Consider the following 85774-nt stretch of genomic DNA (forward strand, 5'->3'; position numbering starts at 1 on the left):
GACGGGCAGCAGGCCGAGGACCGTCTCCACGAGGTCGGCATCACGGTCAACCGCAACGCCGTCCCCAACGACCCGCGCCCCCCGATGGTGACCTCGGGCCTGCGGATCGGCACCCCGGCCCTGGCCACCCGCGGCTTCACCGCCGAGGACTTCACCGAGGTCGCCGACGTCATCGCCTCCGCGCTGAAGCCGTCGTACGACGTCGAGGACCTGAAGGCCCGGGTCAAGGCACTGGCCGACAAGCACCCGCTCTACCCCGGCCTGTAACCGGCAACCTCCCGCAGCGGCGCCCCCTTCGAACCATGGAGTACAGCGTGGCAATCAGCGTCTTCGACCTGTTCTCCATAGGCATCGGCCCGTCCAGCTCGCACACCGTCGGGCCGATGCGCGCCGCCGCGATGTTCGCCGCCCGGCTGAAGACGGACGGTCTGCTCGCCCCGACCGTCGCGGTACGGGCGGAGCTGTTCGGCTCTCTCGGTGCCACCGGTCACGGTCACGGCACCCCCAAAGCGGTGCTGCTGGGTCTGGAGGGCAACCAACCGCACACGGTCGACGCCGTCCAGGCCGAACTCGACGTCGAGCGGATCCGCGGCGGTGGGCGCATCCGTCTGCTCGGAGCCGAGATCGGCCCGGCCCACGAGATCGACTTCGACGCCTCGACCCAGCTGGTCCTGCACCGTCGTCGCTCGCTGCCGTACCACGCCAACGGCATGACCCTGTTCGCGTACGACGCCGCCGGAGTCCCGCTGCTGGAGAAGACGTACTACTCGGTGGGCGGCGGCTTCGTGGTCGACGAGGACGCGGTCGGGGCGGACCGGATCAAGGCCGACGACACCGCGCAGGCCCACCCGTTCCGCACGGGTGACGAACTGCTGCGGCTGACCAAGGAGACGGGGCTGTCGATCTCCGCGCTGATGCTGGAGAACGAGAAGGCCTGGCGCACCGAGGAGGAGATCCGCGCGGGTCTGCTGGAGATCTGGCGGGTGATGCAGGCGTGCGTCTCGCGCGGGCTGTCCAGCGAAGGCATCCTCCCCGGCGGCCTGAAGGTGCGTCGCCGGGCCGCCGCGGCTGCGCGTCAACTGCGCAGCGAGGGCGACCCGTTGGCGCGCGCGATGGAGTGGGTGACGCTCTACGCGATGGCGGTGAACGAGGAGAACGCGGCGGGCGGACGGGTCGTCACCGCGCCGACGAACGGGGCGGCGGGCATCATCCCCGCCGTTCTGCACTACTACCTCAACTTCGTGCCGGGCTCAGACGAGGACGGCATCGTCCGCTTCATGCTCGCCGCCGGGGCGATCGGCATGCTCTTCAAGGAGAACGCCTCCATCTCCGGCGCCGAGGTCGGCTGCCAGGGCGAGGTCGGCTCCGCCTGCTCGATGGCCGCCGGCGGTCTCGCCGAGGTGCTGGGCGGCTCCCCGGAACAGGTCGAGAACGCCGCCGAGATCGGCATGGAGCACAATCTCGGCCTGACCTGCGACCCCGTCGGCGGCCTCGTCCAGATCCCCTGCATCGAACGCAACGGCATGGCCGCGGTCAAGGCCGTGACCGCCGCGCGGATGGCCCTGCGCGGTGACGGCCGCCACCACGTCTCCCTCGACAAGGTCATCAAGACCATGAAGGAGACCGGCGCCGACATGAAGATCAAGTACAAGGAGACCGCCCGCGGTGGTCTCGCCGTCAACGTCATCGAGTGCTGAGACCGGGCCACGGGGCGGTTCGCCTCTCGGCTCCGGGCCGCGTCACAGCCGTAGGACGATGAGCGCGGTGTCGTCCGTGTTGCCGGTGTGGGGGAGCAGATCGGTCAGGAGGGCGTCGGCCAGGGCCTCGGGGGCGGCGTGCTGGTGGTGGGCGAGGGAGTCGGCGAGGCGGGCGAGCCCGGTGTCGATGTCGTCGGTGCGGCGTTCGACGAGACCGTCGGTGTAGAGGACCAGGGTGGCGCCCTCGGTGAAGGGGGTCTGGGCCTGGGGGCGCGGGGCGAAGCGGGGGCGGGCGGCGAGGGGCGGGTCGGTGGCCTGGTCGAGGAAGGTCACGGTGCCATCGGGGTGGAGCAGCGCGGGCGGCGGGTGGCCGGCGCAGCTGTAGGTGATGGTGTGGTCGTCCCAGTCGATGAAGGTCGTCGCCGCGGTGGTCGACTCGGCGCCGTCGACGGAGCGGGCGTACATGTCGAGGGCCTCCAGCGCCTGTGCCGGGCCGTCGGCGACGCGGGTGGCCGCGCTCAGGGCGCTGCGCAGTTGTCCCATGGCACAGGCGGCCGCCAGACCGTGGCCGACGACGTCGCCCACCGCCACCGCGAGGCTCTCGCCGGGCAGCTCGACCAGGTCGTACCAGTCGCCGCACACGTTCAGGGCGCCGATGGCGGGCTGGTAGCGGACGGCCGCCTTGTGGTGTTCGAGGGGTCTGGGGTCGGGCAGCATCGCCGCCTGGAGGGCCAGGGCGACCTCGCGCTCGCGGTCGTGCGCCTGGCGCAGACGTTCGTTGACCTGCTGGAGTTCCCGCGCCCGGGTGTACAGCTCGGCCTCCAGCACCCGGGAGCGCCGGTCGCCGCCCGGCCCGCCGAAGGCGCGGATGAGCTCGGTGACCTCCTCCACCCGGTGCACGATCAGCGCGACCTGTCCGTCGGGGCCGTGGACGGGGGCGTTGACCGGGCTCCAGTAGTGCTCCTCCCAGCGACCGGGGTGCGCCGGGTCCTCGATGTCGTAGCGGAGCAGGGCCATGGTGTCGCGCTCGCCGGTGGCGGCGGTGCGCAGCATCGACTCCCGGGTCTCGCGCATACCGGCCGCGGCCGCGTCGTTCGGGTTCTCGGGGAAGACGTCGAAGATGTAGCGGCCCAGCAGCTGCTCACGGGTGCGTCCGGCCAGCCGCAGGAAGTCCTCGTTGGCGTCCGCGTACACCAGGTCGGGGGTGAGCAGCGCCACCATGCCGGGCAGAGCCCTGAACACCGCCGCATAGTCGATCTGCGGTTCCTCCGCCATTTGCTGCCTGCCTGCCTCGGCGCCGAGCGTCACTGTGCCGTTCCACGATAGGAGCGAACGGGCCAGGGGGCTCGGGGAATGCCCTAGCCGGACCGCATCGGCGATCAGATCGAGGTGCCGTCGCCCGGCGAAGGCACGGTGTGCGGGCGAAGGACCATCAGGGAGTCCTCCGGGGCCGCGACCATGGCGAAGGGGAAGCGGTCGAGCTCCAGGCAGAGCGCGACGTCATCAGGATGGACACCCTTGCGCACACCCTCCGTGAGCTCGGCCGCCGCGCGTGACGCGGCGGCGCGGCGGAGGAAGTCGGCGGCATCCGTCCCGGCCTCGGTGGCCCTCCGCGCGATGTACTGGGCGCACGCCAGATCCTCGTCGGCCTGGCCACCCTCGCCGGTGACCACGAACGTGACGCTGTCACTCTTTCGTGTCCGCAGGAGTCGAGCCGTTGACTCCGCCACCACGAAACTGGCGCACAGCACCAGCGACGCGTCCTTGACCGCGAGGGCGCCGACCGTCCCCGCCGTGGTCTTCTGCACGACGGTCCGCCCATTGAGGTCCATGGACCGCAGCATGCCCGGCGAGTTGACGGTGTCGAATCCGGCCGCGGGCGGGCCGTCCTTGAGCGCCACCCAGTCCGGGTGGCGAGCCTTGAGGGCCAGGGCCTCGTCCAGCGACTCGGCCAGAACGATCTTCTCCGCCCCTCGGCCGAAGGCCCAGGCGGCCACCGTGAAGGCCCGCATGACGTCGACCACGACCGCCACGGACGGTGTCTCGACCAGCTCGGTGATGCCAAGAAAGTGGGCGTCCATTCGGATCATGATCGAGCACGCCCGACGCCTGACACCCGGAGAGTGACCCACATCACACAGCTCAGATCCAGCTGTCGAGCCACATCCTGGCGTGCCAGTCCGCGTACGGGATCGTCTGCCCGGTGTAGGCGGGGAAGAAGTAGATGAAGTTCCAGGCGATGAGCAGGACCAGCACCCCTGCGGCCACCGCCCCCGTCACGCGCCGCTCCCGGGTCGCTCCCGGCGGACCCAGCAGGGCTCCCAGCGTCATCGCGACGGCCAGGCACACGTACGGCGCGAAGACGACCGCGTAGAAGGAGAAGATCGTGCGGTCCTGGTACAGGAACCAGGGCAGATAACCGGCACCCACGGCGCACAGGACGGCGCCGGAGCGCCAGTCGCGCCGCAGCGCCCACCGGTACAGCAGATACGCCAGGGCGCAGCACGCCGACCACCACAGGAGGGGTGTTCCCAGGGCGAGGATGGTCTGGGAGCAGTCGGTGGCCGTGTGGCAGCCTTCCGTCCCGGGTTTCGGCGACTCGTACTGGAAGAGCACCGGGCGGCCGAGGACCAGCCAACTCCAGGGGTTCGACTCGTACTTGTGGGGCGTGTGCAGCCCCACGTTGAACTGGTACACCCCGTACTCGTAGTGCCACAGACTGCGCAGCGGGGCCGGTATCCACGACCATGTGCCGCCGCGGCCGTCCGCCCAGTGGCGTCCGTAGCCGTTGTCGGACAGGAACCAGCCGGTCCATGTCATCAGATACGTCACGACGGCGACCGGAACGAGGGACAGCACCGACCAGCCGAGGTCCTTGCACAGCACCGCGCGGTAGGGGCGGCGTGCCCCCGCCACCCGTCGGGCGCCGACGTCCCACAGCAGGGTCAGGATCACGAAGAAGGCGAGGTAGTACAGGCCGTTCCATTTGGTCGAGGCCGCCAGTCCCAGGAAGACCCCGGCCGCGAGCCGCCAGGGACGCACTCCCGTTCCGGCACGCTCACCGGTGGGCCCGTCCGGGCGCACACGGCCGTCCTCCTGAACGGGCAGGGCCGCCGCGAGCCGGGCCCGGGCCTGGTCCCGGTCGATGAGCAGGCAGCCGAACGCCGCCAGCACGAAGAACATGACGACCAGGTCGAGCAGAGCGGTGCGGCTCATGACGTAGTGCAGACCGTCCACCGCCAGCAGCGCCCCGGCCAGACAGCCCAGCGCGGTGGAACGGAACAGCCGCCGCCCGATGCGGCACAGCATCAGCGCCGACAGCGTGCCGAGGACCGCCGTCATGAAGCGCCAGCCGAACGGGGTGAGACCGAACATCCACTCGCCGAGGGCGATCACCCACTTGCCCGCCGGCGGGTGCGCGACGAAGGAACCGGGGTCGGAGAGCGAGATCACCTGGGGATGGGCCAGGATCTGCGGGTCGGCGATCTTACGGTCCGGCCAGGTGCCCTCGTAGCCGAGGCGGAGCAGGGACCAGGCGTCCTTGGCGTAGTACGTCTCGTCGAACACGACAGCCCGAGGGCTGCCCAGGCGCCAGAAGCGAGGCAGCCCGGCAAGGAGCGCCACCAGCAGGGGCCCGCCCCATCCCGACCAGCGGGCCAGGCGGCCCGCCGCGGCGGAAGACAGCCCGAGTCCGCGCCACAGCCGTGACCCGGGTTCGGGAAACGGCACGACCAGGCGGTCGCGCACGGACAGCTGCGGCCGTCCGGCGTATCCGAAGCCGCGCAGCCGCTGCTCCCAGGAGGCCGGCCGGTGACCGGCCTGATCGATTCGGGGCACGTCGACAGACGTGGGCGCGTTCTCGTGGAACACCTGGTGAGCCTTCTGTTCGGGGAAAGCGGGACGAGCGGGGGCGGCCGGTCGTGGTCACACAGGCTCGGCCCTCAGCGAGCGGGACCGCTCGAACCTGCCCCCACCTGGGCAGTGGAGGCGGGGAGGACCGTCGAGGGCGTCGGCACCGACTCGGCGGAGGTGACCGGGCGTGGCTGCCTCGTGGTGGGGCCGCCCTGGGCGAACGAGCTCGCCAGGAACAGCAGTCCGATGCCGAGTCCGGCGATGGTCAGCACGGACGCGGTGGCCATCCAGGCGGCCCGGGCCCGTTGCCGGGCGCGGACACCGGCTCGCAGCCGGGATCGATGCCGGTCCTCGTAGGGCCTGTCCTTGTGGCTGTCACGCATCATGCGTGTCAGCTCCTGCTCGAAGCGATCCACTCGTCCTCCTTCACTCGACCGGCTCGACTGCCTCGGCCAGAAGCTGCCGCAGGCGGGCGACCCCGCGCGCCGTGAGGGAACGGGCGGTACCCACCGGACACCCCAGTACCTCCGCGACATCCCGCTCAGGCAGGTCCTGGTAGTAGCGCAGCACCACCGCGGCCCGCTGACGTGCCGGCAGCAACGCCAACATGGCCTCCAGCCGGGTCCGTTCGTCCACGGCGGCGGTCTCGTCTCCCGCCCCGGGCGGGTCGGGCAGCTGGTCGACGGGGTGCTCGCCCCACCATCGACGCCGTGCCGAGCGAGCGGCGGCACGCGCCAGGACCTTGCGCACATAGGCCTCGGGCGCCTGGTCGGCCACCTTCGGCCACGCGAACCACAGCTTGACCAGGGCTTCCTGGAGCAGGTCCTCGGCCCGGTGCCGGTCTCCGCCGGTGAGCAGCCGCGCCAGGTGCAGCAGCGCCGACCACCGGGCAGCCACGAACCGGTCGAACTCGATGGCCCGCGGCTGCCCCGTCAACGTCGCCCCCTGCCCCTGCCGATCACGCCGGCTCCCGCCCCTGTCACCTTTAACAAGGCACTGGCCCCCGCCCCGCTATGCACCTCCGCAGTGTGGCGTGGGTCACGTGCACCCTGTGGCCCGGCGGGGCGGCCCGGTGGTCATGCGGCAGCCGGTGGCTGCCACGTCGCCTCGACCAGAGCCCGCTCGGTGCCGGACAGGTAGACGGCCGCGGCGAGCCACACCCGTGCGTATCCGCCCGGATCGGCCTGCCGGGTCCGGCCGAACACATCGCGGCCCCGGCGATCGGCCTCCGCGGCGAGCGCGTCCGCCAGATCCGCGGCGGCCCGGAAGCCGCTGCGCCGGAGCGCCGCGGTTCCTGACGCCCGGTCGCCGTCCCGCGCGGGCTCGGCCGCGGCCCGCCGGCCCCCGGACACGGCGACCTCGACCAGCCGGCGCAGCCGCCACAGGGGCGCTTCGACCACCGGATCCGGTGGGAACGCGGACAGGGTCTGCACCGACAGCAGTTCGTCGGCCGGCGGGAAGTGCGCGCCTTCGAGACGGTCGTAGCCCAGATCGGCGTGCCCCATCCACTCGGCGGGCAGCCGCAGGGTCGCCGTGCCGTCCGGCAGCGGGCCGACCGCCAGCGGCCGAAGCGTCGCTGCGCGCGCCGGGTCGAGACGCCCTACGACGCGCAACCGCAACCCGGGCCGGGCGGCCAGCTTGCGGAAGTTGGCCGTATGGGCCAGGTCGGGGTGGCCGTTGGACGGCACCAGCCGGATCAGCAGACCCTCCCCGTCCGCGCCCTCCGCCGGCAACTCCCGGGCGAACAAGTGGTCTTCGGCCGCTCCCACGACGACCACGTCACAGCCGATCAGTTCGTCGGCACTCTGTCCGGCCTGTTCAGGATCGGTCGTCCCGGCGCCGGTGAACCGTGCCGCCGCTGCCTGGGCCAGCGGGCGGGAGAACAGCCGGGCGAGCGGACCCGAGGTCCAGGACAGGCCCGTGACCGGGGTGGCCCGCACCCCCTTCCCGGCGCCGAGGCGGCCGTCCGGCGAGAGCGTCGCCCCGGAGATCAGCAGTCCGCCCCGGGAGAGCTGCGCGTGGTCGAGGGTGCCGGAGCCGAGCGCCACGGTGGCCGTGGCGGCACCCCGCGCCCGAGCCGGGCCACCGGGCTTGACGTCGGCCACGGAGAACCAGCGCCCCTCCTCGGACAGGACATGTGTGACGACTCCGCCGTAGCCGGTGGCGGAGATGACCGGTTCCCGGCACACCCCGTGGACACGCAGGCTGCCTCCCGGCCGGTAGCCGCGCCGGGCGGTGCCGACCAGGGCCGGGTCGGGGTCGGACGCGGCCAGCAGGCCGCTGGTGAGGAGCAGTTCGCGCAGGGCGGCAACCAAGTCGGCGAGCCGGTGGCCGTCGTGGCGGGCGCGGGCCGCGCGCAGCGCGCGCACCACTCGCAGGGCGGCCGCCTCGGGCCGGTGCAGCCCGGCGAGCCGGGCCGTGTGCGCGGCCCGCAGCAACTCGGCCTGCGGTACGGCGCCCGCACCGGGCACCCCGGCGGCCAGCACCGCGGCGGCGGCGTCCCACAGGCCCGTCGCCGCTGACACCTGGGCATCGGCCGGCCCCGCCGGCGGCACATCCGCCCCACGCGTGCCCGGCGTCTCGGCCGTCTCGACGCCGGCCTCTTCGGGCGAGGGAGCCGGCGTCTCGGCAGCCGTGTCCGCGTCGGCGACCGGAGCGGCGCCGAGCACGGCCGCGCGATGCAGACACCGGGGCGCGAGCAGACAGCTGCACTGCGCCTGACCGTCCTCCACGACCGCACCGGACGGCCCGGGCGTCAGGGTGACCTCGGCGTCCTCACCGCACCGAACGCGCCGCACGGTGCCCTCGGCGCTCACGGGCAGCGTCGCGTAGGTCTCGATCGCGGCGTCCAGCTTCTTGCGCAGCCGCGACGTCAGGTGCTCCACGGCGGCGGCGACCACCTCGGGTGCCACGGGGGGCAGTTCGGTGTTCATCGGGTCTCTCCGCGGAGCCGGTCGCCCACCCAGCGGGCGAGGGCGAGGGGACTGAGGGCGGCGACCGGCATCCCGGCCGCGACGAGCTGCCGCGCCACGGGGACCGAGTAGCGCGGGGTGCCGGTGTCGTCCAGGGCGGCACACCCCATCAGATGGACACCGGAGCTCGCGAGGTTCCGTACCTCGCCGAGGAGCCCGCCGAGCGGATATCCCTCCTCGAAGTCGCTGACCACCACCACGAGGGTCCGGCTGGGGACGGTCACCAGGGAACGGGCCTGGGCGAGACCCGCCGCGATGTGCGTGCCGCCGCCGACCCGCACCTCCAGGAGCAGCGACAGCGGGTCGTCGACACGCTCCGTCAGGTCGATCACCTCCGTGGAGAAGGCGAGGAAGTGCGTGCTCAGCGTGGGGACTCCGCCCAGCACGGCCGCGGTCAGCGCCGACCAGACGACGGACGCCTCCATCGACCCGGACACGTCGACGACCAGGATCAGCCGCCAGTCCGCCTCCCTGCGCGAGCGGGTGCTGAACACCGGCCGCTCCGGGACGACCAGGGTGCGGCCGTCGTCCGTCCTGCGGGTGTGGGCGAGATTGGCCCGCAAGGTACGCGGCAGGTCGATCCGGCCTCCCGGCCGATGGGTCGGACGTGGTGTGGCCAGCCCGGTCAGCGCCGGACGCAGTCTGGTGGCCAGCTCCTTGGCCAGTTCGTCGACCAGACGGCGCACCAGCGGCCGCAGCCGGGCCAGTTGCTGCTCCGGCATGCCTCCGGCCAGGGACAGTACGGACGTCAGCAGGTCGACGGATGGGCGGACCGCCTTCGGGTCGAGCTCGGCCAGGACATCGCTGCGGCCCTGGTCGGCTGCCTGGGCCAGGACTTCCTCGCGGACGTCGGCGCCGAACAGCGCGTCGAGCTCCTCGGCCCACTCGCGGGCGGTCGGGAAGGAAGCCTCCTGACCACCGCCGGAACCGCCCTCCCGGCCGAGGTCCGCGGAGCCCTCGCCCCGGCCGGCGCCGTACAGCTCGTCGAGCGCGTGCGCGTAACGGCGGGCGCCCTGCGGCAACTTGTCGCTCTCCCGGCCCAGCAGCAGGCGCCAGCGGTCGGTCGGCGTGAGGTGGAGGGCATCGGACTTCCGTACCTCAGGCCGGGACGCGGGCACGGCGGGGTTCTGATTGGTGTCCGCGGCCTTCGGTGGCGCGGTGTGCTCGTCAGCCGGAGCCAGGGCCGTCCCCAGGGGCGGGCGGAGCGCGTCGACCGCCGCCCGGCCCGCCGCGTCGGCCGCCGTCCACAGCGCGAGCAGCTGCGGCGAGGCCCCGAGCGACAGATCGAGCCGGTCGCCGAGGCGCTCGGTCACCGTGTCCAGGAGTCGGCCGCGGCCGGCCGGGCTGAGCGTGTCGAAGCCGCCGCGCAGGGCGGGCAGCCTTGCGAGGAACCCCTGGTCGGTGAGGGCGTCGATGCGGTCGAGCAGCGGGTCCAGCGCGGTCGGCGCCGACTGGAGCAGGGGAGCGGCGCCGCTGAGCAGGCCGGTGAGGCGACGGCTCATCGCGTGCCGTTCGTCGGGGCCGGTCGCGGTGTCGATCCAGCCCGCGGCACGGGTGCCGAGGGTGTCGGCGTCGTCGAGGTCGAGCATGACCCGGGCGGCGAGCGCGGCGCCCTGGACGAGCGGGGAACCGGTGCGCGCGAGGTCCTCCAGCGCGCCGTCCATCCGCAGCCCGAGGCGGTGTTCGCCCGCTCGGGAGGCCAGCGCCACGACAGCGTCCGCGTCCTGCGGGTCGTCGCTGCCCGCCAGTCCCGGCAGGGACCGTACCGCCGACTCCAGGAGTTCGGCGGCGAGTTCGGCCGCCGACTGTCGGCTCTCGGGTGTGGTGCCGGGCAGATGGCCGCGCCGCAGAGCCTCCAACAGGTCGAGGGCGCCGAGGAGTTCGGGGAGAGTGGCGCAGGCGGGGAGTACTTCGGCGGCGTCGGCCAGCCGCTCGGCGACCAGATCCGGCAGGTCACAGCGGGCGGCGCCGCTCAGTGCCGCGAGGACGAGGGCGCTGGTGGGGCCGCCGTCCGCGGACTCCCTGCGGAAGGTCTCCCGCAGGGTGCCCTCGGCGGCCAGGGCCGCCGTGACGCCCCGGACGCCGGCCAGATCCAGCCGGACGGGCACGGCCGGGGTCCACGACAGGCGCCACCGCGTGGTGAGCGCGGCCGCGTCCCCCGTACCCGTCACCTGGACCGGCTCGCCGTACCCCACTCCGCACACGGCCAGCCGCTGGAGCAGGATCTCGCGGCGGCCGTCGAGCGCCGAGCGCAGCGGGTCGAGCCGCAGTTCGCGCCCGGCGGGATCGTCGGGTCCCGGCAGCCGCAGCGCGGCGAGCTCCGCCTCGACGGACGGGCCGAGCCCGGAGCGGGGCGTACCCGGGGCGATACGGCCGCGGTCGGTGCCGACCAGGACGACCTCCAACGCCCGTGCCAGGGCCCGGCCGCGGCCGAGCGGCTCGCCCTGGCCCATCACGCTCGTCAGCGCCTCCAGCACCTCGCCGCGGCCGGGAGCCCACAGACCGCGCAGCCGGGCCAGATCGCACGCCACGCGCAGCGTCTCGCGGGCCTCGCCGGTGCCGGCGACATGTCCGGCCGCGCGCAGCTCCCGGCAGACGTCGGTGATCGCCCGTGCGGCGGCCTCGTGCAGCCGCTCGGGATCGCCGCCGGCCGTGAACACGGCCTGCTGCCAGCGCGGGTCGCGGATACCGGCCGGATAGCCGGAACGGGAGTCCAGCAGGTCGAAGGCGTACGGCACGAGCGAGGTGACGACCGCCGGCCGCTCCTCGGCGGACACCGGTTCCGCGGCGGGCGCCTGCGCCCCTGCGGCCAACGCCGGTGCGTGGAAGGCTCCGACGACCGCCGCGACGCGGCGTCCGCCGGCCGCGGCGCGGGCGATCGCCTCACGCATGTGCGCCTCGCGTGCCAGATCCACCGCGGGGACCCCGCCCGTCGACTCGGCGTCGCGGCGCAGCGCCCATCCGACCCCGAGGGCGGCCCGGCGGACGGCCTCGGGGGCGCAGCCCGGGGCGAGGACCTCGACACTGCGGTCCCACATGTCGTCGCCGTCGCGACCTGTGCCGGCCGCGGTGAGCGCGGCCGCGAACGCCGTGGGCGCCTCGGCCGCCGACAGGCGTGTGTCCCCGGCTTCGGCGGTCCAGCGCGGGTCGGACATCGGCAGGTCGCAGCAGACGACCTCGGCGCCACGCTCGCGTGCCCAGCGGATCGCGGCGAGCTCGGGCGAGAAGTCGGCGAAGGGGTAGAAGCCGAGCCGGCCGCCCTCACCGGCCCCGGCCAGGGCGACCGGGGCGAGAGTGCCCGGCGCGCCGAGATGGGTCAGCCACGGCTGGAAGTCGGTGGGCAGCTCCACGCACACGACCTCGGCGCCGGAGGCGTCCAGCAGGGCGGGTACGGCGGCGGCGAGCGCCGGGCTGTGGTGCCGTACGCCCAGCAGATACGGCACCACGGAGTCGGCGAGGGCGGCGAGGGCCGCCCTCGGTTCCTGAACGAGGGTCACCGAAGGTTCTCCCGCAGGTCCCACAGCCGGCGCCAGGTGGCCGAACCGTCCTCGGCGCGCCGGCGCACCGGGCCGTCCCAGTAGCCGAGCAGCCGCGCGTGGTCGGCCGGGTCGTCCTTGCGGACCACGCCCAGCAGATGGCCGGGAACCAGGTCCAGCGAGTCGCCGCCGGGGAGGTAGGCGGCCGCGACCCCCAGGGAGACGGCGACCTGCACCGCCTCGGCGGTGGACATCACCGTCCCCGGGCGCTCCACGTCCCAGCCCTCGGCCGAGCGTCCGGCCCGCAGGTCGCGAAAGACGGTGAGCAGGACGTCCAGGACCGCGTCGTCGACGCCGAAGGCCGCGCCCGCCCGCTCGACGGCCGCCGTCGCCTGCCGCTTGACGAGGGCGGTCTCGGCCTCGACGTCGGCGATCGGATGCACGGTCTCGAAGTTGAAGCGGCGCTTGAGAGCGGCGGACATCTCCGACACCCCGCGGTCGCGGAGGTTGGCGGTGGCGATGACCGTGAAGCCCGGCGCGGCGGCGACCTGCGCGTCGTCGGTGCCCGACAGCTCGGGCACGCTCATCCGCCGGTCGGACAGGATCGACACCAGGGCGTCCTGCACCTCGGGCAGACAGCGGGTGATCTCCTCGATACGGGCCACGCTCCCGGCGCGCATCGCGGCGAGGACCGGCGAGTCCACCAGGGCCTGCGGGGTGGGGCCCTGGGCGAGGAGGAGGGCGTAGTTCCAGCCGTAGCGCAGGGCGTCCTCGGTGGTGCCCGCGGTGCCCTGCACGGTGAGCGCGCTGGTGCCGCAGACGGCCGCCGACAGCAGCTCGGACAGCATCGACTTGGCGGTGCCCGGTTCGCCGACGAGCAGCAGTCCGCGCTCTCCGGCGAGGGTGACCACGCACCGCTCCACCAGGGCGCGTTCGCCGACGAACTTGGGGGCGATGACCAGTTCGTCCGGCAGCGCCTCGGGTGCCTCGGGCAGCTTGAGCGCCTCGCCGCCGCTGCCGCAGACGAAGGTGATCACGGCGCGGGGTGTCAGCAGCCAGCCGGGCGGCCGGGGACCGTCGTCGTGGGCGGCGAGAAAGGCGAGTTCGGTGGCGAAGCGCTCTTCGGCGGGCAGGGTCTGCCGGGCCGGGAGGGCCGACACCGTATCGGTCAGGGGCATGGATGTCCTTGCTCGGTGGATCGGTCTGTGTCGGGATGTGGGGGAGTCAGAGGTGGGGGGCCGGGGCGCCGCGGCTGAGCGACGCCCCGGGCTGCGTCACGTCAGCGGCGGCGTCCCCGCCGCACCTTCAGCTCCTCGAACCGGGGAGCGTCGCCGTCCAGCACGCGCTGCCACGCCCTGCGGTACAGGTCCGCGGCCGGCTCGAACGGCACGATCACACCGAACGGCGTGTGCTCGTCGGTCACATCGGCGAACAGCGGCAGCTTCCAGCGCTCCAGCGGAACGCGCGGCGACGACTGCGGGACCCAGCCGCCCGGCAGGAAGAGTGACCGTCCTGCGCGTGTCCGGCTGGCCTCGACCACCAGGTCGGTGGCGGCCAGTTCGGCGCGCGCCGCCTTGAGGCGGGCCGGCTTCCAGCCCGTCCACCGGGCCGTCATACGGTCGGTCGGGTCGGGCATGGCGAGCAGCATCAGATAGAGCGTGGCGGCGTCCTCGCCGAGGCCGTACTCCTTGGCCGCCTCGGTCACCAACTCGGGTACCGAACGGCTCGGGTCCTGCGGCCACCAGGTGCCGTCCTTGCCCCGGTCGCCCGCGAGCGGCTCCCCGGGGTCCGCGAGGAGGGCCGCGAACCGCTGGTCGCGGACCAGACGCAGGGCCACTTCGATGGTGTAGGGCCGCTGGTTGTCGACGCGCACCGCGGGCAGGTACGGGTCCTGGCCCGCCTCGTCGAGAAGCGCGACCCGCAGGCCCGGAGCGGGCTGGTCGTCGTGGGTGGCCAGGACGACGGCGCCGTACCGTTCGAAGCCGGGGCCGGTCTCGGTGGGGGCGCCGGCGGTCTTCCGGAAGTCGGGGAGGCTGATGTACCGCCCCAGGTCGAGCATCAGCCCGGGGTGCGCGAGGCGTTCCCGCACGGCGGTGAGCGCCGGTGGCAGCGCGGCCCGCACCGCATCGCCGGCGGGCAGCCGGTGGGCCAGCCAGGCCGTGAGACCGACCGCGCCGACCAGCGTCTCCGCCGTGAACCCGTCCGTGTCGTCCCCGACGGGCCGGACCCGGTCGCCGGTGACCGCCCACTCCAGATCCCGGCTGAGCCGGGGAGAGCCTGCCGGGTCCAGCAGTTCGGGCAGCGCCTGCCGGACCGCCCAGGACGCGTGCCGGAACGTGCGGCCCGCATCGCCGAGCAGGTCCTCGGGCACGGCCACCCGCTTGCCGACCCTGGCGTTCCACACCGCGGCGGCCGCGGCCACGTCCGGGCCCTCGGTCCACAGCCGGGCGGGTTCGGCCGGCGTGAGCGCGCCCACGACCGCGGCACGCACCAGGCTGTCGACGGCGCTCAGCTCGTCCTTGGCGACCGCCGCCGGAGCGACCTTCACCCCGATGAGCGTGCGCGCCTCCGTGCTCAGGAAGCTCCGCTCGTAGCCGTCGATCCCCGGCAGACCGGCCACGACCAGCCGGGCCATCGTCTCGGTCACCCCGGTGAGACGGGCGAACTCCTCGGCGGCCTCCGGGAACCAGGGGGCCGGTCCGCGCTCGGCCAGCTCGGCGAGGAACCTGCCGAACCGTCCCGTGTCCGAGTCCTCGCCGAGCGGCTCCGATGCCAGCACCTTGTAGGGCTGCGGTGCCTCGAACCGCCCGGCCGGGTCATGGAAGTAGCCGGTGAACGTACCGCCGTCGTCGTCGAGCAGGCGGCGTCCGGTGATCGCGATGAACGCGCCGTCGGCCAGCGGGAGCAACCCGTTCCACGATCCCTCGCGCCATTGGCCCGCCGGAGTGCGCAGCGGGGCCGGCGGCACGTGCAGGCTCACCTTGCGCCAGTGGGCGGACGCGGCCGGGCCCAGCCCGAGACGGTCGAACTCGGCGAGCAGCGTGCACAGCACCTCGCGGTGCTCCTCGGTGGTGGTGCCGGAGGCCGCCCGGTAGGCCAGCGCGGCCGCGCGATCGAGCAGCGACTCCAGGTCCGGCTGTCCGACGGGCAACGGGTGACCGTCGAGGTGGAGTCGGATGTCCGGCCGGTCGGGCAGGGCCGTCTCGGCGAGCCCGGCGGCCCGGGCGAGGACACGCAGGGAGCGGAAGACGGTGTCGGCCTCGTCGTCGCCGTTCCACCAGTAACCCCTGTGCGTGCCGAGTCCGTTCGCCGCCGCCAGGAGCAGGCTGTCCGCCGGTCCGGCGGGTCCCTCGTCCTCCAGGTCGCCTTCGAGGGCACGGGTGAGCCGGGCGGCCGCCGCGTCGAGGACGGCCTGCTGGGCGGCGGCGTAGCGGGCGACGCCGGCGATGCCCGTCACGAGAGCTTCATGGGTGACCGGAAGGAGGGCGCGGATCGCGTCGGACAGCGCCTCCTTGTCGTCGCTCGCCGCGGCGGCCAGCAGCGCCGCGGCCGTGTCCCGGTCGATGGTCCGCAGCGCCGTGGACCCCTCCACGTCACGCGGTGTCAGGCACTCCCAGTACTGCACGGGAGGCAGCAGCAGGGTGCCCTCGCCGAAGGCGCCCGGGGTGCGGTCGGTCTTGGCCCAGGCCGTGACCGTGCCGTCCGCGTCGACCAGTTCGAGCTGCCAGTTGTTGCGGACGACGGCACTGGCCTGTTCGGCGCCCGGGAAGACGACGAGCGCGGTCGGTTTGCCGGCCTGCGCGGGCAGGGTGACGGTGTGTCCGGCGAGGTTCTCGGCGCGCCGTGAGCCGTCGGGCAGTTCCACCACGCGCAGACCGACGAGGCCGTCGACGGGAGCGCAGGTCGCGGTGGCTCCGGTGGTGGGGGAGGGGCGCAGCCGGCCGCCCGCGAAGCTGCTGCCCTCGGGGGCGTCGCGCAGGGCGTCGGCCAGGAAGGCGGGGCGGCTCATGCGGCCGCGAACGTCGGTGGCCGGGTCGTACTCGTACCAGCCGTGGGTCTCGCGGTCCTCGGAGTCGGCGTGCCACACCCAGTAGGAGGAGCCGTCGAAGAGCAGCGGACGCTCCTCGGGCAGGGTGGTGTCCCCGGCGTGCAGGACGCCGCGTCCGGTGGTGCGGCCGCCGTCCGGCAGCGGCAGGGTGATCGGGAAGTCGGCCCGGTACCAGTCCATCTCGGTGCCCCGGGTGCCGTGCGGTCCCGTGAGGGACTCGACCCGGTCGGCACGGGAGTGCCAGTAGCCGCGCAGGCCGTCCTTGCGGGAGTTCCAGTAGACGAGCAGTTCGCCGTCCACATGGTGGAAACCCGGGTCGCCCGACACGTCGTTCGCGGGCAGGCGGAGGTCATGGGTGAGCAGGGTGCCGTCGGCGCCGATCACCCGCGCCTGGGCGTTTCCGGCCACGACGAGGTGGGGCCAGGCGTCGGCGACGACGATGTCCTCGACCCGGTCCTTGGGAACGAGGGCGGCGGTCGCCTCCTCCCAGGCCGGCCAGCCCAGTTCGTCGAAGAGCCCGGCACGCAGGGTGCGCGCCAGCACCGGCGCGAGATCGGTGCCGACCGCGGCGCGGACGTCGTCCTCGGCCAGCGCCAGCGCCTCGGCGGGGAGCCACCCGAGCCGCGTCAGCGCGTTCGGCAGTCCGGGCAGACCGACCACGGTGAAGCGTCGCACGACCGAGCTCACCCACTCCGCCAGCCAGGGGCGGCCGCCCGGCGAGGCCGACAGCAGACGGATGGCCCGCAGCCCCTGGTCGGTGTTGTGGAACTGGTCGGCGCCCCGCAGGAAGCCCTCCCGGAACCGGGAGTCGGCACCCAACAGCACCAGGTCCCGCTGTCCCTCGCCCACGGCCCACGCCGTCAGCGGCAGCGACTCGTCCTTGGTCGGGGCGGCCACCGGCACGTCCAGGGACAGCAGCAGATCGATCAGGTCGATGTCGTGCAGTACCTTCAACGCGCCGCCGGACGCGGCGAGTTCGGCACGCAGTCGGCCCGCCGCCCGCTCCACCAGCGGGTACAGCTCCGGCATCCGGGTGGAGGCGCGCCAGGACCGGGCCCGCTCCCGGAACGTCAGGAAACGCTCCAGCCAGCCCGCCGTGCCGCCACCGGGGCGCTCCTCCTCGGGTACGGAGTCGTCCCACAACCCCGCGGTCGCGCCGGACGCCTCCAGAACCTCCAGCCATAGCGCGGGCATCGCGCTGTCGGCGACGGCGGGGAGCATGTCCAGCAGAGTGCCGCGCACCCGCCGGTCCCGCTCGGCCAGCGCCACCAGGGCGGCACGGTGGCCCTTCCACCAGCCGGCCGCGGCACGCAGCGTCGCCGGCAGGCCGAGCAGCTCGGCCAGATAGTCCTGCTCGGCGCGGTCGGCGTCCTGGCCCGCGGCGCGGGCGAGCTTGCGCAGGTCGTTGGCCGTCTGCGCGGACGGCGGCAGACCGCCCGCGGTGCGCCGCAGGCACAGCCGCGTGAAGCGCCGCAGGGCCTCCTCGGCCGGCACCCGGGCGGCCAGCTCCTTGCCGTACGCGGACAGCACCTTGACCGGGAGGGCGCCGGCCAGCGCGAACTCCAGGAACACCGCGTCCAGACGCTCCTCCTCCACCGTCAGTCCGTGCTCCGCCTCGGCCTTGCGGGCGCGGGTGAACAACTGGGCGGCGTAGGTGGCGTTCTCCTCGGCCAGGAACACCCGTCCGGCCTGCTCGTAGAACGTCGGCAGGAAGTGCGGCACCGAGGCGGCCAGCCGCTGACCGAGTTCCAGATAGGCGTCCAGGGCCGCCTTCGGACGGGACTTCGCCTGCCGGGCAGCCCGCTCCAGGTCCGGTACGACCCCCAGCGCGTGATGGCCGTCCTCGGGGTGGTGCACCAGCACCCATTCGGGAAAGCCCAACGACTGCCGCAGCCCCAGCCCCACGACAGCCGGCTCACCGTCCGGCTCCATACCCAGGAACCCGGCGGCGAGGTCCTCGGCCGCCCCGAGTTCACCGGCGACCAGCCGCACCACCACCCGGTCGTCGAGGCCCGGGTGTCGGTAGGCGCGCGCCGTCAGCGGCACCGCGCGCTCGCCACCCCCCTCGGTGCCGGGCGGCAGCACCGCACCCGCCGTCAGCAGTTCCTCGTACGACACCCGCGTCCCCCCGCTCATGCGTTCTTGCCTTCCTCGATCACACGCCCGGCATAGAGCGCCGCGGCCATCCGCATCCCCTCCGACCAGGCCACCGGGCCCACCTCCCGCAGCGGCAGGGCACGCCCGTCCTGGTCCTGCCAGGTGAGGCCGCCGGTCTCCACCGTGTCCTCCCAGTACGGCTCACCGATCCACACGCAGGCCTCCACGGTGCGCCCGCCGTCGCGGACCCGAGCCGTGGAGTAGCCCCCGGAGACGCGGTAGCCCAGCGAGCTCGCCCGCGCGGCCAGCGCGAAGCGGGAACGGAAGGAGCCGCCGGTGAACTCCCGTATCTCGGTGGCCTTGGGGTCGAGGTCGTCGGGCCGCTGCCAGGTCGCCCGGTGGATCTGCTCGACCCGCTGGACGATGGCCAGCTCCGCCGCGAACTCCCGGATGTCGTCGAGGTCCGGCAGCAGCACCGGGTGCGGCAGGGTCACCGTGCGCGGGGACAGCCGTACCGTCTCGCCGTCCAGGTTCACCACCCGCAGCTCGCCGTCCTCGGTGGCACCCCGCACGAATCCGACCTCGTCCGGGTCGTCGCCCACCACGGCCATGTCCCGCAGCGCGGACTGCCAGGCCTCGTCCGGCCACACCCGGGCCAGCAGACCGGTGGGCACGGGCAGCGACGACACCATCCACGAGTCGACCTGGGCGACGCATGCCGTGGCGTGCCGATCCAGCCATTCGGCGAAGCGGCGCAGCCGGTCCACCTCCGGGTGGTCCCGCAGCGCACGCGGCAGTGATTTCAACTGCCGCCCCGCCGACCGGCCCGAGGTGGCACGCGCCGCCACCCGCCCTTCCACCAGGGCGACTTCATACCCGTCACCCGCCGAGAGCCAACCCACGAGTCCCCGCCTTCCGCAACAAGACAGCAAGAAGAAAGCACAGTTCAGCCGGGGACTTCCCGGCGCCAGTGCGACGATGTGAGGAACGTTAGCGGCGATCACTGACAATCGGTCCCGTGGGCCGGTATCAGGGCCGCGGCACGCGCGCGGGGAAGGGGTGGCGGTCGCGTGCGCCAGGCGTCTGCGCGGTCGGCGCTGAGCTGCGGAGTCGCGGACCGGAGCGTGCGGTTTCAGCCAGGTCGCGCGTCCGCGGAGGTGCGTCTGAAGTGCTGTGCGTGCGGGGTGGGGGGGGGGGGGGGGGGGGGGGGGGGGGGGGCGGCCCCCCCCCCCCCCCCCCCACCGAGGGGTGGCGTCACATGTAACGGCGCCTGGTGCGGCGCAGGAGGACGAACCCGGAGATCAGCAGGACCGCTCCGGCAGCGGCCGGCCACAACTGGCCGCCGGTCTCAGCGAGGCTGCCGCCCTGCGGTGCGGGCTGGGCAGCGGCCGGGGGCTGCGCCACGATGCCGGTCGAGCCGCTCTCGGACGCGCTCGGCGTGCTGTCGTTGCGGGGGTACGAGGTGGCCTCGGGGGACTGCACGTCGGGCTTCTGGGTGGCCGAGGGCGAGGTGTACGTCTTCGGCTCGTCGTCCGCGGGTGCGGTGCTCGCGTCGTCGCTCGGTACGTCGGCGGTCGGCGTCGGCTCCTGCTGCGGCTCGTCGTCGGATCCGCCGGGGTTCTCGGAGCCGTTGTCGGAACCAGGCCCCGGTTCCTGGCTCGACCCGTTGTCCGAGCCATTGTCAGACCCGTTGTCGGAGCCGTCGTCTGAACCGTTGCCGTTGCCGTTGCCGTCGTCGTCGCCGGGCTCCTCGTCCGCGCCGTCTCCGCACTGGCGACCGTCGTTGATGCAGCCGACCATCTCGTTCATCAGGCCCTCGTCGAAGACGTTGATGAAGTCACCGTGGTCGGTGACGGGCTTGTGCAGCTGCTCGGGGAAGGCGTCCACGGCGAAGAGCGGAGAAGTGCGGCCGCCGTCCTGGAGGCTCGGCGCGTCGACGTCGTAGACGATGCGCTGGACCAGCTGCGGGATGGCCTGGAAGCCGGCCGGGCAGGCACCGTCGGCCTGCGCGAACGCCACGTGCGTGCGGTGGTTGGCGCTGTCGATGTTGCGACCGTCCCAGCAGCTCTGGAACTTGAAGGTGCGGACCACGTCACTGCCCTGGGGACAGACCGGGTACTTGTCCTTCAACTGGCGGTCCTCGAAGCCGGTGCAGCTCCACGACGCGTTGGCGTTGGCGGTGCCGTTGACGAACGCCTTGGCGTCACCGGTGATGATGCGCAGCAGCCGCGGCATCGCCGTGACCTTGCTGTTCGGGCTGCCGACAAAGGTGAGGGTGACGTCCTTGGGTGTGACGATCTCACCCGCGTTGCCCTCGATGCCGCCGCCGGGCGCGCCCGCGTCCTGCTCCTGGGTGCCGTTCTGCAGACGCAGGACGGGCCAGTAGTAGGAGGACTTGTCGCCCTGGTCGACACAACTGGTGCCGCCGTTGGCCAGCTCGTTGTCGTCGGCGAAGGCGTTGTTGGCCTGGTTGCCGATGTAGTCGTGGAAGTGGTGGGCACCGTTGGACACGCCGGGGGCCACGATCACGTTGTCCGAGTTGAACAGGCCGTTCGCGTTCACGCCGCAGCTGGTGGCGAAGGTGCCGCGGGAGGCGTCGGCTCCGGGGTTCGGGGCCTGTGCGGCGGGCGGTGCGGTGGTGATGTCGGCGAAGTCGGCGGCGACGGGGCCGTTGCCGGACTGTCCGCCGTTGCCCTGCTGCTGGCCGCCCTGATCCTGGCCGCCTTCTTGACCCTGATCGCCCTGGCCGTCCTGCCCGTCGGCCTGGTCGTCGGACTGGCGCAGTGTGCACGCCGCCAGCTGGTCGAGGCCCTCAGGGCGCTCACCGGCGCGTTCGAGCGCGGCGGCGATGCGCTCGATCGTCGCGGTTCGGTTCTCCGCCAGCGGATTCATGATCCCGTTCGCCGCGGCCTCTTCACCTTGCACCGCCGGGTCCTGCAACTTCTGGTACGCCTCGGCTATCTGCTGATCCAGCAGGGCGAGCTCTTTGTCGACCTCCTCCCTGGCGTCGTCCGGCACGTTCGTCAAGCTGTCGCCCACGTCGGGGCAGTCGATCGTGCCCGCCTGCCAACCGCCGTCGGTCGTCTGGCTCGTGTCGGGGCCGCCCTCGGTCGCGGAGGCGTACACATTCGCCGCGACCAGGCCACCACCGCCCAACATGAGCGCCACGGCTGCAAAGGTCGCACGTCGTGCACCTGTTGGGCGTCTGCGATTACTGCGTCCCACGGAAGTACTCCTGCGCCTGTCGTCCGTCCCGGGCATGGAAATCCCCCCGGCCCCATACGGATGGGGACTCACGTCCGTTCAACCGCATCGGAAATTCACAGCACCCTCATAGACGGCGGGGGTGTCGTGGGACGCCGCCGGGTGCCGGAGTCGGCTGGTCAGTCCCAGTCAGAGGGCGGTTGATCGACGCGGCCGCCCTTGTGGGGCGTGCGGATGTAGTCCTCGGCGCCATCGGGCAGGCCGGCCACGCACGCGGACGAGCAGGCGTTGACCAGGAGAGGCAGCACGTCCGTGGCCACCCGGAGCGAGATCCACACCTGATGGAGGCCGCTCTGCCCGACCGGCCGTTCGCAGACACTGCACTGGTGCACGGAGGTGGCTCCCCAGCGCTGGGGATCGAGGTGAGCCGTATCGAGCTCGGTGACGGAGTCCTGGGAGGACTCCAGGTGGGGGAAGGGCGGCCGCAGCTTGTAGTTGCCGAACAGCGCGCGCGTGCTGACCGTACTGCTGACGAGCTTGCGGCACCGGGTGATCTCGTACGGGAACCAGTGGAGCCGGTAGGAGGTGTACGGCGTGAACTCCTCCAGGCTGCTCATGGCCCCGATCTCGGGCGGGATCCGCACCAGATTGCTGCCGTAGAGCATGAGGTGCTTGACCGCGGTGAGCTTGGCGATGCTCGGCGGCAGGGTGACGACCTGTCGTCGCTCCTCGGAGCTGAGCTCGACCAGAGGGCGGAACTCCTCACGCCCGTCGGCGGCGGCCTCGTCGACCAGCTCCAGCAGGCGCTGCCAGCCTGGGGCTGAGGTGTCCTGCCGTTCGGAGTGGAACCCGACCCCGGCGCCCGGGCGTGGCCTGGAGCCGGCGAAGCACGAGCAGACGTCGGTGGCGGGCTCCGGCTCCGGCTCCGGCCCGCCCCGGCTCGGCGCCGAGGCGTCGCCCCAGCGGTTCACATAGAGCTTCGGCTCTCCCTCGTCCGTCATGGCGCCAAGATACGAGGAACGCCACAGGCCCCCCAATGATTATCGGCCCGGTACGGTCACCCGGTGCCCTGTTGCGGTCGCTCGGCCGACTCACGTCGGCGGGGTCTCGCCCGGCTCAATGCCGCCACCGGGGGGCGGTTCCCAGCTTGACCGCCGTGGGCGATTGTCGGGTCAGGCATGCAGGGTGGGCCGGTAGATGAGCTCTTGGATACGGCCGTCGAGGGTGCGGTGCTCGATCAGTTCGAGGTCGAAGTCGGGCGCGCCCCGGAAGATCGGGTCCAGTCCGGTCTGGCCGGTGATCACGGGGAAGAGGGTGACCTGGACGCGGTCGACCAGCCCTGCGGCCATCAGCGCCCGGTTCATCGACAGGCTGCCGTGCGAGCGCAACGGCACCTCGGACTCCTCCTTGAGCCGGGCGACGACGTCCACGGCGTCGCCGTTCGCGACGCTCGCCTCCGGCCAGGCGAGGGGGCCTTCGAGCGTGGTCGACACCACGGTGGACGGCAGGCTCCTCATCCGGGTGACCCATGGGTCACGCACGTCGGACCCCTCGGTGCTCGTGGCCAGCATCTGCGCGAACGCGCGATAGGTGTTCGCCCCGAAGACCATCCGCTGCTCCTCGCTGTACAGGGCGAGGCGGCGGTCGAGGAGCTCGGGACCCTGCTTGCCCCAGTAGCCGGTCCAGTCGCCGCCGGCGGCGCCGTAGCCGTCGAGGCTGGAAAAGACGTCGAAGGTGTACGTAGCGGTCACGATGCTCTCCTTGAGTGCAGAGTGCGACTGATCGTGTGTCGGGGATGGAGACCGGCGACCACGGCGAGACTCATCGCTCCTGGACGGTCCCAGTCTCCCTGCCCTGCGCTCCGCCTTCGGACTGATCGGGGCCAAACGGGCGCCCCTCACCCATATCCGCGCTCCGAAGCAGCCCGCCCTGACGAAGTCAGCCCTGCCCCGCACGCGGCAGAACCTGGACCGTGTCGCCGACCGCTCGCTCACCGGTCGCGTCCGACGGCACGTTGACCAGAGCCCCGCCGACGGCCATCGCGCTGGAGCCGCCACCGTCGAGGTTGAGGGCGTGAACGGCGCCCAGGGACCGCATGAACCGCGCGGCCTCGCCGAGCGTGAAACCTTCGCTGACGCCGGGCTGGCGGCCGTCGACGGTCGCCAGCAGCAGTCTGCCGTGCCGGTCGATGCCGGCCAGGGTGCGGGGCTGGCGGACGTTGGACCAGGCGAAGCCGAAGGAGAGGTCGAGCGGGTCCAGGGTGCCCTCGGTGGCGGCGTCGATGTGGATGCGGCCGTTCTGGACGAGGGTGGGTGCCGCGCTGACGATGTCGTCGTGGCGACCGAGGTGCAGCCGCCGTCCCGCGGCGTCCCGCACGGTCTCGCGCAGGTGCAGCCGCCCGCCCACCTCGGCGTGCTCGGTCAGCCAGGTGGCCGCTGCCCCGGTGCCCTGGAGGACGGAGCCCCCGGCGGGCACGGAGCCGCCCCGGTCGCCACGGGAGACGACGACGTCGTGCTCGTCCAGCACCACCTGGACACCGGAGCCTGTCGGCAGTGGTGCTCCGAACGAAGCCGTGAACTTCACCAGATCGTCCGCCAGGGCACATGTGACGTCCTGACGGGGCAGTTCGGTGGGGACGGCACCGGGACGACCGCAGTTGCGCACCTTGCCCGGCACCCGGTTGATGCCCTCCACCGCGTGGACGGCGGATCCGGCGCGCACGGTCACGCTGCTGGACAGATCCGCCACACGCGCGTGCCGTCCCCCGTCCTCGAGGACCAGCGCGGCGCGAGAGCCGACCGCCATCGACTGCAACTCGCCGTCCACCACCGACAGGCCGGCGATCGTGCCCTGTACGCCATCCGCGTCGGACGTGACGAAGAATCCACCGTTGACGCCCACCAGGGACCCCAGGCGAGCGGCCACCACCGAGGTCTTCTCCCGGTCGGCCGCGTTACCGCCGTCGCTGACCTCGACCGTGCCCCGCAGCCGGCCCGGATCGATGACGGCCACGTGGACGCGCTCCGCGTCGGCACGCTGCCGCCCGTCGTAGCCGGTCCACTCGACGGACGTACGGAAACCCGCCCCCGACACGGCCGAGTTGAGCGTACGGGCCTCGGCCTGGCTGCCGTACTGTCCGACCCTGACCTGCCACCCCATCGTGCCGCGCGGTGTGTCCGTGTACGCGTCCCAGGTCACCCGCTCCAAGCGCGGCGCGAACCCGGCCGCCCGCAGCTTCTCGGCGGTGGCGTCGGCCCAGGACCGGTCACCGAGCGGCGCCCATGTGGCCGCCCCGGTCAGGCGGTTGACCGCGGGTGCCTGAACCGTGACCGTCCAGACACCGGCGGCCTCCGGGTCGCTCAACACCCCGGTACGGACCTCGACCCCGGGAGCCACGTACTGCGTGGTCCAGGAGATCCCACCGCCGCCGACCGAACCGTCCCGCTCGCTCGCGGCCGCCGAGGGAGCGAACGCGATCAGGGCGAGTGCGGTCCCCGCAGCGAAGCCGCGTGCGGTCCTGCGCTGTCCACGGTGTGCTGTGCGTCCGGGTGTCTCGGCAATCACAGACATACCTCTCCTGTCCTCTGGCCTGTGCGGTGGGCGACGGCACATGAGCACCGCACCCGTCATCACAGTTCCGCGCGAAGACCGTTGCGTGAAGACACGGGCATGGGCAGGGAAAGCCTCGCTGATATCCGGGGGGCCGAGAGTGACCGGCGTTTCCGTGTCGTTTTAAACAATTCAGAACCGCGGAATCCGCCGGAATGAAGTCATTGATGGAGCTTTCCAACCGACATGGTGGGGTTCACCGTTGTTGCTCTCTGGTGATCGTCCTTTCCGCGGTGTAGCGTCACTTCCAGCTGTCGTGGTTCGCAGTACCTGCCCGCGCTTAGGCGCGGGCGCTTTGCTGTGCAGTGCCGGACCAGGGCGAGCACCTTCAGGACCGCGCGGTGCGGTTCTGACGTCTACTGAGAGGTACCAGCATGGCCAGCGGAACCGTCAAGTGGTTCAACGCGGAGAAGGGCTTCGGCTTCATCGCCCAGGACGGCGGCGGACCGGACGTCTTCGCCCACTACTCCAACATCAACGCCTCCGGCTTCCGTGAGCTCCAGGAAGGCCAGGCGGTGACCTTCGACATCACCCAGGGCCAGAAGGGCCCGCAGGCGGAGAACATCACCCCCGCCTAGTTCTGAAGGCAGACGTTTCGGGCCCGCGAGCTTGGCTCGCGGGCCCGAAACGTCTGTGGCCGCGAGGGACCGGGCTCAGCGCACCGGGAAGCCGCAGGAGTAGCCCTGTGACTTGAGCCAGGGCAGGACCCGGCGCAGGGCCTCGACGGTCTGGGAACGGTCGCCGCCCGCGTCATGGAAGAGGAGCGTCGGTCCGTTGGACAGCTCCTGCTGGACCGTGGCGACGATGGCGTCGGCGCCCGGTCGCTCGAAGTCCTTGGTGTCCACGTTCCAGCCCAGCGGACGCATGCCCCGGGAGGCGGCGAGCTGGCGGCTGTAGGGCGTGAACGCGCCGCCGGGGGCCCGGTAGTACATCGGCCGGACGCCTCCGGACGCCTCGGTGATCATGCGTTCGGCGTCGAGGATCTGCTGCGACTGGTACGCCTGTGCCTTGGAGTCCATGGTGGTGTCGTGCGCCACCGAGTGGTCGCACAGCCGGTGCCCGGCCGCGACCACCTGCTTCACGAGGTCCGGATGGGCCTGCGCCTGCGTTCCGACCATGCAGAACGTGGCCTTGACCCCGTTCTCCCGCAGCACGTCGAGCATCTGAGGGGTCCATACGGGGTCGGGGCCGTCGTCGATGGTGATGTTGACACCGCGCGCGCCCTTGTCCGAGGCGTGCGCGATGGTCACCGACACGGGCTTGACACCAGCACCCGGCGTGGCGGAACTCTCCGCCCGCGGGGCCGAGCCGTCCACGGCACCGGCCTGCGCGGACCACGCCGAGGCACCGGCGGCCAGCACCGTCACACCGAGAGCAGCTCCGACGACCTTGCCGTACCAGCCCCGCCCGCCGCCGTGCTGTGCCATGTCCGCCCCACTTTCCAACTGTTCCACGCCGATCCCGCGCCGCCTCGCGACACCAGGCAGGACGATGGACGGCGGCCCCGGGATCCGCCTGTTACCGATCAAGGACAATTCCGGGGGAGTTCACGGACAACTCAGTTCGCGGCACCTCTGACGGCATGGATCAGCGAGCCGCCCAGGGGCAGACCATGGCGCGCCGTCACCTCGAAGCCCGCTTCCGCCAGCAGCCGTTCGTAGTGTTCCTCGGTCCGCTCCCGCCCGCCCACGTTGCACAACATATGGACGTCCCAGGCCACCGCAGGTGACGGCACCCCGTCGCCATCGGGCAACAGCCGCTCCACGACGAGCAGTTCGGTTCCCGCCCGCATCGCCTGAGCGCACCGCCGGAGAATGGTCAGGCACCGCTCGTCGTCCCAGTCGTGCAGCACCCGGGACAGCAGGTAGACATCGCCTCCCTCCGGCACCGCCTCCGTGAAGTCCCCGACGACGAAGGAACACCGCGGGTCGAGCCCTGCGGCGGCCAGTTCCTTCCGTGCCGCCTCCAGCGCCTCGGGCCGTTCCAGGAGTACGCCCTCCAGATGCCCGTGTGTCCGCAGCACGCGCGTGAGCAGGGCGCCGTTTCCGCCGCCGACGTCGACGACGCGCCGCGCACCGGAGAAGTCCACCAAGGCCGGAACCGGCGTGAACATCTCCGCGCTCGCGGCCATCGCCCGGTTGAACAGCGTGCCGAGTTCGGGCCGTTCGGCGAAGTAGGTGAAGTGGTGCTGCCCGTAGCGGTGGGCGAAGGCCTCGCGTCCGGTGCGTACGGAGTACGTCAGCCCGGCGAAGGAGTCGTAGAACGGGCCGCCGTAGAGCTGGGCCAGCGGCCGCAGGGAGAACTCGGTGTCGGTGCGCAGAGGTTGACCGAGGGCGGTCAGGTGATACGTATCTGCGGCGGACGTCAGCAGGCCCAGCGCGGCGAGGTAGCGCAGCAGTCTGCGCAGCGCGTCCGGATCGGTGCCGGTGAGGTCCGCGAGGGCGTCGGCGTCGAGCCCCGGCCGGTCGGCGAGGTGGTCGGCGATCCCCAGCTCCGCCATGGCGGCGACGGCCTGGGTGGCCCAGGCGCCGGTCATGACGCCGAGCAACGAGACCGAGGGGTCCGGCAGCGGCTCGTGGCGGCCGGGCAGCCGCAGTTCGAAGCGGCGGTGCTGCCTGGTACGGAAGTACAGGACGGTCACGTTCTCATGGCCGTTGTACCCACCACCGTCCGGCACCGCGCCGCCCCGCTCCTGGAGCAGCGTCCGCAGCCCGGCCGGTACCACCGCCCCCGGTGCTGTGACCGCGAACGCGTGGTGCACCTCGTGCTCGGCGGCGCGCTCGTCGGCGGCGACGGCCTGCCGCGGCGAGTGCGGCGGTACGGGCAGCGCGAAGATCTCCACGCTGCGCCCGTCCACGGGAACGTGCACGATCCCGACCGGCGTGTCGCCGACGAGCGCGCCGTAGCGGCGGACCAGCCGCTCGCGGACCACCACGCTCGGTGTGACCGGGCCCGGCTCGAACCCGTTGCGGCGCAGGTCGTCACCGAGCCCGTCGAGGGAAGCGGGGAAGACGAGTACGGCGGTGTGGTCGAACACGAGGTGGCGGCAGATGTCGGCCCGCTCCTCGGCCGTGAGGCCGGGCAGGAGTTCGGCGAGGACCTGCTCGGTGTCGTAGTCGCGGACATGGGCGGCCGCGCGCCCGATGCGCTCCAGGTCGGAAGCGGACAGGCAGGCCTGAGCGACAGGGAGGTTCATGAAGGGGTTTCCGATGATCGTGCGGACGGAACCGGGACAGAGGTGCCCCGGGGATCAGATGCCGGTGTAGTTCTCGGCGAAGAAGTCCTGATGTGCGCGGGAGGTGCGCAGGCTGTCCAGCCGGGCGTACTGGAGCGCCCGCCCGTAGCGGGCCTCGGCCCCCTCGTCGGCCGGGCCGTGCAGGAGCGTGCTCATCCAGTGCGAGAACTCGTGCGCCCGCCAGACACGCGGCAGACAGTCCGCGGCATACCGGGCGAGGCCGTTCTCGTCCCTTCGCGCCAACGCCGCGTGCAGCGCCTGGGCGAGCAACTCGGCCTGGAGGACGGCGAGGTTGGCGCCCTTGGCCGCCGAGGGGCTGATGAGCCCGGCGGCGTCGCCGGCCAGCCACAGCCGCCCGGCGCCGGGGGTCTCCAGCACGTCGGACCGCAGGTCGACGACAGCCTTCTCCAGGACGGCGCCCTCGTGCAGGGGACCGAACTCCGCTGTCCGCATCCGCGTCGCGAGCTCGGCCCAGATCCGTTCCTCGCTCCAGTCCGCGGAATCGGTTCCGCGCGGGCACTGGAGGTAGTACCGGGTGACGGACTCCGTACGGGCCATGTGCCCCGCGAACCCCCGCTCGTGCAGGGCGTATCCCACGGCCGCCAGGCTGGGCGGGGCCTGGACCAGCACCGCCAGCCAGGAGACTCCGTGATCCCACCGGTCCGTCCGCACACCCCGGGCGGCCAGCGCTCGGCGCCCGACACCCCGGTGCCCGTCGCAGCCGGCGACATACCGACCCGTCAGCTCCGCGCCGCCGCGCACCCGCACCCGGCCCTGCGAGATCTCCTCGGCCTCGACCTCGAACCGCAGGTCACCACCGCGCCGTAGAAACTCGGCCACCAGGTCCCGCACCAGCTCCTGCTGCGGATAGACGGTGTGCGTCTCGCCCTGCCCCAACTTCCCGTAGTCCAGGGTGAACTCCCCACGGTCGCTGCGGAACAGACACGTCCCGTGCGTCCGCCCCCGGGCCAGCACCCCGGCACCCAGCCCGTTCTCCACCAGCACCCGCACGGAGTTCGCCGCGAGAAACCCCGCCCTGGCCCGACCCTCCACGGCCGGCCGGCTGCGCCGTTCCAGGATGACGCAGTCGACCCCCCGGTCCAGCAGCAGATTGCCCAGAACCAGCCCCGCCGGGCCGGCCCCGAGAATCACCACACCGACCTGCGTTCCCCTGTGGAACCGTTTCCCCATGCCCGCCTCTGAAGTGGAGCGTTCGACAAGGGGTTTCATATCACCCGGATCTCGGGCGCAGGTACTCGAAAGTGATCAATTGCTCTGTAAGGGTGAGCGGGCGTCGAGGGTCAGGTGCCAGGTAGGTGCCGTCACTCGTTGGAGAGGGTTCGCAGCGGACATTCAGGCGGCTTGCTCGCGGGCGAGGCTTTCGGTGGACTCGGCTGAGCCGGACACCGGGAACTGATCGACTCCCGCCCGCGTCCTGGCGGTTGTGGCACAAGGGGGGAGCAGCATGGGTGAGGAGCCGACCTGGGCGGAGCTCCTACTGACCTTCGCTCTGATCGCGGCCGTCCCCATGGTCATCGGAGGGGCGTTGATCCTGTCCCTCGTCGGGCTGACGGTGTGGGCGACAGCGCCGCTGCGGCGACGCAGGCGGGCACGGGCCGCCGACCGCTAGGCAGTTGCGTGTCGGCCCGCGCCCGCGCCGCTCCACACTTCCGTACGACGCCCAGCTCGCGAGCGACCCCGCCGGCGTCAGCGGCCCCTGCGTACCCGGGCCGCCGCGCGGGCTTCCGCGGCCTTGCGGGCCTCGGCGGCTTTGCGGGACTCCTTCGCGGGGCGGCCCGTACGGTCGCCGAGGCCGCGGAAGGGGAGGTTGCCGGTGGTGGACTTCGTCCCCGTCGGCGGGCGCTTCGCACCGGTGATGGCGGTCAGCTGCGCCTCGCCGGAGCGTACTTGTGTGACCGTCGGCCGGATTCCGGCGTCGGACATCATCCGGTTCACATCGCGTCGTTGGCTGGGCGTGACCAGGGTGACCACGGTCCCGGACTCCCCGGCGCGTGCCGTTCGCCCGCCGCGGTGCAGGTAGTCCTTGGCGTCGGCCGGCGGATCGACGTTGACGACGAGGTCGAGCGTGTCGATGTGAATGCCTCGCGCGGCGACATTGGTGGCCACCAGCACGGTGATCGCGCCGTCCTTGAACTGGCCGAGGGTGTGGGTGCGCTGAGGTTGCGACTTTCCGCTGTGCAGGGCTCCGGCCCGTACGCCGCTGGCGCGGAGGTGACGGGTGAACTGGTCCACGGCGGCCTTGGTGTCCAGGAACATCAGGACCCTGCCGTCCCGCGCGGCGATCTCGGTCGCGGTCGCGTACTTGTCGGCGGGGTGGATGGTGAGCACGTGGTGTTCCATCGTGGTGACCGAGCCCGCCGCCGGGTCGACGGATGCGAGCACCGGGTCGTGGAGGTAGTCACGGACCAACTGGTCGACGTTGCGGTCGAGCGTGGCGGAGAACAGCAGCCGCTGCCCGTCGGGATGCACCTGGTCCAGGATTTCCGTGACCTGCGGCAGGAATCCCAGGTCGCACATCTGGTCCGCCTCGTCCAGCACCGTGATCCGCACCTGATTCAGGTGGCAGTCCCGGCGCGACACCAGGTCGGCGAGTCGCCCCGGCGTCGCGATGACCACTTCGGCTCCGGTCCGCAACGCGGCCTGCTGCCGGTTGATCGACAGCCCGCCGACCACCGTCGTCAGTCGCACCTTCAGGGTCTGCGCGTACGGCGTCAGCGCGTCGCTCACCTGCTGCGCGAGCTCCCGGGTCGGCACCAGGACCAGGGCGAGCGGGCGCTTGGACTCCGCTCGCAGGCCCGCGGTCCGGACGAGGAGCGCCAGCCCGAAGGCCAGCGTCTTGCCGGAGCCGGTCCGGGCCCGGCCGAGGACATCGCGGCCGGCCAGCGCGTTGGGCAGGGTGGCCGCCTGGATCGGGAAGGGTTCCGTCACCCCGAGGCCGGTCATCGCCTTCCTCAGCTCCGACGGCAGCTCGAGCGCGTCGAAGGACGCGGCCGGGGGCAGGCCGGGCGCCACCGTCTCCGGCGCCGAAAGGTCGCCCTGCGGCGCTGTCGCCCGCTGCGGTGTACCGGCGCGGGAGCGTCCAGAGGCCGACGGCTTCGCGGTCATGAGGGGAACCTTCCTGAAGTGGCGCCCCGGAACGATCCGGGGCCCGTACCCCTTGGCACGGGCCCCGGCGATGTCGAAGCGTGCCCCCATTTTACCAGCGGACGCTCAGCGGCCCGCTGGTCCTGGCGCCCGCCCTCATGGGAGGCCCCACTCCCCGAGCTGGGAACACATGTTCGAGACCGTGTTGGCGGCATTGATCGAGTCGAGGTCGAAACACGCGGTCTGGACCTGCTCAGCGCTCGCCCGAGTGCGCTCGCACGGGACGTGGCATCGGCTGGCGCCAGTCACCCAGCGTCGTGAGGAGAAACCGGCGGGCGAGAGGGCGTATCTCGTCCCACGCCGGATCTGTGGCCAGCGCCTGGGCCCAGAGGCCGGTGCGGGAGACGGTGTCGATCTCGCCGAGGCGACGGCCGACGGCCCGAAGATCGCGCAGATCCTTGGGCCGGAAGACCCCGCGCTCCACAAGTCCTTCGGAGACGCGGCAGAGGAGCTCCACCTCCTCGACGACGGACTCCGTCTCCAGCTCGCGCTCGCCCAGCCAGGCAAGCTGATCCTGGGTGTCGGCGGCGAGCAGAGTCATCAACCGCAGCGTCCAGGTGCGGAGGTGCGCGTCACCGAGATCATTCATATGTGCAGGATCGCACCCGGCTTCCGCCGCTCCTGCCCTCGCAGGCCGCATGACCTGGCGCGTCACTGATCATCGAGGGATGCCTGCCGGGCGAGGAACTCCTCGAACGCCGCCTTCTGCTTCGGATCCATGAAGCCCTGACGGACGTTACGTGCCTTCTCCTGGAGCCAGTGCGCCTCGGTGGGGTCCAGGAGCTCGGCGACGACAACGCCCTTACGGGCGACCGCCGTGCGCCCTCCTGCTCGCCGACGAAAGAGAGTGAACGCTCCGAACCTCGCCGGATGGGCCAGTTCCGGCTCCTCCGCCACAGCCTGGCCGCCCTCCCCGGCGCCACTCTTCGAGTAGGTGGTGGGTGCCCAATGCTCCCAGAGCGCCAGCGTGGCCGCGGGCACCAGCACCGCACGTTCCCCTTCTTCGCGCCCTTCCCACAGGAACGTGACAGTGACGGGCTCGTCGACCGCCTCGGCCAACCCGAGCACCCGCTCCATCTCGTCGCCGTCCGGGTAACCCACCACCACATCGATCTCAATCCCCATGGACCGGAGGCTACGTGCCACCTCTGACAACCCGGACCCGGCGCATACCCGTACGCACTCAGCACGACGAACCCGTCGTCGGCACCAGAACCACCTGCCACCGCGAGTGCGACCGCACCTGGTACGGGCCCGGCCCCGTCGCAGGTCCCCTTGCCGCTCACCAGGCGCGCCCCGGACGTGAGTTCCTCGGTGAGCGCCTCGACGGCGAAGAGTCCGCGCCGCGATGGCTGAAGAGGATCTGCCCGGGTCCGCCCTCGTAGCGGAAGACGTCGCCGTGATCCGGAGGACTCCATGCGCACGCGGATGTGCAGGGCGCCGTCAGCCGGGACGGGCGTCGCCACCCGCTCCTCGCTCCGCTCGATCAACGCCCGCCGACCTGCCGCAGGGGCGGCGGCGCGGCTGGAGATGGAGGCCGGCCGCGGCGCCAGGTGTCGGTCAGTCGAGGAAGTCGGCGATGAGCGTGGCGAATTCGTCCGGGGTGGCCAGACGGATGCCGAGGTCTTCGGCTTTGGCTCGCTTGGAGCCGGCGCCGTCTCCGGCGACGACCAGAGTGGTCTTCTTGGAGACGCTGGAGGAGGAGCGGCCTCCGGCACGTTCGATGAGTTCGTTCATCTCGTTGCGGGAGAGCTTCTCCAGCGCGCCGGTCATGGAACCGGTGACCACGACGGCCATCCCTGCCAGCGGCAACTCCGCTCCTGGAACGTCTCCGTCGGAGTCCGCGGTGTCCGTGCTGTCGCCGTCTGCCGGGGCCGGCGGGGTGGCGCCCGGTTCGGTCATGTTCACCCCGGCCGCGGCGAGTTTGTCGATGAGCGGGGAGAGTTCGGAGAGTTCGGCGACGATGGAGGGTGCCTTCTCGGTACCGATGCCGTCGACCCGCTGCATCGCCTCGGCGTCGGCGGCCCGGATGTTGTCCATGGTGGCGAAGTAGCGGGCGATACGGCGGGACATGGACCGGCCGGTGCCGCGTACCCCGAGCGCGCACAGCACCCGCGACAGCGGCTGATTCTTGGCTGCGGCCAGCGCGGCGAGGAGGTTGTCGGTGCTGGTGTCGCCCATCCGTTCCAGGGCGAGGAGTTGGTCGCGGGTGAGGGTGAACAGGTCGGCGAGGTCGGCGACCAGGCCGGCGTCGACGAGCTGGACGACTCGGGTGTGGCCGAGGCCTTCGATGTCGAGCTGGTCGCGGCCTGCGGCGTAGGACAGGGAGGCGACCAGATGGCAGTTGCGGCCGTTCTCGCAGCGCCAGCGCTGTTCGCTGGTGTCGATGGCGGAGCCGCAGCGCGGGCAGACCTCGGGGAAGACGATCGGTTGTTCGTCGCCGGTGCGCAGGTGGGCGACGGGGGCTTCGATGCGGGGGATGACGTCGCCGGCTCGGTGGACCATGACGTGGTCGCCCAGGCGCAGGTCGCGGCGGGTGATGTCGGCTGGGTTGTGCAGGGTGGCGTAGGTGATGGTGGAGCCGTCGATCTCCACCGGTTCCAGGGCGGCGCGGGGCGCGATGATGCCGGTGCGGCCCACGTTCCACTCGACTTCGAGGAGCCGGGTGACCTTCTCGACGGCGGGGAGCTTGTAGGCGATCGCCCAGCGCGGGGCGCGTGTCCCTGATCCGGCGGTCTGCTGGTCGACGGCGAGGTCGGCCTTGATGACGACCCCGTCGATCCCGAAGGGCAGCTCGGCGCGCAGGGCCGCGATCTCCTGGACCCGCGTCAGGACCTGCTCGACGGTGTCGGCGGTGCTGCCGGGCACGGCGGTCGTCGCGGGGGTGTTCACGCCCAGCCCGGCGGCCTGCGCCATCAGTTCGCTGTGCGCGCTGTCGCCGAGCTGCTCCGCCAGCGCCGGTCGGGTGTCGGGCAGGGGGAGCAGGCCGTAGCCGAAGAAGGTCATCGGCACGGTGTAGGCACGCTCCTTGGCGCGCAGAGTGCCCGCCGCGGCGTTGCGCGGATTGGCGAACGGCTGCCCGCCGTGTGCGGTACGCACCTCGTTGGCGTGCTCGAACTGGGCCGTGGTCATCAGCACCTCACCGCGCACTTCCACGGTGACCCGCTCGGACAGCTCCTCCGGGAGCCCCTCGATGGTGCCGATCGCGTGCGAGACGTCCTCGCCGGCGGTCCCGTCGCCGCGGGTGATCAGCTGTCTCAGACGGCCGTGGGTGTAGCGGGCGGCGATCGCCAGGCCGTCGAGCTTCGGCTCGACACTGAAGCGGGTGACGTCGTGGCCGATACGCCGGGCCAGCGAGGCGGTCCAGGTGGTGAACTCCTCCGGCGAGAACACGTTGTCCAGACTGAGCATCGCCACCGTGTGCGGAACATCCCCTTCCACGGCCCCGCCGGCGACCTTCCCCGACGGAGAGCCGGGCAGCACCTCATCGGGATGCTCGGCCTCCCACGCCGCGATGCCACGCACCAGCCGGTCGTAGGCGTCGTCGTCCAGGTGTGAGGTGCCGCCCTCGTAGTAGGCGGCCGCGGCCTTCACCGCATCCTCGACCGCCTGTGCGTAGGCGGCGGCATCCACGATCTGTGCAGCTGGTGTCGTCATGGTCGTCATCCTGCCTGCCACCACTGACAATGCCCTCGTGGCCGCCCGTGTCCGGGGTGCCCGCAAGTCCGGCAGCCGCGCATCCGGAGGGGGGCGACGCTGTCGATGACGGGACTTGCCGGATCGATAACCGGTGTCGGTGCCGACTGACCTGCTGCGAGACTTCCCGCCATGACCTCACCCGAGCTGAGCGAGCTGGACCATCTCCGGGAGATCGAGCGCCTCGCCCACCGCGTCAGAGTGGAGGCATCCGACGAAGGATGGCTCTCGTTCCAGGCAGACCCCGAAGAGTCGACACCGCTCCAGCGCAGCGTGAACGCGCTCGCTCGGACACTGCGCAGCTACCACTTCGAAGGCGACGGCTGTACGGAGGAGGATCGGCCCCTGGTCCGCCTCGTCGGCGCCTCGGTGCTGAAGCCCGGGGTCATGCCGGCAGGGGTGGAGGAGGGGTACGAGGAGGTGTGCGCTCGGATCGGTGTGGAGCCGAGGGCTGAGGGCTGGGCCCTGTGGAACACCTGGAGCGACGGCGGGGAACTGAAGGTGACCATGGTGGTGTCCGCCGTCGGGACGACGGAGGGGTTGCTGGAGAACTGGTCTCGGGGGAGGGCCATCGATCCGGTGTCCCCGCTGCCGTCCCAGATCGCTCTCGTCCGCCATGGCTGGATAGGGCCCATGACGTTCTCGCCTCGGGGCGTCCGTCGGACGGGCCTTGGCGGGCAGCCACTGTCTTGACCGACGATCCGCATGACGCTGTGCGCAGACTCGTGCCCGGTTGGCCAACTGGCCGTCTGCACAGTCGCCCGAGGCGTCCTGGGGCCTGATCACACACTGTTCCGGCGCCCGTACTCGCCGGACCGCCTGTTCGACTCCTTGCACCAGGCCGCGACCGCGCAGCAGGCCCATGCCACACTCAGGTGCCCTGTTCCGGAGGGCGTACCTGACTCAGGAGTGCGCATGGCTCCTCGCCTCAAGCGAATCGCCAATGCCCTGATGACCTGCATAGCCGCGACCTGGATCGGCTACCAGGCCCTTCACGGCGAGGGCGGGCTACGTATCACGTCCATCGCCTTGTTGATCGTGGGTGCGGTGACCGCCGTGGGTGTGATCCTCGACCACGTTCCCCCTCGACCGAAGCGGCGCCGGTCACGTGAGGAGCGAGAGGTCGGCTGACCGTCAAATGAGGCCAAATCGCGACCTACTGTGATCCGGTCAAGTTCGCTCACACTCGAACACATGGGGGCGATAGGGGAACGCGAACGGAACTTATGCCATGGATGCGGGGAGACGAGCCCCACCGTGTGTGATCGCGGGCGGATCGATCTCATGAACAGACTCTGCGAGGCGTGTTGGAACGTCCTCGCGAACGAGATGGCCGTGTCCGACGGAGCCACAGCCCCGCCGCAGCCCGACCCCGACCCCGAGGACGTGTCCTGGATCGAACCGCCGACTTGCCCCAAGTGCGGTGCGTCCATCCGGGTGTACCCGACCAGCTACGACCGATGGGTGAGCCTCGCCACGGTGGAGATGCCCGCCAAAGACGTCCCCGAGCCCTTCCGCTGGCGTCTGATGAGGCTCCCGGACCGGTCGTCCCGCACCCCCACCGCCGTCGTGGCTGTACGGGTCCGCGGAGTCGATCCACTACCGGGTGAACCCGTCGCACCGGCGCACCGCATGATGTGTGTGCCCGACGAGCTCTAGATGACGAACCCCAGCTCCGGGAAGCACTCTCTGACCACTGGAGCCGGCCGCACGGGCCGGCTCCCTTGTCGTGGTGCCCGCGATGCCCGCGTACGCGATGTTCGGCCGGGGCGCCGGAGACATGCCGGCCCCGAGGAAGTAGTCGACGTGGTGGGACTGCATGTAGCCCTTGAACGTCATGGCGTTGCGGTAGGCGGGGTTGTGGGCCGGCGTGTAGAGCCGGGTGCCGGTCGGCTGGTTGGTGGTGAAGATGATCAGCTCGTTGTAGGAGGCGTTGGTGTAGACGGCCTCCTCGCGCCAGTCGCCGAGGATGTCACCGACGAGGGTGGGGCCGCCCTGGGCGGCTGTGACGGCGCCGTAGTTCCAGGTGCTGACCAGGCGGGGGAGGCTGCCGGTCGTCGTCGGGTCGAGGGGGTTCCATTTCTCGATCTTGCCGTCGTTGAGGAGTTCCGTGGTGAGGTCGCCGTCCCACCACAGGCCCAGTTGGGGCCACGGCCGCAGTGAGGTGTTCGGTTCGGTGAGCTGGTTGGTGGGCGCGTTGTACAGGCCTGAGAAGGACCAGACCTCCATGCCGGGGAAGCGTGCGTCGACGTCGCCGGCCATGCCGCGTCCGACGTCGGAGGGACCGCCGTTGTGCTTCCAGATGACCGAGCCGGTCGCGGCGTCGTAGTAGTACTCCAGGAGGCCACTGGGATTGTCCTGCTGGACGCCGTAGCCCTCGAGGCCCGGTCGGCCGGGGTCCATGTCCGCGATGTGGAAGCGGTCGCCGTGGATGATGCCCTGGGGGCCCATCGAGTAGCGCAGGGAGCCGTCGCCGTTGAGGACGAACCCGATCTCGGCGACCTCGTCCGTGCCGTCGCCGTTGACGTCGATGGCGCGGGTGTTGTGTCCGTCGGGCGCGTTCTGGGTGCCGCGCAGCCACGTCCATTCGGGCCGCAGCGCACTGCCGGTGAATCTCCAGGCGGCCATCATCAGGTTGAACGCCCCGTCGTCGCGCCGGTTCTTCATGTAGGCGACCAGACTCGGCGTGGTGCCGTTGAGGTACGCCACCCCCAGACGCGCGCCCATCGGGCCGTCGCTCAGGTAAGTGGTGGGTACGGCGGCCCAGTTGCGCAGTGCTCCGGTCCGGCCGTCGAGGACGGCCATGAACTGTCGTGAGTCGTCCGCGTGCGTCCAGGTCGCTCCGTCGCCGAACCTGACGCCGTCGGCGATCTTGAGGGCGACCTCGGCTCGGCCGTCGCTGTCGAAGTCGTAGACCGTGACGCCGTCCCAGTGGCCCACGTCGATCGCGGACGACCCCGGTTCGATGTTGTCCTGGTTCTGGCTGTTCGGCCCCAGGTCGACGTCCCAGAGGAAGTCGCCGTCACCGCTGTACGCCTCGATCTTCTGGGGCGAGGTCTGCCGGTCGACCACGTAGTCGAACTCGCCGTCGCCGTCGAGGTCGCCGACCCAGACGAACTTCACCGGACCGCCGGAGCGCAGTGGCACACGGACCACGGGTTCCGTCGCATGATTGGCCGTCAGCGTGAAGGCCCCGCTGGGCGCCTGTTCCTGGCCGCCCACGACCGCGGCCACGCGGTAGCTGTTGGACCGCGTCAAGTCGGCCGTGGAGTCGGTGTAGTTGGTGCCGCCCGTGAGGACGGCGGTGTTGAGCTTGGTGTATGCGCCGCCGCCGGTGGACCGGTACACGTTGAAGCCGATGCTCGCCGGGTCCAGGCCCAACAGCCGCCAGGAGACCAGTACTTGGCTGCTGCCGGAGCGCACCGCCACGACCCCGCGCCCGAGGTTCTCCATCATGCGCGTGGCCTGGATCGTCACATCGCCTGCCGCGTCCGCGCCGGGTGAGGCGACGCTTCCCGGGGCGGCGGCCAGTGTGGCGCAGACGGCCAGGACCGCTGAGACGGTGACGGGTGCCCGGCGGGCGGCTCGCCATCGATGTGTCAAGTGCACGACGGTCTCCTTGGTTGCTCTCGATTGAGTCGGCGCGGACCTCGTTCGGTCGCGTTCGTGACCGCCTCGCCGGCGTGACCTTCGCGTCGTCGATCGTCGACGAGCTGTCCGGAGTTGAAGCGTTTACACGGTGGCGATGGAAGCAGCGTGATGCGTACGCGTCAAGACAATGGGCGGGTCCGAGTTCTTTGAGTTCAGTCCGGTCGTTGTGTCGTGATCGCCTGTACAGCTCTCTGGTGAAAACGTTTACAGACGGCTGTGATGGCTGAATGCCGCCTGTTCTCCGGCGGGTGAACGCCAATACCGTGTGCGACCTTCGGGTACTGGGGGGTCCTTGTGAACGGTCTCCGCACAGTCATCGTCTGCCTGGTGCTCGCGTGCGCCACGGTCGTGTCACCTGCCACGGCCGCGACGCCCGCCGCCGCTGCGAAACCGAGTTGGTCGGCCCTGCCGGTCCCGGCGGCCGCCCCACCGGTGACCGTGTCCGATCTCGCCGCCCGCGGGACGGGCGAGGCGTGGGCGACCGGGTACGAGCACGCCTCCGACGGACTGCGGCCGATGCTGTACCGGTGGGACGGCACGGCATGGAACCGGGACACCACCTTCCCCGGCGCGGACGAGCTGGGCTGGCTCGGCAAGGTGCGGTTCGTCGGCGAGGAGGTGTGGATCTTCCACAACCGCGCGGGCGTGGGCGAGATCCTGCGCCGGTCGGCGGGAGGATGGAGCGGAATACCGCTGCCCCAGACCCTGTGGACCTACCAGGACTTCACCGCCGTACCGGGTGCCGCATGGGTTGTCGGTGAGGACGACACCGGACTGAAGGTGTTGCACCACGACGGCTCGGGCTGGACCACACAGTCCACCCCGGACGGTGTGCTCTACCTGATGGGCATCACCGCGCGTACCGCCACCGACGCCTGGGCCTGGGCGGACACCAACACCGGGACCACCGTCCTGCGTTGGGACGGCACGGTGTGGCGGGACGCGAAGGTGCCGCTGCCGTCGAACAGCAACGTGCACACGATCCTGCTCGAACCGTCCGGCCGGGCCACGATCGGCGGCAGCCAGTACACCGACGGAGTGTCCCGCACCTACCTGATGACCTTCAACGGGCATACCTGGCGCACCACTTACCCCTCACTCGGCGACACCTACACCGAGGGCATGACACGCGGCCCGGACGGCGCCCTGTGGCTCCCGGTGCGCAGCGACCGTGCGTTCCAGTCGAAGTACGCACGGGTGGACGGCACCCGCACCACCTTCTCCTACGGCCCCGAGCGCACGAACGCCATCGACGTCAAACCGAGAGCACTGACGAGGGCCGGGTCCGCACTGCTGTCCTTCGGGACCGTTGAGATCTACGGCTCCAAACCGAACCTGATGAGCGAACGGCTGGGAGGCTGAGCATGGCACGCAGACTTCTCGTCACGGCCCTCGCCGTCGCCCTGACCCTCATCACCTTCATGACCACGGCCACGGCGGAAACCCGGTCCTGGCAACACGTTCCGGTCCCGGCCCAGATACGCCCACAGGCCGGACTCAACGAGGCCGTGGCGCTCGGACCGGAGCGGGCCTGGGTGGTCGGTACCGACGCCGTCGGCCGCGAGGCGCCGGGCTTCCCGCTGGTGCTGCGCTGGGACGGAACCGCCTGGCAGCGCCAGAGCCTGCCCGGGATCGGCTGGCAGGGAGAACTGCTGTCCGTCGCCGCCACCTCACCGGCCACCGTCTGGGCCGTCGGCCGCGACTCGGCGGGCGGCGCACGTCTGCTGCGCTACGACGGCACCGCCTGGCGCGAGAGTCGGCCGCCGCGTGGTGTCCTGCTGACCCGAGTCGTCTCCGGTGGCGGCGAGACCTGGCTGATCGGCTCACGGGACGGCGCCCAGGCACTGCTGCGCTGGGACGGCCGCGCCTGGCGGGACGTGCCGGTGCCATCGGGGGCCGTGTACGGCCTGCACATCTTGGCGGCCGACGACGTCTGGGCCGCCGGGGAGACCAACTCGGGTGCGGCGGTCTCGCACTGGGACGGGCAGGCGTGGCAACAGACGATCGTGGACGGCTTCCCGCGCTCGGCCGTGGGCAGCGTGCTCGCGGTCTCGCCGACGGAGGTGTGGGCGGGGGGTACGGCAGGGTTCGTCGGAGGGCCGGTGGGCCGGCCGATCCCGCCGCTGCTGGTCCGCTTCGACGGACAGGAGTGGAGCCACGTGACCGTGCCCACCGACTTCGGCGGCATCACGTCCCTGGCACCCACCACGTCCGGCGAACTGGGCTGGGTCTCGGTGGCCCGCTCGCAGAAGTGGGGCCCGCCGGGCAGCACTCCACCGTGGGTCCCCGGGCCGGACTTCCTCGCCTGGAACGGGCAGTCGTTCACCGAGTACAGCGAACCGGCGGTGGCCGGGGAGGGAGACTCCAGGACGCTGCGGCTGGCGCCGGTACCGGGCACGTCGACGGTGTGGTCGACAGGCCGCGCCGACGGCCCCGAGGGCACCTTCGCCCCGCGCATCCTGCGGTTCGACTGAGCCGACCAACGGGGTCCGCACGGACGGCCGTTGGGCCCGCCGGCGGCCTGTCGGGGGGATCCGGGCCCGCTCATCGGTCTGACGGGCGGGCCGTCCGATCCGCCACGCCGCCCGGTCCTGACCGCGAAGCGGCAGAAGTAACGCCCCGAATCGGACGCTCGGGGGCCGTCGAACGATGTCGGTGGGGCCAACTAAGCTCCCGCCCATGAGTGAGGCAGACGGAGGCCCCGGCAGACGAGTCGTCGACGGGCGCTTCGAGTTGGAGGCCCGCCTCGGCGGCGGCGGGATGGGCATGGTCTGGCGGGCCCGGGACCTGGTCCTGCACAGGCTGGTGGCGATCAAGGAGGTCCGCCCGCCGGACCGCGATCTCGCCGAATACGACCCCGAGGCCGCGCGGATGCTGCGCGAGCGTGTGCTGCGCGAGGCCAGGGCCCTGGCCCGGATCGACCATCCCAACGTCGTCACCATCCACCACATCGTCGACGGCGGCGAGGGCACCTACCCGTGGATCGTGATGGAACTGGTCGGAGGCGGCTCGCTCGCCGACCGGCTGGCCCAGGGGCCGATGCCCCCGGCCGAGGCGGCACGGATCGGCCGCGGCGTACTGGCCGCGCTGACCGCAGCGCACGACGCCGGAATCCAGCACCGGGACGTCAAGCCCGCCAATGTCCTGCTACGGCCGGACGGGCGCCCCGTCCTCACCGACTTCGGCATCGCCGCGATCCGCGAGACCAGCAGCCTCACCGCCACCGGCTCCATCATCGGCACACCCGACTTCATGGCACCGGAACGCATATCGGGCCATGAGGGCGGACCCGCGTCCGACCTGTGGTCGCTGGCGATGATGCTCTACAACGCGGTTGAGGGTCACCACCCGCTGCGCCGGGGCAGCACCCTGGCCACCCTCGCAGCCGTCCTCCACGAGGACGTGCCACCGCCGGTGCGGGCAGGCCTCCTCGGCGACGTCCTGATGAGCGTGCTCGTACGCGACCCGGCAGCGCGGGCCTCCGCCGCAGTCCTGGACCGAAGACTGGCCGTGATCGAGGCCGAGCCGACGACCGGCCCGACGGCCCCGCGCGACGAACCCACCTCGTACCCCCTGGCGGCACCCGCCACGCCCGCGGGCCCCTCGTACGCCGACGCCCCTGCCACTCACGCCGCATTTCCGGCGCCCACAGCCACCCCACCTGGATTCGGACCCCCGATAACGCCCCATTCGGTCACCGCTCCCACCCGAGCACCACGCCGACGCACCCCGAGCCGCCCGGTCCTGCTGAGCCTGTCGGGCACCTCGCTCGTCGGAGCCGTAGCCCTGCTGTGGTGGCTGCTGCCCCTGGACGGCGGCACCGCCGACCTGAACACGGGCGGCCCCTCCACGCCCTCGTCGTCCTCGACACCCACCTCGGCCTCGACGCCGACACCGAGCTCGGCCTCCACCGGCTCGGATTCCCAGGAGACCACGACCGGGAGCATGCTCACCCCCGCCAACATCCGCATCGCCATCAGGGAGTTGGAGAAGGAGAGCGGCCGGAAGAGGTTCGGCAGCTTCTCCGTCTACGACGACTACGTGCTGGCCCAGGTGATGGTCGACGGCAGTGACACCGCGTACGAGTCGTACGACTACCGCCCCGGTACGGGTGCGGAGAAGGGCATCATCGACGGCAAGCTGATGAGTGGCTACAAGCCTTTCGCCGCCGAAGACTTCAACTGGGACAGGATTCCCGCCCTTTTGGAGGAGGCGGAGAAGAAGCTCAACGTCAAGGATGTCGAGACCCGCTATGTGCTGGTGCGCCAACCCAACGTCTTCAACCCTTCGTTCGGACTGTCCGTCTACCTCTCGGACAAGTACAGCCGTTCCGGCTACCTGGAGACCGACACCAAGGGCAAGGTGACGGACGTGCACCCGGCGGAGGACTGACAGCTGTCGAGCATCCGCTATGCTTGATCTTGAGCTGGTCGCCAGAACTCCTGGTCTCCGGTTGTGCGTTGGTGGTCCAAGGAAAGACGCCCCGCTTCCTGCGGGGAGATGCAGGTGCAAGGCCTGCCCGGCGCTCGACAACAGTGCCCGTCCCGGATACGTCCGGGACGGGCACTGTGCGTTTCCGGCCTTCCGGCCTCCTTGAACGACGCCGCATTCCTGTGACACCGCACATCTCATGCGCGCCTGTGGCACTGTGGAGGTGCTGGCCCGTCGCTCTCCCCCGTAGCGGCGGGCCAGACCTCTGTCGCGATCATCGGCGCCGCCGACCGCCGGCCCAAGTGTCGTCCCCGCCGTAAGACGTGCGGGATTCGCCGAGGCCGCCGCTCAGTCGTTCACCGGGGCCGGCGTCCTGGCGCAGAGGTACGGACGCGCGAGCAGCAGTCCGGTGCCGGTCAGGGCGATGCCGATGTAGACCGGTGCGAGGTGGGTGAAGTCGGTGTAGTGGATCAGGCCGTGGACGACGACGGCGGGGAGGAAGCCGGCGGCGGCCGCCGTGGTCAGGGTCCAGAACACCCAGGCCTCACCCCGTCGCCAGCCCCACGCGCTGAGCAGGAGGATCGCCACCGCCGCGGACATGAGCGCGCCGCCGAAGCCCGCGCGGTCGTGTGCGATGAACGGCACGAGCCGCGGATTGACGGCTTCCAGCGTCTGCGCGCTGGTCCCCAGGAAGGTCAGGTCGGTGGGCACGAAGACGCCGGTCAGGCCGACCACGGAGATCACCGCCCCACCGACGAACAGTCCGGCGCCCGTGATGATCAGGAGGAGTTGGCCGGCGAGTGCCCGTCGGCGTTCCGGCTCCGGGCCTTCGGGGGCCAGGCGCCAGCGGGGCGGGTGCGGGGTGCGGCGTACCCCGGCCACGAACATCGGGAACAGGACGAGCGTGGTGGCCGTGTGCAGGGGCTCCACGAAGCCGGTGACCAGGAAGTAGAACAAGGTGGGGAAGCCGATGGCCCCCGAGAGCAGATACACCTCGCGGGCCCAGGGCCAGCCCCGTCTGATCCCGCCCGCGGCGAGGCCGGTGTAGAGGGCGCCGATCGCGACCATCGTGCCGGCCATGGTGATCCGGTCGTGCTGGAGGAAGTGCACGAGGTGGTGGTTGGCGTGGTGCAGGTCGTGCAGCGTCATGCCGAGGTAGTCACGGTCGTACCAGAGCAGCACCGGCCCGAGGGTGATCGCCGCGGCCCCGAGTCCGGCCCCCGTCATCCCGAGCCCGACGAGCAGCGCCCACCACCAGGCGGGCCAGCGGCGGGGATCGCGGCCGACGTCCCGTAGACCAGGCGCGGGCGCGGTCGGTGTGGCCGCCTCGGTGACCCGGGCGAACCAGCCCGGTCCGGACTCGACGAGCACCGCTGGCCGGGCGAGGACGACGGTGCCCGGCTCCTCGATCGCGGCGGCCGCGGCGGTGACCGACGGGTCGGACACGCGGACCAGATGGGGGTCGTCGTCGGTGGTGAACCCGTCCACGTACGGCTTGAGGGCGGCCTCGACCTCGGGGTCGCAGGTGCGGACGACCAGCGGGATCGTCCGGCGTTCGGCGGCCTCGCGTACGGTCTCCGTGTCGGCCGCCGAGACGGGCGCCACCTCGACGACACCGGCCCCGAGCGGGGGCATGGCGTGGACCGCCTCACGGGCGAGCGAGGGCGGGACGGATATGCCGAGGCGGACGGTCACGGGTACGCCGGCGACGGCCCCGGCGAGTTCCCGCGGCGGATGACGGTGGCCGAACCCCTGGGCGATCAGCCGCGCGCCGGCGGGGCGGGAACCGATCCGGGCCAGCAGTCCCAGCGCGGTGCGCTGCGAGCGGCGTCGGCCGAGGACGGCGGCGGCCGCGTGGCGCAGCGGGTGATAGGTCCAGTCCGGCATCAGTGGGTCTCGTTCTGTGTCGCGGGCATCGGGCCATCGGGTGCGGTCCAGCCGAGGACCGGCGTCATGGAGCGCAGTGTCGCCCGTGTCGGTGTCAGCCGGGCGGCGGTGTCGCGCAGCAACACCGCGGGCGGCCACGAGAGTTGGCCGAGCGCGCCGAGGCGGGCGGAGCGGCGGGTGATGGCCTGGGTGCGCGGGCGGCGCAGCAGGTCGTACGAGCGGAGCGCGGCGGCGACGTCCGGGGTGCCGTCGAGGCAGTGGGCGAGGGTGACCGCGTCCTCCAGCGCCTGGCAGGCGCCCTGGCCCAGGTTGGGGGTCATCGCATGGGCCGCGTCTCCCAGCAGAGCGACGCGGCCGTGCACGAAGGAGGGGAGCGGCGGCAGGTCGTACAGGTCGTGGCGGAGCACCGCGTCCGCGGGGACGGCGGCCAGCAGGGCGGGGACGGGGTCCGGCCAGGACCCGAACCTGCGCAGCAGTTCGGCGTACTCCGAGGAGCCGGAGACCCCTCCGGCGGGCAGGGACGCCGTGGCGAAGCAATACATGCGCCCGCCCGGCAGCGCCGTGTAACCGAACCTCTCCCCTCGGCCCCAGGTCGCCGCGCCTTCGGAGAGCGGCCGGGGGAGGGGCACGGTGACCATGCGCCAGGCGGTGTAACCGGCGTACCGGGGGCCGGCCGCGTCGGGCCACAGGGCGCGCCGGACCACACTGCGCAGCCCGTCGGCGCCGATGACGAGGTCGGGCCGGGACTCGCCCCCGCGGTGGGCTACGACGGGACGGCCGTCGTCGTCGTGGACCGCGGACACCTCGCTGCCCGGCCGCAGGCTGTCGGCGGGCAGCGCCTGGGTGAGCGCCCTCAGCAGGTCGGCGCGGTGCAGGACCGTCAAGGGGTGGCCGAAGCGCCGTGCCAGTTCCGCGTTGTCCGTGCGGGACAGCCACCGGCCCCGGCGGTCGCGCACGCCGCCTGCGGCCTCGACGGCGCCCAGTGACCGGACGTCGTCGGCCAGGCCGAGCACCTCCAGTGCGCGCAGCGCGTTCGGCCACAGGGAGATGCCGGCGCCGATCTCGGTGAACTCCGGGGCGCGTTCCAGTACTTCGACGCGCCAGCCCCGGCGGTGCAGGGCGATGGCCGCCGCGAGCCCGCCGATGCCGCCGCCGACGATGGTCGCAGCACGCTGCGGCATGGTTCCTCGCTCTGTACTAAGGGGCACTGCCCCCGTTCTGGTGGCCGCCGATCCGGTGCCCGAGCGGTGTGCGACGAGACGCGGATCCGGCTGAGCAGCGCCTCATCGCAACATGTCGACAGAGACCTGTCAATGCGCTTTTGGATCTCGTGATCGGCGCCCCCAGGGCAAGGGTCCGGCCCGCGCCCATCAGCACCATCGCCGGGCGCGTACGCCAGGCGGACGGGACGGGGATCCCTCGGGTCGCCGACAATGAGGCCTGCCACCGTGCACCCCACAGACGCGTCGGCGGTCCAGGCGGGAGAAGGCTCGCTGTGCCGCAACATCAAGGGCAGCACGCGATGGCGGGCCGGTCACGGCCTACGACGTCAACGCGCGCTCGGAAGACCGACCATCTCTCAACGCCTCGTGGGCGACCCGCTGCACCCGAACGCTGGCTGCCGCCGCCCCGACGTGAAAGGCGGTCTCGCTCGCCTCTCGCGACCGGTCAGCGACTCCGGCGCTGTGGAAGCGTCCGGGCCGCGCACATGGTGTGGTGCCGCGTTTCGGGGACGTCCGCGAACGATTCAGCGGGGCTCGCGGACGACGGCGACACCTCCCGGTGGGACCGTGACGCTTCCGGTGACCGGTGTGGCGGTGAGGAGTTCGACGCCTTCCGCGGGTGCTTCGGCTCCCTTGCCGGTGTGGTCGATGAGGAACAGGTAGTCGGCGTCCGCGCCGCGCCGACGGACCACCTCGATGTCGGCGGGGACCTGGTGCTCCGGTGTCACGTCGGCCTCCTGGCGGATCCGGTGGAGCGGGGCGGCGAGAGTGTCCTGGTCGGGGTGGGTGCCCAGATACCAGGCGGTGCCGCTGCCGATCCGGTGGCGGGTGACGGCGGGTGGCCGGCCAGGGGACCGTCGGCGTACGAGGCGACGGCCTGCGCGCCGGTGAGCCGTACGCGTTCCGACCACAGGTCGGCGGTGGCGGCCGCAGGCATGTCGCCGGTCAGGCCGACGCGTCAGTTCGCCGATGCGTCACCCGCCGGCGTGCGGGGAGACCGGGGCAGTTCCACACTGACGCTGATCCCGCCCCCGGTTCGCGGCGTGAGGGTGAGCGTTCCGTCGTGTGCCCGGGCGATGGTGTCGACGATGGCCAGGCCGAGGCCGACGCCCGCGTGGTCGGTGTGGATGCGCTCGGTGCCCCGCTGGAATGGCGCGGTGAGCGTGGAGACCACCTGCGGGGTGAGCTTGTCGCCGGTGTTCTCGACCGTGAGCACCACACTCTTGGGACGGACGCTGGTGTCCACCGACACGGTGCCCTGTCCCGGCAGGTTGTGGACGATCGCGTTGTGCACGAGGTTCATGGTCAGCTGGAGCAGCAGCGCGGGTGAGCCGTCGGCGGGGGCGATCTCGCCGGAGGTCTCGATGGTGACACCGAGCTTCTCCGCCAGAGGGAGGAGGGTCTCGGTGGCCTCCTCCGCCAGGAGGGACAGGTCGACTTGTTCCCGGGTGAAGGACCGCTGGCCGGCACGGCTGAGCAGGAGCAGCGCCTCGGTGAGGTCGATCGCCCGAGTGTTGACGGCATGGAGGCGCTCGATGATCTCGCCGGTGTCGTGTGTCGGATCGCTACGGGCCACGTCGATGAGCGACTTCGAGATCGCCAGCGGGGTGCGCAACTCGTGAGAGGCGTTGGCCGCGAATCGGCGCTGTTCGGCGACGTGTTCTTCGAGTCGTACGAGCATGGTGTCGAAGGCGTCGGCGAGTTCGCGGAACTCGTCCTTGCGGCCCGGCAGCAGGATCCGGTGGGAGAGCGATCCGGTTGAGGCCAGGCGGGTCGCCGCGGTGATGCGGGTCAGCGGGGCGAGCATCCGCCCGGCGAGGAGCCACCCGCCCACGAGACCGAACACCAGCAGGAACGCCAGCACCGCGAACGCCCTCGGAGCGAAGACGCTCAGCAGAACGGACCGGATGGGAAAGACCCCGCCCGTGGGCCTTTCGTCCGGGTTGATGAGCATGGCCCGGTCGGGGACGTAACGGAGGAGGAAGACCCACACCGCGGCGAGCAGCAGGGCGCCGGCGACCATGAGGAATCCGGCGTAGCTGAGGGTGAGCTTGAGGCGAACGCTCACGCCGGGCGCCCTATCCATGGTCTCGCCCCTCGTGGCCGGCCTCTGGTCGGGTGTCGATGCGGTAGCCGACGCCCGGCACGGTGGCGATGATCCAGGGTTCGCCGAGCCGCTTGCGCAGCGCCGAGACGGTGATGCGCACGGCGTTGGTGAACGGGTCGGCGTTCTCGTCCCACGCGCGTTCCAGTAGCTCTTCGGCGCTGACGACACCGCCTTCGGCGGCGACCAGGACTTCGAGCACCGCGAACTGCTTCCTGGTCAGCGCGACGTAGCGGCCGTCGCGGTAGACCTCTCGGCGGAACGCGTTGAGCCGCAGCCCCGCGATCTCCCGCACGGGAGGCCTGTTGTGGGCACGTCTGCGGTCGAGTGCTCTGAGCCTGAGCGCGAGCTCCTGGAGTTCGAAGGGCTTGGTGAGGTAGTCGTCGGCGCCGAGCTCGAAGCCGGAGGCCTTGTCGTCGAGCCGATGGGCCGCGGTGAGCATGAGGATGGGCATGCCGCTGCCGGAGGAGACGATGCGGGTGGCGATCTCGTCACCGGACGGGCCGGGGATGTCGCGGTCGAGGACGGCGATGTCGTAGGCGTTGACGCTCAGCAGTTCCAGAGCGGTGTCGCCGTCACCCGCGATGTCGGCCGCGATCGCCTCCAGACGCAGACCGTCGCGAATGGCTTCGGCCAGATAGGGCTCGTCCTCGACAATCAGCACACGCATGCTCCGAGGCTACGAGGCCGCACATATCGTCGGCATATCGAAAACCGCATACGTGCCGGCAACACCACGCCGCCTTGAGTGGCGGTATGACGCGAACCCCACCACCAGCACGAACACCGACCCACCGGATGCGATGGCTCCTTGTCGTCGGCCTGTTCGTCGTCTTAGCGGGGCTCACCGCGGCCTTCGGCCGCCAGGTGACGAAGTCCTCGTCCTCCGCGCCTCCCTTACCTCCCTCGACCGCATCGCTCACGAGCCCTCACCGCAGTGAGCACCGTGGCGGGCTCGGCGAGGCCGGCGGTGCCGTCCCCGACGGTGTGACGGTCTTCGACGACACGATTCCGGCCGTGACCAACCTCGACCCGGATCTGCTCAAGGCCCTCCGCGAGGCCGCGGCGGACGCCGGCGTGGTGTTCTACGTCAACAGCGGCTGGCGTTCCCCGGAGTACCAGGAGCAGCTTCTTCGCGAGGCGGTCTCCGAGTACGGATCCGAAGAGGAAGCCGCCCGATGGGTGGCCACCGCGGCGACGTCTCCCCACGTGTCGGGGGACGCGGTCGACATCGGACGCTCCGACGCGACGGCGTGGCTGTCCGCGCACGGCGCCGAGTACGGCCTGTGCCAGATCTACGAGAACGAACCCTGGCATTACGAACTGCGCACCGAGGCGATCACCCGGGACTGCCCGCGCATGTATGCCGACCCCACCCAGGACCCCAGGATGCAGCAGTGACCAGCAGTGATCGAGGACAGACCATGGCGCAGGCGGACCCGGCGGAGACCGGACAGAGCGGTGCGGGCGGCCAGGAGACCGACACCGCCGCCCCGCCCGCGGGCATCCGCCAGGACTCCGGCGCCTCGACGTGGCGCACGGCCGTCCAATGGGCGATCCGCATCGGCTCCCGGCCGGAGCCGTGGAAGCGCGGCCCGGTGCTCGCGGCGCTGGCGCTGCTGCTCGGCCTGCTCCTGGGGCTGCACGCGAAGATCCCCAACCGGATCGGGGGCCTCGGCAGCCTGGTGGAGACCTTCCTGCCGTGGTTCGGCCTGTTCATCCCGGTACTGCTGGCCGCGGCCCTGTGGCGCCGCTCCGCCTCCGCGGTGGTTGCCCTGCTGCTGCCGGTCACGGTCTGGCTGAACCTCTTCGGCGGGCTGCTCGGCGACAAGTCCCACGCGGGCGGTGACCTCACCGTGGCCAGCCACAACGTCGGCGCCGACAACCCCGACCCGGCCGGTACCGCCCGCGACCTGGCCGCCTCCGGTGCGGACGTGCTGGCACTGGAGGAGCTGACCCCGCAGGACCGGGCCGTCTACGAGAAGGGCCTGGCGAACGCGTACCCGCACCACACGGTCCAGGGCACGGTCGGACTGTGGAGCAAGCTCCCGCTGTCGGACACCCGGGCGGTCGACACCGAGATGGACTACGGGCCGCTCGGCGATGCCAAGCCGGCCGACGTGAAGATGACCTACAACCGGGCGCTGCGCACCACGGTCGCCACCGACCAAGGGCCCCTCGCCGTGTACGTCGCCCACCTGGGGTCCGTACGGGTGACTCCCAGGACGGGCTTCTGGACGGACTCGCGGGACAGGAACGCGCAGGCCCTCGCCAAGGCCGTCGCCGCCGAACAGAACGAGCGGGTCGTGCTGCTCGGCGACCTGAACGGCACCATGGACGACCGCGCGCTCGCCGGCATCACCTCGCGGCTGCGCTCGGCACAGGACACGGCCGGGGACGGCTTCGGCTTCACCTGGCCGGCGACGTTCCCGGTGGCACGGATCGACCAGATCCTGGTCCGAGGAGTGGAGCCGGACAGCTCGTGGGTGCTGCCGGCCACCGGCAGCGACCATCTGCCGGTGGCGGCCGGGATCAGCTGGTGAACGCCGAGACAGAGGGACGGTCGTTCGCCGAGGCGGACTGCCACAGGGCCGTGGAGAGCCAGACCAGGACGATGCCGACGACGAGGTGCAGTGCGCTCGTGAGCACGGATTCGGGCAGCGCGGTCAGGAAAGCTAACAGGGGCAGGGCGACGGCGTACCCCCACGCCGGGACCTTCGGCAGCATGCGCGCGCGGATCGTCGCCGCCCCGAACAGGGCGCAGCCCACGGCGAAGACGACGGCTGAGCCGAGGAGTACGGGGATGGTGGGGCCCGTCAGTTCCGCTTCGATGACGTCGTCGTCGAGGTAGTAGAGCACCAGGTTCGAGGTGAACGCGGCCCCGCCGAACAGACCCAGGCCGACGAGGTTCACGAGGTAGGCGGTCTCTCCGAAGCGACCGGTGACAGGGCTCTGCCAGTGGTGGAGCCCGGTGAGGAAGGGCAGGGCGAGGGCGGGGGAGAGGGCGAGGAGGAGGCTGGTCGCGGCGGTTTCGCCGGTGAAAGCCTCGACGGCGGCGGGCAGCGCGATGAGCAGGCCGGACAGCACCCCGCAGAGGGCGCCGAATCGGGTGAGTCGGGCGGAGGCGGGCGCGGTGCTCAGCGGTAGGGCCATGAGAGCCAACTCCGGTTCGTCGAGGGGCAGGTCAGGCCGACACCGTAGGAAGTCGGCAGCCGGTCGGGGCAGTTGCCGAGCGGCCACATCCGAGGCGGGAGGTCACGGCACCCGGGGTCGTCGGGGTGCCGTTCGGCATGTGCCGTTCGTCCATCCTTCGTCGGCCCCGGACGGAGTTCTCCCGTAGGTGTCGCCCGGCATGCGCCTTCGGCCTAGCCTGGCGGTGGCGTCGGGGGTGGGGGTGTGCATGTCGGCGTATGTGCCCGTGCCGTGGGTGTCACCGCTGCTGTACGGCGCGGTCTTCCTCGGCGGTGTCTACTACCTGGCGGCGGATCTGGGCGCCGGCCCCGGTCTGCTGTCCTGGCGCACGGCCGGCTTCGTCGCCGGGCTCGCTGCCCTGTGCGCTCTGGACCTGGCGGAGCGCCGCCGGAACCTGCCACGGGTGCCGATGCTGCTCGCGCGGTGCGGGCTGACGGGCGCCGTGGTCGCCCTGGACGCGTCGGAACTGTCCCAAGTCCTGTTCGTGCTCCTGCCGTTCACCGCCTACTTCGCGTTCGGCCGCACGACGGCGCTCGTCCTGGGGGCGCTGTGCCTGGCCGGACTGCTCACCGGCTTTCTCCTGACAGCCCCCGCCTGGTACCGCGACATGGAGTACGTGTCCGATCTCCTCATGGTCGGCGTCGGCCTGGTGCTCGCGATCTCGATGGCCGCCGTCGCCGTAGGCGAACAACGCGCCCGGCGAGAACTCCAGGAATACGCCGCACGGGTCGCGCAGCTGTCCGCGGCGACCGAACGCAACCGGCTCGCCCGCGACATCCACGACAGCCTCGGCCACCATCTCACCGCGATCTCGGTGCAGTTGGAGATCGCGGCGGAGTTCCGCGTGCTGGACCCGGACGCGGCCGGACGGGCGATGACCGAGGCCAGACAGTCCGTGAAGCTGGCCCTCGGCGACGTCCGCCAGTCGGTGCGCGCGCTGCGCGACGACACACCGCGCCCCTCACTGTCGGCCGCGCTCGCGGGATGGGCGCGCGACGACGGCGCGGGGCCGTGCGTCAGCGTGGAGGTGACAGGCGACGAGGACGGTTACGGCACGGCCGCACTGACCGCGTTGTACCGGGCCGCGCAGGAGGGGCTGACCAACGCGCTGCGCCACGCGCGGGCCTCGCGGGTGTCCGTGGCGGTCCGGCTGACCGAAGACACCGCGCACCTGGCGGTGACCGACGACGGCTGCGGCTTCGCACCGGACCGGGCCACCCCCGGATTCGGCCTGACCGGCATGCGCGAACGGGTGCACCTGGTCGCGGGAAGCGTCGACATCGACAGCAGCCCGGGCGCAGGCACCCGACTCACGGTCGTCGTCCCGCGGCGGGAAGGCGAGCGGTGAGCCAGGAACCCACGGCGGTACGGGTGTTGGTGGTGGACGACCAGCAGCTGATCCGCGACGGCATCGCCGCACTGCTCTCCATCCGACCGGGCATCACCGTCGTCGGTACGGCGGTCAACGGGCGGGAAGCCGTGGAGAAGGCCGTGGAACTGGGGCCCGACGTCGTGCTGATGGACGTACGGATGCCGGAACTTGACGGCGTCGAGGCCGTCGCCGTGCTGCGCGGCCGGGCACCGGAGTGCCGGGTCGTGATGCTGACGACGTTCGACGACGAGGAGTACGTCGTCCAGGCGCTGCGCGCGGGAGCCAGCGGCTATCTGCTCAAGGACCTGCCGGCCGAGGAACTCGCGCACGCGATCCGCCTCGCGCACGCCGGAGTCACCCAACTCGACTCCACGGTGGCCGCCCGGCTCGCCGCCGCCCTGCCCCACTCCGCACCCGACCCGGCCGCCGCCGGCCCCGCCCCCGCCCTCAGCCCGCGCGAACTCGACATCCTGCGGCTCGTGGCACGCGGCCGCACCAACCGGGAGATCGCCGCGCAGCTGTACCTCAGCGAAGGCACCGTCAAGAACCACATCTCCCGCATCCTCAGCCGCCTCGCCCTGCGCGACCGCACCCAGGCGGCCCTGCGCGCCCGCGACCTCGGCCTGCTGTGAGACCGCTGCCAGCAAATGGCCGAAAGGAGCACACCGCTACAGCGGCCGTACGTAGCCGATCCACGTGTGCAGGGTGCGGAACCCGCACCGCTCGTACAGGCGCAGCGCACCGTTGGCATTGGCGCTGTCCACGTTCAGACCGGCTCTGCGATAGCCCTGCTCCTGGCCGGCCCGCAGGCAGCTCGTGAGCAACGCGGTGGCCACGCCGCTGCCCCGCCAGGCCGGACGGGTGCCGAGCCGGTCGATCCAGCACTCGCGGATGCCGGTCATCGTGGTCTCGGCGTCGTACTCGTGGCTGAGGAGATACCCGGCGACCTCGTCCCCGTCCAGCGCCAGGAACGACACGTCGGGCCGGAACGACCGGGCACCGGTGGTGCCGTGACGCCACCGGTCCGCGGTAATCGGGGTGTGACCCCAGTTCTCGCGGAACGCCTCGTTGTGCGCCGACCGGGTCGCGTCGTCGTACGCCGCGGTGAAGGGGACGACGCGCAGCCCACCCGCCGGGGTGGTCACCGGGATCGCGTCGCCGTCCAGCGCCTGACGCATGTCGAAGAACCAGCGCCGCGCCTGGAACCCGGCTCCCTGATACAGGTCCCGTTTGGCGGTGTTCGGCGCGTGGATCTGGAGGTGCGCCTCGCCCGGCAGGTCGGGAAACCGCTCGCGATGCAGCTGCGCCGCCCGGGTCACCTGCCACTTCACCAGATCGGCACCGACGCCCTGCCCGCGCGCGTCGGGTCGCACCGCCCCTTCGACGTACACGAGGTGCACGTCGGTCGCGTCCGGCAACCCCGTCGCCTTGGCGTAACCGATCAGCTCGCCGTCGGACCACACTCCCACCGAGTCGGTGGGCAACTCGATGCGTGGGTCGCCCAGTTCATCGGCGAGGTCCTCGGTGTCGTAGTGCTCGTCGGTGCCGTCGGTCGCCTCCACCGCGGCGAACAACTGGGCCAGGGCCGGGGCGTCTTGGAGCGTGAGCGGCCGGCGGGTCGGCGTCGCATGCATGGGCGGGACGATAGGGGTCTCGGAGGCCGCACGCACCTAGGTTTCGGGGCGTGACCGCCCTGGCGGGTGGTGATTACCTCCCGCCACATGCGCTAAACTTGATCACGAGCTGGTCGCCACAACTCTGGTTGGTCGGCAATGCGTTGGTCGTCTAAGGAAAGACGCCCCGCTTCCTGCGGGGAAATGCAGGTGCAAGGCCTGCCCGGCGCTCGATCTGGGGCCTGTCCGCAAGTGCGGACGGGCCCCACGCGTTTCTCTGCTCGACCAGGGCGGTCCATGCGGCGAACGCCGAGGGCCAGCCGTCCGCGATCAGACGGTTGTTCTCCGGGACAAGTGGTGGGGGAGACATGTCGACAGTGCGGGAGGGGTCCGTGAGCATCTCACCGCCGACCGACTGGGCCGGCCTTCACCACGCCTACGGCCGGGCGGTGGACGTCCCGGGGCAGCTGGCGGCACTGTCCGACTCCGACCCGGCCGTACGCCGCGCGGCCCGGTCGGCCCTCTTCGGCAGCGTCTGCCACCAGGGCACCCGGTGGCCCGTCAGCGCGCATGTGGTGGCTCCGCTCGTCGCCCTCGTCGACACTCCCTCGACGCCCGGCCGGGACACCGTCCTCCACCTGCTGCACGCCGTCGCCATCGGCAACCTGTCCGACGACGAACTGCCTTTCAACCCCGCGCGGGCCTTCGCCGAGGCCGACCTGGTGCGCCCGGCGGACGAGGACGCCGTCCTCAGGGTTCTCTTCGAGGAGGAGGACCCGGACATCGATGCCGTCGCCGACATGGCCGACGCCGTGGCACTGCGCTGGGCCGCCCAGGCATACCGTGCGGCCGAGCGTCATACGGCCTCCTTCCTGAGCTGGCTGCGCGATCCCGACCCCGCCGTGGCGACCCTCGCGGCGGCGTTGCTGGTCTGGTTCGCCCCGGTGCCCGGGCTGTCGCGCGCGCTCGCCGCCGTGCCGTGCGACGCCGCTGAAGCACGGGCGTCGGCGAACCTCGCCCTTGTCTTCCTGCCCGGACATCCCGGCTCCGATGAACTCGGAGCCCTGACGACGTGCCTTGCCTCGTCCGACGAGGTGTTACGGGTCACGGCCGCGATCGCCCTGGCCCGCCGACAGTCGGCGGCACTGCCCGACGCGGCACTGACCGTCCTGGTGCACGCCGACGCGGTCGCGGTCTCCGGTGCCGTTGAGGGCTGGGACCGTACGTTGCGGGGCCATGTCGCGGTGGCGCTGCGCCGCCTGGGCCTGTGACCCGCCTGCGCGTGAACGCGCGGCCCGCGGCCTGTTGATCACCCACCCGTCAAACCGCCAGGGCGGGCAGCCTCGATTGGGTATCAAGTCGCCAGCCTCTCCGAGAGCGTGGGCCGTGGCAGAATGCCGACATGGTTCTGATCAGAAAGGGCTATGCCGCGTAGGCGCCCGAAGGCCGTCCGCGTCGAGCGGTGGCGGCCACCGAAGCACATACCGGTCCGTCGGATCCCAGGCGTATCAGCGCGAACTCGGGCCGCAGTGCGACGTGTTGAGGCCGAGTATCTCTGGCCGGACGCCGTCGCCGATGCTCTCAGCCGGTTCGAGTGGGCCTTCAAACAACCGGGACGCTATCTGTCCGGCCCTGCCGAGAGCCCCGGCATCGAGATCGAGGACGGTCGAGACGATCTGGAAGTGGCCCTCCTGTATCTGCCCGCAGGAGCCCGAGCGGATCTGGGCCGGTTGGTCGAGCGGATCGACAGGGAGTACGAACGCCGTACGCTCCCCGACCCGGGTTGGGCGAGCGAATGGACGGCGGGACGCTGGTGGTGGTGGCGTATCAGGGAACGGTGACGTCGGCGTTGCCCAGTGGCCTGAGGCAGGCGCGTCTGCACGACTGAGCCTCCCGACCGCACGAGGACGGATGTGGGCCCTGGGTGGTTATGGCAGACCCCGAGGGCAACCACCAGGCCGCGAGCGGGCAAATCTCCGGCCCCACGCCTGACCGGGCACTTCAACGCAGCGATAGGTCAGCAGGCACAGAGGCAACAGCGCAGCGAAGAACGCCACTTCGAGCACGGGACTGTCCTGCCGCCGTCGGCCGACCGTGCCGTCGATCACCGCCAGCAGCACCGGATGCACCAGATAGACCGAGTAGCTGATCGTGCCAAGTCCCGTCAGCAACCGCGGAATCCGCCGACGGCGCACCAACAGACCAGCGCCGAAGGTGAGCACAGCCATCAGGAACGCGATGATCCAGCCGCGCTGTACGAAGTGGTCGCCGTTGCCGTACCAGTACGCACTCCCCACGGCACAGACGACCACGGTCACAGCAGCGCCGGCCGCACGGCGCCATGTGCCCTGACCGTGCTCGGCACGGTAGACGGCGGTGCCGAGGAACATCACGGCGAGGATCACCAGACCCTCCCACAGTGGGACCGTGCCATTGAACAAGACCAGGAGCAGCGCCAGCACTCCGCCCACCACACCTCCGAACCCCCGGACCACGGGTGACCTGGCGCTCGCACAGCCGATGGCGACCGCCATGGCGATCGAGGCGAACCCGATCAGCGGCCCGGTGCCGACCAGGCCGGACAGCGAAGAGGCCGGCAGCATCACCCCAGCCGTCACGCTGACAGCGGCGAGCACGGCGAGGACGACCGCGACCGCCGCGGACCGCTGGTGCAGGCGGACCGTGAAGAGAGCGACGACCAGCAGGTAGAAGGACATCTCGTAGGAGAGCGTCCACAGCACGAGCAGCAGATTGGGCGTGCCCAGCAACTCCTGGAGCATCGTGGCATGGGCGACGATCACGGTGGTGGCGCTCTGCCCGCCGAAGTCCCGGATCTCCGCAACGCCAAGGAGGTGGGCGGCGAGGAGCATGGCGACGACAGCCGCCGCCAACGGGTACACGCGGACGATCCGTCCGATCCAGAACGTCCGGACGCACCCCCGGCGTTCCAGCGAAGCGGGAATGACGTAGCCGCTCACCAGGAAGAACACCATGATGGCGTAGCGGCTCGTGTTGAACTGCGGCATCAACTCCCGCCGGAAGTCGGCCATGAAGGTGTACGAGGAGTGGTCGAACACCACGACGAGTGCGGCGATGCCGCGCAACGCGTCCAGCCAGCCCAACCGCGATGGACCGACCGCCGTGACGCTTCTTGGTAATCGTGACGCGACGGGAAGTGAGGGGTTCGAGGTAGGGGTGGGGGGTCGGGATTCCATGCGGGGCGAAGTCCTCTGCGATGAGGTGTGCGTTGGGCTGGTCGCGAGGCGGCTGCCGGTGTCGTCCGCACGGAGGGCCAACTCCGTCCGGCCGACCGGGCCGCTCACCACCCCGAGTCCAGCGGCCGGGGCATTGTTCGGCAGGGCCGCCCTGGCGGCCGAACAATGCAGCGGGGCGCGCGAGCCTTTTCGGGTGTCATTGAGGTGCATGCGTCGGCTGCCCGTTGTGATGGAGGGAGCAGCAGAAGGGGGAAGGTGTGGCGGGGCGTCGTGAGGTGCCGTTGGATCCGGCTGCGGGTCCGGCGCAGCGGTTCGCGTCCGAGTTGCGCAAGCTGAGGGTGGAGGCGGGCGGGATCACCTACCGGTCGCTGGCTCAGCGGGCGGGCTACTCGGTGACCACGCTGTCGCAGGCGGCGGCGGGGGAGCAGTTGCCGACGCTGGGGGTGGCGCTGGCCTATGCGGGGGCGTGCGGGGGAGACCTGACGGAATGGGAGGCGCGGTGGAAGGAGGCGGTGGAGGAGTCGGCAGGTGAGGGCTACGGCCAAGACGACGGATCACTCACGCCGTACCGGGGCCTGGCACGGTTCGAGACCGGGGACAGCGGCCTGTTCTTCGGCCGGGACCAACTCACCGCCGACCTGGTCGACCTGCTGCGCGGCCGGCGGTTCGCCGCGGTCTTCGGCCCCTCCGGCAGCGGCAAGTCCTCGCTGCTGCGGGCAGGCCTGATACCCGCTCTCCGGAGCGCCCATGAACCGGACCTGCGCCCGGCCGCGATCCGCATCCTGACACCCGGCGCACGCCCCGCCCACAGCCACGCACCCCTCCTCACCCCCGCGACGGCCCGCGACGGCGGCGCCGAAGCGGACACCGTCGTGATCGTCGACCAGTTCGAAGAGGTCTTCACCCTCTGCCACGACGCGGCCGAACGCGCTCGCTTCATAGACCTTTTGCTGACCGCACGGCAGCCCGACAGCCGCCTGCGGGTACTCCTGGCGGTGCGCGGTGACTTCTACGGCCGCTGCGCCGAGCACCGCGACCTGGCCGACGCACTGCGCGACGCCAACCTCCTGGCCGGCGCGATGAGCCAGGCGGAACTGCGCGACGCCGTCGTCAAACCGGCCACGGCCGCCGGACTGACCGTGGAGCGCGCCCTCACCGCCCGGCTGGTCAAGGAAGTCGCCGACGCCCCGGGCGGACTGCCGTTGCTGTCCCACGCGTTGCTGGAGACCTGGCGCCGCCGCCGCGGCAAGACGCTGACCATGGCGGGCTACGAGGCGGTCGGATGCCTGGACGGCGCGATCGCCAAGACCGCCGAGGAGGTCTACGGCCGGTTCAGCGACAGCCAAGCGGCAGCCGCCCGCCGGGTGCTGCTGCGTCTGATCGCCCCCGGTGACGGCACCCCCGACACCCGCCGTCCCGTCCGGCGCGCGGAACTGCCCGGCACGGGCCGGGACGACACCGCCACAGTGGTGGAGGCACTCGCCGGGGCACGGCTGCTCACCCTGGACGGCGACACGGTCGAGATGGCCCACGAGGCCCTGATCTCGTCGTGGCCCCGGCTGCGCGGATGGATCGACGCAGACCGCGAACGCCTGCGTGTGCACCGGCACTTGACCGAGGCGGCCCACGCCTGGCAGGAACTGGGCCGGGAGAAGGGCGCGCTGAGCCGGGGCAGCAGGCTCGCCGCCGCCCAGGAGCACTTCGGTGGCTCACCGCGCGAGGACCTGACCGACGTAGAACACGCCTTTCTCGACGCCAGCCGTGACCACGAGCAGAAGGGCCGCCGCCGGTACCGGCTGGTGCTCACCGCGGTCACCGCCGCCTTGTGCCTCGCCCTCGTCGCCGCGGGCCTTGCCGTGGGGCAGTGGCGGAGCGCGGTCACCGCCCAGCACATGGCCCAGTCCCGGCAACTGGCCGCCCAGTCCGGCGCGTTGCTGGCCTCCGAACCCGACCTCGCCGCTCTGCTCGCTGTGCACGCCTACCGGACCAGCCCGACCCGCGAGGCCACCGCCGCCCTCTACGCAGCCGCCGCGCTACCGCTGCGCAAGCGCCTGACCAGCGGCACCGAGCCCGTGGACTCCGTCGCCCTCAGCCCGGACGGACACACCCTCGCCACCCACAGCACAGACGGCAGGATACGGATCTGGTACCTGCCCACAGGCCGCCTCCGAGCCACCCTCACCGGCGACACCGGCAACGAAGCCGGCGAGGCCGCGGTGTTCAGTCCCGACGGAGGAACCCTCGCCGTCGCCGCCTCCGGTGGCACCGGCGCGCGAGTCACCCTGTGGGATCCGGCGAGCGGCAGGAAGATCAGAGCTTTCGCCGTCCCCGACGGTGCGGTACGCGGGATGGCCTTCAGCCCCGACGGTCGTACCTTGGCCGCCTCCTCCCCAGCGGTCGTACGAATGTGGGACGTGGCCACCGGCCGCACGCGCCGCACCTTCAGCAACCACCCCGACCCGCAGGCGGTCGCCTTCGGCTCTGACGGACACACCGTCGCCGCGGCGAGCCTCAACGGACGGGTGCGGGTGTGGGAGGTGACGACCGGCCGCACCCGGACTTCCTACGACAGACAGATCAAGGGCACCGAGGTGGCTTTGAGCCCTGACGGTCAGACGTACGCGGTCGTCCGCGACGACGGTTCGGTGCAACTGCGGGAGACGGCCACCGGCCTCGTCCGGCGCACGATCGAGGACGCGCCCGTCGGATCGCACGGGGTGGCCTTCGCTCCGGACGGACGGACTCTCGCCCTCCCGGGCCCGGGGGACGCGGTACGCCTGTGGGACACCGCCTCCGGAACAGTACGGACCACCGTGACCGCCGGCCACCACGGACGGGGAGTCATGAGCGTGGCCCTCAGCACGGACGGCCGCACCCTGATCACCAGCAGCAACACGGACCCCACCATCCGCGTGCACAGCCTGTCCGCTGATCACCCGCGGGCCACGCTGCCCGGCCGATCCGGCGCGTACATCGCCGACATGGCGTTCAGCCCCGACAGCCGCACGGTGACCACGATTCGCCAACAGCCGCTCGGCCGTGGGTCGGTACAGCTCTGGGACGCCAGGACCGGACACCCCGAAGCCACCTCAGCGTCCGACACCGACGTGGCACTTCGTGGGCGATCCCGCCCCGTGGCCGTGGGTTTCAGCCTGTCCGGGCGCGCCCTGGCGGCCCGGGCCGTGGACGGCAGGGTCATCGAGATCCGGGATGTCGCCACCGGCGGCCTTCGCCGGACCCGTGCCGTGGGCGCCGTCAGCACAGCGCTCTTCAGCCCCGACGGGACACGGCTCGCCGTCGTCGGGGAGCAGGGATCGGTACGCGTCTGGCACCTGTCGACCGGCGAACTGCGCACCGTCCACACCGGCCGCGGCCAATCCGTCCGGACGGTGGCATTCACCCCGGACGGCCACACACTCGCCGTCGTGGACATCGAGGAAGGCGGCGACCGGATCACGCTGCTCGACGCCGCGACCGGCCGCACAGAGCGCACCATCGACCCGGGCACGCGGAGCCCGTTGACCCTCGCGTTCAGCCCGAATGGGGACATCCTGGCCACCGCGAGCGGCAGCGGCGGACTCGTGAAGACATGGGACGCGCGCACGGGTCAGCTCGAAGACTCCTTCAGCGTCAGCGCTCAGGTCTCGTCCCTGGCTTTCAGCCCCGACACACGCACCCTGGCCGCGAGCACCGCAAGAGGAGTCCAGCTGTGGGACCTCGCCACCAGCCAGAGCCGAACCACCCTGCCGACCCGCTCGCCCGGAACAGTGGCCTTCAGCCCGGACGGATGGACCTTGGCGATCAGCACGGGGAGCTCCGTCGGCCTGTGGAACGTCGACCTGCCCGACGTGACCCGCGCGATGCGCGCCGTCTGCGAGGCCGTCGACCGCACCCTCACCCCAGTGGAACAGGCCCGCTACCCGGACACGCGGTCAACTGAGACCGGCTGCCAGGAGACCGCGCGATAGGACGTCCGGTGCGGCACCGCGCCCGTAAGGGGCGCGGGGAACCGCGCGACCAGCCCCCACCGGCCCGCAGGTCCATCACCGCACTTCCACCAGAGCGCTTTGGCGGCGCGGTGAGACAGATCCGTATCGTGGCCCGCTCGCCCGAAAGCCCGGTGGGGCCGCTCAGGCCGCTCGTCCCCACCGCACGTGCAGCGAGGTGGGCTTGCGGAAGACCAGGCCATGCGGGGCGGCGGTGTGTTCCGGGTCGAGGCGCAGGGCGGGGAGGCGTCGGAGCAGGTGCTGGAGGGCGATACGGGTCTCCAGACGGGCGAGGTGGGCCGCGAGGCAGTAATGCGGGCCGTGGGCGAAGGCCAGTTGGAGGCGTGCGTTCTCGCGGCGGACGTCGAATCGGTCGGGGTCGGTGAAGACGGCCGGGTCGCGGTTGGCGCCGGTCAGGGAGACGGTGACGAGGTCACCGCGGCGGATGGTGGCCGTACCGAGGACGGTGTCGCGAGTGGCGTAGCGGTCCACGACGGCCGCGCCGGGTTCGAGGCGCAGCGATTCCTCGATCGCGCCGTCCAGCAGAGCGAAGTCGGCCCGGACCAGGGCGAGTTGGTCGGGGTGCTCCAACAGGTGCAGCAGCGCGTTGGTGATCATCGCCTCGGTGGTCTCGATGCCTCCGAACATGAGCACCGCGGCATTGGACGCCACCTCGGGCACGGTCAGCCGATCGGCGGCGGCCGCGAGGAGCGAGGACGTGTTCCGGTCGGCGACGGTGGCCTCCACCGCGGAGCGCAGCTGCGCGTACGCCGTGACGCCCGCCGCTCCCGCCTCCAGGCCGGCGGTGATGTCCGAGACCGACCGCACGATGGAGTCGTACCAGGCGAGCACCGTGTCCACGCTGGTGCCGGCCAGCCCCAGCGCCTCGGTCACCACCGCGACCGCGAGGGGCCCGGCGAAGGAGCGCCGCAGCTCTGCCGCGCCTGCCGGCTCCAACGCGCTGATGAGCGTGTCGGTCTCCCTCTCGATGAACACCGCGAAACCGTCACGCACGGCCCGGGGACGGAAGGGCGCGGTGAAGGGCTCCCGGTGCCTGGCGTGCTGGTCGCCGTCGAGGGACAGCATGCTGGGGCCGACGACTTGGGCGGTGGAGAACCGGGGGTCGTCCACGGTGAACGTCTCGGCATCCCGCATCACACTCAACGCAAGATCACGACGGGTCACCAGCCAGCCGCCCAACTCGGGCACCCACGACACGGGCTCCTCCTCCCGGAGCAGTGCCAGGCGCGGATGCGGATCCTGAGCGAGTTCGGCCAACGTGGTCGCGGCGCCGAGAGGACAGGACTCCACGACGCTCATCGCGGGCTCAGCCCAGGCAGCGGGGAACGGTTCACGCAGCCGACGCTAACAAAGCGCGAGGGCGTGTGGATCCGCAGGGCTGGTGGCGGCGACATGGGGCGTGTCATGACCCGCCCCACAACCCCCGCGGCCGATTCTCGTCGGCCCGGACACGTGGGATTCCGCTTTCGGATTTCTTGTGGAGCCCATGCGAGTTGTTCATGTCTAAACTACGGAGGTCGTACGGAGAGGAAGCACGTGTGAGTGAGCCGAAGGGTCCCGTCTGCGCGGAGTGCGGTACACCTCGACCGGCGGACGGCAGCCTGGCCTGTTCCTGTGCTCGCCGTGCGTCCGACGCCCATCGTGCGACCCGCATGGCGGAGGCAGAGGCCGCGGAGGACTTCGATCCGGTGCGGATACGGCCCTTCGTGGAGATAGCCGACGACGCGGCATCGTCTGAGACCCCTGCGGACGCGGAGGAACCCGCGGACCAACCGCCGCGCCCCTTCCCCGAATTGGGCGAGGCGCGTGCCTCCAGCTCCACGGAAGCACCCGAGCACGCAAGCCCGTCGCACCTCGACAAGCCGGATGCGCTCCCATCGGACGACAACGCCCGCAACTCCCCGCGCCGACGCCGCATCGCACTGGGCACCGGCGTGGGGGCCGCGGCAGCCGTCCTGTTGACGGGCTGCTTCGTCGGCGGGTTCTTCTGGTACGACGGTCCTGATCGGGACGGTTCCTCGTCCGGCGGCGTCCGCGCGGACCTGCCGGACGAGCACCCCACCGCAACCGCTCCCTCGTCCCCGAACCCCTCCGCGTCGACGTCCCCGGCACAACCGTCCCCGTCTGCCACTTCCTCACCGGACACGACCTCGACCGCGGAACCACTCACCCCGACCGACACCACCTCCAGCGGGACCCCGTCGAGCACCGCAGCCACCACCACGGGCACCCCCACATCGAACCCCACGGAAGGGGCGGAGCCCCCCGTCCTCCGCCTCGGCGACCAGGGCCCCGAGGTGATCGAGCTCCAACTCCGCCTGCGCCAGACCGGCTTCCTCAGCGGCGAGGCCGACGGCATCTACGACCGCGAGGTCGAGAACGCGGTCCGCGGCTACCAGCTGACCCGCGTGGTGGCCGAGGACGAGTCGGGCGTCTACGGACCGGCGACACGGACGTCACTCGAATCCGAGACGTCGGAGCCGTGACACTCGACCTGTCCCGGCGTATGAGCTGAGGGCCCAACGCGCGACCCGCGTGCGCCGTCAGATACGGCGAGAGGCAGCCGTACGGCCGACCGTCGCGGCCAGCTTCCGCAACCGACGCCAGTCCAGGCGAGGTTGACGTCGCACGACCCCCGGCCGTTTCCGAGGAACCCGGACGGTGAGCGCACCGGGCGCGATGCGACAGCGGACCGGCGAGGGGAGGACGAGAGCCTCGCCGTCGAGACCCACCTCCACCTCCGGACCGTCGGCTTCGACGACGACCTCGCGGACGGTGAGGACGGTGAGCGCGGCGGGTTCCGGGTCGAGCAGCAGCGCGGCGGCGTCCACCGCGCTGTCCACTCGTACGCCGAGGACGCCCAGCGCCCCGGTGTCCAGCCGGTCGCGACGGCCGAAGCCGAAGGGATCACCGGTCCGGTAAGGGTTGTTGCTCACCAGAACGGCCTGGGGGGAGTCGAGCGTGGTGTCTCCCGCACGTGCGACAAGCCGGGCACCCTGCTGCCCGGTGAGCAGGTCGGGCAGGAGGTCCAGGCTGGTGCCGATCTTGTCGTTGCGGTAGGAGGGGCTCTGCACGATCGCCGCGTACGCCCCGAAGGAGGCGTTGTTGACGAAGGGGCGGTCACCGGCGAAGCCGAGGTCGACGCGGAGTTCGACCCCGTCGCTGAGCGCGTCGAGGCAGCTGCTGGGGTCCTCGCGGTCGAGACCGAGGTCCAGGGCGAAGTGGTTGCGTGTGCCGGCGCTGATCACGAGGAACGGCACGCCGTGCTCGGCGGCGACGGCCGCGACCAGGGCCTGGGTCCCGTCGCCGCCCGCGGCGCCGAGCAGATCAGCGCCCTCCGCGACGGCGGCCCGCGCCAGCGCGGCGACGTCCTGCTGTTCGTCCGGGTCGAGCAGGACGACACGAGCGCCGAGCCGCTCGGCCTTCTCCTTGAGGCCGAAGCGGTCCACCTTGCCGCCGCCCGAGCGCGGATTCATGATCAGGAACGGCCGTTGCGGCGGGGGCGTACGGTGCTCCTTGCCCCGCACCCGATGGCTTCCGGTGCCGCGCAACGCGTACCGGCCGCTCCACACGGCCACACCCCACAGCGCCGACGACACCAGCAGAGCCCAGAAGAGGGTGGCGGCGAACAGGGCGACGACAGCGGCGGGGACGGCCAGGGCCAGCACACCGGCCGCCCAGCGCAAGGGTCCCCGCAGGGTCAGCGTCCACCACACCGCCGCCGCGGCGACCGCCAGACCGACAGCGCCGCACACCAGCAGCAGCACGCCGGCCAGACCGCCGTAGCCGAGAGGCACCAGGACCGCGAGAACGGCGGCGGCCAAGGCCACCCTCGCCGCCCACCGTTGTCCTCGATAGGCCCGCTCGCTCAAGTCCATGGCCAACTGTTCTCTCCGCCCGGGAAACCCGCCTCGACCTCGTACGACCGAACTCTGGCAGATCCCTGACAGATCCGTCGTCCCCCTGAGATCCGGCGCAACGCGCGGCCCCGAAGCGCCTGAGCCACCGCTGGGCGTCAACTTCGTGTCCAGTCACGGCACTTCCGGTCTGTCGAACGGTCCGCTCGTGCCGTTGTTCGGTCGTCAGAGGTCAGTCTCAAAGACTCCCGCCTGGCATGTCGGCGGCGTGCGTACGGTCCGGGGACCGAGGCGGGTCGGGAGCATCGGTCCGCCGCAGTCAACGGCATGCAAGGGGAGGCGTTGTGGCGAGTGTGGAAGTGTCGCTGAAGGAGATGATGGCCGGGGTCGAGGGTTCCTTGGGGGCCGCGGTCGTCGACTACACCAGCGGAATGGCGCTGGGCACCCTGGGTGGGGGCAAGGATCTGGACCTGACGGTCGCGGCGGCCGGCAACACGGACGTGATCCGGGCCAAGGTGCGCACGATGGAGCAGCTGGGTCTCAACCGGCGGATCGAGGACATCCTGATCACGCTGGACTCCCAGTACCACCTGATCCGCCTGGTCACCGGTCGCACCGGCAACGGACTGTTCCTGTACCTCGTCCTGGACAAGGCCCGTTCGAACCTGGCGATGGCCCGCCATCAGCTCAAGCGGGTGGAGGAGGCGATCGAGATCTAGCGCGGCCGAAGACCCTGGGCCACGTCTGCCCATCATGTGAAGACTTCTTCAAGTCACCACATCAGCATGGTTCCAATGTGCGGTCGTGGTGGGCCCGGGGCGTGAAGGATCGGCATCCGAGGGCGGCATGCGGTGCGGCGGCGCCCTCGGACGCCGCCGCACCACGGCAGCCCCGTCGCCCCCACCCGACCAGGAGCGAGCAGACATGCAGGCCCCCCTCTATCAAGTCAAGGCGGAGTTCTTCCGCATGCTCGGTCACCCCGTACGCATCAGGGTGCTGGAGCTCCTCCAGGACGGTCCGGTGTCCGTACGGGACCTGCTCGCCGACATCGAGATCGAGCCGTCCAGCCTCTCGCAGCAGCTGGCCGTTCTGCGTCGCTCCGGCATCGTCGTGTCCATCCGGGAGGGCTCCACCGTCCGCTACGCCCTCGCCGGCGGCGACGTCGCCGAACTCCTGCGCGCCGCCCGCCGTATCCTCACCGAACTCCTCACCGGCCGGAACCAGCTCCTGGCGGAGCTCCAGCAGATCGACGCTCCACCGGAACCGCTGCACCCCACGAGGTGACGGCCGGCGTCAGCTCTGCGGCAGCGGCCGGTCGTAGACGTTGTCCGGCGTCACGATCTCAGTGATCGCCCGGGCGACCAGCGAGGACGGCTCCTGGCCCTGGTAGGAGATGTCGGTGTTGAGCATCAGCACCAAGGTCGCCTTCTCCGAGGGCAGGTAGACGGTCACGGTCTGGTACCCGGGGATCGAGCCGTTGTGCCCGATCCAGCCGCCGCTCTCGAAGATGCCCAGGCCGTAGCTGGTGCCGGGGTGACCGGTGGGCAGCATCTTGAGCCGCTGCGCCTGGGTCTGCGGCCGCAGCAGCGTGCCGGTGGCGACGATCTTCGCCCAGCGGCGCAGGTCGTGGAGGTCGGAGATCATCGCCCCGGCCGCCCATGCCCAACTGGGGTTCCAGTTCGTGCTGTCGGCGACCTCACCGGTCAGCGTCTGGTTCGTGTAGCCGCGGGGATGCGGCCGGGGGAACTCGAAGTCCCGCGGGAACAAAGTGTGGGACAGACGGGCGGGACGCAGCACCCGCTTCTCGATGAAGTCGGCCAGGCGGTGCCCGCTCACCTTCTCGACCACCAGGCCGAGCAGAATGAGGTTGGTGTTGGAGTACTCGAACTGCTTGCCGGGCGCGAACGTGTTCTTGTGCTTGAAGCCGTACGCCAGCACCTGCTGCGGGGTGAACGAGCGCTTGGGGTTGCTCAGCAGATCGTGCTGGAAGCCGGCGTCCTCGGTGTAGGGGAAGAGGCCGCTGCGCATCCCGGCGAGATGACGCAAGGTGATCCGGGACCCCTTGGGTACGCCGTGGACGTACTTGGAGATCGGGTCGTCGAGTCCGACCAGGCCGTCGTCGACGAGCTTGAGCAGCGCGGTGACCGTGAAGGTCTTGGTCTCGCTGCCGATCCGGACGAAGACGTCGGAGGTCATCGGCTCGCGGGTGGCGGTGTCGGCGACGCCGGTCGCGCGAAGGTAGCTGCCCTTGCCCGGCATCCACAGTCCGGCGACGACACCGGGGATGCCGGCCTGCTGACGGACCTTCTCGATGGCCTTGTCCAGCCGCGAGGCCAGCGCGGGGTCCAGTTCGTGCGCCGGGCAGTCATCCGGCCGGGACGGATGGGACGCGACGGCCTGGGCCGCCGTGGCGGGAGCCGCCGCCATCGGGGCCAGCACGGACGTCACGAGCAGCGCTGCGGCGAACCCACGGCGGGCGGAGATACGTTTCACGACTCGGGGCCTCTTCCAGGTCTGTGTGGGGGCAGCTACGTCACCACCCGCGGCCGTGGCGCACGTCGTGCGCAGGCCCGCCCTCCCAGGAGTCCACCCGTTCGGCGCCGAGGGGGTCGCTTGGACGCACTACGCCGGAGTACGAAGGGAGCCGTGCCGTCAGGGCATACGGCTCGGCACCTCCGCCCCGCTCTGAGCGGCGGCTCCACGGTGCCGCGTGGTGTCGGGACGCGGCTGGGTGCGCCATCGTGTGCACTACCGGTTGTCCGATGAGGGGGAGTGGCGGGTGAGGGTGGTCGTGACGGGCGCGTCGGGGTTCCTGGGGCGCCTGCTGGTGAGGGAGCTCCTCCGGACGCGGTCCTTCGCCGCCGTACCGATCACCCGGCTGGTGCTGGTCGACCGTGTCGCCCGACCAGAGGGGCCCCAGGCCGCCGACCCTCTCGTGCGGGTGGTGAACGGCGACCTGGTCGACCACCTCAGCGAGGTCTTCGCGGAACCGGTGGACGTGGTCTTCCATCTCGCGGCGGCGGTGTCCGCCGAGTGCGAGGCCGACTTCGACCTCGGGATGCGCGTCAACGTGGACGCCACCCGCGCGCTGCTACAGGCGGCGCGGGCGCAGTCGGTGAACGCCGGGCCGGTGGCGCGGGTCGTGTTCACCAGCAGCCTCGCCGTGTACGGCCCCCTGCCGACGGGGGAATTCCCGCCGATGGTCAGCGAGACGACCTTGCCGGCACCCCGATCGAGTTACGGCACACAGAAGTTGAGCGAACACCTCATCGCGGACATGACCCGCCGTGGCTTCGTCGACGGCCGCGTGGCCCGGCTGATGACGGTCGCGGTACGGCCGGGCAGACCGAACGCGGCCGCCTCCGGTTTCGTCTCCGCGATCATCCGTGAGCCGCTCGCAGGACGGCCGGCCGTCTGCCCTGTCGCCCCCGACCTGAAGGTCGCCCTGGCCTCTCCGCGGAGCACGATCGAGGCCGTACTCCGCATCGCGGAAGCCGAGCGCGGCAGCGGGCAGGGGCAAGTGGAGGGGGCGATGCCGGTCAACGTGCCCGCTCTGACCGTCTCGGTGGCCGACATGCTCGCCACGCTGCGGAGAGTGGCGGGCCCCGAGACCGCCGATCTGGTGACCCTCACACCTGATCCGGCCGTGGAGGCGGTCGTCGGCTCCTGGCCCGCCATCTTCGACAACCGCCGTGCCGCGGACCTGCGCCTGATGCCCGACGCGAGCTTCGAATCGGTGGTGCGGGAGTACCTGGCCGAACATCCGGGGTGACGGCAGTGGCTCCTTCCCTCACGTCCCCTTACAGAACGACGAGCCTCTCGAAGAAGAACTCGTGCTTGAGGAAGGACGTCTCGTGCTCCGCCCCCGGATACGGCGGGATGAGCTGGGCGGCCTGGAAGAGCCGCCAGCCGTCCTGGAGGGCGGCGACGCCTGTGGGGTACGGGGGTTCGTCGCTGTCACCGGTGGTGGGGGAGGTGGTGCCGGTGCCGTCGTAGCGGGCCCAGCCGACCACCTTCGCGTCGAGGGCGGAGGTGGCCAGATACAGGACGAGCACCTGCTGGCGCGTCGTGCTCGCGGCGGTCGTCCCGGTCGTCTCGCTGTCGGCGATGGTCATGCCTGGCTCCTCAGGGCGGGCCGGTTGGCGATACGGGTGGCCCAGTGGTCGATGTCGAAGCCGGGGTCCCCGGTCAGGGCGCGCCACAGCTGAATCCGGTTGTGGATCTCCAGCCGGCCGGTGGCCCCCTCGTACCAGGGGAAGGTGCGTCCCAGTTCCGAGGGCACGGCGGGGGAGTCCAGATCCGAGACGTCCCACAACCGAACCTGGGGCACCGTCGGATTGAAGCGGATCTTGTACATGTGGCGGACGGTGTCGCTGTCGTTGCGCCGCCCGCCGTGCCAGATGCCGTGGTGCAGCAGCATGACGGTGCCGGCGGGACAGGTCAGCCGGGTCTGGCCGAGCAGGTTCTGGTAGCGGCCGGTGTCGGACTCGTTGGTACGGCGCAGATGGCTGCCCGGTACGACGAGCGTGCCGCCCATGTCCGCGGCTACTTCCTGCGGGTAGTACATGAGTTGCACATCGAACGCGTCGGGCCGTACGTCGATGATGGCGTCGGCGTGCAGCGGTTGCGCGCTGCCCTCGTGCGGCTCGCGCGTGTGGACGAAGTGGTGGTCGACGGTCGGGTCCGCTCCCACCAGGCTCTCCAAGGCTCCCGCGACGGCGGGGAGTTCGACGAGCCTGCGGGCGAAGGAACCCTCGGGGAACGCCTTCGGCACGGGAGTGCCGTACGGCACGGCGGGCAGCCCGGTGGCGAAGACGCCGCGTGCCTCCTCGTTCATCTCCGGGGGCACGATGCCGTCCAGGCGCAGGAAACCGTGGGCCACGAACCGCGCCACCTCGACGGAGTTCAGCAGCTGTCGTGTGGTTGACATACGACGACCGTAGAATTCACCGCCGCCCCTGTCGTGGGCTGTAATCAGCGACCACTGGTAATTTTCCACCATGCAGCAGCAGGTGGAACTCGCCCTGGACCAGCCGCCCCACGTGGCGAACGCGGGTGTGGGCGTACACGGGTCCGCCGGCCCGCACGAGGTGTTCCGGCTGCCGAGACTGTGGCAGCTCCACCTGTACGGCTACTCCGGCACGCTGGAGTTCGGCGGCGTCTCGCACCCGATCCGGCCAGGCCACGTGAGCCTGGTGCCACCCGACACGGAGGTGCACTTCCACTACGACGTCCCGCGCTGCGAGCATCTCTACGCCCACTTCCTGATGCCCGGTGACGGGGAGCGGCGCCGCGTTCCGGCGATGCAGGATGCCGGTGCGGAGGCGGCGGTGCTGAGCGGACTGCTGCGGCAGACGGTCGCGGCGAGCACGCAGTCCCCGGCGCGGGCCTCCGCGGAACTGTGGACGGTGCTGTGGCGCATGACCAACCTGACCGGCGACGCGGGAAACAGCCCGGGCCCCAGGCACCCCGCTCTGCGGACGGCCATGGCACATATCGAGGAGCATCTGGCCGGCCCCCTGAGCATCCCCGTCATCGCCCGCGCCGCAGGCGTCTCGCACACCCACCTGACCCGGCTCTTCCGCGAGGACACCGGGTCCACGGTCGTCGGCTACATCCGGCACCGTCGCATGGAGCGCGCCCGGCACCTTCTGATCGCCTCGACCCTGGCCATTCCGGCGATCGCGGCCGCGGTCGGCATCTCCGACCTCCAGGCCTTCAACAAGACCTGCCGCAAGGAACTGGGTGCCTCACCGCGGGCGGTGCGGCAGGCGGCGCATGGGTGAGCGGAGTGGGCCCGGGCGGGTGGCCCCCAGTGGGACGGCTACGTCAGGCCGGCTGCCACAGCTCGATCCGGTTGCCCTCGGGATCGGTGACCCAGCCGAACCGGCCGACGCCCTCCATGTCCTGCGTCTCCTCGGCCACGTCGGCTCCCTTGGCACGCAACTGCGCGAGCATCGCATCCAGGTCGCGGACCCGGAAGTTGAGCATGCTCTGCTGGGCACGGGACCCGAAGTAGTCGGTCTCGGCCTCGAACGTGGCGAACACCGTCACCCCGGCATCCTGGCGCCACAGGCCGTGCTCATCGGCGTCCAGGCCGAGGCAATCGCGGTACCACGCGTTCAGGGCCGCGGGGTCGGCAGCCCGCAGGAAGTAGCCACCGATTCCCAGCACACGTTCCATGCCGCCATCTTGCCAGGACGGCCTCTGGGCGGGACGGCACCACACCAGCGTCCGCCTCCCCTGCGTCTACCGGCTCTGCCGGTACCGCCGCCACTCGCGACCACCGTCGTGAGAGATCCAGAGCCCCTCGCCCTTCACCAGGTCATACGTGGCCGTCGTCGCGTCGGCGATGCCGTAGAGCGTGGTGCCGTCGACGGTGACCGACGTGAAGGCCGCCGGTGTCCTGACCCGGTGGAAGGTGCGGTTGGCGCGGTCGTCCGCGAGCCAGTAGCGGCCGCCCTCCTCGCCGACGAGCAGCCGTCCGTCCGCGAGCAGCTCCAGGACCAGCGACACCGGGCCGCCCCTCAGTGACGTCCAGGGAATGCCACCGGCGAGGCCCGTCTGCCAGTGTTCGCCGTCGTCCGTCGTCACCAGCAGGCCGAGCACGTCCTCGCTCTGGGTGAGGGACAGCGCGGCGGTGCCGTCGCCTGCGACGAGGATGCCTCCCGCGTCCGACTGTGGGGCTGCCCTGGAGCCAAGGGTGTGACCGCCGCGCTGCCGTACGACACGGTTGGGCTCATCGGTGAGGGGCTGTTCCAGGCTCCAGACCGTGCCCCGCTCGTCGATGGCGAGGCGGATGGCGTTGTCCGACACACCTGCCGGAGGCGCCACGGTGCGTGTGGCCGGACGGTAGACGAGGGCGGGTTCCAGCTCTGCGAGCAGGATGTCGCCGGGGCGGGTGCGCATCGGTGTGTCGGTGGTGACGACCTTGTGCCGCTTGCCGCGTACGTCGAGCAGGTACGCCTCCTCCGCCCCCTCGCCGGACGGCACTCGCACGAAGCCCTCGGCCACTCCCTTGAACGCGGTCCGCGTCGCCTCCGCGTCCCCGTGCTCCGCGTGCTGGGCGACGGTACGGCCGTCAGGTCCGACGATGCGCCAGGCGAAGGCGGCCGGACCCTCGTCGTCCTCGACGTTGCGGACGTCGTACGACAGGAGCAGCGAACCGTCTCCCGCCCGGACCACACCGGTGGGCGCGCCGGCCGCCTCGATGACGTCGGCCGGCTGCGGGTGCGGGTCTTCGATGACGCGCTGGTACTTCGCCTCGCGGTCCCCGGGGCTCGCGTCGTCGACGTCGGCGGCACCACAGGCGGCCACCGCGATTGCCGCGCTCACCGCGCTCACGAGCCTGAGCGTCCACGCCCCACGTCTTTTCGGCCACAGCATTGCCGCATCCTCGCACGCGTCGGCGGCCCTGCCTGACAGGTCGTTTCCCTGGCCGGAAAGCGTCATGAGGGCTCGGGTTTATCGGTCTGGACCATTGACCCGGCGTGGTCGGGACGCCACCCTGTACTCCGCTGGCGGATGCGTGAGTGAACATCGGTCATATCCGTGAACTGGTTGTTGTGCACGCGCCCCCGCCACACCTCCGCGCACGTCCACCCCCCACTCACGACGAGGTGAACGGCCATGAGCACCACGCGAAGAAGCCTCCTCGGCGCCGCGCTCGGCGGTGCGGCCGCCGCGACGGTCGGTCTGCCCGCCTCCACCGCGCACGCCGCCTCCTGGCAGCTGAAGTGGTCCCCGTCGGCGAGCGGCGACGGACTCGGCGCCTTCGAGACCATCGAGGACGACCGCGCCGACTCCCACACGTCTGCCGCACCGCACATCTACGCCACCGGCGACAACTGGCGCTTTAACATGCACACCGCTGACCGGGACACCTCCACCGACCGCCAACGCCATGAGGTCACCGGCCTGCGCAACGGCAGCGGCAGCAACTACCTCAGGTGGACCGAGGGCCAGACCTGGCGGCTCACGTACTCGATGTACATACCGAGCTCCCTCAAGGCGACCACCAGCTTCACCCACATCATGCAGATGAAGCAGCCGGGCACCGGCTCCTCGCCCGTCGTCGTCCAGTCACTGCGCCGCGTGAACGGCGTCCAGACCATCGAGTTGAAGCAGTTCACCGACGACATCCTCATCGGCCGCACCGAACTGGAACCGCTGCACGACAGATGGATCGACGTCGACTTCCAGATCAAGGTCGGCGACGGCTCGGCGGGTTCCCTGCGCTGGATCCTCAAGAACGGCTCGACCACGGTCATCGACAAGTCGCGCACCGGCATCGACACCTTCCTCGCCGACCGTGTCCGCCCGAAGTGGGGCATCTACCGCTCCCTGGGCGACACTTCGGGCTCCCTGCAGAACTGCTACCTGCTGCTCAGCAACATGCGCGGCTACCAACTCGTCTGAAGGACCCACCAGTTCGCGCCGACGCGCTCCGCATGACCGTGCGGTGCACAGCTGCGCTGATTCACCCGCGTACACGGAAATCAGCGCAGCAGCAGGGGCCTTGGGCATCCGGGCGGTCAGTTCTGGGAACCGCCCGAGCTCGCGTGTGCGGGCCGAACGTCTCCACGCAAGGCCAGCTGCTCGACACCGAAGTGCCCGAGGGAGGGGGGAACCTGCGGTTCGCCTTGCGGCATTGCTGCCTGGACCCGCTGGAGAGTTCAGCGGATCACGCGAAGACGCCCATGCTGTACGGCAGTTGGCCTGCGCCCAGGCGGCACAGTTCCCCGACCTGGCGGTGAGCGTGCACGAGCGCACCGCTCTGCGGGTACGCTGCGCCCTCGCCGACCGCCTGGCGCGCCTGGTGCTCGCCGGCCACCTGCGCCCGTGCGCCCCGGAGCTCGCCGCCGAGCACTTCCTCGTGCTGCTCACCGGCCCACTGGAGTACCGTCCCGACGCCGCACCGGACACTGTCGCGGATGCCGCCGTGGACGTCTTCCTGCGCGCGTACGGAACGTGATGCCCTGAGGTGCGTTCACGGGCCTGGTCCTGGACCGTCCGGACGCCGGGGCGTGGCGATGCGTATCCGCGCCGTGCGGCGGCCGGGGTTGCGCAGGGCGCGGACGCCGGTGCCGTGGAGCCAGAAGCCGGCGTCGCGTTCCAGGACCGGGCCGGGCTCGCCGTCGCGCAGCTCCAGCTGGATCCGTCCACGGGTGACGACGGCATACGCGTCCCGCCAGGCCGCCGCGACCACCGCGACACGCGCGCCGCCGCGCAGCGTGAGCGTGTGCACCGGGGCTACTCCGTGCCGTCCGCGGGGAGGCGTTCCGGCAGGTCGAGGCAGGGGAAGCGGTCGTCGTGGAAGGTGGTGATCTCGGTGATCGCGCCGCCGGTGATACGCAGGACGTCGATCGTCAGGGGCAGATAGGCGTTCTCCTGCCGCTGCCAGAGGTAGAAGGCGATGGCGGGCTGGCGGTTGACGGAGGTGAGGACGGGGCGCAGGCCCTTCATGCCCTCGAAGCCGCTCTCGATCCAGTAGTCGACCACGGTGTCGCGACCGACGTACAGCCCCCGCGTGGGCGGCATCGAGCTGCGGACGTCGTCGCGCAGCATCGCGGCGAGCGTCGGGATGTCCGTGGCCACGCTGGCGTCGGTGTAGCGGCGTACCAACGCGCGCGTCCCGGCGTCCTCCTCGCCGCCGGTCCAGTCCTGCCGCTCGGCGGGAAGGTGCTCCCGCATGCCGGCGCGGGCCCGTTGCAGCGCGCTGTTCACGGAGTTGACGGAGTCCCCGAGGAGCCTCGCGACGTCCTTCGCCGGCCAGCCGAGCACATCGCGCAGGATCAGTACGGCACGCGGGCGCGGCGCCAGGTGCTGGACGGCGACCAGGTACGCCAGCTCGATCGTCTCCCGCGCCACGGCGAGGGTCTCCGGCTCGTCCGTGTCCCCCGCGGGCAGCTCGTCGAGCAGCCGGTCCGGGTAGGGCTGCAACCACAGCACCTCGCCGCCGGTCGCGGGCTCCGGACGGCGTTTGGCGAGCAGGTCCAGACAGGCGTTGGTGGCGATCCCATACAGCCAGGCCCGGAACGTCGATCGCCCCTCGAAGGTCTCCCGTCGCCGCCACGCACGCAGGAACGTCTCCTGCACGGTGTCCTCGGCGTCCTCGAACGAGCCGAGCATCCGGTAGCAGTGCACATGCAGCTCCCGCCGGTGCCGCTCCGCCAGCCCCGAGAACGCCGGCTCGTCGACCTCGCCCGGCCCGCTCCCGCCCAGCTCCTCCAGCCGTGTGTCCGCGCTCATCACGTCATCCTTCCGCCTCGTCGTGTCCCGACGTAGGTGTGACGGGTGGGGGCGCGAAAACTCATCACCTGAGAACGGCTCCGCATCCACCGGCCGTCAGGCTTCGAAGCGCTGCCGGGCGGACTCGATGTGCCGGAAGTACCGGTAGGTCCAGTCGCACATCCCGTCGACCGTCGCCCGCAGTCCGTGGCCCGCTTCGGTGAGCGTGTACTCGACGCGGGGAGGAACGGTGGGGTGGACGGTCCGTTCGGCCAGGCCGTTGCGCTCCAGCATGCGCAGGTTCTGGGTGAGCATCTTGTGGCTGATGCCCTCGACCCGGCCGCGCAGCTCGCTGAAGCGCAGGGTGCCCTCGCCCAGAGCTTCGATGATCAAGAGCGCCCACTTGTTGGCGACGTCGGAGAAGATCTCCCGCGCCAGCGAGTCGGCGAGACGCAGGTTGGCATCGTCGGTCGTGCCGCTGAGCTGCTTGGTCACCATGAGGTTCCCCAGTCACTGAAAAGTGCGTTCTTCCATGTCAGCGTTCACTCTCCTACGGTTCCTCAGTAACCACAAGAGACCAAAGGGGCTCACAGGAGCCCTGGTAAGGAGACGGACAGCATGACCATCACGCTGAAGAACCCCGAGGGACTGCCGAAAATCGATGTCTACCGGCAGGTGGCGATCGCGTCCGGCTCCAGGCTGGTCTTCGTCGCCGGGCAGGTCTCGTGGGACGCGGAAGGGGTCACGGTCGGCGAGGGCGATCTCGCCGCGCAGGTCGAGCAGTGCTACCTCAATGTCGCCACCGCTCTGGGCGAGGCCGGCGGGTCCTTCGACGACGTGGCGAAACTGAACTTCTACGTCGTCGACTGGACCGCCGACAAGATGTCCCCGCTCCTGGAGGGCATCTCCCGGGCGGCCGCGAAGCTGGGAATCACTCCGGTACCGCCGGCCACACTGATCGGCGTCGCGGCCCTGGACGTTCCCGAGCATCTGGTCGAGATCGAAGCCACCGCGGTCCTCGACTGAGCGCGTGCCACCCGATGCCGAACCCGTCGGGGGGGGGCGGGGGGGGGCGGGGCCCCCCCCCCCCGGGGCCCCGCCCCCCCCCCGCCCCGGGGGGGGGCCCCCCCCCCCCCCCCCCCCCCCCCCGCCCGGGGGGGCGCGGGGCCGCCCCCCCCCCCCCCCGCCCCGGGTCAGGATCCGCCGCGCTCGCGGGGGAGCTTCTGCCCCGCCTCGATCGCCACCGGCAGCCGGTTCTCGGCCGGTGGCAGCGGGCAGGTGGCCAGGTCCGTGTACGCGCACGGCAGGTTCGCGGCGCGGTTGAAGTCCAGGACGACCGTGCCGTCGGCGGCGGGCGGCTCGATGGCCAGGGCACGGTTGGCCGCGTACGTGGTGACCCCGGACGTCGCGTCGGTGAACAGCACCGTCAGAGCGCCCGCGGACCGTCCCGGGAACGCGGTCAGGGACAGTCGGCGCCCGTCCAGTTCGAACTCGACCCTGCCCGGGGCGTCGTACACGTGCTCAAGGCCCTCGACCGCGGCACCCACGGTGGTCGGCCGCGGTTCGTCGAAGGGGAGGTAGCGGCCCGTCACCGCCCAGCGCGGGTCCGGGGCGTAGGCAGGTGTGCCGGTGAAGGCCGTGCGCAGCGGCGCGTCCGGGTGCCGGGGGCGCACGATGTCGTTGCCGCCACGCTTGGCGACCTCGATGACGGCGTCCTTCCAGACCGCGTCGACGCCACCGCGCTCGGGGAGTACGCCGAAGCGGTGCTCGCCGCGCACCGGGGTTCCGTCGACGACCAGTTCCTCCCCGTCGTCGAGGTTCACGACGACCCCGTCGGGGCCGGTGTGCCATGCGCCGGGTGCGTCGGGGAAGCGCTGCGGGCGGTCGTCGAGCCAGTGCAGGCCGGTGATGGCCAGGAACCCGTGCGGGTCGGCGAGCCTGGCCTCCTGAGCGCGGTACCACTCCAGCCAGCTTTCGGTGAAGGCGTGCAGGTCGGTCGTGGTCGCCTCGGTGGTCATGAGTCCTCCGTCAAGTAGTCGGGCGGCCCGGGAGGGCCGGGTGTCGGGCCGTACGCAGCCGATCGGCGCCACGGCCCCGGTCCTCGCCGGCGCCCGCGGGGTCCGGCTGGTCGGCGTCGCGGTGACGTCGTACTTCCGTGTCGACCGCCTGCTCGTGGCCGGTCAGCCCGCCTCCCGTCGGGCCGATGCCGACCGGTGGGTGAGAGGTTCGCGCAGGCCGAGGTGGTCGCGGAGCGTGGTGCCGGTGTACTCGGTGCGGTAGACCCCGCGTTCCTGGAGCTCCGGAACGAGCAGGTCGACGATGTCGTCCAGCCCGTCGGGGATCAGATACGGCGTGACGTTGAAGCCGTCGATCGCCCCGTGCCGCACGAAGTGGGCGAACTTGTCGGCCAGCGCGGACGGAGTACCGACGTGGCCCCGCTGCGGACCGAGCGCGATGACGGTCTCGCGCAGCGACCAGCCGTGCGCCTCCGCCTTCGCCCGCCATTCGGCCACCACCTGGCGCGGGTCGGCGACCCGCCGTGCGCCGAAGGAGCCGTCGTTCTCGGCGACGACCGGATCCTCCTCGGGCAGCGGTCCGTCCGCGTCACGGTCGGACAGATCGATGCCCCACAGCAGCCCCGCGACGCCCAACGCCGTGGCAGGGGTGACCTGTTGCAACCGGATCCAGCGCTTCTTCTCCTGGGCCTCATCCTCGGTGGCGCCGAGGATGATCTCGGTGCCGGGCAGGATCCGCAGGTCGTCGTCGGGGCGGCCGACGGCACGCAGTCGGGTGCGGATGTCGTCGGCGAAGGCCAGGGCGTCGTCGAAGTCGTTGCCGTGCGCGGAGAAGATCACGTCGGCGTTGCGGGCGGCGAAGTCGCGCCCCTCGCCGGAATCGCCCGCCTGGAAGATGACCGGATGCCCCTGAGCGCTGCGCGGCAGCGTCGGGGCGAGGTCGACGTCGAACTGAGGCCCCCGGTGGCGTACTTGACGTACGGCACCGGGCGCCGACCAGAGGGACGCCTCCGCGGAACCCGCGACGGCTCCGTCCTCCCAGCCGTCCCAGAGCGCGCGGGCCACGGTGAGGAACTCCTCCGCGCGCCGGTAACGGTCGGCGTGGTCGAGATAGCCGCCGCGACGGAAGTTCGCGCCGGTCCACGCGTTGTCCGTGGTCACGACGTTCCAGCCGGCGCGGCCTTCGGACAGCAGGTCCAGGCCGGACAGACGGCGGGCGAGATCGGCGGGCTCGTTGAACGTCGAGTTGGAGGTGGAGACCAGGCCGATCCGGCGGGTGACCGCGGCCAGCGCGGCGAGCTGGGTGATGGCGTCCGGCCGTCCGGCCACGTCGAGATCGTGGATCCTGCCGTCGACCTCGCGCAGCCGCAGCCCCTCACCGAGGAAGAACGCGTCGAACAGGCCCCGTTCGGCGGTCTGGGCGACCTTGCGGAAGGACGCGGGATCGATCTGCGAACCGCTGTCGGGGGCGGACCAGATGGTCCAGTGATTGACACCCTGGAAGAACACCCCGAAATGGAACTGGGCCTGCGGCCTGGGAACGTCGAGGGGGTCGGTGCGCGTCATCGGGCTTCCTCCTGAACGGCCGCGGCCGCGAAACGGTTGGCGGGGCGCTCCAGACCCAGCGTCGACCGCAGGGACGTGCCGGGCAGGGGACGGGCGGCGAGGCGCCGCTCGGACAGCGCCGGCAGGACGAGGCGGGAGAGGACGGGCAGGTCCTCGTCCAGGACCAGCGGACGCAGTCGTACGCCATCGACGTGGCGGCTCAACTCGCCGAGGAGCACGACCAGTTGGTCAGCGGAGCCGATGTGCCGCAGCCGTCCCCGGTCGGTCCACTCCGCGTGCCGTTCCAGGTCGGCGACGCGCTCGGCGGCGCTGGCCTGCGGAGTGTCCAGGGCCACCTCGACCTCGGCGAAGACCCGCGGGGTGCCCGCGGTGGCGGCGGCCGCGGTGAGCGCCGCGAGGTCGCGGCCCGCCACGAGAGCGACGTCGAGCTGTGCGGCGGGCACCCGGTCCGGCGCACCCAGGACGACGAGCTGCCCCTGCGGCGGGCGCGGCACGATCGCGGGGCCCTTGACGGCGTACGTCTCACCGGTGAAGTCGATGTAGTGGAGCCGTTCGCGGTCGAGGTAGCGGCTCGTGGCCACGGACCGGATGACCGCGTCGTCCTCCCACGAGTCCCACAGCGCCCGGGCCACCTCCACGCCGTCGCGGGACTCCCGGGCCCGCGCGTCGGCACCGGCGACCAGGGGACGCCCCCAGGCACGGGCTGCCTCGGGGCGCTCCTCCTCCGACACCACCCACCCCGCACGGCCGCCGGAGATGTGGTCCAGGGAAGCCAACTGGCTGGAGACATGGAACGGTTCGGCATACGTGACCGGAACGACCGGCGCGATCCCCACGGTGCTCGTGGACGCCGCGATGAACGCCGCACGCTCCACCGCGCCGATGCGGACCACGGGATCCGGCGCGGCTCCGGGCGGCAGCACGCCGTCGTCCAACGTGATCAGGGTGAACCCGGCGTTCTCGGCCACGGCGGCGACCCCGGCCACGCGGCGCGGGGTGAGCAACTGGTCGGGCGAGTGCGCGGCGCGGCGCCAGGCCGCGGGGTGGGCACCGTCACCGTCGATCTCCAAGGCGAGGTGCAGGGCGGGGCCGGACATGGGATTCCCTTCCGAGGAACACGAGAGCTCGGGGCCACAGGCCCACGACAAGACGGCCGACAGAACGGGCCGGCAGGGATCAGACGTGTACGGAGGGACAGACGGCGGAGGAGGTACGGCAGTAGTCGACATGCCGCCGGGTGATCAGCCACGCACCCGTGCACGCACCCAGCGGTGCCGCGCCAGATACGTGCATGAAGGCCTCCACCCGAAAGAAAACCGCGAGCTCAAAGTACGTCGGCCGCCCCGGCGAGTGTCAAGGGTCGTTGACGCGGACGCGTCATGCCCTGGGTCGGCCCGAGCCCGTAGCGCCCGTGGTCGCAAGGTCACGCAGACCGACGTCGGTCGGGAAGATTCATGCACCTGCAATGATCGGCCCCGGGCTCGCCCGGTGGACCTGGGGTGCCGGCCGTTGTCAGGGGCGGTGTGCCGACGGCAGTGTGCAGCTGGCGTCGAGCCCCAGTACGTGGTTGAGGCGGCCGAAGGCCAGCCATGAGCCGATGCACATGCTCAGTTCCACGATCTGCGCCTGGCTGTAGTGCGCCTTGATCCGGGCCCAGAAGTCGTCGTCCATGCCGTGATGGTCCAGGGCGTACCGCTCGGCGTACTCGGCGGCGAGCCGGGTCCGTTCGTCGAAGGCGTCCGTGGTGCGCCACTGTGTGACCGCGTCGAGGAAGTCCTCCTCGACCTTCTCCCCGTCGCGTTCGGTGCGCCAGTCCAGGCAGAACAGGCAGCCGTTGATCTGGGCGACGCGAAGGCGGGCGGCCTCGAACTCGCGCAGTCCCAGGGTCGTGTACTCGTAGACCGCCAACGAGAAGGCGCTGGCCGCCGGGCCGATGCCGGGCACCAGGTCGCCCCAGACGTACAGGATGGGGTCGACGCCCTGCGGGATGTCGATCTGCATGGTCACTTCTTTCCCAGTCTGCCCACCGCGGGGCGCAGCGGGACGTCGAGCGCGTCGTAGAGGCCGGGTTGGGCCTCTGTGAGCCAGTCGATGGCGTTCACCAGACGGCCGGCCGCCGTCGCGTTGCCGCCGGCGGCTCTGTTGCCCCCTTCGTCGGTGGCTTCGACCGTGACCTCGATCCGGGGACGGCCTTCGATGATCACGCGGTGCGCGCCCGCCCCGCCGTCGGGTGGTGCCGGCCAGTCCGGGGCGCAGGTGGCGTGGATACGGGTGATGTGCTCGATGACGATGCGGGGTTCGCCCGCCACCATGCCCCGCACCTCAAGACGTACCGCTCCCTGAGTGCCGGCCGGGAACTCGCCCATCGCGTCGGTGACGACGGACGTGTCGAGGGGACGGCGTTCCAACGTCTCCTCGATGCCGTCCAGTTCGGCACCCAGCGCCCGGGCCGTCATGCGCAGCTGTCCGCCCCAGATCATCGTCGGAATGCCCTCGGCGAGCATCAGCGGCTGGTAGTCCAGGGGATGCCCCATACCGATCAGATCGCGGACGGCTTCCTCCTGGTCGTAGGTCGAGTAGTCGAAGATCTCCTGGCAGCGGACGGCATCGATGTCGGACCCCAGCCCACTGACCAGCAGCGGAAGCACGTCGTTGGCCCAACCCGGGTCCACCCCCGACACGAACAGCGAACCGCCCCCGGCCTCAACGGACTCCAGCAGTACGTCGCGGATCTCGGCAGGCGCGTTCGCGCAGTCGTACATGCCGTACAAGGACGGCGTGACGACCACCGCGCCGGCACGCAGCGCACGGCCGATGTCCTCGATCGCCCCGTCCGGTCGCACATCACCGGAAGCCGCGTACACGACGGCACGAGGGGCTTGGGAGAGTGTCGCGCCCACATCGTCCGTCGCCGCCACCCCGAGGCGCCGCCCGAGCCCGCTGAGCTCGCCCGCGTCCTTGCCGACCTTGGCGGGGTTGGACACCAGCACGGCCACAAGACTGAGCATCGGATGCGCCGCGACAGCCCGAATGGCGGCGCGCCCGACGTTGCCCGTGCCCCAGACCACCGTCGGAATCATGGGCGGAGGGTAACGACGCACCCCGAAACTTCCCATAGCCATGCGCCAGGATTCGGGTGCGGCCGCATGTGCCGTCAACCTGTCAAGGGATACGACGGAGATGGGCCCGGAAAGATTTCAAGTTTCGAAGGCTTGCCGAGAGTTGGAACTCATCAGTTAAATCAAGACGTGAACTAAGCGTCGCCGCAGTGGCCTTGATATGCCGTCACGTCTGCCGTCGGCGCGTCCTCATGTCCTTTCCCGACGCACCCGCAGGGACCTCCATGAGACTCAGAGCCTTGGGTGTCGCGCTCGCCGCCACGGCAGCGCTGATCACCCTGCCCACCATCCAGCCACCGGTGGCCGCGGCCGCCGACGCCAACCTGTCGCAGGGCAGGACGGCGACGGCATCCTCCGACGAGAACGCGGGCACGCCCGCGGCGTACGCGGTCGACGGCGACACCGGCACCCGCTGGTCCTCGGCCGCCACCGACGACCAGTGGCTCCAGGTCGACCTCGGAACCGGCGCCACGATCAGCCAGGTCGTCGTCGACTGGGAGACGGCCTACGGCAAGGACTACAAGATCCAGTCCTCGCCCGACGGCAGCACCTGGACCGACCTGCGCACGGTCACCGGCTCGGACGGCGGCACCGACACCCTCGCCGTCTCCGGCCAGGGCCGCTACGTACGCATGCAGGGCGTCCACCGCGCGACGCAATGGGGCTACTCCGTCTGGGAGTTCCAGGTGTTCGGTACCACCGGGACATCTCAGCCGGGCACCTGCTCCAGCGCCAACTCGGCGCAGGGCAAGACCGCTTCGGCGTCCTCGACGGAGAACGCCGGCACCCCCGCATCCGCCGCGGTCGACGGCAACGACTCCACCCGCTGGTCCAGCCAGGCCGCAGACCCGCAGTGGCTGCGCGTCGACCTGGGCTCCTCCCAGGACATCTGCAAGATCGACCTGAACTGGGAAGCCGCGTACGGCAAGGACTTCCAGCTCCAGGCCTCCGCCGACGGCCAGAACTGGAACACCCTCAAGACCGTCACCGGCGCGACGGGCGGGCGCGCCTCGTACGACGTCAGCGGCACGGGCCGCTACGTCCGTGTCCTGGGGACGGCTCGCGGGACGGGCTACGGCTACTCGCTGTGGGAGGTCGCCGTCCATACGACGTCCGGCGGCACCGGAGGCCCCGTCCAGGGCGGCGGCGACCTCGGCCCGAACGTCATCGTCGTCGACCCCTCCACCCCCGACCTCCAGCAGAAGTTCGACCAGGTCTTCGGCCAGCAGGAGTCCGCCCAGTTCGGCTCCGGGCGCTACCAGTTCCTGCTCAAGCCGGGCACCTACAACGGCATCAACGCCCAACTCGGCTTCTACACCTCGATCTCCGGCCTCGGACTGAACCCCGACGACACACAGATCAACGGCGACATCACCGTGGACGCGGGCTGGTTCAACGGCAACGCCACACAGAACTTCTGGCGCTCGGCGGAGAACCTCGCGATCACACCGTCCAACGGCACCGACCGCTGGGCCGTGGCCCAGGCCGCGCCGTTCCGCCGTATCCACGTCAAGGGCGGCCTCAATCTCGCCCCCAACGGCTACGGTTGGGCCTCCGGCGGCTACATCGCCGACTCCAAGATCGACGGCACGGTCGGCCCGTACTCCCAGCAGCAGTGGTACACCCGGGACAGCTCGGTCGGCGGCTGGACCAACGGCGTGTGGAACATGACCTTCACCGGTGTCCAGGGCGCCCCGGCGACCAACTTCGACACCGGGCCGTACACCACGCTGGACACCACCCCGATCTCCCGCGAGAAGCCGTTCCTCTACCTCGACGGCAACGACTACAAGGTCTTCGTCCCCGCCAAGCGCACCAACGCGCGCGGTGTGTCCTGGCCCGCCAACGCCGGGACCTCGCTGCCGCTCAGCCAGTTCTACGTCGTCAAGCCCGGCGCGACGGCCGCCACCATCAACACCGCACTGGCCCAAGGCCTGAACCTGCTGTTCACGCCCGGCGTCTACCACCTCGACCAGACGATCAACGTCACCCGCGCCGACACCGTGGTGCTCGGGCTCGGCCTGGCGACCATCGTGCCCGACGGGGGCATCGACGCGATGCACGTCGCGGACGTCGACGGTGTGCGGCTGGCCGGCTTCCTCATCGACGCCGGCGCCGCCCGGTCCGACACCCTGCTCCAGATCGGCCCCGCCGGAGCGGGCGCGGACCACTCCGCCAACCCGACCACCATGCAGGACGTGTTCGTCCGCATCGGCGGCGCGGGCCCCGGCCTGGCGACGGACTCCGTCGTGGTCAACAGCGACGACGTCGTCATCGACCACACCTGGATCTGGCGAGCCGACCACGGCGAAGGCGTCGGCTGGGAGACCAACCGGGCCGACTACGGACTGCGCGTCAACGGCGACGACGTCCTGGCCACCGGCCTGTTCGTGGAGCACTTCAACAAGTACGACGTCGTATGGAGCGGCGAGCGGGGGCGCACGATCTTCTTCCAGAACGAGAAGGCGTACGACGCCCCCAATGCCGCCGCCATCACCCACGACGGCATGGTCGGCTGGGCGGCCTACAAGGTCGCCGACACGGTGGCCGTGCACGAGGCGTGGGGTCTGGGCAGCTACTGCAACTACACCTCCGATCCCTCGATCGTGCAGCACCACGGCTTCCAGGTCCCGGTCAAGGCGGGCGTCAAGATGCACCACCTTCAGGTGATCTCTCTGGGCGGCAAGGGGCAGTACGCCCACGTCATCAACGACACCGGCGCCCCGACCTCGGGGACGGACACCGTGCCGTCGAAGGTGACCTCGTTCCCGTGAGCCACGGGGGAGGCGGTGCACCGCACCGTTGACGTCGGTACCCACCATCGGGTGGTGCGCCCTCGTGGCGCACCACCCGCATTCGTCGGACCGTGTGATGAATACGACAGAGGGACCTCCTGTCATCTCTCGACACACGAGACGGGGTGACCCGTTCTCGCCGCGTGAGATCCGGCTTCGCGTTGACTCTCCGGGCCAGAAGCGCCTGTTCGCCGGGCTCCGTGGCAGGTGGATCGGGGCCGCCGACCGGCTGGTGGACAGCCTGAGTCGGGAGGTTCGGTGTCTTCGACGGCCGGATCGCCCGTAGGCTTCTGGGGTCTACGGCGTCACATAGCGGGCGTCAAACATTGGAGGACACACCTCGTGCTCATTGCTCAGCGTCCGTCTCTGACCGAAGAGGTCGTTGACGAGTTCCGCTCCCGGTTCGTGATCGAGCCGCTGGAGCCGGGCTTCGGCTACACCCTCGG

The 85774-nt window shown here is 71.4% G+C and carries 70 protein-coding genes and 2 pseudogenes; 27 read left to right on the forward strand and 45 right to left on the reverse strand.

Features of this window, described 5'->3' with window-relative positions; genetic code table 11:
- A pseudogene (locus ACFY0U_RS43010) lies at positions 1-267 on the forward strand (serine hydroxymethyltransferase); the annotation flags it as partial.
- 47 nt (positions 268-314) lie between these two features.
- Positions 315-1697 (forward strand): L-serine ammonia-lyase, encoded by a 1383-nt coding sequence (locus ACFY0U_RS43015; protein ID WP_388645611.1) that lies wholly within the window; start codon positions 315-317, stop codon positions 1695-1697.
- Positions 1698-1739: 42 nt separating this feature from the next.
- Here the strand turns inward: ACFY0U_RS43015 and ACFY0U_RS43020 are convergent, their stop codons facing one another.
- The 14 genes from ACFY0U_RS43020 to ACFY0U_RS43085 all read right to left on the reverse strand — a co-directional run bounded on the left by ACFY0U_RS43020 (position 1740) and on the right by ACFY0U_RS43085 (position 24916).
- Positions 1740-2972 (reverse strand): PP2C family protein-serine/threonine phosphatase, encoded by a 1233-nt coding sequence (locus tag ACFY0U_RS43020; RefSeq protein ID WP_388645613.1) that lies wholly within the window; start codon positions 2970-2972, stop codon positions 1740-1742.
- A gap of 104 nt (positions 2973-3076) precedes the next feature.
- The gene (locus ACFY0U_RS43025; RefSeq protein ID WP_388645615.1) at positions 3077-3778 is read right to left on the reverse strand and encodes a 2-phosphosulfolactate phosphatase; all 702 of its coding nucleotides are present in this window, start codon (positions 3776-3778) and stop codon (positions 3077-3079) included.
- Between the two features lie 61 nt (positions 3779-3839).
- Positions 3840-5534, reverse strand: a complete 1695-nt coding sequence (locus tag ACFY0U_RS43030; protein ID WP_388645617.1) for a dolichyl-phosphate-mannose--protein mannosyltransferase — start codon at positions 5532-5534, stop codon at positions 3840-3842.
- A gap of 104 nt (positions 5535-5638) precedes the next feature.
- Positions 5639-5965: a hypothetical protein gene (locus ACFY0U_RS43035; RefSeq protein ID WP_388645619.1), complete on the reverse strand. Its 327-nt coding sequence runs from the start codon at positions 5963-5965 to the stop codon at positions 5639-5641.
- 10 nt (positions 5966-5975) lie between these two features.
- Positions 5976-6485 (reverse strand): SigE family RNA polymerase sigma factor, encoded by a 510-nt coding sequence (locus ACFY0U_RS43040; protein ID WP_388645621.1) that lies wholly within the window; start codon positions 6483-6485, stop codon positions 5976-5978.
- Positions 6486-6625: 140 nt separating this feature from the next.
- Entirely contained in the window at positions 6626-8482 is a 1857-nt protein-coding gene (locus ACFY0U_RS43045) for a hypothetical protein (RefSeq protein WP_388645622.1), read from the reverse strand.
- Complete coding sequence (locus ACFY0U_RS43050; RefSeq protein ID WP_388645623.1) at positions 8479-12018, reverse strand: DUF5682 family protein; 3540 nt, start codon at positions 12016-12018, stop codon at positions 8479-8481. Before ACFY0U_RS43050 ends, ACFY0U_RS43045 begins: the two co-directional genes overlap by 4 nt.
- A complete protein-coding gene (locus tag ACFY0U_RS43055; protein WP_388645624.1) occupies positions 12015-13175 on the reverse strand; it encodes an AAA family ATPase in 1161 nt (386 codons plus the stop codon). Before ACFY0U_RS43055 ends, ACFY0U_RS43050 begins: the two co-directional genes overlap by 4 nt.
- Before the next feature lie 101 nt (positions 13176-13276).
- Entirely contained in the window at positions 13277-18181 is a 4905-nt protein-coding gene (locus tag ACFY0U_RS43060; RefSeq protein ID WP_388645625.1) for a DNA-binding protein, read from the reverse strand.
- The gene (locus ACFY0U_RS43065) at positions 18178-19044 is read right to left on the reverse strand and encodes a DUF4132 domain-containing protein (protein WP_388645626.1); all 867 of its coding nucleotides are present in this window, start codon (positions 19042-19044) and stop codon (positions 18178-18180) included. The genes ACFY0U_RS43060 and ACFY0U_RS43065 overlap by 4 nt, the downstream gene beginning before the upstream one ends.
- A gap of 352 nt (positions 19045-19396) precedes the next feature.
- On the reverse strand, positions 19397-21301 hold the full coding sequence (locus ACFY0U_RS43070) for a DUF1996 domain-containing protein (RefSeq protein ID WP_388645711.1): 1905 nt from the start codon (positions 21299-21301) through the stop codon (positions 19397-19399).
- A 224-nt stretch (positions 21302-21525) separates the two neighbouring features.
- Complete coding sequence (locus tag ACFY0U_RS43075) at positions 21526-22347, reverse strand: leucine-rich repeat domain-containing protein (protein ID WP_388645627.1); 822 nt, start codon at positions 22345-22347, stop codon at positions 21526-21528.
- 171 nt (positions 22348-22518) lie between these two features.
- The gene (locus ACFY0U_RS43080; RefSeq protein WP_388645628.1) at positions 22519-23097 is read right to left on the reverse strand and encodes a dihydrofolate reductase family protein; all 579 of its coding nucleotides are present in this window, start codon (positions 23095-23097) and stop codon (positions 22519-22521) included.
- A 187-nt stretch (positions 23098-23284) separates the two neighbouring features.
- Positions 23285-24916, reverse strand: a complete 1632-nt coding sequence (locus ACFY0U_RS43085; RefSeq protein WP_388645629.1) for a phosphodiester glycosidase family protein — start codon at positions 24914-24916, stop codon at positions 23285-23287.
- Positions 24917-25329: 413 nt separating this feature from the next.
- Here ACFY0U_RS43085 and ACFY0U_RS43090 point away from each other — a divergent pair, with 413 nt between their 5' ends.
- Positions 25330-25533 (forward strand): cold-shock protein, encoded by a 204-nt coding sequence (locus ACFY0U_RS43090; RefSeq protein WP_037751662.1) that lies wholly within the window; start codon positions 25330-25332, stop codon positions 25531-25533.
- 75 nt (positions 25534-25608) lie between these two features.
- On the opposite strand, the gene ACFY0U_RS43095 is transcribed toward ACFY0U_RS43090, so the two are convergent.
- From ACFY0U_RS43095 to ACFY0U_RS43105, 3 genes are all read right to left on the reverse strand, one after another.
- Positions 25609-26382 (reverse strand): polysaccharide deacetylase family protein, encoded by a 774-nt coding sequence (locus ACFY0U_RS43095; protein WP_388645630.1) that lies wholly within the window; start codon positions 26380-26382, stop codon positions 25609-25611.
- A gap of 131 nt (positions 26383-26513) precedes the next feature.
- Complete coding sequence (locus ACFY0U_RS43100; RefSeq protein WP_388645632.1) at positions 26514-28151, reverse strand: methyltransferase; 1638 nt, start codon at positions 28149-28151, stop codon at positions 26514-26516.
- 54 nt (positions 28152-28205) lie between these two features.
- Positions 28206-29345 (reverse strand): 4-hydroxybenzoate 3-monooxygenase, encoded by a 1140-nt coding sequence (locus ACFY0U_RS43105; protein ID WP_388645634.1) that lies wholly within the window; start codon positions 29343-29345, stop codon positions 28206-28208.
- 310 nt (positions 29346-29655) lie between these two features.
- On the opposite strand from ACFY0U_RS43105, the gene ACFY0U_RS43110 reads away from it, so the two are divergent.
- A complete protein-coding gene (locus ACFY0U_RS43110; RefSeq protein WP_388645635.1) occupies positions 29656-29820 on the forward strand; it encodes a hypothetical protein in 165 nt (54 codons plus the stop codon).
- Between the two features lie 77 nt (positions 29821-29897).
- On the opposite strand, the gene ACFY0U_RS43115 is transcribed toward ACFY0U_RS43110, so the two are convergent.
- The 4 genes from ACFY0U_RS43115 to ligA all read right to left on the reverse strand — a co-directional run bounded on the left by ACFY0U_RS43115 (position 29898) and on the right by ligA (position 35012).
- Positions 29898-31316, reverse strand: coding sequence for a DEAD/DEAH box helicase (locus tag ACFY0U_RS43115; protein ID WP_388645636.1), 1419 nt, complete (start codon positions 31314-31316; stop codon positions 29898-29900).
- A 232-nt stretch (positions 31317-31548) separates the two neighbouring features.
- Positions 31549-31944 (reverse strand): hypothetical protein, encoded by a 396-nt coding sequence (locus ACFY0U_RS43120; protein WP_388645638.1) that lies wholly within the window; start codon positions 31942-31944, stop codon positions 31549-31551.
- Between the two features lie 62 nt (positions 31945-32006).
- Complete coding sequence (locus ACFY0U_RS43125; protein WP_388645640.1) at positions 32007-32480, reverse strand: hypothetical protein; 474 nt, start codon at positions 32478-32480, stop codon at positions 32007-32009.
- A 435-nt stretch (positions 32481-32915) separates the two neighbouring features.
- A complete protein-coding gene (ligA, locus tag ACFY0U_RS43130; RefSeq protein WP_388645641.1) occupies positions 32916-35012 on the reverse strand; it encodes an NAD-dependent DNA ligase LigA in 2097 nt (698 codons plus the stop codon).
- Between the two features lie 171 nt (positions 35013-35183).
- On the opposite strand from ligA, the gene ACFY0U_RS43135 reads away from it, so the two are divergent.
- The 3 genes from ACFY0U_RS43135 (at position 35184) to ACFY0U_RS43145 (ending at position 36710) form a co-directional block, all read left to right on the forward strand.
- Positions 35184-35744, forward strand: a complete 561-nt coding sequence (locus tag ACFY0U_RS43135; protein ID WP_388645643.1) for a hypothetical protein — start codon at positions 35184-35186, stop codon at positions 35742-35744.
- A 222-nt stretch (positions 35745-35966) separates the two neighbouring features.
- The gene (locus ACFY0U_RS43140) at positions 35967-36182 is read left to right on the forward strand and encodes a hypothetical protein (RefSeq protein WP_388645644.1); all 216 of its coding nucleotides are present in this window, start codon (positions 35967-35969) and stop codon (positions 36180-36182) included.
- A 153-nt stretch (positions 36183-36335) separates the two neighbouring features.
- Entirely contained in the window at positions 36336-36710 is a 375-nt protein-coding gene (locus tag ACFY0U_RS43145) for a DUF6083 domain-containing protein (RefSeq protein WP_388645646.1), read from the forward strand.
- On the opposite strand, the gene ACFY0U_RS43150 is transcribed toward ACFY0U_RS43145, so the two are convergent.
- Entirely contained in the window at positions 36651-38660 is a 2010-nt protein-coding gene (locus ACFY0U_RS43150; RefSeq protein WP_388645648.1) for a hypothetical protein, read from the reverse strand. The genes ACFY0U_RS43145 and ACFY0U_RS43150 overlap by 60 nt on opposite strands.
- A gap of 336 nt (positions 38661-38996) precedes the next feature.
- Between ACFY0U_RS43150 and ACFY0U_RS43155 the strand changes: the two genes are divergently transcribed.
- The 3 genes from ACFY0U_RS43155 to ACFY0U_RS43165 all read left to right on the forward strand — a co-directional run bounded on the left by ACFY0U_RS43155 (position 38997) and on the right by ACFY0U_RS43165 (position 43094).
- Positions 38997-40064: a hypothetical protein gene (locus tag ACFY0U_RS43155; protein WP_388645650.1), complete on the forward strand. Its 1068-nt coding sequence runs from the start codon at positions 38997-38999 to the stop codon at positions 40062-40064.
- Positions 40065-40066: 2 nt separating this feature from the next.
- Complete coding sequence (locus ACFY0U_RS43160; protein WP_388645651.1) at positions 40067-41176, forward strand: hypothetical protein; 1110 nt, start codon at positions 40067-40069, stop codon at positions 41174-41176.
- 205 nt (positions 41177-41381) lie between these two features.
- The gene (locus ACFY0U_RS43165) at positions 41382-43094 is read left to right on the forward strand and encodes a protein kinase (RefSeq protein WP_388645653.1); all 1713 of its coding nucleotides are present in this window, start codon (positions 41382-41384) and stop codon (positions 43092-43094) included.
- Between the two features lie 387 nt (positions 43095-43481).
- Here the strand turns inward: ACFY0U_RS43165 and ACFY0U_RS43170 are convergent, their stop codons facing one another.
- The 5 genes from ACFY0U_RS43170 to ACFY0U_RS43190 form a co-directional block, all read right to left on the reverse strand.
- Positions 43482-45020, reverse strand: coding sequence for a hypothetical protein (locus ACFY0U_RS43170; protein WP_388645655.1), 1539 nt, complete (start codon positions 45018-45020; stop codon positions 43482-43484).
- The gene (locus tag ACFY0U_RS43175; protein WP_388645657.1) at positions 45020-46201 is read right to left on the reverse strand and encodes an FAD-dependent monooxygenase; all 1182 of its coding nucleotides are present in this window, start codon (positions 46199-46201) and stop codon (positions 45020-45022) included. Before ACFY0U_RS43175 ends, ACFY0U_RS43170 begins: the two co-directional genes overlap by 1 nt.
- Positions 46202-46767: 566 nt before the next feature.
- Positions 46768-47154 (reverse strand): Beta-galactosidase C-terminal domain, encoded by a 387-nt coding sequence (locus ACFY0U_RS43180; protein ID WP_388645658.1) that lies wholly within the window; start codon positions 47152-47154, stop codon positions 46768-46770.
- 47 nt (positions 47155-47201) lie between these two features.
- Positions 47202-48329, reverse strand: coding sequence for a sensor histidine kinase (locus tag ACFY0U_RS43185; protein ID WP_388645659.1), 1128 nt, complete (start codon positions 48327-48329; stop codon positions 47202-47204).
- A complete protein-coding gene (locus tag ACFY0U_RS43190) occupies positions 48322-49017 on the reverse strand; it encodes a response regulator transcription factor (RefSeq protein ID WP_388645661.1) in 696 nt (231 codons plus the stop codon). Before ACFY0U_RS43190 ends, ACFY0U_RS43185 begins: the two co-directional genes overlap by 8 nt.
- A 128-nt stretch (positions 49018-49145) precedes the next feature.
- Between ACFY0U_RS43190 and ACFY0U_RS43195 the strand changes: the two genes are divergently transcribed.
- Positions 49146-49748, forward strand: coding sequence for a M15 family metallopeptidase (locus tag ACFY0U_RS43195; RefSeq protein ID WP_388645663.1), 603 nt, complete (start codon positions 49146-49148; stop codon positions 49746-49748).
- The gene (locus ACFY0U_RS43200; protein WP_388645665.1) at positions 49745-50890 is read left to right on the forward strand and encodes an endonuclease/exonuclease/phosphatase family protein; all 1146 of its coding nucleotides are present in this window, start codon (positions 49745-49747) and stop codon (positions 50888-50890) included. Before ACFY0U_RS43195 ends, ACFY0U_RS43200 begins: the two co-directional genes overlap by 4 nt.
- On the opposite strand, the gene ACFY0U_RS43205 is transcribed toward ACFY0U_RS43200, so the two are convergent.
- Positions 50880-51500, reverse strand: a complete 621-nt coding sequence (locus ACFY0U_RS43205; RefSeq protein ID WP_388645666.1) for a hypothetical protein — start codon at positions 51498-51500, stop codon at positions 50880-50882. The two genes, ACFY0U_RS43200 and ACFY0U_RS43205, sit on opposite strands and share 11 nt — an antisense overlap.
- 199 nt (positions 51501-51699) lie before the next feature.
- On the opposite strand from ACFY0U_RS43205, the gene ACFY0U_RS43210 reads away from it, so the two are divergent.
- Entirely contained in the window at positions 51700-52887 is a 1188-nt protein-coding gene (locus tag ACFY0U_RS43210) for a sensor histidine kinase (RefSeq protein ID WP_388645667.1), read from the forward strand.
- Positions 52884-53543 (forward strand): response regulator, encoded by a 660-nt coding sequence (locus ACFY0U_RS43215; RefSeq protein WP_388645669.1) that lies wholly within the window; start codon positions 52884-52886, stop codon positions 53541-53543. The genes ACFY0U_RS43210 and ACFY0U_RS43215 overlap by 4 nt, the downstream gene beginning before the upstream one ends.
- Positions 53544-53579: 36 nt before the next feature.
- Here ACFY0U_RS43215 and ACFY0U_RS43220 read toward each other — a convergent pair whose 3' ends face one another.
- Positions 53580-54545 carry a GNAT family N-acetyltransferase gene (locus tag ACFY0U_RS43220; RefSeq protein ID WP_388645671.1) on the reverse strand — a complete coding sequence of 322 codons (966 nt, stop codon included), beginning with the start codon at positions 54543-54545 and terminating at the stop codon, positions 53580-53582.
- Positions 54546-54916: 371 nt separating this feature from the next.
- Between ACFY0U_RS43220 and ACFY0U_RS43225 the strand changes: the two genes are divergently transcribed.
- Positions 54917-55795, forward strand: coding sequence for a hypothetical protein (locus ACFY0U_RS43225; RefSeq protein ID WP_388645673.1), 879 nt, complete (start codon positions 54917-54919; stop codon positions 55793-55795).
- A 258-nt stretch (positions 55796-56053) separates the two neighbouring features.
- Positions 56054-56365 (forward strand): hypothetical protein, encoded by a 312-nt coding sequence (locus ACFY0U_RS43230; protein ID WP_388645675.1) that lies wholly within the window; start codon positions 56054-56056, stop codon positions 56363-56365.
- Between the two features lie 87 nt (positions 56366-56452).
- Here ACFY0U_RS43230 and ACFY0U_RS43235 read toward each other — a convergent pair whose 3' ends face one another.
- Complete coding sequence (locus ACFY0U_RS43235; protein ID WP_388645677.1) at positions 56453-57646, reverse strand: acyltransferase family protein; 1194 nt, start codon at positions 57644-57646, stop codon at positions 56453-56455.
- Positions 57647-57996: 350 nt separating this feature from the next.
- Here ACFY0U_RS43235 and ACFY0U_RS43240 point away from each other — a divergent pair, with 350 nt between their 5' ends.
- Positions 57997-61707, forward strand: a complete 3711-nt coding sequence (locus ACFY0U_RS43240) for a helix-turn-helix domain-containing protein (protein WP_388645678.1) — start codon at positions 57997-57999, stop codon at positions 61705-61707.
- Between the two features lie 162 nt (positions 61708-61869).
- On the opposite strand, the gene ACFY0U_RS43245 is transcribed toward ACFY0U_RS43240, so the two are convergent.
- The gene (locus ACFY0U_RS43245; protein ID WP_388645680.1) at positions 61870-63045 is read right to left on the reverse strand and encodes a cytochrome P450; all 1176 of its coding nucleotides are present in this window, start codon (positions 63043-63045) and stop codon (positions 61870-61872) included.
- A gap of 353 nt (positions 63046-63398) precedes the next feature.
- Between ACFY0U_RS43245 and ACFY0U_RS43250 the strand changes: the two genes are divergently transcribed.
- Positions 63399-64232, forward strand: coding sequence for a peptidoglycan-binding protein (locus ACFY0U_RS43250; RefSeq protein ID WP_388645681.1), 834 nt, complete (start codon positions 63399-63401; stop codon positions 64230-64232).
- A 57-nt stretch (positions 64233-64289) separates the two neighbouring features.
- Here ACFY0U_RS43250 and ACFY0U_RS43255 read toward each other — a convergent pair whose 3' ends face one another.
- Positions 64290-65624, reverse strand: coding sequence for a diacylglycerol/lipid kinase family protein (locus ACFY0U_RS43255; protein WP_388645683.1), 1335 nt, complete (start codon positions 65622-65624; stop codon positions 64290-64292).
- 323 nt (positions 65625-65947) lie between these two features.
- Between ACFY0U_RS43255 and ACFY0U_RS43260 the strand changes: the two genes are divergently transcribed.
- Together ACFY0U_RS43260 and ACFY0U_RS43265 are read left to right on the forward strand one after the other, a co-directional pair.
- The gene (locus ACFY0U_RS43260) at positions 65948-66322 is read left to right on the forward strand and encodes a hypothetical protein (protein ID WP_171145452.1); all 375 of its coding nucleotides are present in this window, start codon (positions 65948-65950) and stop codon (positions 66320-66322) included.
- 205 nt (positions 66323-66527) lie between these two features.
- Positions 66528-66887 (forward strand): helix-turn-helix transcriptional regulator, encoded by a 360-nt coding sequence (locus ACFY0U_RS43265; protein WP_171145451.1) that lies wholly within the window; start codon positions 66528-66530, stop codon positions 66885-66887.
- Positions 66888-66896: 9 nt separating this feature from the next.
- Here ACFY0U_RS43265 and ACFY0U_RS43270 read toward each other — a convergent pair whose 3' ends face one another.
- On the reverse strand, positions 66897-68096 hold the full coding sequence (locus tag ACFY0U_RS43270; RefSeq protein WP_388645684.1) for a serine hydrolase domain-containing protein: 1200 nt from the start codon (positions 68094-68096) through the stop codon (positions 66897-66899).
- Positions 68097-68382: 286 nt separating this feature from the next.
- On the opposite strand from ACFY0U_RS43270, the gene denD reads away from it, so the two are divergent.
- The gene (gene denD / locus ACFY0U_RS43275; protein WP_388645685.1) at positions 68383-69375 is read left to right on the forward strand and encodes a D-erythronate dehydrogenase; all 993 of its coding nucleotides are present in this window, start codon (positions 68383-68385) and stop codon (positions 69373-69375) included.
- A 28-nt stretch (positions 69376-69403) separates the two neighbouring features.
- On the opposite strand, the gene ACFY0U_RS43280 is transcribed toward denD, so the two are convergent.
- Together ACFY0U_RS43280 and ACFY0U_RS43285 are read right to left on the reverse strand one after the other, a co-directional pair.
- Positions 69404-69718: a hypothetical protein gene (locus ACFY0U_RS43280; RefSeq protein ID WP_388645686.1), complete on the reverse strand. Its 315-nt coding sequence runs from the start codon at positions 69716-69718 to the stop codon at positions 69404-69406.
- Positions 69715-70533 (reverse strand): phytanoyl-CoA dioxygenase family protein, encoded by an 819-nt coding sequence (locus tag ACFY0U_RS43285; protein ID WP_388645687.1) that lies wholly within the window; start codon positions 70531-70533, stop codon positions 69715-69717. The genes ACFY0U_RS43280 and ACFY0U_RS43285 overlap by 4 nt, the downstream gene beginning before the upstream one ends.
- A 70-nt stretch (positions 70534-70603) precedes the next feature.
- Here ACFY0U_RS43285 and ACFY0U_RS43290 point away from each other — a divergent pair, with 70 nt between their 5' ends.
- Entirely contained in the window at positions 70604-71389 is a 786-nt protein-coding gene (locus ACFY0U_RS43290) for a helix-turn-helix domain-containing protein (protein WP_388645688.1), read from the forward strand.
- Positions 71390-71432: 43 nt separating this feature from the next.
- Here ACFY0U_RS43290 and ACFY0U_RS43295 read toward each other — a convergent pair whose 3' ends face one another.
- Both ACFY0U_RS43295 and ACFY0U_RS43300 read right to left on the reverse strand, forming a co-directional pair.
- On the reverse strand, positions 71433-71786 hold the full coding sequence (locus ACFY0U_RS43295) for a VOC family protein (RefSeq protein ID WP_388645689.1): 354 nt from the start codon (positions 71784-71786) through the stop codon (positions 71433-71435).
- Between the two features lie 66 nt (positions 71787-71852).
- The gene (locus tag ACFY0U_RS43300; protein ID WP_388645690.1) at positions 71853-72947 is read right to left on the reverse strand and encodes a hypothetical protein; all 1095 of its coding nucleotides are present in this window, start codon (positions 72945-72947) and stop codon (positions 71853-71855) included.
- A gap of 285 nt (positions 72948-73232) precedes the next feature.
- Between ACFY0U_RS43300 and ACFY0U_RS43305 the strand changes: the two genes are divergently transcribed.
- Both ACFY0U_RS43305 and ACFY0U_RS43310 read left to right on the forward strand, forming a co-directional pair.
- The gene (locus tag ACFY0U_RS43305; RefSeq protein WP_388645691.1) at positions 73233-74021 is read left to right on the forward strand and encodes a heparin lyase I family protein; all 789 of its coding nucleotides are present in this window, start codon (positions 73233-73235) and stop codon (positions 74019-74021) included.
- Between the two features lie 145 nt (positions 74022-74166).
- Complete coding sequence (locus ACFY0U_RS43310; RefSeq protein ID WP_388645692.1) at positions 74167-74577, forward strand: TetR/AcrR family transcriptional regulator C-terminal domain-containing protein; 411 nt, start codon at positions 74167-74169, stop codon at positions 74575-74577.
- Between the two features lie 15 nt (positions 74578-74592).
- Here the strand turns inward: ACFY0U_RS43310 and ACFY0U_RS43315 are convergent, their stop codons facing one another.
- From ACFY0U_RS43315 to ACFY0U_RS43325, 3 genes are all read right to left on the reverse strand, one after another.
- A complete protein-coding gene (locus tag ACFY0U_RS43315) occupies positions 74593-74850 on the reverse strand; it encodes a hypothetical protein (RefSeq protein WP_388645693.1) in 258 nt (85 codons plus the stop codon).
- Positions 74851-74855: 5 nt separating this feature from the next.
- Complete coding sequence (locus ACFY0U_RS43320; RefSeq protein ID WP_388645695.1) at positions 74856-75854, reverse strand: RNA polymerase subunit sigma-70; 999 nt, start codon at positions 75852-75854, stop codon at positions 74856-74858.
- A 96-nt stretch (positions 75855-75950) separates the two neighbouring features.
- The gene (locus ACFY0U_RS43325) at positions 75951-76331 is read right to left on the reverse strand and encodes a winged helix-turn-helix transcriptional regulator (RefSeq protein WP_388645696.1); all 381 of its coding nucleotides are present in this window, start codon (positions 76329-76331) and stop codon (positions 75951-75953) included.
- 120 nt (positions 76332-76451) lie between these two features.
- Here ACFY0U_RS43325 and ACFY0U_RS43330 point away from each other — a divergent pair, with 120 nt between their 5' ends.
- Positions 76452-76859, forward strand: a complete 408-nt coding sequence (locus ACFY0U_RS43330; RefSeq protein ID WP_388645697.1) for a RidA family protein — start codon at positions 76452-76454, stop codon at positions 76857-76859.
- A gap of 167 nt (positions 76860-77026) precedes the next feature.
- Here the strand turns inward: ACFY0U_RS43330 and ACFY0U_RS43335 are convergent, their stop codons facing one another.
- The 5 genes from ACFY0U_RS43335 to ACFY0U_RS43355 form a co-directional block, all read right to left on the reverse strand.
- Positions 77027-77851 (reverse strand): DUF1684 domain-containing protein, encoded by an 825-nt coding sequence (locus tag ACFY0U_RS43335; RefSeq protein ID WP_388645699.1) that lies wholly within the window; start codon positions 77849-77851, stop codon positions 77027-77029.
- Positions 77852-78013: 162 nt separating this feature from the next.
- Positions 78014-79414 (reverse strand): NtaA/DmoA family FMN-dependent monooxygenase, encoded by a 1401-nt coding sequence (locus ACFY0U_RS43340; RefSeq protein ID WP_388645701.1) that lies wholly within the window; start codon positions 79412-79414, stop codon positions 78014-78016.
- On the reverse strand, positions 79411-80511 hold the full coding sequence (locus ACFY0U_RS43345; RefSeq protein ID WP_388645703.1) for an LLM class flavin-dependent oxidoreductase: 1101 nt from the start codon (positions 80509-80511) through the stop codon (positions 79411-79413). Before ACFY0U_RS43345 ends, ACFY0U_RS43340 begins: the two co-directional genes overlap by 4 nt.
- A 415-nt stretch (positions 80512-80926) precedes the next feature.
- Complete coding sequence (locus ACFY0U_RS43350; protein ID WP_388645705.1) at positions 80927-81415, reverse strand: carboxymuconolactone decarboxylase family protein; 489 nt, start codon at positions 81413-81415, stop codon at positions 80927-80929.
- Positions 81416-81417: 2 nt separating this feature from the next.
- On the reverse strand, positions 81418-82494 hold the full coding sequence (locus ACFY0U_RS43355; RefSeq protein ID WP_388645707.1) for a dihydrodipicolinate reductase: 1077 nt from the start codon (positions 82492-82494) through the stop codon (positions 81418-81420).
- A 263-nt stretch (positions 82495-82757) separates the two neighbouring features.
- On the opposite strand from ACFY0U_RS43355, the gene ACFY0U_RS43360 reads away from it, so the two are divergent.
- On the forward strand, positions 82758-85307 hold the full coding sequence (locus ACFY0U_RS43360) for a discoidin domain-containing protein (protein ID WP_388645709.1): 2550 nt from the start codon (positions 82758-82760) through the stop codon (positions 85305-85307).
- Positions 85308-85670: 363 nt separating this feature from the next.
- Positions 85671-85774 (forward strand): annotated as a pseudogene (locus ACFY0U_RS43365) (DNA-directed RNA polymerase subunit alpha); the annotation flags it as partial.

This window comes from Streptomyces sp. NPDC001536 (assembly GCF_042894505.1).
Taxonomy (GTDB): Bacteria; Actinomycetota; Actinomycetes; order Streptomycetales; family Streptomycetaceae; genus Streptomyces.

What these genes read in the sequence shown, in the direction of transcription:
- ACFY0U_RS43295 (WP_388645689.1), bottom strand. Translation starts at nt 71,786, where the DNA reads ATGGAACGTGTGCTGGGAATCGGTGGCTACTTCCTGCGGGCTGCCGAC.
- ACFY0U_RS43265 (WP_171145451.1), top strand. Translation starts at nt 66,528, where the DNA reads ATGCAGGCCCCCCTCTATCAAGTCAAGGCGGAGTTCTTCCGCATGCTC.
- ACFY0U_RS43220 (WP_388645671.1), bottom strand. Translation starts at nt 54,545, where the DNA reads ATGCATGCGACGCCGACCCGCCGGCCGCTCACGCTCCAAGACGCCCCG.
- ACFY0U_RS43025 (WP_388645615.1), bottom strand. Translation starts at nt 3,778, where the DNA reads ATGGACGCCCACTTTCTTGGCATCACCGAGCTGGTCGAGACACCGTCC.
- ACFY0U_RS43145 (WP_388645646.1), top strand. Translation starts at nt 36,336, where the DNA reads ATGAACAGACTCTGCGAGGCGTGTTGGAACGTCCTCGCGAACGAGATG.
- ACFY0U_RS43305 (WP_388645691.1), top strand. Translation starts at nt 73,233, where the DNA reads ATGAGCACCACGCGAAGAAGCCTCCTCGGCGCCGCGCTCGGCGGTGCG.
- ACFY0U_RS43140 (WP_388645644.1), top strand. Translation starts at nt 35,967, where the DNA reads ATGGCTCCTCGCCTCAAGCGAATCGCCAATGCCCTGATGACCTGCATA.
- ACFY0U_RS43070 (WP_388645711.1), bottom strand. Translation starts at nt 21,301, where the DNA reads ATGTTGGGCGGTGGTGGCCTGGTCGCGGCGAATGTGTACGCCTCCGCG.
- ACFY0U_RS43120 (WP_388645638.1), bottom strand. Translation starts at nt 31,944, where the DNA reads ATGAATGATCTCGGTGACGCGCACCTCCGCACCTGGACGCTGCGGTTG.
- ACFY0U_RS43185 (WP_388645659.1), bottom strand. Translation starts at nt 48,329, where the DNA reads ATGGATAGGGCGCCCGGCGTGAGCGTTCGCCTCAAGCTCACCCTCAGC.
- ACFY0U_RS43020 (WP_388645613.1), bottom strand. Translation starts at nt 2,972, where the DNA reads ATGGCGGAGGAACCGCAGATCGACTATGCGGCGGTGTTCAGGGCTCTG.
- ACFY0U_RS43330 (WP_388645697.1), top strand. Translation starts at nt 76,452, where the DNA reads ATGACCATCACGCTGAAGAACCCCGAGGGACTGCCGAAAATCGATGTC.
- ACFY0U_RS43115 (WP_388645636.1), bottom strand. Translation starts at nt 31,316, where the DNA reads ATGACCGCGAAGCCGTCGGCCTCTGGACGCTCCCGCGCCGGTACACCG.
- ACFY0U_RS43350 (WP_388645705.1), bottom strand. Translation starts at nt 81,415, where the DNA reads ATGCAGATCGACATCCCGCAGGGCGTCGACCCCATCCTGTACGTCTGG.
- ACFY0U_RS43135 (WP_388645643.1), top strand. Translation starts at nt 35,184, where the DNA reads ATGACCTCACCCGAGCTGAGCGAGCTGGACCATCTCCGGGAGATCGAG.
- ACFY0U_RS43335 (WP_388645699.1), bottom strand. Translation starts at nt 77,851, where the DNA reads ATGACCACCGAGGCGACCACGACCGACCTGCACGCCTTCACCGAAAGC.
- ACFY0U_RS43355 (WP_388645707.1), bottom strand. Translation starts at nt 82,494, where the DNA reads ATGATTCCGACGGTGGTCTGGGGCACGGGCAACGTCGGGCGCGCCGCC.
- ACFY0U_RS43090 (WP_037751662.1), top strand. Translation starts at nt 25,330, where the DNA reads ATGGCCAGCGGAACCGTCAAGTGGTTCAACGCGGAGAAGGGCTTCGGC.
- ACFY0U_RS43095 (WP_388645630.1), bottom strand. Translation starts at nt 26,382, where the DNA reads ATGGCACAGCACGGCGGCGGGCGGGGCTGGTACGGCAAGGTCGTCGGA.
- ACFY0U_RS43075 (WP_388645627.1), bottom strand. Translation starts at nt 22,347, where the DNA reads ATGACGGACGAGGGAGAGCCGAAGCTCTATGTGAACCGCTGGGGCGAC.
- ACFY0U_RS43325 (WP_388645696.1), bottom strand. Translation starts at nt 76,331, where the DNA reads ATGGTGACCAAGCAGCTCAGCGGCACGACCGACGATGCCAACCTGCGT.
- ACFY0U_RS43210 (WP_388645667.1), top strand. Translation starts at nt 51,700, where the DNA reads ATGCGCCTTCGGCCTAGCCTGGCGGTGGCGTCGGGGGTGGGGGTGTGC.
- ACFY0U_RS43125 (WP_388645640.1), bottom strand. Translation starts at nt 32,480, where the DNA reads ATGGGGATTGAGATCGATGTGGTGGTGGGTTACCCGGACGGCGACGAG.
- ACFY0U_RS43175 (WP_388645657.1), bottom strand. Translation starts at nt 46,201, where the DNA reads ATGCCGCAGCGTGCTGCGACCATCGTCGGCGGCGGCATCGGCGGGCTC.
- ligA (WP_388645641.1), bottom strand. Translation starts at nt 35,012, where the DNA reads ATGACGACACCAGCTGCACAGATCGTGGATGCCGCCGCCTACGCACAG.
- ACFY0U_RS43205 (WP_388645666.1), bottom strand. Translation starts at nt 51,500, where the DNA reads ATGGCCCTACCGCTGAGCACCGCGCCCGCCTCCGCCCGACTCACCCGA.
- ACFY0U_RS43345 (WP_388645703.1), bottom strand. Translation starts at nt 80,511, where the DNA reads ATGTCCGGCCCCGCCCTGCACCTCGCCTTGGAGATCGACGGTGACGGT.
- ACFY0U_RS43285 (WP_388645687.1), bottom strand. Translation starts at nt 70,533, where the DNA reads ATGTCAACCACACGACAGCTGCTGAACTCCGTCGAGGTGGCGCGGTTC.
- ACFY0U_RS43170 (WP_388645655.1), bottom strand. Translation starts at nt 45,020, where the DNA reads ATGCCGGACTGGACCTATCACCCGCTGCGCCACGCGGCCGCCGCCGTC.
- ACFY0U_RS43055 (WP_388645624.1), bottom strand. Translation starts at nt 13,175, where the DNA reads ATGCCCCTGACCGATACGGTGTCGGCCCTCCCGGCCCGGCAGACCCTG.
- ACFY0U_RS43250 (WP_388645681.1), top strand. Translation starts at nt 63,399, where the DNA reads ATGGCGGAGGCAGAGGCCGCGGAGGACTTCGATCCGGTGCGGATACGG.
- ACFY0U_RS43110 (WP_388645635.1), top strand. Translation starts at nt 29,656, where the DNA reads ATGGGTGAGGAGCCGACCTGGGCGGAGCTCCTACTGACCTTCGCTCTG.
- ACFY0U_RS43060 (WP_388645625.1), bottom strand. Translation starts at nt 18,181, where the DNA reads ATGAGCGGGGGGACGCGGGTGTCGTACGAGGAACTGCTGACGGCGGGT.
- ACFY0U_RS43100 (WP_388645632.1), bottom strand. Translation starts at nt 28,151, where the DNA reads ATGAACCTCCCTGTCGCTCAGGCCTGCCTGTCCGCTTCCGACCTGGAG.
- ACFY0U_RS43360 (WP_388645709.1), top strand. Translation starts at nt 82,758, where the DNA reads ATGAGACTCAGAGCCTTGGGTGTCGCGCTCGCCGCCACGGCAGCGCTG.
- ACFY0U_RS43190 (WP_388645661.1), bottom strand. Translation starts at nt 49,017, where the DNA reads ATGCGTGTGCTGATTGTCGAGGACGAGCCCTATCTGGCCGAAGCCATT.
- ACFY0U_RS43280 (WP_388645686.1), bottom strand. Translation starts at nt 69,718, where the DNA reads ATGACCATCGCCGACAGCGAGACGACCGGGACGACCGCCGCGAGCACG.
- ACFY0U_RS43085 (WP_388645629.1), bottom strand. Translation starts at nt 24,916, where the DNA reads ATGTCTGTGATTGCCGAGACACCCGGACGCACAGCACACCGTGGACAG.
- ACFY0U_RS43165 (WP_388645653.1), top strand. Translation starts at nt 41,382, where the DNA reads ATGAGTGAGGCAGACGGAGGCCCCGGCAGACGAGTCGTCGACGGGCGC.
- ACFY0U_RS43340 (WP_388645701.1), bottom strand. Translation starts at nt 79,414, where the DNA reads ATGACGCGCACCGACCCCCTCGACGTTCCCAGGCCGCAGGCCCAGTTC.
- ACFY0U_RS43255 (WP_388645683.1), bottom strand. Translation starts at nt 65,624, where the DNA reads ATGGACTTGAGCGAGCGGGCCTATCGAGGACAACGGTGGGCGGCGAGG.
- ACFY0U_RS43195 (WP_388645663.1), top strand. Translation starts at nt 49,146, where the DNA reads ATGCGATGGCTCCTTGTCGTCGGCCTGTTCGTCGTCTTAGCGGGGCTC.
- ACFY0U_RS43160 (WP_388645651.1), top strand. Translation starts at nt 40,067, where the DNA reads ATGGCACGCAGACTTCTCGTCACGGCCCTCGCCGTCGCCCTGACCCTC.
- ACFY0U_RS43290 (WP_388645688.1), top strand. Translation starts at nt 70,604, where the DNA reads ATGCAGCAGCAGGTGGAACTCGCCCTGGACCAGCCGCCCCACGTGGCG.
- ACFY0U_RS43045 (WP_388645622.1), bottom strand. Translation starts at nt 8,482, where the DNA reads ATGAACACCGAACTGCCCCCCGTGGCACCCGAGGTGGTCGCCGCCGCC.
- ACFY0U_RS43320 (WP_388645695.1), bottom strand. Translation starts at nt 75,854, where the DNA reads ATGAGCGCGGACACACGGCTGGAGGAGCTGGGCGGGAGCGGGCCGGGC.
- ACFY0U_RS43245 (WP_388645680.1), bottom strand. Translation starts at nt 63,045, where the DNA reads ATGAGCGTCGTGGAGTCCTGTCCTCTCGGCGCCGCGACCACGTTGGCC.